Raw genomic sequence first — 109988 nt, forward strand, 5'->3', positions numbered from 1 at the left:
CCGCGCCTGCTGCTGACGGTGCAGGGCGACACCTCCACCACCATGCTGCAGCCGCTGGATGAGCTGGGCGATATCTGCCGCCGCCACGGCGTGCTGTTCTATACCGATGCGACGGCTTCCTTCGGCGGCAATCCGCTGGCGACCGATGCCTGGGGGCTGGATGCGGTCTCCGCCGGGCTGCAGAAGTGCCTGGGCGGCCCCTCCGGCAGTTCGCCGGTCACCCTCAGCCCGCAGTTTGAAGAGATTGTGCGCCGCCGTAAATGCGTGGAGGCGGGGATCCGCACCGCCGAGCATGCCGACGGCGACGACGAGATGATTTACTCCAACTATTTCGACATCGGCATGATCATGGATTATTGGGGACCGGAACGCCTGAATCACCATACCGAAGCCACCAGCATGCTGTTCGCAGCGCGCGAATGTGCGCGGGTGATCCTTGAAGAAGGGCTGGATCAGGCCATCGCCCGCCACCGGCTGCATGGCGCGGCGATGCTGGCGGGCATCCGGGGCATGGGGCTGGCGGTGTTCGGCGATCTCGAACACCGCATGAATAACGTGCTCGGCGTAATGATCCCGCCGCAGGTGCACGGCGAACAGGTGCGGCAGATGATGTTGAACGACTTCGCCATCGAAATCGGCACCTCGTTCGGCCCGCTGCAGGGCAAGATCTGGCGCATCGGCACCATGGGCTACAACGCGCGCAAGGATTGCGTGCTGCAAACCCTGGCGGCGCTGGAGGCGGTGTTGAACCGTCTCGGCTTCGCCAGCAAGCAGGGCGAGGCGTTGCAGGCCGCCTGGAACGTTTATGACGCAGGCAAGCGTGGATGACGCCGCTGGAGGCGCAGCAGGCTGCCGCACGGGTGATGGCGCGCTGTGACGAGCTGGCGGCGATCAGCGCGGAGCCCGGTAAATTGACGCGTCTTTATCTGTCTGCGGAACATCGGCGCGCCAACGCTCTGGTGGGTGAATGGATGCGCGAGAGTGGCATGCAGGTTTGGCAGGACAGCGTCGGTAATATCTGCGGCCGTTATGAAGGGCTCACGCCCGCTGCCCCTGCGCTGCTGCTCGGTTCGCATCTGGACACGGTGCGCAATGCCGGGCGCTATGACGGCATGCTCGGCGTGCTCACGGCGCTGGAAACGGTGACGCACTATTACCGCCAGGGGCGCCGTTTGCCGCTGGCGCTGGAGGTGATCGGTTTTGCCGACGAAGAGGGCGCGCGCTTTGGCGTCACGCTGCTCGGCAGCCGCGGGCTGACCGGCCAATGGCCGCAGGAGTGGCTGGCGCAGACGGATGCCGACGGGGTGAGCATCGCGCAGGCCATGCGCGACTTTGGGCTGGATCCGGCGGCGATCGCACAGGCGCGTCGCGCGCCAAACGAAATTCGCGCCTATCTCGAATTGCATATCGAACAGGGGCCGTGCCTGGAGGCAGCCGACCTGGCGCTGGGCGTGGTGACGGCGATCAATGGCGCGCGCCGGCTTACCTGCACTTTCAGCGGTGAAGCGGGCCACGCCGGCACGGTGCCTATGGTGCAGCGCAAAGACGCGTTGGCGGCCGCGGCGGAATGGATAACGGCGGTCGAAACTCTGACCCGCGCCGCCGATCCGCATTTGGTGGCCACCGTGGGGTGTATTGAATGCCTGCCGGGCGCGGTCAACGTGATCCCCGGCGAAGTGCGATTGACGCTCGACGTGCGCGGCCCGCAGGATGCACAACTGGCGGCGCTGTTGACGGCGTTGCTGGCGCAGGCGCAGGCGATCTGCGCGCGCCGCGGCGTGCGCTTCGCCAGCGAGGAGTTTTACCGCATTGACGCCACCGCCTGCGATAGCGATCTGCGGCAATGCTGGCAGGCGGCCGTCGAGCAGGTACAGGGGCGGAGCCTGGCGCTGCCGAGCGGCGCCGGGCACGACGCCATCGCCGTGGCGGCGCACTGGCCGGTCGGCATGCTGTTCGTGCGTTGCGCCGGCGGCGTCAGCCATCATCCGGCCGAAGCGGTGCGGCAGGCGGACGTGACGCTGGCGATCCAGGCCTATTGCCTGACGATCGCCGGCTGGGAAAAGGGGGAGTCAGTCTAAACGCAGAAAGCTGTCGGCGTCGCGCCAGGCCGGGAAGGCGCTGCGGTAACTCTGCAGGGTTTCCAGCGACAGCTCGGCGTCCAGCCGCGTGGCCGCGCCTGGCTCCGCATCCGCCAGGATCTCGCCCTGAGGGCTGATGATCAGGCTGTCGCCGCTGTAGCTCAGGCCGTTGGGATCTTCGCCCACCCGGTTGCAGCCCGCCACATACACCTGATTTTCAATCGCCCGCGCCGCCAGCAGCGTTTGCCAATGGTGACTGCGCGGCGCCGGCCAGTTGGCGACGTACAACGCCAGATCGTAATCCTGCTGATAGCGCGCCCAGACCGGGAAACGCAGGTCGTAGCAGATCTGCGGCAGGATGCGCCAGCCGCGCCATTCGAAGATTTCACGCCGGTTGCCGGCTTGATAGTGCAGGTGTTCGCCGGCCATGCGGAACAGGTGGCGTTTGTCATAGGCGTGCACCTGGCCGCCCGGCTCGACCAGCAGGAAACGGTTGACCGCGCCCTCGTCGGTTTTCAGCGCCACGCTGCCGCCGATTAACGCGTGGCTTTTCACCGCCCAACCGTGCAGCCAGTCGATCACCTGCTGTTCGGGCAGGGCGCTCTCGCCGGCATCCATGGCGAAGCCGGTGGTGAACATCTCCGGCAAGACGATGAGATCGCGGCCGACGATCGGCGCCAGCAACGCGTCGAAGGCGGCCAGATTGGCGAGGCCGTCGCGCCAGACCAAAGGTTGCTGCAACAGGGTAATTTTTAAAGTCGACATAACCGCTCCGCAGCTGCATCCAGCGTGGCGTCCTGTTTAGCGAAGCACAGCCGGATCAATTTATGGGGGAAAGGATCGGCACAGAAGACCGACAGCGGAATGGCCGCCACGCCCACGTGCTCGGTTAACCAATGGCAGAACGCCACATCGTCCAGATCGGAGATGGCGCCGTAGTCCGCCAGCAAGAAGTATGTACCCGCGCAGGGTAAAATTTCCAGTCGGCTGCTCGCCAGCGCCTGCACAAAGCGGTCGCGTTTGGCGCGATAGAACGCCGGCAGCTGTCGCCAGTGCTCCGGCTCGGCGCGCAGGCTATCCGCCAGCGCCAGCTGGGCCGGGGTATTGACCGAAAAGGTCAGGTATTGATGCACTTTGCGCACCTCGGCGCTCAGCGCGGCGGGTGCCACGCAATAGCCCACTTTCCAACCAGTCATGTGGAAGGTTTTACCGAAAGAGGACACCGCGATCGCGCGTTGGCGCAGCTGCGGGTGGGCCAGCACGCTGGCGTGGCCGCCTTTGGCGAAGCAGATGTGTTCGTAAACCTCGTCGCTGAGCACGTAGATTTCGCGTTCGGCGATAGCGTGCCACAGCTGCTGCATGTCTTCCGCCTGCCAAGCGGTGGCGGACGGGTTGTGCGGCGTGTTGACGATCACCAGGCGGGTGCGCGGCGACAGCGCGGCGGCGAACGCTGGCCAATCCACGGCAAACGCAGGCGGCTGCAGGGCGATGCGTTTGAGTATGCCGCCGGCCAACGTCACCGCCGGCGCATAGCTGTCGTAGCTGGGATCGAAACAGACCACCTCGTCGCCGGGGCGCACCAGCGCGCTGATGGCGGCGAACAGCGCTTCGGTGGCGCCGGCGGTGACAGTCACTTCGCTGCCGGCGTCCGGCTGCCAGCCATACAGCTCGGCGGTTTTGTCGGCGATGGCTTCGCGCAGCGGCGCCACGCCGGTCATCGGCGCATATTGGTTGGCGCCCTGGGCGACGTGCCAGGCCAAGCGTTCTTTCAGGTAGTCCGGGCCGTCGAAATCGGGGAAGCCCTGCGACAGGTTGATCGCCTGGTGCTGCTGCGCCAGCGCGCTCATCTGGGTAAAGATGGTGGTGCCCAGCGAGGGCAGTTTGCTTTCGGGAATCAATGCGGAAGTGCTCATAGCGGGTGAATACTCCTGGCGCTTATATTGCCGTCAATATAACACGATGCTAGTATTTGGCAATCAAGACGCTTAGATGGCTAAATGCGAAAAAGTGCTTAGCCCGCCACGCGGCAGGCCAAGCCTCATCTGCCGGCCGCCTTACCGAACGGGAAACGATAATAATGACGGAGAATCCGCAACTTACCGCATTGCTGGCGGCCTGCCACTGGATTGGCGACAAAGGCTGGTGCCCGGCGACCGGCGGCAACATGTCGCTGCGCCTGGACGAACGTCAGTGCCTGGTCACCGAGTCCGGCAAAGACAAGGGTAGCCTGAGCGCCGCCGATTTTCTGCGGGTGGATATTGCCGACAATCATGTGCCGAGCGGCCGCACGCCGTCGGCGGAGACCGGGCTGCATACGCTGCTCTATCGCCTGTCTGCGCATATCGGCGCGGTGCTGCATACCCATTCCGTCAACGCTACCGTCCTGTCGCGGGTGGAACGCGGCGATGCGCTGGTGCTGCAGGGGTACGAAATGCAGAAGTCGCTGGCCGGCCAGCGCAGCCACCTGGACCGCGTGGCGATCCCCATATTCGACAACGATCAGGATATCCCTCGGCTGGCGGCGCGCGTGGCGGCCTATGCCGAGGCCACGCCGCTGCAATACGGCTTTCTGGTGCGCGGCCACGGTCTGTATTGCTGGGGAAGCCAGGTGGCGGAAGCTCGCCGCCATCTTGAAGGGCTGGAATTCTTGTTCCAGTGTGAACTGCAACGCCGTTTACTGGAGGCGAAATGATCCGCGCCATCGTGACTGATATTGAAGGCACCACCAGCGATATTCGCTTCGTGCATCAGGTACTGTTTCCTTACGCCCGCGAACGGCTGGCGGATTTTGTGCGCCGCCATGCCGCTGAGAGCGAAGTCGCCGCACCGCTGGCGGCGCTGCGCGCTGAAATTGGCCAACCGCAGGCCGATCTCGACGTGCTGATCGCCGCGCTGTACCGCTTTATGGATGAAGACCGCAAATCCACCGCACTCAAAGCGCTGCAGGGCATCATCTGGCGCAGCGGCTACCGCGAGGGTGATTTCCGCGGGCATCTGTATCCGGAAGTCGCCGGGCAGTTGGCCGCCTGGCAGCGGCAAGGGGTGAAACTCTACGTCTATTCCTCCGGTTCGGTGGAGGCGCAGAAGCTGCTGTTCGGCCACAGCGACGCGGGCGATCTGCAGCCGCTGTTCAGTGGCTATTTCGATACGCACGTCGGCGCCAAGCGTGAAACCGCGTCGTACCGCAACATCGCGCAGGCTATCGGCATCGCGCCCGACGAGCTGCTGTTTTTGTCCGACATCCGCCAGGAGCTGGATGCGGCGCAGGCCGCCGGCTGGCATACCTGCCAGCTGATCCGCGATGACGCGGACGATCAGAGCCGGCATCCGCAGGTTAACCGTTTTGATCGTATCGATTTAGGGGAGTTCGTCTCATGAGTGGATTGACCATTTTCAGCGATACAGCGCCGCAGCAGCCGCTGTGGCAGAGCCGCGATGCGCAGGAGATCCAGCGGCAGTTGGCGCAGATCGGCGTGCGCTTTGAGCGCTGGCAAGCGGATCGCGAGCTGGGTGACAACCCGCAGCCGGAGGCGGTGATCGCCGCCTACCAGCATGAGATAGACCGACTGGTGGCGGAAAAGGGTTACCAGAGCTGGGACGTGATCAGCATGCGGCCGGACCATGAGCAGCGCCAGGCACTGCGTGAAAAATACCTGTCCGAACATACGCACGGCGAAGATGAAGTACGCTTTTTCGTCGAAGGCGCAGGGCTGTTTTGCCTGCATCTGGACGGCAAGATCTTCCAGATCCTGTGCGAAAAGAACGATCTGATCTCGGTGCCGGCCAACATCCGGCACTGGTTCGATATGGGATCGGCCCCGCATTTCACAGCGATCCGGGTGTTCGACAACCCGGAAGGCTGGGTGGCGCATTTCACCGGCGACAAGATCGCCGATGCTTATCCGCGTTTGGACTGAGTGCCGATGGGCGGGCGTTAACCCAACGCCCGCTGGAAAATCCCCGCTTCAACCTGCTGCGGCGTAATCACGCCGCTGTCGAATATCCATCCGCTGATGAGCTTCGCCGGCGTGACGTCGAACGCCGGATTGTAGACCGGCGCATCGTTCGGCGCCCACTGGCAGGCGCCGAAGCTACCTGAAACGCCGGTGACTTCGGCCGCCGCGCGCTGCTCGATCGGGATGGCTGCGCCGTCCGGGCAGTGCGGATCGTGGGTGGTGTGCGGGGCGGCCACGTAGAACGGGATGCCGTGATAGTGCGCCAGCACCGCCAAGCTGTAGGTGCCAATCTTGTTGGCGACGTCGCCGTTGGCGGCGATGCGATCCGCGCCGACCCATACCGCATCGACCTGGCCCTGCGCCATCAGGCTGGCGGCCATCGAATCGCAGATCAGGCGATAGGGAATGCCCAGCTCGCCCAATTCCCAGGCGGTCAGACGGCCGCCCTGCAGCAGCGGCCGGGTTTCATCGACCCATACCTGTTGCACTTTGCCCTGCCGGTGGGCGCGCAGCAGCACGCCGATGGCGGTGCCGACGCCGGCGGTGGCCAATCCGCCGGTATTGCAGTGGGTCAGCAGGCGGCTGCCGGGCTTGACCAGCCCAGCGCCGTGATCGGCGATGCGATCGCACAATCGGCGATCCTCTTCCACCAGCCGCAGCGCTTCGTTCACCATCGCCGGCGCCCAGTCAGGCTCCGCCAGCGCCAGCTTCATGCGATCCAGATTATTCATCAGGTTGACCGCCGTCGGGCGAGCGGCGCGCAGCGTGTGCAGCGCCTGTTCCAGCTCGGCGCGCGGCAGACCGCGTTCCGCCAGCAGCGCCAGCAGCAGGCTGGCGGACAGCCCGATCAGCGGCGCGCCGCGCACCCGCAGGCTGTGAATGTGTCCGACCAGTTCCTCCACGCTGTCGCAGGCGCGCCACCGCTTTTCCTGCGGCAGGGCTTGCTGATCGAGGATCCAAAGGCGGTTGTCCTGCAGGGTCAAACTGGTGGTGTTAAGCGCTTGCATCGGCGGTTAATTCCTTGTTGCGTGGTTATTGCATCTGAAACGCTATTCTGCCAACATGACTTCCAGATGTATAGACGTCCAAATGCTTTTACGTCTAAATAAACAGAATCGCTGGGGTCAGTGAGAGAGAACAGAGGGGTTGGGGAATGTCGCTTTATCGTACGTTTACGGCTGCCGATGCCGTTGAATATGCCCGCCAATATGGGCAGGTGGCCGATCCGCAGGCGCTGGTGAGCGCCGACGAGATCGGTGACGGCAACCTGAACCTGGTGTTCAAGATCCGCGATCGCGAAGGCGTGAGCCGGGTGATCGTCAAACAGGCGCTGCCCTACGTGCGCTGCGTGGGCGAATCCTGGCCGCTGACGCTGGATCGGGCGCGCATCGAAGCGGAAACGCTGCGGGTTCACGGCGGTTTCTGCCCGCGGCATACGGTAAAAGTCTTGCATCACGATCCCGAATTGGCGGTGATGGTGCAGGAAGATCTCTCCGATCATCGCATCTGGCGCAGTGAGCTGGTACAGGGCAACTATCACCCGCTGGCGGCCGGGCAGTTGGCGGAATACCTGGCGCAGACGCTGTTCCACACCTCCGATTTTTATCAGTCGGCGCAGCAGAAGAAGGCGGAAGTCAGACGTTTCACTAACCCCGAACTGTGCCAGATCACCGAAGACCTGTTCTTTACCGATCCCTATATCGACCATGAGCGCAATCAGTTCGAGGTGGCGCTGTTGCCGCAGGTGCAGGCGCTGCGCGAGGATGCGCCGCTGAAGTTGGCGGTCGCCGGCCTGAAACATCGCTTTCTCAGCAAGGCGGAGGCGCTGTTGCACGGCGATATTCACAGCGGTTCGATCTTCGTGGCGGAAGGCCGGTTGAAAGCGATCGACGCCGAATTCGGCTTCTACGGTCCGATCGGTTTCGATGTCGGTACTGCGTTAGGCAACCTGCTGCTCAACTATTGCGGGCTGCCGGGGCTGTTCGGGCCGCGCGACGCCGCCGCCGGGCGCGAGCAGCGCCTGCAGGATGTGCGCGAGCTATGGCTGATCTTCGCCGATCGCTTTTTGGCTTTGTGCCATCAGCAAAGCCGGGATGCGGCGCTGGCGACGCCGGGTTACGCCGAGCTGTTCCTGCTACAGGTCTGGACCGATGCGGTCGGGTACTGCGGCACCGAACTGATTCGGCGCACCATCGGCCTGGCGCACGTCGCCGATCTGGACAGCATCGCCGACGCTGATATGCGCCTCGACTGTCAGCGCCATGCGCTGGGATTGGGGCGCACGCTGATCGTCAATGCGCCGCAGATCGAGCATATTGACGCCCTGTTGGCGCGCATTCGTCAGCAGGGCTGAAAAGGCGGATGCTCGTGGATCTTGCCTGACACCATCAGCCAACGGGCGGGGCGAACCCCGCCGTTGGGTTGCCTTACCGTTCGGATTCGTAAGCCAAAGTGGCCGCAACCTCCGAGTCTCCCAGCCTGATGCGCAGTTCGCACAGCGAACCGCGGGTTAGCCAGATGAACGCGATCAGCGTCATACAAACGATCACCAGCTTAAGCACGACCCGTTTTTGCTGCATTTTTGACCTCCCTATCCTTGCCTTGCGGCGGGTAAGAGGCTAACCTGACGTTGCTAGGCATCAGAGTGGCCTCGGGTTGATAATATCGACTCGGGGCCTTTCTCTTTCTCTCCTTTGCCAAGGCTCCGGACAGAAAGATCCAGAGCACCCGCCGCGCAGTCTACTCGAACTTCCTTCCCGTGAAATCCGCCGTTGCGCCAACCTGCGGCGCGCTGCGCAGTTCGTGATGCAAGAAAAGAAAAAGGGGCGATGATGATCGCCCCTTGGATGCGTGGAGTGGGAATTGGCGTTAAGCCGCTTCGGTCTGCTGTTGGCGCTTAGACTGCGCCGCCGGCTTTTCCGGCTTGGCGGCCGCCAGCGCATCCGGCGCAAAGTCGTCCACGTTGATGGAGCGCAGACGGCTCTCTTCGGCTTTCACCAGGATTTTCGCTTCGTCGGCGCTGATCTTGCCTTCTTCCAGCGCGCGTTCCGCTAAACGATCCAGACGGGTGAACGGCAGGTTTTTGCCGGCCGCCTTGCACAGACGCTCGTGAATCGGCTCGGCGGCCATCACGTCGGCCAGCGCCGCTTCCAGCAGGCCGATTGGGTTATGCTCGCTCGGCGTCAGGTACTGACCGCGCCCCAGACGGCTGCGGGTGGCTGAAGGCACCTGCAGGATCTTGGCCAACTGGTGATCCAGACGGTCGGACGGTGCGGTATGCACGCGGCCAAACGGGAAGACCACGAAGCGCAGCGCGCCGGCGATAAAGCGGTTCGGGAAGTTGCGCAGCAGATCATCCAGCGCCTGTTCGGCTTTATGCAGGCTGTCTTGCACGCCCCAATGCACCAGCGGCAGATCTTCTTTCTGACGGCCTTCGTCGTCAAAGCGTTTCAGCACGGCGGAAGCCAAATACATCTGGCTGAGGATGTCCCCCAGGCGAGCGGAGATGCGCTCACGGCGCTTCAGGCTGCCGCCCAGCACGCCCATGGAAACGTCCGACAGCAACGCCAGGTTGGCGCTCAGGCGGTTCAACTGCTGATAGTAACGACGGGTCGCGTCCTTGGTCGGCGTGGCGCTGGTGCGGCCGTTGGTCAGGCCCAGCCAGAAGCTGCGTACCTTGTTGCTGCCGACGTGGCCCAGATGGCCGAACAGCGATTTATCGAAGGCGTTCAGATCGTTGCTCTGCGCCGCCGCCATTTCATCCAGCACATAAGGATGGCAGCGGATCGCGCCCTGGCCGAAGATCATCATGGTGCGGGTCAGGATGTTCGCGCCTTCCACCGTAATGGCGATCGGTGCGCCCTGATAGGCGCGAGCCAGGAAGTTGGATTCGCCCAGCATGATGCCTTTACCGCCGGCGATATCCATGGCGTCAACGATCGACTGCTGGCCGCGGTGCGTACAGTGGTATTTGACGATGGCCGACAGCACGGCCGGCTTCTCGCCCTGCACCAGCGCATAGGTGATCAGCGAAGCGGCGGCGTCCATCACATAGGTGTTGCCGGCGATGCGCGCCAACGGCTCTTCGATACCTTCCATCTTGCCGATGGAGATCTTGAACTGACGGCGAATGTGCGCGTAGGCACCGGTCGCCAGGGCGATGGATTTCAGGCTGCCGGTAGAGTTGGACGGCAGGGTGATGCCACGACCGACCGACAGACACTCAACCAGCATCCGCCAGCCCTGGCCGGCCATTTTCGGCCCGCCGATGATGTAATCGATCGGGACGAACACGTCGGTGCCGCGGGTCGGGCCGTTCTGGAACGGCACGTTCAGCGGGAAGTGGCGGTTGCCTATTTCCACGCCCGGCGTGCTGGTCGGGATCAGCGCACAGGTGATGCCCGGGGATACGTTGTCGCTCAGCAGGCGGTTCGGGTCATGCAGTTTGAACGCCAGGCCCAGTACGGTGGCGACCGGCGCCAGCGTGATGTAGCGCTTGTTCCAGGTCAGGCGCATGCCCAGCACCTGCTTGCCTTGCCAGTCGCCCATGCACACAGTGCCCACGTCCGGAATGGCGCCGGCATCGGAACCCGCTTCCGGGCTGGTCAGCGCGAAGCAAGGGATCTCGTCGCCGCGCGCCAGGCCCGGCAGATAGTGGTTTTTCTGTTCTTCGGTACCGTAGTGCTGCAGCAGTTCGCCCGGGCCGAGGGAGTTCGGCACGCCGACGGTGATCGCCAGGATGCCGGAAACGCCGGCCAGTTTTTGCAGCACCATCGCCTGAGCGTAAGGGGAGAATTCCAGACCGCCGTACTCTTTCTTGATGATCATCGCGAAGAAACGGTGTTCTTTCAGGTATGCCCAGAGTTCAGGCGGCAGATCGGCCAGTTCGTGGGTGATCTGGAAGTCGTTGGCCATGCGGCAGGCTTCTTCCACCGGGCCGTCGATAAACGCCTGCTCTTCTTCCGTCAGGCGCGGTTTCGGGTAGCTGTGCAGCTTGTTCCAGTCCGGCGCGCCGCGGAACAGATCGCCTTCCCACCAGGTGGTACCGGCGTCGATCGCTTCCTTCTCGGTGGTGGACATCGGCGGCATCACCTTGCGGAAGGCGCGCAGCGCCGGCGCGGAGAGCAGGGAACGGCGCACAGAGGAAAGGTTCAGCGGCAGCAGCACGATAGCCAGCGGCAGCAACAGCCAGAAGCTCCACAGGCCGATAGCGCCCATGGCGGCGGTGTACGCCACCAGGATCAGGCTGCTGAGGGTAAGGTTCACTCGGTGGTAGAACACCACGCCGAGGAGAGCCAGGAAAACGACGATACTAAGAACCATCATAAGAAGCTCCGAAGTAGTAAGAGGTCTGACCTGTTGTGTGTATGTAATAGGTTTTAGTACAAGGCAGAATTTTTATCAATGCGTTTACAGTTTAATTACAACTCAGGTCACAAACTGACAGCACCAATCATCAAAAACCTCTCCGCTTCCTTAACCGGCGCGCTGTTTGGCTGAGAATGCTTCTCGCTGTTTCCGCGATCCGGTACACTGCGGAGCGGAAGATTTGACGATAACAAGAGGTTCCTCATGTACCACGACCTTATTCGCAGTGAACTGAACGAAGCGGCTGATACCCTGGCGAAATTTATCAATGACGACGCCAACATCGACGCCATCCAACGCGCCGCGGTGCTGCTGGCGGATTCCTTCAAAGCCGGCGGTAAAGTGATTTCCTGCGGCAACGGCGGTTCCCATTGCGACGCGATGCACTTCGCCGAAGAGCTGACCGGCCGCTACCGTGAAAACCGCCCGGGCTACCCGGCGATTGCCATCTCGGACGTGAGCCACCTGTCCTGCGTCAGCAACGACTTCGGCTATGAGTACGTGTTCTCTCGCTATGTGGAAGCGGTAGGCCGCGAAGGCGACGTGCTGCTGGGCATTTCCACCTCCGGCAATTCCGGCAACATCATCAAGGCCATCGACGCGGCGCGCGCCAAGGGGATGAAAGTGATCACCCTGACCGGCAAGGACGGTGGCAAGATGGCGGGCTCCGCCGATGTGGAAATTCGCGTGCCGCACTTCGGCTACGCCGACCGCATTCAGGAAATCCACATTAAAGCGATTCACATCTTGATTCAGCTGATCGAAAAAGAGATGGTTAAGGCTTGATAGCCTGCGGGGAGCTGCGGCTCCCCATGAATAAGACGGCGGGCGCCGCATGCTGCGCCCGCACAGCCTGTGTCAGTGTGGTTAAGGAGTGCTGGCGATGTGTGAACTGCTCGGGATGAGCGCAAACGTACCGACCGATATCTGCTTCAGCTTTACCGGCCTGGTACAGCGCGGCGGCCGCACCGGGCCGCATAAGGATGGCTGGGGCATTACCTTCTATGAAGGGAACGGCTGCCGCACATTCAAGGATCCGCAGCCGAGCTTCAACTCGCCGATCGCCCGCCTGGTGCAGGACTATCCGATCAAGTCCTGCGCGGTGGTGTCCCATATTCGCCAGGCCAATCGCGGCGAGGTGGCGCTGGAAAACACCCACCCGTTCACCCGCGAACTGTGGGGCCGCAACTGGACCTACGCGCACAACGGCCAATTGAAAGGCTATCGTCAGCTGGATACCGGCACGTTTCGCCCGGTCGGCCAGACCGACAGCGAATACGCGTTCTGCTGGCTGCTGCATCAGCTGGCGCTGAAATACCCGCGCACCCCGAGCCAATGGCCGGCGGTTTTCCGCTATATCGGCCTGTTGGCGAACCAGCTGCGCAAGAAGGGGGTGTTCAACATGCTGTTGTCGGACGGGCGCTTCGTGATGGCCTATTGTTCCACCAACCTGTATTGGATCACGCGCCGCGCGCCGTTCGGCAAGGCGACGCTGCTCGATCAGGACGTGGAAATCGATTTTCAGCAGCAGACCACACCGAACGATGTGGTCACGGTGATCGCCACCCAACCGCTGACCGCCAACGAAACCTGGCACAAGATTGAGCCAGGCGAGTTCGCGTTATTTCACTTCGGTGAGCGGCTTGTTCTGAGCGAAGGGATTGGTGTTGGGCGTCGGGCTGGCTGACGCGTACTGCGTCATCATGCCGCCGCTGCTCATCAACGGTTGACCCAAGACGTACTGGCCATTGACCACGCCCATTGTCGGCGGCTGGTGGTTCTTCGCGAAGTAATCGTAGCCCGGCTTCAGCTGGCGCCAGAAGGCGATATAGCTGGATGACGCATGGCGCTTGAGGTTTTGCTCGGTCATGCGGAACGGGTAAATGCTGATGTTGACGCGGCTTTGGCCATAGGCGAAGGCGGCTTCGACGTAGCGATAGATCTCGTCCATATAGGTGTTGGTCATCGCGTAACAGCCAATCGATTTACATTCGCCGTGGATCATCAGATAAGCGCCGGAATAGCCCTGCGATTTATCGTAATCATTAGGGAAACCGATATTGATCGCCCGATAATACTTGCTGTCGGGTTTCAGATGGCGCGCGTCAACGCTATAAAAGCCTTCCGGACTTTTAAAGTCGCCTTCACGGCGTTTAGGACCCAGCCCGCCGGAGAAATTACAGATGGGGAACGTGTTGACCAGGCGGAATTCATTGCCCATTTTGGCATACAATTCCAGCTTGCGTTCCTCTTTGAAGATCTGAATATAGACCGGCGAACCCAATAATTGCTGTTTAACTACCGGCGCTTCGGGTACCTGCTCGCTGGCGCTGCAGGCCGTGATCATCGGCATAGAAACAAGCATCGCAAACAACAGCGCGATTTTGCTCATTATTATTCCTGCTTATATTTATTTGCCGGCGCAATGACGTTGGTCGGCATGCCACTGATATTGTTTTTACTGCTGCAAAACACCGCCAGATTACCAGCGCGTTTATTTTTAGCAATACGTGATATGTATAAAAAAACGACAAAGCTCGATAAAAGTGAAATGACCGGCAGATTTTAACGATAAGTAGTGAAAAACAGGCGAAATTTAATTGCGTTTGCTTGACCCAAGTCACGACGGAACGCAGAACAATGTTGCGAACAATGTTAATATTCCCCCTTCAATTTAACGCGCTGTGGCGATTGAAGCGGCAGGAGTTATGGCATATAACCCGGCCATTTTGATGGTTATTTGGCTACAGGCCGTTAACATATCGACCGTCGCGCTAACAACGGAAAGGGGGAATCAAGGGAATGCGCGTTACCCCAGTTTTTCACTGCGAGAAAGTTCATGTTGGGCGTGCCGCCATGCGCACTGCCCGGCAATCCTGGCATCGTCAGCACCCGCCTCTGGGGCCGGGCAGACGTGTAAACCAAACTACATCGTATAAATCCTATGATTAAGATCAGAAAAGGGTTAGATCTGCCGATAGCCGGAGCCCCGGTTCAGGCGATCCAAGACGGCCCGAACATTCAGCATGTTGCCCTGCTTGGGGAAGAGTATGTCGGAATGCGTCCCTCCATGCTGGTGCAGGAAGGCGATACCGTTAAGAAAGGCCAGGCGTTGTTCGAAGATAAGAAAAACCCCGGGGTTTTCTTCACGGCTCCCGCCAGCGGCCGCATCGCCGCGATTAACCGCGGCGAGCGGCGCGTATTGCAATCGGTGGTGATTGCGCTGGAAAACGGCGGCGATGACCAGCTCGAGTTTGCGCATTACCCGCTGGGTGAACTGGCCCAGTTGCCGCGCGAACAGGTCGAGAGCGAACTGATCGCCAGCGGCCTGTGGACCGCGCTGCGCACCCGTCCGTTCAGCAAAACGCCGAGCCCCGGCAGCGAACCGCGCGCCATTTTCGTCACCGCGATGGATACCCGGCCGTTGGCCGCCGATCCGCAGGTGATCATCGCCGAGCAGCAGGCGGCGTTCAACGCCGGGCTGGTGGTGTTGGCGCGCCTGACGGCCGGCAAGGTGCATGTATGCCACGCCGCCGGCGCCTCCGTTGGCCAGCAGAGCGGCCCGCAGATCGCCTACAGCGAATTTGCCGGCCCGCACCCCGCCGGGCTGGTGGGCACCCACATTCACTTCCTCGAACCGGTCAGCCTGAAGAAAACCGTTTGGCACATCGGCTATCAGGACGTCATCGCCATCGGCACGCTGTTCACCACCGGTCAGCTCGATACCCGCCGGGTCGTGGCGCTGGCCGGGCCGCAGGTGGCACAGCCGGCGCTGCTGCGCACCCGCCTGGGGGCCAGCCTCGAGGAGCTGACCGCCGGCCGCCTGAAAAACGGCGAGAACCGGGTGATCTCCGGTTCGGTGCTGAACGGCATGCACGCCACCGGGCCGAACGCCTGGCTCGGCCGCTTCCACTCGCAGGTGTCGGTGCTGGAAGAAGGGCGCGACAAAGAGCTGTTCGGTTGGATCGTGCCTTCGCCGAACAAGTTCTCCATTACCCGCACCACGCTGGGCCACTTCCTGAAGAACAAACTGTTCGCCTTCTCGACCACCACTAACGGCGGCGAACGCGCCATGGTGCCGATCGGCAACTACGAGCGGGTGATGCCGCTGGATATTTTGCCGACGCTGCTGCTGCGCGATCTGCTGGCGGGCGACAGCGACAGCGCGCAGGCGCTGGGCTGTCTGGAGCTGGACGAGGAAGATCTGGCGCTGTGCACCTTCGTTTGCCCCGGCAAGTATGAGTACGCGCCGGTGCTGCGCGAGGTGCTGACCAAGATTGAGCAGGAAGGATAACCGATGGGCCTGAAGAATTATTTTGAGAAGATAGAGCATCACTTCACGCCGGGCGGCAAACTGGAAAAGTGGTACCCGCTGTATGAAGCGACTACCACGGTGTTTTACACCCCCGGCACGGTGACGCGCGGCGCTTCGCACGTGCGCGACGCCATCGATTTGAAACGCATGATGATCCTGGTGTGGCTGGCGGTGTTCCCGGCGATGTTCTGGGGCATGTACAACGTCGGCCAACAGGCGATCCCGGCGCTGCACCATCTGTACAGCGGCGACGAGCTGCAACAGGTGCTGGCGGGCGACTGGCATTATCGCCTGGCGCAGTGGCTCGGCGCCTCGCTGGCGGCCGACGCCGGCTGGGTCAGCAAGATGGTGCTGGGCGCCTGTTACTTCCTGCCGATCTACGCCGTGGTGTTTGTCGTCGGCGGCTTCTGGGAAGTGCTGTTCGCCATTATCCGCAAGCATGAGGTCAACGAAGGCTTCTTCGTCACCTCTATCCTGTTCGCGCTGATCGTGCCGCCGACCCTGCCGCTGTGGCAGGCCGCGCTGGGTATCACCTTCGGCGTGGTGGTGGCCAAAGAGATCTTCGGCGGCACCGGGCGCAACTTCCTCAACCCGGCGTTGGCCGGCCGCGCCTTCCTGTTCTTCGCCTACCCGGCGCAGATCTCCGGCGATCTGGTGTGGACTTCCGCGGACGGTTTCTCCGGCGCGACGCCGCTGGCGCAGTGGAGCGCAGGCGGGGCGCACAGCCTGAGCAACGTGGCCACCGGCCAGTCCATCAGCTGGATGGACGCCTTCCTCGGCAACATTCCCGGCTCCGTCGGTGAAGTCTCCACGCTGATGATCCTGATCGGCGGAGCGATTATCCTGTTCGGCCGCGTGGCCTCCTGGCGCATCGTCGCCGGCGTGATGCTCGGCATGGTGGCTTCCGCCCTGTTGTTCAACGCCATCGGTTCCGATACCAACCCGATGTTCGCCATGCCGTGGTACTGGCATCTGGTGCTGGGCGGTTTCGCCTTCGGCATGATCTTTATGGCGACCGACCCGGTTTCCGCCTCCTTCACCAACAAGGGGAAATGGTGGTATGGCATTCTGATCGGCGTGATGTGCGTGCTGATCCGGGTGGTCAACCCCGCCTATCCGGAAGGCATGATGCTGGCGATCCTGTTCGCCAACCTGTTCGCACCGCTGTTCGATTATCTGGTGGTGCAGGCCAACATCAAGCGGAGAAAAGCCCGTGGCGAATGAAGCGAAAAACGACGGCATCGGTAAAACGCTGCTGGTAGTGCTGCTGCTGTGTCTGGTGTGTTCAGTGGTGGTGGCGGGCTCCGCCGTCGGCCTGAAGTCCAAACAGCAGGAGCAAAAGCTGCTCGACAAGCAGCGCAATATTCTCGACGTAGCCGGCCTGTTGCAGCCGAAAATGGAGAGCGAGCAGGTCAAGCGCCTGTACAGCGAGCGCATCGAACCGCGCCTGGTGGATCTCAACAGCGGCGAGTTTGTCGCCGGCAAGGCGGCGGCGTTCGATCTGGGCGCCGCGCTGCGCGACGACGCCAAAAGCGTGGCGCTGGCGGCGGGCGACGATCCGGCCGGTATCAAGCGCCGCAGCAACCAGGCGGAAATCTACCTGGTGCGCGACGAAAGCGGCCAGGTGAACAAGATTGTGCTGCCGGTATACGGCACCGGTCTGTGGTCGATGATGTACGCCTTCGTGGCGTTGGATAACGACGGCAACACGGTCAAGGGCATCACCTACTACGACCAGGGGGAAACCCCGGGGCTGGGCGGCGAGGTCGAGAACCCGTCCTGGCGCCAGCAGTGGGTCGGCAAACAGCTGTTCGACGACAACGGTCAGCCGGCGATCCGCGTGGTGAAAGGCGGCGCGCGTCAGGGGGATGTGCATGGGGTGGACGGCCTGTCCGGCGCCACGCTGACCTCCAACGGCGTGCAGCATACGTTTGATTTCTGGTTGGGCGAGCACGGCTTCGGCCCGTTCCTGAAAAAAGTTCGTGAAGGAGCGCTGAAAAATGGCTGATTCCAAAGAGATAAAGCGGGTCCTGCTGGGGCCGCTGTTCGACAATAACCCGATCGCCCTGCAGGTGTTGGGCGTCTGTTCTGCGTTGGCGGTGACCACCAAGCTGGAGACGGCGGTGGTGATGACCATTGCGGTGACGCTGGTCACGGCGTTCTCCAGCTTCTTCATCTCGCTGATCCGTCACCATATTCCCAACAGCGTGCGCATTATCGTGCAGATGGCGATCATCGCCTCGCTGGTGATCGTGGTCGATCAGCTGCTGCGCGCCTACGCGTTCGAGATCTCCAAGCAGCTGTCGGTGTTCGTTGGACTCATTATCACCAACTGTATCGTGATGGGGCGCGCCGAGGCCTATGCCATGAAGTCGCCGCCGATCGAGAGCTTTATGGACGGCATCGGCAACGGGCTGGGCTACGGGGTGATCCTGGTGCTGGTCGGTTTCCTGCGCGAGCTGATTGGCTCCGGCAAGCTGTTCGGCGTCCCGGTGCTGGAAACGGTGCAGAACGGCGGCTGGTTCCAGCCGAACGGCCTGTTCCTGCTGGCGCCGAGCGCGTTCTTCATCATCGGCCTGCTGATCTGGGTGCTGCGCACCCTGAAGCCGGCGCAGATCGAAAAGGAGTAAAGGCCGATGGAACACTATATCAGCCTGTTTGTGCGCGCGGTGTTCGTCGAGAACATGGCGCTGGCGTTCTTCCTCGGGATGTGTACCTTCCTGGCGGTCTCGAAGAAGGTCTCGACCGCCTTTGGCCTGGGCATCGCGGTGACCATCGTGCTCGGCATTTCGGTGCCGGTGAACAACCTGGTCTACAACCTGATCCTGCGCGACGGCGCGCTGGTGGAAGGCGTCGATCTGAGCTTCCTCAACTTCATCACCTTCATCGGCGTGATCGCGGCGCTGGTGCAGATTTTGGAGATGATCCTCGATCGCTTCTTCCCGTCGCTGTATAACGCGCTCGGCATCTTCCTGCCGCTCATCACCGTGAACTGCGCCATCTTCGGCGGCGTGTCCTTCATGGTGCAGCGCGACTACAACTTCGCCGAATCGGTGGTGTACGGCATCGGTTCCGGCACCGGCTGGATGCTGGCGATCGTCGCCATGGCGGGGATCCGCGAGAAACTCAAGTATGCCAACGTGCCGGCGGGGCTGCGCGGCCTGGGCATTACCTTTATCACCACCGGACTGATGGCGCTGGGCTTCATGTCCTTCTCCGGTGTTCAGTTGTAAAGGCGGGAAGAATTTATGGAAATTATTTTAGGCGTAGCAATGTTCACCACCATCGTGATGGTGCTGGTGTTGCTGATCCTGTTCGCCAAATCGAAGCTGGTGAACACCGGCGACATCGCGGTGGAGATCAACGGCGATCTGGATAAGAGCTTCCATGCGCCGGCGGGCGACAAGCTGCTCAACGTGCTCTCCAGCCAGGGGATCTTCGTCTCCTCGGCCTGCGGCGGCGGCGGTTCCTGCGGCCAGTGCCGGGTGGTGATCAAAGAGGGCGGCGGCGATATCCTGCCGACCGAGCTCTCGCACATCAACAAGCGCGAAGCGAAAGAGGGTTGCCGCCTGGCGTGCCAGGTGAACGTGAAGCAGAACCTGAAGATCGAGCTGCCGGAAGAGATCTTCGGCGTGAAGAAATGGGAGTGCGAGGTTATCTCCAACGATAACAAAGCCACCTTTATCAAAGAGCTGAAGCTGAAGATCCCCGATGGCGAAGACGTGCCGTTCCGCGCGGGCGGCTTCATCCAGATCGAAGCCCCGGCGCACGACATCAGCTACGCCGACTTCGACGTGCCGCAGGAGTATCGCGGCGACTGGGACAAGTTCAACCTGTTCCGCTACCGCTCGACGGTGAACGACACCACGGTGCGCGCCTACTCGATGGCCAACTACCCGGAAGAGAAGGGCATCATCATGCTCAACGTGCGTATCGCCACGCCGCCGCCGAACAACCCGGACGTGCCGCCGGGCATCATGTCTTCCTATATCTGGTCGCTGAAGCCGGGTGACAAGGTGACCATCTCCGGGCCGTTCGGCGAATTCTTCGCCAAGGAGACCGACGCCGAAATGATCTTCATCGGCGGCGGCGCGGGCATGGCGCCGATGCGTTCGCACATCTTCGATCAGCTTAAACGCCTGAACTCGAAGCGCAAGATCACCTTCTGGTACGGCGCGCGTTCGCTGCGCGAGATGTTCTATGAAGACGACTTCAACCAGCTGCAGGCGGAGAACGACAACTTCACCTGGCACGTGGCGCTGTCGGATCCGCAGCCGGAAGATAACTGGACCGGCTACACCGGCTTTATCCATAATGTTCTGCTGGAGAACTATCTGAGGAATCACCCGGCGCCGGAGGACTGCGAGTTTTACATGTGCGGGCCGCCGATGATGAACGCCGCGGTGATCAAGATGCTCAAAGATCTGGGCGTCGAAGACGAGAACATCATGCTGGATGACTTTGGTGGCTAAATGCGCGCATTGGCGATGAAGAACTGGCTGACGGGCGTGGCGCTGAGCGCCACCCTGCTGCTGACCGGCTGCGGGCCGGAACAGGTGGATCTGACGGGTAAAACCATGGGCACCTCGTATTCGATCCGTTACGTGGCCGGCGACGATACGCCGTCGGCGCGCGAGTTGCAGGGGGAGATCGACAAAAGGCTGGAACAGGTGAACGACCAGATGTCCACCTACCGGCCGGACTCCGAGCTGAGCCGCTTCAACGCCAGCCGCGATATTGACCGGCCGTTCCCGGTTTCGCCGGCGACCGCCAAGGTGGTGCGCGAAGCGCTGCGCATCAACCGCGTGACCGATGGCGCGCTGGACGTGACCGTCGGGCCGCTGGTCAACCTGTGGGGCTTCGGCCCGGAAGGGCGGCCGGATAAAGTGCCGAGCGAGACGGAGCTGGCGCACCGCCGCGCCTGGACCGGCGCCGAAAAACTGTCGGTGCAGGGCAGCGCGCTGGTGAAAAGCATCCCCGAGCTGTATGTCGACCTGTCGTCGATCGCCAAAGGGTACGGCGTGGACGTGGTGGCGGAGTATCTGCAATCGCAACACGTGAAAGACTACATGGTGGATATCGGCGGCGAAGTCCGCACCCGCGGGCGCAATGGCGAGCAAAAGCCGTGGCGCATCGCCATCGAGCGCCCGACCGCCGGTACGCAGCAGCAGGCGCAGCTGGTGATCCAGCCGGGTGAGATGTCGATCGCCACCTCGGGTGACTATCGCAACTACTTCGAGCAGGACGGGGTGCGCTATTCGCATACCATCGATCCGATCACCGGCCGGCCGATCAACCACCGTTTGGTGTCGATCACCGTGCTGAGCCCGGCCTGCATGACCGCCGACGGCCTGTCCACCGGCCTGAACGTGATGGGGCCGGAGCGCGGCATGGCGTTGGCCAATCTGCTCGGCATTCCGGTGTTCATGATCGTGAAAACCGCCGACGGGTTTGAGGAGCGCTATTCCGATGCGTTCAAACCCTACCTGAAAAAGCGTTCGTGAGGTTGCTATGTTGACGGTATTCGCCGCCACCTTCGTGTTGTTCCTGCTGATCGTCGGCGGGATGTCGTTGGGTTACGTGTTCAAACGCAAAAGCCTGCAGGGCAGCTGCGGCGGCATCACCGCATTGGGGATGGAGAAAGTCTGCGACTGCCCGGAGCCTTGCGATGCGCGCAAAAAGCGCGAAGCCAAAGCGGCACAGCGGCGCGAGCAGCTGGACAAGCACCGCATTCTGTAGCTGTAGCGAAAACCCGGCCTTGGCCGGGTTTTTTACTTCGCCTTGCGGAAGCTTTTTGCCTCGGCCGGTGAGTTGACCATCACGCCGTCGGCGCCCAGCGCCAGCGCCTGCTGATAATCCTGCGGCGAGTTGACGCCGAACAGGATGATGTGCGCCGGGCCCTGCGAGCGGAAACAGTCCATCGACTCTTTATCCCAGGTGAGAAATGCCTTCGAACGTCCTTCGCCGAGGGTATATTTCTCCACCACTTCCACCTCGCGCTTCAGCTCCAGCCCGTACCAGCGCGGCTGGCGGTTGTCCGGTTTGACATCGCACTGGTGCGCCATGGTGACGTTGGCCAGCAGCGTGCGGGTCTCGTCGCGGCTTTCGAAGCGCGGGATGGCCGGCGGCAGCGCCTGCAGGTATTTGGCGTCGGTGGAGTAGACGCGGATGCGGTTCAGGCTGTCGGTGCTTTCCAGCGTCGCCAGCAGCGCCCGGCCAAACTGCGCCGGATCGGCGTCCGGGGATTTGATGTCCAGATAGAAAGTCACGCGCGGAAAGGCCTTCAACACCTCATCCAGCCGCGGAATGCCGAGGCCCTGGCCGCGGAACGGGTGCGCATCCCCCTTGGCGAAAGCCCAGCCGGCGTCGATCTCGGCCAGCTGCGCGGCGGTATAGGCAGAGACCGGGCCCTGTCGATTGGTCAACGTTTTCAGATCCGAAGGGCGATACAGCACGATGACGCCGTCTTTGGATTCTTGCAGGGTGATCCAGATGGCGTCGGCGCCGTTTTTCAACGCGGTTTCGATGGCGATGCGGGTGTTTTCCGGCGCATCGGCGGTGCCGCCGCGGTGGGCGACGATCGCCGGCGCGTGACCGGCGGCGGCGCTGGCCGCCAGCGCGCTCAGCGACAGCGCGGAAGCCAGCAGCAAATGAGAAAATCTGATCATGTAGGGTACCTTTTCGTTGTTGTTGTGGTGAGCCGCACGGGATGGCGGAAATCATACTATTGAAAAATTAAGCTTTTTTAACAACGCGGAAATATCTGGCGGAAACGGCGCTTTCGTCGAACCCTGCGGCCTTGAGCTTTCGGTATCTGACTGTATACTTATACAGTGTTACTGGAGGGTGCGATGCGTAAAATCATTCATGTCGATATGGACTGTTTCTTCGCGGCGGTGGAAATGCGCGACGATCCCAGCCTGCGCGATATCCCGCTGGCGATTGGCGGCAGCGCCGATCGGCGCGGGGTGATCAGCACCGCCAACTATCCGGCGCGGCGCTACGGCGTGCACAGCGCCATGTCCACGGCGATGGCGCTCAAGCTGTGCCCGCACCTCACCCTGCTGCCGGGGCGCATAGCGGCTTACAAAGAGGCCTCGCTGCATATCCGTGAAATCTTCGCCCGCTATACCCCGCTGATCGAGCCGCTGTCGCTCGACGAGGCCTACCTCGACGTGACCGACAGCCCGCAATGCAACGGTTCGGCGACGCTGATCGCCCAGGAGATCCGCCAGGCGATCGCCGACGAGCTGAACCTCACCGCGTCGGCCGGCGTCGCGCCTATCAAGTTTCTCGCCAAAATCGCCTCCGAGATGAACAAGCCGAACGGGCAGTACGTGATCACGCCGGCGCAGGTGCCGGCGTTTTTGCAACAGCTGCCGCTCAGCAAGATCCCCGGCGTCGGCAAGGTGACCGCCAAGCGCCTGGAAGAGGTGGGGCTTATCACCTGCGCCGACGTGCAGCAATACGATTTGGCGCAGCTGCTCAAGCGCTTCGGCAAGTTCGGCCGGGTGCTGTGGGAGCGGTGTCAGGGCATCGATCGGCGCGAAATCTCTCCTGAGCGGCTGCGCAAATCGGTGGGGGTGGAGCGCACGCTGGCGGAAGACATTCACGACTGGGAAGATTGCGAAACGCTGATTATCGACAAACTCTATCCCGAGCTGGAGATGCGGCTGCGCAAGGTGAAGCCGGATCTGCACATCGCCCGGCAGGGCGTGAAGCTGAAGTTTCAGGATTTTCAGCAAACCACCCAGGAGCACGTGTTCCCGGTGCTGAACCGGCAGGATTTGCTGGAGGTGGCGCGGCAGGCGTGGCGCGAGCGGCGCGAAGGGCGCGGCGTGCGGCTGGTGGGGCTGCACGTGACGCTGCTCGATCCGCAGTTGGAGCGGCAGCTGGCGCTGCCTTGGGAATAAAAAAGCCGGCAAGTCGCCGGCTTTTTGCGTTAAGCGCGCGGCTTATGCGCGCTCAGGGATCGCTTTCAGCAGCGAGGTCAGCAGCTTCCAGTACAGACCGACGCTTTCGATATGCACTTGCTCATCCGGCGAGTGCGGGCCGGTGATGGTTGGCCCGATCGATACCATGTCCATGTTTGGATACGGTTTTTTGAACAGACCGCATTCCAGGCCGGCGTGGATCACCATGATGTTCGGCGTCTTGTCGAACAGCTCCTGATACAGCTCGCGCACCAGGTGCATCACCGGCGAGTCGGCGTCCGGCTGCCAGCCCGGGTAGCCGCCCTTCGGCGCCACCTTGGCGCCGGCCAGCTGGCCCAGCGCGGTCAGCATCTCGACCACGTAGTCTTTGCCGCTGTCGATAAGGGAACGGATCAGGCAGATGATTTCCGCTTCGTTTTCGCTGGTGGTGACCACGCCGACGTTCAGCGAGGTTTCCACCACGCCTTTTACCGCGTCGCTCATGCGGATCACGCCGTTCGGCGTACCGTTCAGCAGCGCCAGGAAGCGCTGCTGGCTGTCGGCGCTCAGCGCCTGCGAAGCGCTGGTGGTCGGCTCCAGCAGCACGGTGATGTTCTTCTCTTTGGCGGAGAGTTCGTTCTGCAGCACGGCCAGGAACTCCTGGCTCAGCGCTTTCAGCGCGTCGGCCTTGTCCGCCGGCACCGCAACCACCGCAGAGGCTTCACGCGGGATGGCGTTGCGCAGGGTGCCGCCGTTCAGATCCAGCACGCGCAGGTTCAGCGCCGCCGCATGGGCGAACAGGAAGCGCGCCAGCAGCTTGTTGGCGTTGCCCAGACCGACGTGGATCTCGGCGCCGGAGTGGCCGCCTTTCAGGCCCTTGAGGGTCAGCTTCAGGGTTTGATAACCGGCCGGCACCGCTTCGCGCTGCAGCGGCAGGGTAGTGATGAAGTCGATACCGCCGGCGCAACCCATGTAGATTTCGCCTTCTTCTTCGGAGTCGGTATTGATCAGGATATCCGCCTGCAGCCAGTTCGGCTGCAGCCCGAAGGCGCCGTCCATGCCGGCCTCTTCGGTCATGGTCAGCAGCACTTCCAGCGGGCCGTGCTCAACGCTGTCGTCGGCCAGCACCGCCAGGGCGGAGGCCATGCCGATGCCGTTGTCGGCGCCCAGCGTGGTGCCGCGCGCTTTCACCCACTCGCCGGCGATATAAGGCTGGATCGGATCCTTGGCAAAGTCGTGCACGGTGTCGTTATTCTTTTGCGGCACCATGTCCAGGTGCGCCTGCAGCGCGACCGGCTTGCGATTTTCCATGCCTTTGGTGGCCGGCTTGCGCAGCAGGATATTGCCGACCCGATCGCGCTCGGCGTGCAGGTTCTTTTCTTTGGCCCAGGTGAGGATGTGCTGCGCCAGCGCTTCTTCATGATAAGAAGGGTGCGGGATAGAACAGATCTTGGCGAAAATATCCCACAGCGGCTGTGGCGAAAGCTGAGACAATTCAGACACTATAAGTCTCCTGTGACGGCAGGCTCCGACAGGACGGGCGTGCCGCGCGGTTAAGGTGAGCGGGTATCTGTGCGTCGTGGCACGATCACCAGAGAATATCACTTTATTTCCGGCGGTGCGCGCACCGTATTGTGCGGTTTAAGCGCTTGATCACACGGCTTCGCTGCGGGAACGTTCGCTTTTTCAGCATCAATCACCGAAAAGCCGCGCGGCGGAAATCGCGAGGTTTTCCTCGGTACAACTGGAATTCAACGCGGCCAGTCTCTATAATCTCGCGCAACCTTTTTTCCCCTGAACTATAAAGTAAGCCGCTTCACCAGCCGGCTGGGACACGATTCTATGAGCGAAAAATACGTTGTTACCTGGGATATGCTGCAAATGCACGCACGCAAGCTGGCGCACCGCCTGCTGCCTGCCGACAAATGGACGGGCATCATTGCCGTAAGCCGCGGCGGCCTGGTGCCGGCGGCTCTGCTGGCGCGCGAACTGGGTATCCGTCATGTGGATACCGTCTGCATTTCCAGCTACGACCATGACAACCAACGCGAAATGAAAGTGCTCAAGCGCGCCGAAGGCGACGGTGAAGGCTTCATCGTGGTGGATGATTTGGTGGATACCGGCGGCACCGCGAAAGCGATCCGCGATATGTACCCGAAAGCGCATTTCGTCACCATCTTCGCCAAACCGGCGGGCCGTCCGCTGGTGGACGACTACGTGGTCGACATCCCGCAGGACACCTGGATCGAACAGCCGTGGGATATGGGCGTCAGCTTCGTTCCTCCTATCGGCGGCCGCTAAGCCCAGCCAGTTCCAAGCAAACGCCCGGTTATGCCGGGCGTTTGCGTTATTTTGGTTTATCCCGCCAGAGTTAGGTACACTACCTCCAGTTAAGTAGGCCTTTTGCGGCCTATCGCCAGATTTACGGAGGCTGTTGTTACCATGGCACAGGCCAACCTTTCTGAAATTCTTTTCAAGCCCAAATTCAAACACCCTGAAACCTCGACGCTGGTGCTGCGCGCGCGCAACAAAGTGAGCGCCGCCATGCATTCCGCATTGGAAGGCGACACCACCGGCAGCTGGTACCGCATGCTGAATCCGCTGCTGTGGGCCTGGCGTGGCGTCAGCCCGATCGAAATCCACGAAGTGCTGGCGCGCATCGCCGCCTCCGACGCCGAACGCAGCAATCCGCAGCGGCTGGATACCGTGGTGGGCTACCGCAACGGCAACTGGATCTACGAGTGGATCCATCAGGGCATGCAGTGGCAGCAGCGGGCGACGGAGCAGCAGGATCCGCTGCTCGGCGGCCAATACTGGCTGAAGGCCGCGAGCCTGTACAGCATCGCCGGTTACCCGCACCTGAAGGGCGACGAGCTGGCCGAACAGGCGGAGATGCTCGCCAACCGCGCGTACGAAGAGGCGGCGCTACTGCTGCCGTATCAGTTGAAAGAGCTGGAGTTCCGCATCGAAGGCGGCGCCAGCGTCACCGGCTTCCTGCACATGCCGGAGAAGGGCGAAGCGCCGTTCCCGACGGTGCTGATGTGCGGCAGCCTCGATACGCTGCAGACCGACTATCATCGCCTGTTCCGCGACTACCTGGCGCCGCACGGCATCGCCATGCTGACGCTCGACATGCCGTCGATCGGCTCCTCCTGCAAATGGAAGCTGACGCAGGATTCCAGCTACCTGCACCAGCAGGTGCTGATCCAGCTGGCCTCGGTGCCGTGGGTGGATCATCAGCGGGTGAGCGCCTTCGGCTTCCGCTTCGGCGCCAACGTGGCGGTGCGGTTGGCCTACCTGGAGCCGCAGCGGCTGCGCGGCGTAGCCTGCCTGGGGCCGGTGGTGCATCGCCTGCTGTGCGACAGCAGCACCCAACTGAACGTACCGGACATGTATATGGACGTGCTGGCCAGCCGCATGGGCATGGCCAACGCCTCCGACAACGTGCTGAAGGTGGAGCTGAACAGCTACTCGCTGAAAATGCAGGGGCTGCTGGGGCGCCGCTGCCCGACGCCGATGATCTCCGGCTACTGGGAGCGCGATACGCTCAGCCCGAAAGAGGAGTCGCAGCTGATCGTCACCTCCTCGGTGAGCGGCAAGCTGGTCGCCATCCCGCGCACCCCGGTTTATGACAGTTTCCACCGGGCGCTGCTGCAAATGTCCGGCTGGCTGAAGGACAAAATGCGTTAATTAGTTGCTAAATTTTAACAGTTTGTTAAAAAGAGAGGTCTACATTGAGGAGGTTAGAGAATGACGTTACCGAGTGGTCACCCTAAAAGCCGACTAATGAAACGTTTTGCCAGCTTGGGGCCGTACCTGCGTGAAGGGCAATGTGAAAACGACCGTTTTTTCTTTGATTGTTTGGCCGTCTGCGTCAATGTAAAGCCCGCTCCGGAGAAGCGCGAGTTCTGGGGCTGGTGGATGGAGCTGCAGGCGGAAGAGGCGCGCTTTACCTATTCGTACCAATTCGGCCTGTTCGACAAAGAAGGCGACTGGACGGCGCAAAACATTAAGGATGATGAAGTGAACGCCAAGCTGGAAGACACCCTGCGCGACTTCCATCGCCGCCTGGGCGAGCTGCTGGCGACCATGGAACTGGGGCTGGAACCCGCCGACGATTTCAAAGAAAAACTGATCAAACTCTCCGCCTGACCCCGTTTGACCACGTATTGTGCTGATTTCGCGTTGTGCCTGTTGGCATAACGCGTCTCTCCTGTTACAAAGACCTTTGCACTCTTCTTCTCATCATTACACACGGCAGAAATACTATGAACGGCAGCCAGACATTGGTTGTGAAATTGGGCACCAGCGTGTTGACCGGCGGATCGCTGCGTCTGAACCGCGCCCACATCGTCGAATTGGTGCGCCAGTGCGCGCAGCAACACGCCGCGGGCCACCGCATCGTCATTGTCACCTCCGGCGCCATCGCCGCCGGGCGCGAACACCTGGGCTACCCCGAGCTGCCCGCCACTATCGCTTCCAAGCAGCTGCTGGCAGCGGTGGGGCAGAGCCGGCTGATCCAGCTGTGGGAACAGCTGTTCTCCATTTACGGCATCCACGTCGGGCAGATGCTGCTGACGCGCGCCGATCTGGAAGACCGCGAGCGCTTCCTCAACGCGCGTGACACCATGACGGCGCTGCTGGACAACCGCATCGTGCCGGTAATCAATGAGAACGACGCCGTCGCCACCGCCGAAATCAAGGTGGGCGACAACGATAACCTGTCGGCGCTGGCGGCCATCCTGGCCGGGGCCGACAAACTGCTGCTGCTGACCGATCAGCAGGGCCTCTACACCGCCGATCCGCGCAACAACCCGCAGGCCGAACTGATCCGTGAAGTGCACGGCATCGATGACGCGCTGCGCGCCATCGCCGGCGACAGCGTCTCCGGCCTGGGCACAGGCGGCATGGGCACCAAGCTGCAGGCGGCCGACGTGGCCTGCCGCGCCGGCATCGACGTGGTGATCGCCGCGGGCAGCAAACCGGGCGTGGTGGCGGACGTGATCGAAGGCAAACCGGTGGGCACCCGTTTCCACGCGCTGGAAACCCCGCTGGAAAACCGCAAACGCTGGATCTTTGGCGCGCCGCCGGCCGGCGAGATCACCGTCGACGATGGCGCGGTGGAAGCGATGATGGCACGCGGCAGTTCGCTGCTGCCGAAGGGCATTCGCGATGTGAAGGGCGACTTCTCGCGCGGCGAAGTGATCCGCATCCGCAACCTGGCGGGGCGCGATCTGGCGCACGGCGTCAGCCGCTACAACAGCGACGCGATGCGCATGATCGCCGGGCACCACTCGCAGGAAATCAGCGAAATCCTCGGTTATGAATACGGTCCGGTGGCAGTGCACCGCGACGATATGATTGTCAGTTAAGGAGTGAGCATGCTGGAGCAGATGGGGAAGGCCGCCAAGCAGGCCTCCTGGCAGCTGGCGGTGCTGAGCACGGCGAAGAAGAATCAGGTGCTGTCGGTGATGGCCGACAGGCTGGAGGCCAACAGCGAAGCGATCCTGCTGGCGAACGAACAAGATATGGCGCAGGCGCGCGCCACCGGCATGAGCGAAGCGCTGCTCGATCGCCTGCTGCTGACCCCGGCGCGGCTGGCGGCGATCGCCAACGACGTGCGCCAGGTGTGTCGCCTGAACGATCCGGTCGGTCACGTGCTGGACGGCAACCTGCTGGACAGCGGGCTGAAGCTGGAGCGCCGTCGGGTGCCGCTCGGCGTGATCGGCGTGATTTACGAGGCGCGCCCCAACGTCACCATCGACGTCGCCAGCCTGTGCCTGAAAACCGGCAACGCGGTGATCCTGCGCGGCGGTAAAGAGACGCATAACACCAACCAGGCGACGGTGAAAGTGATCCAGCAGGCGCTGGAACAGTGCGGCCTGCCGGCGGCGGCGGTACAGGCGATCGACAGCCCGGATCGCGCGCTGGTGAACGAGCTGCTGCGCCTGGATCGCTATGTCGACATGCTGATCCCGCGCGGCGGCGCCGGCCTGCACAAGCTGTGCCGCGAGCAATCGACCATCCCGGTGATCACCGGCGGCATCGGTGTGTGCCACACCTACGTGGATGCCGATGTCGACTTCGACAAGGCGCTGACGGTGATTGAAAACGCCAAGATCCAGCGCCCGAGCGCCTGTAACTCGCTGGAAACGCTGCTGGTGAACCGCAGCATCGCCGCCGAGTTCCTGCCGGCGCTGAGCGCCAAAATGGCGGCGGCGGGCGTGACGCTCCACGCGGCGGAAAACGCGCTGCCGCTGCTGCAGGGCGGCCCGGCGACGGTGGTGCCGGTGAACGCGGAGGATTACGACGACGAATGGCTGTCGCTGGATCTGAACGTGTTGCTGGTGGACGATATCGATCAGGCCATCGACCACATCCGCACCCACGGCACCAACCACTCCGACGCGATCCTCACCCGTTCGCTGAGCAGCGCCGAGCACTTCGTGCGCGCGGTGGACTCTTCGGCGGTGTACGTCAACGCCAGCACCCGCTTCACCGACGGCGGCCAGTTCGGCCTGGGCGCGGAAGTGGCGGTGAGCACCCAGAAACTGCACGCCCGCGGCCCGATGGGCCTGGACGCGCTGACCACCTACAAGTGGATTGGCTACGGCGACGATCTGGTGCGCAGCTAAGGCCGGATTGAAGCAGTAAATACGTCAGGGCGCAGCGTGCTGCGCCCTGAGTGTTTTTGGGGGGCACGGCAGTATCACTGCTTGCAAAACAACCAAACACCCCGGCGGCTATTGACTCATTTCGCGCGCAGGTCTACCTTGTTCAACGCACTTCCGGCTTGCCCCGCAGGCCCGGTTCGATGCCGATATAGCTCAGTTGGTAGAGCAGCGCATTCGTAATGCGAAGGTCGTAGGTTCGACTCCTATTATCGGCACCATCCTCTCTTCCTACCACATCCTTGATTATCCCTAAACGCTTCGAATTACAATGAATCGATTGGTTTGTTGTCCGGTAAAATCCGGCGCGCGCGTACTTCTGTTCGGTCTTGAATTTCTATACACATGTGACTTAATAATTTACAAGTCTGTAATGGCAAACTAATCCCTCACCTTACACATATCAGTGATGGATTGGGGCTGTCTCTCTACAACCCCAATGTGACCTGCGCAGCGTTCGGAAGAGGTGTTGAAAGGGGGCTGCCTAAAATGAAAAAGCAACGGCCAGGATAAATACGCTCATTAATGAGCGTATTTTCCGCAATAGGCTGCAACTTTTGCCTCAGGCCGTGAGGGGGCGCTATTCATGAGCAGCGCTCATAAACTCTATCCTTAAGCAGCTCATTATTATTCACATCCGGGGCTGTAATATATTCCACATGAATACCATACATGTGGAACCCCATGAGCAACGCATTGCAATACTCAAAGAAAACGTCAGGGATGATTTTTGTTATCACACTCAGTGCATTAATGGCTGTAACGTCCTTGTCAACAGATATCTATTTACCGGCTATGCCCCTTATGGCTAAAGACTTGCGGGGTAATGCAGAGTTGACAATTACCGGTTTCTTGATTGGTTTTTGCCTGGCTCAACTGATTTGGGGGCCAGTTAGCGATCGCTTCGGACGACGTCTGCCACTGTTCATAGGAATGGGGTTATTCGTTATAGGCTCCATGGGCTGCGCGTTATCAACCGATATCGGGCAAATTATTTTCTGGCGTGTTTTTCAGGCATTAGGTGCCTGTACCGGTCCGATGCTGGCTCGTGCAATGATACGTGACTTGTTTAGCCGCACTCGCGCTGCGCAAATGTTATCGACCCTGATGATTATTATGGCTATCGCGCCGATTGCTGGTCCCCTAATTGGCGGACAAATGATTAAAGTCACCTCATGGCACACCATTTTCTGGTTACTGGCGATTATCGGAGCATTGATGCTGATGTCTTTATTCTGGTTGCCGGAGACATTACCTGCTGAGAAACGTTCGCAAACCTCCGTAACCAAAGCCTTTAAAAACTACTTTACCTTGCTAACCAACACCAGATACATGCGGTTTACTCTGTGCCTGACCTTCTATTACGTCGCGGCCTATGCCTTTATCACGGGCTCCCCGTTTGTGTACATCACGTACTTTGGTGTTGATCCGCAACATTACGGTTGGCTATTTGCCATCAACATTGTCGGATTAATGGCGGTGAGTATGGTCAACAGACGCCTGGTTCACCGCTATCCCCTGGAAATGCTACTCAAGAATGCCGTATTCATCGCTACTATTGCGGCATTAGTGCTGGCAGTCACAACCGGTCTGGGCGTAGGTGGATTATTCTTGATTGTCGGGGCTGTGTTCGTGTTCTTCTCCATGAATGGCATCATCGCGGCAACATCCACCGCTTGCGCACTTGACGCAGTGCCTAATGTTGCAGGTTCCGCGTCGGCATTAATGGGAGCATTGCAATATGGCAGTGGCATCATCTCTTCACTGCTGCTGGCTCTGTTCAGCGATGATACACCATGGACAATGGGCTGGATCATTGCGGTCTTTACGGCTGCCAGCGCCTTGATGGCACTGACTATTCAGGTAAAAAAATAACCATTACGCACTCCCTATGTTGGGTTTATGAATTTCATTCATAGAGGCTATTCAGTGAACGCAATTATCTTTCTTCCCGACTTCGTTAGTCTTAGATGCATACCTGAATAAGCATTGCTCAAGTTCTTGAAACGGCCAGCCTGTCAGGCTGGCCGGGGTATCGTCAGAAACGGATTAAATATTTTTATCGAAGAAGACGTCTAACTTTTGCATTGCCTGATCAACGTATTTAGGCACCCAATACGTCTCGATATGAGTAGCGCCATCGATCAGGAAGAGTTCTTTGTCCTTCGTACCGGTGGCTTTCGCGAACGCATCTTCAGTCATATAGAGCGTATCCGCTTTTGTACCGGCAATCATCAGCAGCGGTTTATTGATGAGATTGATATGGTCCGTTACGTCAAAGCTCATTAAATCCAACAGGCTGCTGGTGGTGTATTTAAACGTGGAGTTCGGGTGGGCGTGAGTTTTCCAGTAGTACTCGTAGCCCTGGCGATATAAGGCAAAAGGTAATTTAGCAATCTGTTCATCAGTCAGGTTGGCATCGCCGGAGTAAAGCACTTCGCCTCCGGCTGCTTCCTTAGCACGTGCATCAGAAGCCTGCTGAAGACGCTGCTGGATAGTGTCTCGCTGCGAATCCTGCATACCGTTGCGGCGCACAAGGCCTGAATTAAACATGCTGATGGTTGCTATCGATTTGAACCGTTTGTCTGTTTCGGCAGCAACGAGTGAATAACCGCCACCACCGCAAATGCCAAGCAGACCAAGGCGGGCGGTATCCACACCAGGATACTGGCTGATGTAGTCAGCCATGCCGTGGATATCCTCAATGCGATTAGCAGGTTTATCCACGCTGCGAGGTACACCACCGCTAGCGCCCTGATAAGCCGCATCGGCGGTAATCGTGACGTAGCCCTGTTCGGCGAGACGCTGGGCATACAACCCGGCGACCTGTTCTTTTACGCCCCCATTAGGATGTGCAACCACCACCGCAGGATATTTTTTGGCGGGATCGTAGTTAGCAGGGGTATAGACATTCGCAGCAATCTGGATGCCATGCAGATCGTATTTCACTGGATGAATGTTGACCTTGCCTTTGACGTTCTCAGTGATGGCTCCGTCATAGGCCAGTGTGAATGGGTTTTTTTTGTAATCAGCCGCATTGACTGTGGTAACTCCAGCCATTGCCGTTAGCAGTATTGCACTTATAAGAGTGAGTTTCATGGTCATCTCCCGATGAGTATCAGCCTGCTTAAGCAAGCTCGCGGAATCAAATTTGCAGGCTCAGATTAGAAGGGGAGGGCTGTCAGCATCGTGACAGGGAAATAACATTTTTGTCAGTAAGTCGTCAGCTTACTGTTGGTGATCAAGAGGCAAAATGCTCTCGATTACCGGATGCCGTGCAGGTTTATTCAGATGTTGAAGCACCGATGAAAAGTTAAGAGGAAGTCCCGTTATGCGCCTGTTGTTAGTCGAAGATGAAGAAAAAACGTCAACCTATCTCAACCGTGCGTTGAGTGAGTCCGGATTTACGGTTGATGTCTCTGCAGATGGTGCCGAAGGTCTTCATTACGCGCTGGAGTTCGACTACGACGCGATAATACTGGATGTGATGCTGCCGGGGATGGATGGCTATCGGGTTCTTGAGGGGGTGCGAGCAGCCAAACAGACGCCGGTGCTGATGCTTTCTGCGCGGGGATCGGTCGACGAGCGCGTCAAAGGACTTCGTCTTGGCGCGGATGATTATCTCCCTAAACCCTTTTCTCTCATTGAACTGGTGGCGCGCATCCAGGCGCTGGTGCGTCGCCGCGCGACGGACGGTGCAGACATCACCCAGTTGCAAATTCACGATCTGCATCTCGACTTACTGGCTCGCCGGGTTTTTCGTGCAGGAACGAGACTGGAGCTGACCGCAAAAGAGTTTTCCCTGCTGAGCCTTTTGACCCGACATCAGGGGGAGATTCTGTCAAAGATGATGATTGCGGAGCAGATATGGGACATGAATTTTGATAGCGATGCCAACGTGGTTGAAGTTGCCATTAAACGTCTTCGAGCCAAAGTTGATACTCCTTTCGATATCAAACTGTTACATACCGTTCGTGGCATGGGATATGTCCTCGAAGTCCGGTCTGAATAATGAAGGGGGCAAGCATGCTTAAGCGTTCCATCTCCGTTCACCTGGCGCTGATGTTTGCCTTATCCGCGCTGCTGATTGTGTCCGTTATCGGTATCCTGCTCAGAAGCTCCTTGCATGACTCTTTGCAAAAGCAGATGCACAACGAGCTGTTGTTCCGGGAATCATTAATGAGTCCGTGGATCACCGCACGAGTCTCGGCTGACGGTTGGTCACTGCTTGCCAATAAATTCACTGTATTAACCAATTCTGAAGGTGAGCGTGTTCGCTACTGGATAGTGAGTGATAACCCGCGCTTTAGCATGGGGGGAACACCACCGGTGGGGGTTCAGTGGTCGTCTTTGCAGGAAGGCTTTAATAAAGTGCCCGGCGCATCGGACGGTGCATGCTCGCTGTTCCTGTTAGTGAACACCATCCCCGCGAACGGTGAAAGGCCTGAACTGCGTTTTGTGGTTGCCATCGACTCCACGCCGTACATGGGCACACTCGATGCGTTCACGCGTACATTGCTGATCATTACCGCACTGGGCGTAGTGATTGTCGCCTTACTGGGATACCTTGTCTCAAGGATCGGTCTTCGTCCCGTTGGTGCTCTCAGTAAACAGGCTCGGCATCTCGCACCCGGGGACCATGGCCAGCGCCTGAATACCCGCGCTTTACCCAAAGAATTGCAGCAACTGGCATCATCATTTAATGGCGTGTTAGCGCGTCAGGAAATCGCCTGGCGACAGCTCGACAGCTTTAACGCCGATGTTGCGCATGAACTCCGTACACCGTTGACCAACCTTATCGGCCAGACGCAACTGGGCCTCTCGCGCCGACGTTCGCAAGATGAACTGGAAGAGTTATTAGGTTCCAATTTGGAAGAGCTTGAACGCATGACGTCGATAGTTAACGACATGCTGTTCTTGTCCCATGCCCACGCGGGTGAACATGCTTCTCAGCTTATGCAGGTCTCCCTGCGAGAAGAAACCCTGAAAACAGCGGAGTATGTTGAACCCTCTTTTGCTGAAAAACAGCTTTCTCTGGATGTGGAGGGCGATGTCACCGCGCACATCGACCGGCGACTGTTCCACCGTTCACTGGCTAATTTACTGGAAAATAGCGCAAGACACTCACCCTTCAATAGCACGGTTACGGTGCGGGTAAGCGAAAAAAACCATCAAGCCTGTGTTGAGGTTTCTAACCCTGGCGATCCGATAACACCAGAACACTTACATCGGCTTTTCGAGCGGTTCTATCGCGTTGACACCTCCCGAGCCAGGAGTGATACCCATCATGGGCTGGGCCTGTCGATCGTGCGTGCCGTCGCCATTATGCACCGAGGGGATGTCTTTGCCCGTAGTGAAGGTGGCATCAATACATTTGGCCTCACCTTTGCGATGCAAGCGGGTAAAGCGGCGGGCAATGCTTACCCCGACACTGAGCCGGGGCCTGGGTTAACTGACAGAATTGTCAGGGGGGCGTCAGCCTGACGTCATTACGCCCTCGATAAAATCATCGCAGGCAATTCCCTCTACATCGATAAGGACGCTTTGCATGATCGGACATTTACGTTACCTCGGGGTGTTACTGCCCCTCTTCACATTTTCATCCTGGGCAGCGGAACAAAATCCCGCTGTTCATATCGCCCCCGCAGGAAGTCAGAACGCGGTGTATGGGCCAGCCGAGAACTTTACCGGTCGCGTCCGGGTTGATCCTCTCTTCAAACCGGATAACGACATCAATGTTTCCGGGGCTTATGTCACCTTTGAACCCGGCGCTCGTTCCGCCTGGCATACGCATCCGGCAGGTCAGCGGCTGATTGTGACCTCGGGTGTTGGGCTAACGCAACAAGCAGGCCAGCCGGTACAGGTTATCCGCGCTGGCGACGTTGTTTCTTGCCCGGCGGGCGTCAAACACTGGCACGGGGCGGCACCCGGCAGCGCGATGACGCATCTGGCGATAACCGGGATTGTGGATGGCAAAAGCGTTAACTGGATGGAGAAAGTGACAGATGAACAATACCACGGCCATTAAGGCATTAGCGGCAGCGGTACTGCTGACCTTTGGTTTTGGTCTCACGGCACATGCTGCGCCCGCCAATAAAGGAGCCTCGGAAATGAACCACGAACAAACGGTTTCAGTTACGTTGTCAGCCCGCCAACAGGCCATCCCGTTGATTGCGGCATCGATGGCCAGCAGCCAGATGGATAAGCTGAATACCGCACTGAACCAAGGACTTGACGCCGGGCTCACGATAAACGAAACCAAAGAGATTCTCGTCCAGCTTTATGCCTACACGGGATTCCCCCGTAGCCTGAATGCGCTTAGTGAATTGATGAAGGTCGTCGAAGCACGTAAACAACGTGGCATCCAAGACCTTGAGGGGAAAGACCCCGCTGCCCCGATTCCTGTCGGGGATGAACTTCGCCGTGTCGGTACCGCAAACCAGACGAAAATCTCAGGCGCTCCCGTCCAGGGCCCACTGTTTGATTTTGCACCGGTGATTAACCAGTTCCTGCAAACGCATCTGTTCGGGGACATTTTCGCCCGCGATAACCTCGACTGGCAAAGCCGCGAGCTGGCAACGGTTGGCGCATTGGCGGCCACACCAGGCGTTGAAGCCCAGCTGTTATCGCATACGCGAGCAAGCATACGGGTTGGCCTGACGGCAGCGCAGCTGCGCCAGTTGGCACAGGTTCTGCGTGAACATGGCGAAAATGATGCGGCTACGCGAGCTGAAAAGGCGCTGCAGCAGGCGCTCGCTAACAATTAGGAGTTAGTAATGGAGCATGATCCCAACCGCAGAATGTTGATCACCGCACTTGCCGGGCTCACGCTGGCGAACGTCTCCCTGGCGACAGCTGCCACCGGAAACGCAAACGTGCAGGGTAAAAGTCGAATTCTGGTGGCGTACTTTTCTCGCAGCGGAAATACACGGGTGATTGCGGGCGTCATTCACCGTAGCCTGAACACCGACCTATTTGAAATTGAACCGGCAACACCTTATCCGGAAGACTATTTTCAGACCGTTGAACAGGCGAAAAATGAGCGTGAGCGAGGAGTCAAACCCGCATTGAAAAATAGCGTCGCAGATATCTCACGCTACGAGACCGTGTATTTAGGCTTTCCGATCTGGGGGACCAGCGTGCCGCCTGTCGTGCAAGCATTTCTCAGCAGCCACAACCTTGCGGGCAAACTACTCATCCCCTTCATTACTCATGGTGGCTATGGTAAAGGAGACAGCGACGACATCCTTGCCAGTCTCGTCCCAACAGCCCGCCGGGAAAAACCGCTGGTCATTGAATGTGACCAGGAGCGAAGAACGACTGAAACGGTCACCCGTTGGTTAGATACCATACGCAATTAATCGTGTGCATTCATGAGTCTGCCAAATAAGGGCAATCAGGGGGGCTAAATAATTATCGCTGACAACTCAGATATGATTGAACGGCAAACATAACAGAGGATGTAATCTTGAAGACAATCTTAAAAACGCTGGCCATCTGCGTGATGGCGGGTGGCCTGGTGGCGCAGTCGGTATACGCTGAGCCGCTGGTCATTCAGGAACAGGGAAGCTTTTCTGCTGGTGGCACTATCATCACCGCACCAGGAACATTTGACGCAAAAAAGCCGCTGGATTCTGCTGGCCAAACCTACCATGGCGATCATGCTTCTGTGTTCTACCAAATCCCGGAAAATCCGCATAAATACCCTATCCTGATGCTGCACGGCGCAGGTCAGTTCTCCCGTACCTGGGAGAGCACTCCGGATGGTCGTGAAGGTTTCCAGAACATATTCCTGCGGCGTGGATTCTCAACTTATCTTGTCGATCAGCCACGTCGGGGCAGCGCCGGGCGCACGACTGTAGAAGGTACCGTTACGCCTAAACCGGATGAACAGATGTGGTTCAACCAGTTCCGCGTTGGCGTGTGGCCGGAGTATTTTAAAGGCGTTCAGTTCTCTCACGACAAAGAAGCGTTGAACCAGTATTTCCGTCAGATGACCCCGAATACCGGGCCGTTTGATATCAATGTCATCTCTGATGCGATGTCCGCCGTCGTAGATAAATCCGGCCCGGCTATCCTCTTCACCCACTCTCAGGGTGGTGGACCAGGCTGGTACACGGCGATGAAAAACGACAAGGTCAAAGCCATTGTCGCCTTCGAGCCAGGCAGCAGCTTTGTCTTTCCGGAGAAGGAACTCCCAGCCCCTATGCCAAGCGCGTTCGACACACTGAAGGGTGAGCCTGTGCCAATGGAGCAATTTATGGCACTGACCAAAATCCCGATTCTGATTATTTACGGCGATAACATACCGGATAAACCGGTAGCCATGCCCGCGCAGGACAGCTGGCGCGTACGTCTGGCGATGGCTCGTGAATGGCGTGACGCGGTGAACAAACATGGCGGGGATGTCACTGTGACGCATCTACCTGAAGTAGGGATAAAAGGTAATACCCACTTCCCATTCTCCGATTTAAATAATGTGCAGATTGCTGATTTGGTGAGTCAGTTTCTGAAAGAGAAAAAACTGCAGTAGAGCTAGATAGTATTGAGCCCTCAATCATGAGGGCTCAATACAAACATCAGCTTTATAAAAAATAAAGTAGCCTAATCCTGGCATAAAGTCGGCAGTCAGCCTCCTCTAAATTAATGAGTACGTCTAATAAACCCTAGCTAATTATCCCACCTAATCGAATAAATCACTTTGAGTTATGCTTTTCCAACACAACAGATGAAGGATAACGTCATGCAAACTGTAAAACTGAACAACGGTATTGAAATGCCCCTGCTGGGCTTTGGTGTGTTTCAGATGTCTGATGCCGCTGAATGCGAAAGAGCCGTTATTGATGCCATCGATACGGGATACCGTCTGATCGATACCGCCGCGTCTTACCAGAATGAAACCCAGGTCGGGAATGCGCTGAAACAGATCGGTATCGCCCGTAACGAACTCTTTGTTACAACCAAACTGTGGCTGCAGGATACTAACTACGAAGGCGCTAAAGCACAGTTCGAACGCTCTCTGAATCGACTTCAACTCGATTACGTTGACCTGTACCTGATTCACCAGCCTTACGGTGATGTCCATGGGGCGTGGCGGGCCATGGAAGAATTGCAACAGGCAGGCAAAATTCGCGCCATTGGTGTCAGCAACTTCCATCCTGACAGACTGGCCGATCTTATCGCCTTCAACAACGTTGCCCCTGCGGTAAACCAAATTGAAGTTAACCCCTTTAACCAGCAACTGCATGCCGTTCCATGGATGCAAAGCCGTGGCATTCAGCCGGAGGCCTGGGCACCGTTTGCAGAAGGTAAAAATGGCCTGTTCCAGCATCCCGTGTTAACAGCGATTGGTCAGAAGTACGGCAAAAGTGTTGGCCAGGTGGTGCTGCGGTGGATCTTCCAGCGAGGCATCATTTCGCTGGCGAAATCAGTGCGGAAAGAACGTATGGAAGAGAACATCAACATTCTCGATTTTGAACTCAGTTCTGAAGATATGCTGCAGATCGCCGCACTCGATACCGCAACCAGCGCCTTCTTTTCTCACCGCGACCCCGCGATGGTGGAATGGCTGACTGGCCGCAAACTTGATGTTTAAGTCGCAATAAGGAGGTATTCGTTCAATGCAAAAACGTTATCTGGGTAAATCCGGACTTGAAGTCTCCGCGCTTGAAACGATTAAAATTGTCGGCGAACGTTACTCTCCTGAGCCCCAGGCTCGCGTAGGCCGTTAATTGCCCGGACGGGTCTGCAGTGAATGGCGGACTCGTTATTCCGAGTAGCGAAGTGCATCGATCATCAGTGCAAACGCGGGCGGATGCTGCTTACGGCTCGGGTAGTAAAGATAGTATCCGGGGAAAGATGGACACCAGTCCTGCAGAACCTGAATAAGCTCTCCTGACTTTATATAATCCTGCACCCTGTCCTCAGGTATGCAGGCAATGCCAAAACCGGATAACGCCGCATCAATCCTTTCCGCCTGCAGATTAAACGTGACCTGGCCTTCCACTCTGACTCGTAACGGTTTCCCATCCTTCTCAAACTCCCAATGGTAAAGTCCACCGGCTGTTGGCAGGCGCATATTGATGCACCGATGATTTTGTAGCTCGTGCGGCGTTTCAGGTGCAGGATTTGCAGCGAAATAAGATGGTGCTCCCACTACGGCCATTCTCATGTCCGGCCCAATTCTCACCGCAATCATATCTTTATCCACGCTTTCACCCAGACGGATCCCGGCATCGAAACGCCTCTCAACAATATCGACAAAGCCGTTATCAACCACCAGTTCGAGATTAATTTCCGGATATTCCCTGAGGAAGGGTTTTAACTTCGGCCATACCAGATTTCGCGCGGCATGCTCTCCGGCAGATAAACGGATATTGCCGGAGGCAGTGCCGTTCAGTTGAACAAGCGATTCCAGTTCCTGTTCAAGATCGGCAATACGAGGTTCAAGGCAGGCAATAATCCTCTCGCCGGCTTCTGTAGGGGCTACGCTTCTGGTCGTGCGGGTCAGAAGGCGGATATTCAGCCTTTCCTCCAGTGCCTTCATCGCGTGGCTGAGTGCAGACTGGGAAACGCCCAGCTTACCCGCTGCTTTGGTAAAACTTCGCTCCCTCGCTACCACAAGAAAGATTTGCAGTTCGTTGAAATTTTCTTTGAGCATTGGCGATTTCCTTATGGAAGCATTCCCTTCAAAGCGCATTTATGAAGGGTGTTCATAGACACAATCATTTTAGCCCCATTACTGGAAATAATGAAAATTGATATTCTGACTGTATCGAAAATAAGTCTGAATTATCAGAAGGTTTATCATGAAAGTACTCATTGCAGGCGCGACAGGAAGTGTTGGTCTTCATGTCGTGAATACCGCCATTGAAATGGGCCATCAGCCCGTAGCGCTGGTCAGAAACAAGAGAAAAGTAAAATTGCTTCCTCGTGGAGCTGATGTTTTTTACGGTGATGTTTCAATGCCTGAGACATTGGTAGATTTACCGAAAGATGTTGAGGCAGTCATTTTTACTCTCGGTTCCGATGGCCAGGGGCGCATTGGGGCTAGAGCGATAGATTATGGCGGCGTGCGTAATATCCTGAAAGTGTTGAAGGATGTACCTGTTCGCATTGCTTTAATGACAACAATTGGTGTCACCGAGCGGCTCAGTACATGGAATCAACGTACTGAGGTTCATGACTGGAAAAGACGTGCTGAACGTCTGGTCAGGGCTAGCGGTCACCCCTATACCATCGTCAGGCCCGGCTGGTTTGATTACAACAATGATGATGAACACAAACTCGTCATGCTTCAGGGAGACCGACGCCATGCTGGAACGCCTGAAGATGGTGTGATATCTCGTAAACAAATAGCCCGTGTATTGATAAGTGCTCTGAGTTGTGACGCGGCAATAAATAAAACGTTGGAATTGGTGGCGGTGAAGGGTCAAGAGCAAGTTAATATTGAAGCTTTATTTTATAAGCTAAAACGAGATATTTCTTCAAAGAACGACGGAGTTTATGACCTTGACAATATGCCATTGGACGATGAAGCAGCTTGTATAAAATCAGATTTTGCTGATATCAAAATGAATAATGGAAATGAAGCGGGCTGATTGCCGAAATATAGCGCCGTGTTAAGAATGATGCGTCGCCCTGTAGGGCAGGGCATGCCTTGCCCATTAGATGCTCACTTGTTACACGGCCTATAGTAGTAGTGCTCAGAATGCATATAGCAACATCAGGGATTCATATTGGTGTGTGGTTAGATTCCCTTGCAAAAATAAGTTTATTAAAAAAATTGGTTGAAGATGTTTTTTACTCCTGTCATCGGCACCCTCATCTCTTCCTGCCACATCCTTAATTATCCCTAAACGCTTTGAATTACAATGAATCGATTGGTTTGTTGTCCGGTAAAATCCGGCGCGCGCGTACTTCTGTTCGGTCTTGAATTTTCGGCTAGCTTTCACTGCCATGGCTGAGAGCTCGTTTGAACAAACTGATTACGCTAGTACGTATTGCTATTTTGACGGGACGTAAGAAACGCCATCGCTACCGCACCAAGAAGTAATAAGCCACTCAAGCCAAAAGTACTTCGCCATCCCAGGCTGTCAAACATCATGCCACCTGCCGTTGAACCAAGAGCAATCGAGAGCTGAATCACCGCAACCATCAGGCCGCCTCCGGCTTCCGCATCCTCGGGCAGCGTGCGTGTAATCCATGTCCACCATCCCGTTGGCGCGGCGGTTGCCAGCATGCCCCAGAGGCCTAACAGCAACGAGACAGCCCAAACGTTATGCCCGGCAAGAATCAGGGCGATGGCAATGACAGCCATCAGCCCAGGAATGGCCATCAGCGTTAGATAGAATTTCCTATTGAGGAATGCCGGGACAACCAGCGTGCCAATAAAACCGGCCACACCGATAACCAGTAAAATTAGCGACAAGCCAGAGAAATCAACCCGCGTCACCAACTCCAGAAACGGACGCACATAGGTAAATAACGCAAACTGCCCCATAAAGAACAGGCCACAAGCCAGCATGCCAATGGAGACAACAGGGCGACTGAACAGGCGCAATACGGATCCGCGTGACGCAGGGTTATTATTGCCGTTCATACCCGGCAGACTCACGCACTGCCAGATAAAGGCCGCGGCCGCGACGGGGACCAGGCACAAGAAAGCGCCTCGCCATCCGATGGTCGCTCCAAGATAGCTACCCAGCGGCGCTGCCACTACCGTCGCCAGCGCATTGCCGGCGTTGAAAATAGCCAGCGCACGCGTAACCTGATGCTGTGGCACCAGACGAATTGCCGTTGCCGCAGACATCGACCAGAATCCACCGATCGCAATACCTATCATCGCGCGGCCTGCCATATACATCAGATAGTTGGAAGCCAGTGCGATAACGAGCCCCGACACGGCCATCAGAATCGTCATCCCCAGCAGTAAGTACTTGCGATTCACATTTCCAGCCAACGTCGAAAGCGTCAGGCTGGTCAGGACGGCCAGCGCGCCGGAGATGGCAATTCCCTGTCCCGCCAGCCCCTCCGTCACGTCTAAATCACGGGCAATCGGCGTAAGCAGGCTGACGGGCATAAATTCCGATGCAATCAGCACAAAGACGCACAGGGTCATGGCAAAAATGCCGCTCCAGTAAGCGGGCTGATTATTCGGTGATGGTGTTTGGCTAAGTGCAGACATAGTCAGATTTCACGGAAGTCAGAATAAAAGCCACCCGCGTAGACAGGCGGCTTTTAAGGTTGTCAGTAGAGGGGCTATTTCAGATTGGCTTTGAAAAATTGTTCGAACTTAGCGAAAGGTATTTTACCGGCCGCATTGTCGTACAGGTCCACATGATTTGCACCGGGGACAATCACCAGCTCTTTTTCTTTACTGCCGACCGCCTTATAAGCATCTTCGGCAAAATAGCGTGAATGGGCTTTTTCACCGGTCACGATCAGCGTCGGGATAGTAATTTCGCTGGCGTAGCTCAGCAGCGGCATATTCATAAACGACAGCGGCATCGTTGCCGTCCACGCCCCGGTCGAGTTAACGGAGCGCTCGTGGAAACCGCGCGGCATGCGGTAGTAATCAAAGAACTCCTTCAGCACCGGATGTGGATCGGCCGGCAGGGTTTCTGGCAGAATGCGCTCACCCGCGCTGACCTTGCCATTGCTGTCGACGTTAATATCATGGCCACCTCGTGCGAACGTTCCGCTTTCCGCATCCTTCCAGCGTTGTTCATTCAGATACTGCAGAACGGCACGACGGTCGGCGGTCGAATAACGGTCTTTGCCATCACCTACGCCATGGCCCATCGCCCGGCTCATGTCGTACATCACGCTGGTGGCCACCGCTTTGACGCGGGTATCCATTGCGGCGTCGTTTAACGCCATGCCGCCCCAGCCGCAAATGCCGAGCAGCCCAATACGGTTGCGATCCACCTCTTTTTGCAGCCCCAAGAAATCTACCGCCGCGCTGAAATCTTCCGTGTTGATATCCGGCGAGGCGACGTTACGCGGATAGCCGCCGCTTTCCCCCGTATAAGAAGGGTCGAACGCCAGGGTAACAAATCCCTGTTCCGCCAGCGTTTGCGCATACAGGCCGCTGGATTGCTCCTTCACCGCGCCAAAAGGCCCGCTGACGGCAATCGCCGCCAGCTTGCGATCGCCACGATCTTTGGGGAGATAAAGGTCGCCCACTAAGGTGATCCCATATCGATTCTGAAACGAGACCTTACGATGATCGACTTTCTGGCTCTCGGCAAACGTCTTGTCCCATTTATCGATCATCGAAACAGGAGCATTCGGATTGACTGAATCAGCATAACTCATTGTCGTGACTCCACTTAATGATGCGAATAACAGCATGGCAGGCATTGCGGTTTTTAGCGTTCGGGTGAAAGCTTTCATAAAAATCCCCATGAAAAACAAGATAGAGAGACAGGTTTCCTACGGACAACGCTGCTGTGCTTTGTTTTGATGGGCTCATTATAGTGAGCAGAATTAATGCTGATTAGAGGGAGATAATTGCTAAGATTAATACCATATTGTTATAAATTAATGCTGAGACTGGCGTCATTCTTGGGGGAGTAAATCAATGGCAAAAAGGGAGAACTACAACGAGCTTTACCTGTTTATGCAGGTAGTACGGGAAGGTAGTTTTACCGCTGCGGCTCACAGGCTTGGCCTGGCTCAATCGGGGATAAGCCGTTCTGTTCGCGAGCTTGAAGAAAGGTTAGGTGTCCAGCTACTGGTGCGCACCACGCGTAAGCTATCGCTGACGCAAGCGGGTGAGCAGCTCTATCAGAAAACGGAGTCCGGATTTGATACCTTAGATCTTGGGCTTGCGACACTGGCGCATTATCGTGAGACCCCTTCCGGCACGGTCCGCATCAATGCCAGCCAGCACGCGATTGATAAATGCCTGCTGCCAAAGCTTGCGGTATTTAAACAGCGCTATCCTGATATCAGGCTCGAACTCATGAACGAGAGCCGGTTCGTCGATATTATCGAGGAAAGATTCGATGCAGGTGTCCGTCTTGGGCCTGAAGTAGGCCAGGGCATGGTCGCGGTGCGCATTACGCCCGATATGGAGATGGCGATTGTGGGAACTCCTGAACATTTTCGTCGTTACGGTTTTCCACAAAATCCTGCGGATTTAAAGACACATCCCTGTATCGCCTATCAGCTTGCCGACGGCAGCCTATACCAGTGGGAACTCCATCAGGATGATAAAAAAATCACTCATCGGCCGGAAGGGCAATGGGCCTTATCTGACAGCTATATGGAGGCAGAAGCCGCTCGGCTGGGCCTGGGGCTGGCCTATGTTCCTGTCGAGTTGGTTGCCGATGATTTAGAGCGTGGGGTGCTAATCAGGGTATTACAGCGTTACAGCCTGCGAATGGAAGGGTTATTTCTTTATTATCCCCATCGCAATGTATCCCCCGCCCTAAGAATGGTCATTGAGACATTGAAAATTTGAGAGTTGCGATGGCCGCTCCTGCACTGTACAGGATGGACGGCAAAGCCGCTTGTATAAAGCAGACTTAGTTGACATCAAAATGAATGATGGAAATGAGGTAAACCGATTGGCGAAATACAACGCCGTATGAAGGACGATGCGTCGGGCGATAGGGGCGATAAATATGTAATGGCTGAGCGGCCTGGCCCATTAGATGCTCACTTGTCACACCGGCTTTGACGCCATTGGTTCAAATAGGCGAACCCTGGTGTACGGTAGGGTGATGGCTGTTAATCGGGTAATTAATTGAATTAAATACTAAATTCCGATTGCCAACAGAGAGTGCAATTTTCCTGTCACTCTTTTTTGCAGCGGATTAAATATGGCGTTGTTAATAACTTATGCCTCAGGGATAGTACGGAGGGATAGCGCATAGTCAAATCAATGCGATCTCCCATTTGTCTACCGTTTCGCCGGTTAAACAACCGTTTAATTAATTACTGTTATAATTACCCCCGTTGAGCCTTGCAGGAGTGAATGTTTTTCTCCGTAAGCATTGCGATGCGGCGCTCTCTGGAGCGGCATCCTTTTTTTGGACATGCCGGTGGTTCGGTGAGAAGTAAGGAGAAGTGTACTATGAGCAGAAAAGACAAGCTCGCGGCGGCCCTGCTGGCCATCTTCCTGGGTGGGCTGGGCATTCACAAGTTTTACTTAGGGATGAAGTGGTGGGGGCTGTTCTACCTGCTGTTCTGCTGGACGGGGATCCCGGCGATTGTCGGCTTTATCGAAGGCATTATTTATCTGTTCCAATCGGAAGAGAAGTTCAACCAGAAATATAATCCTGGTCTGATTTAATGCTTTGCTGACGGCGCTTCCTGTTAAGGGAAGCGCCGTTTTTCATTCTGTTATTGTTTCTTCATCATCTTGCCGCGCATCTCTTCGCTCATCATTTTATTCGAGCTGGAGATCACGCAGTTATATTGCTTGCCTTGGTTAATGACCATAAAGGTGCTGACCGGATTTTTAAAATCCTTGTCGATAGTGAAATAAATATAGGCCTGCGGCAGCGCGGCCGGTTTAAAGGCGCCGAAGGCATACACATCCGCCAGGCCCAGCGCGGAGAGATCGACCGTCAGCTCCATCGGCTGTTTATCGTTTGGCGATGGGAACATCGATTTGGCCGACATCATCATGGTGCTGCTGTTGATGGTGTAATCGGTTTTGACCTTCATGCCCATATATTTCGATTCCGGCATGGAAAGTTCTTTTTTGCAGGCGGCGTCGTGCTGCGGCGCCGGGCTGCCGTTTTCCATCACGGCGTGCACGTGTTCCAGCGTCACTTCCGCGTTGCCGGTGGTAGGCTGCGCATCGGCCGCGTAAGCCGCGCCGCTGAAGGCGGCCACAGAGGTAAGGATAATGCCTGTAACGATTTTCATTGTCGCTCTCCGGAATGCTAATAATGATATTAATTGCGGTGTGTAGCCTATTGGCCTGATAAAACGCAAAGTTACTCGTTCCGTGGAGATAAAATATCCTCGGAATTTTTATAGTAAAGAGTGTTTCACCCACGCGGTGCGCGAGGTTGGTTTAATTATCTTGAGGGCCTTGCTCTTTTGTCTTTCAGTATGTTTACCTGCATATAAAGAGTATGTCTAAACATAGTCAATGTTTAGAATATGCACAAATTATTGCGATTTTTTCCCGCTTTAATTCTTCGCCTTTTAATACGGGTTTAAATATTGCATTGAGATACAGAGAGTTATCTTTTCTACGTTAAAATCACTCAGTGAAGCGTTATTTATGTGATCTTCATGGTCACAGAAATAACGCTGAAATTATTGCCTTTCTATTTAACGGCTAATTATTCATGACATAGGCTTCAACCCCGCTAACCGCCTGCGCTAGAATCAGGCGGTTTTCTCTTGAAAAAGGATATCGCCATGGCCGCCTGGGCCTTTTTAATCGTCGGTTGGCTGTTGATTTGGCGGGATTACCCGATTTTCGGCGCGTTGTGCATCGCGCTGTTCGCCGTGCTGCAATGGGCGAAATACGCCGCAAAAGGCGAGCAAGACCCCGAGGAGGCCGCAGAGTGGCGCAAGACCGACTGGCGTTCGCAGCCGATTGAAATGACGCACGCCGGCGACAGCGACCGGCAGATTGGCGGCGTGGGGGAGCTGGGCATGGGCGGCCCCAGTTTTTGGACGCTGCTGCTGCGCGACGGAGCGATTGTGCATGGCGCCTGTGCGGCGCCGCAGGACGTGGACGGCGGCAGGTTGCGCCTGATCCCGACCCGCAGCCGCGAGGGTGAGGGGCTGACGGTGTACGAACCTGCCGCCCGGGCGATGTACGCACTGCCTGCGCTGACCGATCGCGAGCTGGAAGCAGTGGCCGGCGGTTCCGCCGAGGCGCTGGCGCGGCTGCGGGCGAGCTGTCGGCAGGCGGCGGCCACGCCGCTGCGTCAGGTGCGCGGTCTGTGGGTGCCGCAGTGGGCAGAGGATCCGGCGGATCGTCTGGAGATCGCCTTGCCCAGTGGCCGCGCGCTGGCGGCGCGCTCGACGTTACCGGCGGATTTGCGCCATGCGGACGATCCTGCCGCGCTGCTGCACGCGCCGCCTTATGAGCTGTTGCTGGATAACCGGCCGACCGATCGCTTGGTGTGCGATCTCGAACGCGTGGCGGAATCGCCGACGGGTGACGGCTTGAGCGTCGGCGGCTGCCAGTTCCGCGGCGAGCATATCGTCGACGGTCTGTACCATCTGTACTTCGCCGGCGAGTGGTTCAGCCTGCTCTCCTACGCGCACAAACCGGCGGGCGGGCGCGGTTCGGACACCACCTTTTTTGTCGAGCGGGTCGAGCCGCAAGACGGCGGCGTATTCGTGATTGAATGGGATGCCTACAGCGTGGGGCCCGACGGGCGTGCGCCGCGCGTAGCGGCGCCGCCGGTCTTGGTTATCGCGGTAAGCTGGCAGGACGCGCCGCTGCGGCTGCCCACGGCCAATAACCGCGTGACCGTGCGCTTGCCCAACGCCACGGCGTAAGGCTTAAGGCAGCACCCTGACTTCGCCGTTGTGCAAGGTCAGCACGGCGATCGGGCTGCCGGGGAAGCACTCCCTAAAGATCCAGTCGCTGGGCCGAAACGCCGCCGCAGGCAGCCCGGCCTGCCACTCTTCCCACTGCGGGGCCGGCTTATCCGGCGGTAAAGAGAAAGAGACCAGCCAACCCGCTTCGCAGCGCACCCTTTGGCCGCTCGGGCGGGGGAAGGTGTGCGCGCTCGCCAGCTCCATTACCGGCGGTAAAACCTCGAAGGCAATGATCGGCACGCCGGCCACGCTCTGCGGCCGAGGAAAACGCACGGCGGTCACGCCGTCCATCGTGATGGGGCTGTCTTCGGTGCCGGGCAGGCGCGGTTCCTGCCGGTTTACCCAGCTGCCTTTCGTCAGCGTGATTTCACCGAACGGTTTGGCTTCGTCGAGCGTCAGGTAGCTGCGCCGATTCCAGCGTTCTTCCGCCCGCTGGCTCTTGAGATCCTGGATGGCGATGTCGAACAGCATCAGCACGAACGCCACCGGGTAGATCGCCAGCGCCGAGGCCAGCAGATAGCCGCCCCAGGAAAGCGGCGGGCGTGGGCGGCCGCAGCGGGCGGCAGCGTAGCGCCGGCCCCACCAGGCGAGCAGGATGCCGGCGAGCAGCAGCGCCAACAACAGCGCCACCAGCCCTGCAACGCCGGCGCCATAACCTAACAGCATGGCAAGTTCCTCATGTTCACGGCGTGGTGGAACGGTAGCGAACGAAGTAGGGCAGCGCCGGGGGCTCCCCGTCATCGCCATAGTGGCTTTCCGGTTCGATCACGGTTTGGCGTGCGTCGTCGCGCCCGTTGTAGCGGTACTCCAACGGCTGGCGGTAGCGCACGTCGGATGAGCGCAGATCGAAAATCAGCGAAAGGCGGGCATCGCCGTTATCCGTTTGGGTGACCAGCTTGTCGTTGCCTGCCCACAGCTGATACAGCGATTTATCGCCGGTCTCCAGCAGCACCTTCAACTGCCCGTCGGATTGATAACGCAGGAGCTGATACAGCCCTCTTTCCAGCGTCTGTGCGATCAGGTAGATGCCGCCATCCGGGGCCTGCGCGCTTTCCGTCACGCGCACCGTGAGCCAATGCGGTTCGGCCACCTCGCCGGTTTTGCCGTTAACGGCGATGTGCAAGGCGCCGGAGCCGAGCACCGGATTCATCCAGAACAGCACGCGATCGCCGTCAACGGCGGTAAAGATCTCGGGTATGGATTTGCGCTTGCCGGAGGCGTAAGCCGTCGGTGAGTCCTCCTCGCCGCGCTCAAAACCCAGCAGCTGTCGCGCTTCCAACAGCGCCGGCAGATCCAGCGTTTGCCGCCAATGGGCGCCAAAGTCCGGGCTGTAGAATACGCCTTCGGTGCTGATGAGATACAGCGCGCGTTTACCCGGCAGCGCCACCAGTTTGCCGCCGATAAAGGAAGGCCGGTTGTCGTCGCCCTCCGGCCAAGGGATCAGCGCCCCGATGGTGCCCTGTTTCACATCGACCAGCCGGCGCCCCTTGGACAGAAAAAGCACGCACTCCTGCCCGCCGCAAACCGCATCGTGGATAGACTCGTCGAGTTCCCCCAGCATCTGCAATCCCTGCGGGCCGCTGAACAACACCTGGCTGAGATAGTTGGCCGCCCAGCCGTAAAAGCTATTGTAGGCCCCGCGCTCACTCCTTTTGCTGATGAGCAGCAGGGCGCCGTCCTGCGCCGGGTAGCTGTGGATGAGATCGTAATGGGCTATCGTCGGCAATGCTTCGTCGCTCTGGGTCCATTGCCACTGCGCATAGCGTTGTTCTGGGGCGAGGAAATAGACGCCCAGCGCGCTGGCCAAAAACAGCGTCAGGATAATAAGGGGTCTTTTATAAAGCGCTAACGTCATCATTTCAGCTCCGTCACCTGATCCTGCTGCCATAACCTGCGGCGCAGATTGCGCAGGTATTTAAACGTTTTAAACGTGCGGTGCTGGTCAAAAGAGTAAAGGCGGCAGATCTGGGCGAAGCCCTCGATCAACAGCGCGAGGCCGCTGACCATCAGCATCATTAAGAGAAGAATCGGTGGCAATTCGCTGCCGAGACGCTGCAGGGTCCAGGCATCCAGGTAAAAGCCCGCCGGGGTATCGGCGTTATCCGCCACCGCCAGGCCGAGCACAAAGCACGTCACGATCGCGCCGAGAATGAAGACAACGCGCGCGCACAGGTTAAGGCCGGATTCGGTGAAGTAGCGGCGGCCGCCGATGAGGTAAGTCTGGCGATCGCGGTGGTTGATGATCCCACGCACCGTAGGCAACTCGGGGACGGTGTCGTTCTCGCAATACAGCACCTGCAGCGGATCGCCTTTGGCGATGAAAAGCGGATGTTGCCGACGAAATACCGGATGCAGTTTGGTATTGGGGACGTTGAGCGCGCGGGTCGTCAACGCGAAGTGCGTCTCCTTCTGGCGCCACGCATAGGTGTCCAAATACTGCACCTGGCGCGGGATCTCATAGTGGCGGAGTTCGTAGCTCAGGGCGTTGACCGTCTCGATGCCGGAGGCCTCGACGCCGCCGGGGAGGGGGACGTCGGTTTGCTGCGCTGTGGGCACTGACGCGGCGTCTGCACTGACGGCCCGGTATTTGATGCCGGGGATTTTCAGGCTGAGCGATCCGGGCGGCGTGATGTCTTGCCCTTGCAGCACGCGATCCAGCGCCTTGAGCAGGCGCCTGCGGCCGCGATGCCCGATCAGCAGCAGCTCAGAACCGACGAACAGCACCATGCCGATGCCGACAAGGCCGGCGATTACGGCGATAAAGAACAGAACGATGGTCAGCCAGGAATCTTCCCCGTCCATGATGAAAAAGGCTGCCGGAAAACCGCCGGCCAGCGCCGCGCCCAGCACCAGCAGGGCGAAGTATTTCAGCTTGTATTTCAGCGTTCTGTCGGGCTCCAGCCGGCCTTTTGTCTCGTGCAGCAGCCAGTGCAGCCAGTAGCTGCCGTCCTGCAGGCGATGGGCGCCGATCTTCACCCGATCGCCGGCGGCGAGCGTGGCCAGCAGATTTTCGCTGTCGCTGAAGTCGTCACGGTAAAAAAAGAACGTTTGGCCGGCGGCGATGATCCTCACCAGATTGTCCGGCGCCGTCTGTTGGCAGGCACATTGTTCGACGGTCACATTAAAAAATTGGGTTTGCATGTCATTCCCTGTCGGCGGGCGTGGCCCGAAAATTCATCCCTGGCGCCAAATTATTCAGCGCTTTTTCATCAACGGCAGCATGCGCACCAGCGCATTGTCCTTGACGATGTAGTGGTGAAACAGCGCGGCGGCGGCATGCAGGCCGATCAGCCAGTAGCCGAATGACGCCAGCGTTTTGTGCCAGCCGATAATCATCCGCGCCTGCGGCCGATCGGCCACGTCGGCGAACGGCATCGACAGGCCGAACAGATACCACTCCTTGCCGCCCAGATAGCGCGAATACACCCCCAGCACCGGCAGCGTCAACAGCAGCAGGTAAATCAGGGTGTGCGTCAGGTGCGCCAGGCCGGTTTGCCACTTAGGCGGTTTGGGCGCGATGGCGGGCGAAGGGTGGCGCCAGCGCAGGAACAGGCGGGCGATCATCAGCGCAAACACCGTTACGCCGCAGCTGAAGTGGGTGACAACCAGCACGTACCAGGGGGCGCTGCCCGGTTCGGCAAAGCCGCGCAGCTCGATGGTGACGCAGGTGATGACCAGCAGGATCGCCACCAGCCAGTGCAGGCGAATTTGCCACGGCATGTAGGTGTTCTGCACCGGGTTGCCTTTTGATGTTAAAGGGTCTGTGCGCCGATGGTAACGAAATGTTACAGGTGAGGAAAGCGCCCGTGTGCAGTTTAAGCAAAATGCCAGGGGTTAAACCGCTTGTTAAGCTATGAATTTAGTGGGTTAAGTGCCTGGCGGCAGGAGAGGCAGTTAGCATCGTAAGTTGTGAAGCTAATGGACGATAGATTCAGAGGCTGGCAGCTTAATAAGTAGCGAAGCAAATAGCGCCGCAGCCCTCGCCGCGGCGCCCGGGATCAGTTCAATTTGGCCTTGGCGAAATCGCTGCCGTTCACGTCCACCACATAGCCGCTCAGGTTGCTGCGGATGGCGTAGAACACTTTGCCGGTGGCCAGCGGCAGCCACGGCGCCTGTTTGGCGAAGATCACCTGCGCCTGTTGATACAGCTTGGCGCGCGCCTGTGGCTGGTTCTCCAGAATCGCCTGCTGGATCAGCCGGTCATAATCCTTATCGCACCAGCGCGCCACGTTGGCGCCGCTCTGCACCCCGGCGCAGCCGAGCAGGGTGGCGAAGTTGTCCGGGTCGCCGTTGTCCGACACCCAACCGTACAGCGCGCTCTGCTGCTCGCCTTTGCGCAGCCCGGCCAGATACTGGCCCCACTCCCAGGTGACGATCTTGGCCTTCACGCCCACCTTCGCCCAGTCGCTCTGGATCATCTCGGCGATGCGCTTCGAGTTCGGATTGTAGGGGCGCTGCACCGGCATCGACCAGATATCGGTCTCAAAGCCCTGCTCCAGCCCGGCCTGCTTCAGCAGCTCGCGCGCCTTCTGCGGATCGTAGGCGTATTCCGGCAGTTGATCGTTGTAGCCCAGCATGCCCGGCGGCAGCAGCGAGTTGGCCGGCGTGCCGCTGTCTTTGAACACCGCGGCGACGATCGCTTTCTTGTCCACCGCATAGCTCAGCGCCTGGCGCACCAGCAGGTTGTCGAACGGTTTTTTCTGGGTGTTGAACGCCAGATAGCCGACGTTCAGCCCGGTGATGTCGTGCAGCTACAGGTTGCCGTCGGCCTTGATGGCGGCGAACTGTTCCGGCAGCGGCGCGGGGATGATCTGGCATTCGTTGGTTTTCAGCTTGGCCAGCCGGGTTTGCGGATCCGGCGTAATCGAGAAGATCAGGTGCTTGCTGGCCACTTCGCCCTGCCAGTAGTGCGGATTGGCGATGTAGCGGATCAGCGAATCCTGTTTGTACTGCTGCAGCGCGAACGGCCCGGTGCCGATCGGCCAGTTGTCGACGTATTCCGGCGTGCCCTTTTTCAGCATGGCGTCGGCGTATTCGGCGGACAGGATCGAGGCGAAATCCATCGCCCAGTCGGCGACGAAGGCGGCGTTGGGCTGGCTCAGCGTGAAGCGCACGTGATGCTCGTCCACCGCCTCCACCTTGGCGATCAGCTTGTCCAGGCCCATGTCGGTGAAGTATTCATAGTTGCCGCCGGAGACCTTGTGATACGGATTAGCGGGGTCTTTCTGCCGCATCACGGTGAACACCACGTCTTCGGCGTTGAAGTCGCGCGTTGGGGTGAAGTATTTGTTGCTGTTGAATTTCACGCCCTGGCGCAGGGTAAAGGTGTAGATCTTGCCGTCCGGGCTGACGCTCCACTCGGTGGCCAGCGAAGGGGCGGGGGTTTTATCGCTTTCGCGCAGCGTCACCAAGCGGTTGTATAGCACCTGCGAGGTGGCGATAAAGGTCGGCCCGGAGCTGGCGAGCTGCGGGTTGAACGATTCCGGCGAGGCGACGGTGCAGTACACCAGCGCATCGGAAGCGGCCAGCGCGCCGCCCGCCGACAGCAGGCCGCAGCCGGCCAGCACCAATCCGGCGATAGGGTGTTTTAAAAACGTCAAGGCAAGATCCTCAGGTGGAGTGGGCCGTTAGCGGCGAATTGATTTAACTATAGATAACGGATGGCGCGACGGGGAACAAGCGTCTCAGCTGCGCATTCTGTGCGCCCCGCGTTGCCAGGCAAACCGCTTTAATCGGCCGCGCGCTTGCGGTCTGCATCATAGCGCTCGCGGGCGGCGTCCAACTCGGGGAAATGGTATTCTGCCCATCGGTCGAGCGCCGTCAGCGTCTCGACCAGCGAACAGGCGACGGCGCTGAGCCGGTATTCCACATGCGCCTGATTCCTTTCACTTAAATCCAAGCGTTCGAGCAGCCCGTTGCGTTCCAACTGGCGCAGCGTTTGCGTCAGCACCTTCTGTGAAATGCCGTCGATGCGGCGCAGCAGTTCGCCGTTGCGCATCGGCCGCTGCGCCAGCGCGGGCAGGATCAGCATCACCCACTTGCCGGAAATCAGCGCCAGCGCATCGCGCGCGGAGCATTTACTCGAATAGACGTCGCCGGGATAGGCCATGGGGGGTTACCTTCAGGTGCGTAATTGCCAAGGGTGCGATAAAGCCACAGCATAGCAGCACCACCTTACAGCGGGAGACACAGGATGAACGTGCTGATTGTGCTGGCTCACCCCGAGCCGCATTCTTTCAATGCCCATTTGGCCGAACAGGCGCGGCAGGCCTGGCTGGCGCAGGGGCACCAAATGAAGACGGTTGATCTGTATCAGGAGGGGTTTGATCCGCGTGAAGGCGCAGACCATTACCCCAGCAGAAAGCAGGCGGACAGATTTGATGCGATGCAGGAGCAGCGCCATCACTGGACGACTCAGGCGCTGCCGGCGGAGATCCGGCGGCATATCGAGCTGCTGCGCTGGGCGGACACGCTGGTGCTGCAGTTCCCTTTCTGGTGGTTCGGCGCGCCGGCCATCCTCAAGGGCTGGATGGATCGGGTGTTCGTTTACGGCGGGATCTACGACAGTCGCCACCGCCATGAAAACGGCGTGATGCGCGGCAAACGGGCGCTGCTGACCGTCACCGCCGGCGCCTCCGCTCAGGCCTGCGCGCCGAACGGGCGCGACGGCGATATGCGGCTGATGCTGTGGCCGATCATGCATGCGCTGCACTATATCGGCTTTAGCGTGCTGGAGCCGTTCCTGGTTTATGGCGTGCGCGGCGGGTTGACGGGCGAGGCGCTGCAGGCGCAGAACGCCGCTTTGGCGCAGGTGACGCAGGCGTATCGGGCTGGCTTAGGCGATCTTGCCGCCTGGCCGGCGGTGCGGTTCAACCGCAATGACGATTTTGACGCCGATCTGGCGCTGAAGCCCGGTGCGCCGGTCTATAGCCCGTTCGTGCGCCACCGCGATCCGGTTTAGAAACCGGCCTTCAGCAGTTCCTCGCGCAGGTCGTCGATAATCGCCGGTTCGATGTCGGGGAACTGCTGCTGAATATCGGCGATGGCTTCGGCCACGCTCGGGCCGGCAAAGGTGCCGGAGAAGGGCAGCAGCGGCAGATTGGCGTCGCTGTCCGGCAGTTCGCCGCGGATAGTGCCGGTGATCATGCCCGCTTTTTTTTCCGCCGTGAGGTCGTACTCCCCCACGTTTTTGTCGATCGGTTTCATTGGCCGCCTCGCTGTCGGTGAGTGTTTACCCTGTTCGGTTAAAGCATAGTGTTTCAGGCAATGAATACCAATCAATGTATATAATATTAATATAAAACAATGTGATGCGTATTTTGTCGTTTGACGTTTACCGGGGGCCGGCGCTATGCTCTTGGCGCTAAAGGAACCTTCCTCACTGACAGGGACAGACGACATGAAAAGACTGAAAAGCACGGCGCTGTTGTTGCCGCTGTTGGCGCTCTGCGCCTGCACCCACCACCTCAGCAGCGCGGAGCGGCATGCGAAGCACTACGTTTATCAAACGCGCGACGACTTCGACCCGCAATTCCGCACCGATGTGAACGGCAGCATTAAAAACGCCGTGCCGATGTTCGAACAGTTCTACCAGCAGGGGAAAAAGGATCGCGCGGCGGGCGTGGCGCGCAGCGAGGCGCAGAAAAAGGCCGATTATCTGGCCAGCCCGGAATTCCAGCAGAACATGGAACACAAAACCATTTTCATCAATCGCGCCTACAGCGGCTCCGACAATCCTAAACGCCGTCAGGTGCTGTCGCAGGAAGCGGTGGGCGCCTACTGGGACGGTTACGAAGGCCGCTGACTGAATCCCACATAAACAGAAGGTAATAAAAACTGGCCTTCTGCCGGTTATTTGATTATAAAAACCGCCGCTAAGGACGATGTTCATAATCGAAACCAGGAGTGTTTATGTTGGCAAACGTTAAGCGTTCGTTCGCCGCCGCCGTCGTATTGATGTTGGCGCTGCCCGCGGTTCAGGCCGCGGATTACCGTGCGGGCGAGCAATACACCCGGCTGGATAAGCCGGTAGCCGCCGCGCCTGCGGTGGTGGAGTTCTTCTCCTTCTACTGCGGCCCTTGCTATCAGTTCGCCGAGACCTACCGGGTAGGCAGCACCGTGGCGCAGGCGCTGCCCGCCGGCGAAAAAGTCACCAGGTATCACGTCAGCCTGATGGGCAAATTGGGCAATGAGCTGACCGAAGCCTGGGCGGTGGCGACGGTGCTGGGCGTGGAAGACAAGATTGAAGGGGCGATGTTCGACGCGGTGCAGAAACAGCGCGCCGTCAATAGCGCCGAAGATATTCAGCGGGTGTTCACGGCGGCCGGCATCGATGCCGCCACCTATGAAAACGCGCGCCACAGCCTGCTGGTCAAAGGGTTGATCGCCAAGCAGAACGAAGCGGTGAAGGCGTTCGAGGTGCGCGGCACCCCGTCGTTCTACGTAGCCGGCAAATACAAGATAGACAATGCCGGCATGGCCAGCACCAGCGTTGAAGGCTACGCCAAAGAGTACGCGGCGGTGGTGCGGCATCTGTTGGATACGCAGCCTTAAGGCGATTCCTCCTCCGGCGCCCGATGATCTGTGATCGCGGCGCCAAATCCCCGGCTCGCCATTGATTGTGTGTTAACGGATTGTTATGGTGGTTTTCTGTTCAACGGCGCAGCACCGCTGCTGTTTGAAGGGAGAGATCATGACGGCATTGGCAACGCTCCGGGACGTCGGCTTCGAAGAGTGGCTGGGGAAAATCAACACCGCCTGCGGCAGATTCTGCGCAAAAACGCTGGGGCCGGGCTTCAGCGGGGCGATGCAGGAATTCCGCGCCCATGCGCTGCGCCTGAGCGTGGTCGACGTGTCTCAAGCCCGGCTGTACCGCACGCCGCGCGAGATCGCCCGCAGCGACGGCGCGCACTTTTTCACCGTCTTCCAGCTGCGCGGCAGCGCGTTGATGGAGCAGGGCGAGAGCCAGACGGTGCTCTCTCCCGGCGACATCACGCTGATCGACGCCTCACGGCCCAGCAGCTTCACCTTCCAGCGCGATTCACGCCAAATCTCCCTGTTGTTGCCGCGCGGCTGCCTGCCGGTGCCGCCGCCTTGCGCCCAGCGTCTCGGGGCAGAGCTCAGCGCGGTGCGCCTCAGCCGCCAACTGGTGCTGAGCAGCATGCAGGATCCTCAGCTTGCCGCGGCGGAAAGCGAGGCGGTGCTGAATGCGCTGGCGGCGCTGCTGCGCCCGGCGCTGGCGCTCGAACAGGCGCGCCCGGAGGGGCAACAGCCGGTTTTCGACAAGGCGCTGGCGTTGATCGACAGGCATATTCAGTCGCCGCAGCTGCGCCCGGAATGGGTGGCGGCCGAGTTGGGGGTGTCGCTGCGCAGCCTGTATCGGCTGTTCGCCCGTCAGGGGCTGGTGGTGGCGCAGTACATCAGGAACCGCCGGCTGGATCTGTGCGCGCAGGCGCTGCGCAGCGCCGCCGGGCAGGAGAAGCTGGCCGGAGTCGGCCTCGACTGGGGGTTTGCCGATCACAGCCATTTCTCGACCGCTTTCAAGCAGCGTTTCGGCATGTCGCCGAGCGAGTACCGTCGGCAGTATCAGTAAGCCAGGGCGCGGGGCGGGCCCGCGCCGCTTCACTCAATAGCGGACGCAGACCGATTTCGACTCGGTGTAAGCGTCCAGCCAATCCGGGCCGAAATCACGGCCGCTGCCCGACTGTTTGAACCCGCCGAACGGCATGTTAGGGTCGATCAGCGTATGGGTGTTGACCCACACGGTGCCGGCCTGAATGCGCGGCGTCAGCGCCATTGCCTGCTGCAGGCTGGTGGTCCACAGGCTGGCAGTCAGCCCGAAGTCGGTGTCGTTGGCCTTGCTCAGTGCCTCCTCGGCGCTCGCCACCCGAATCAGGTTGACCACCGGGCCGAACACTTCTTCACGCGTCAGGTTCAGCCTGTCGTCCGGGTTGATCACCAGCGTCGGCGGAATGTAGAAGCCGTTGGCATCCGGCCCGGCCGCGCCGCCGATAAGCTCGGCGTTTTTCGCCCGGGCGTCGTCCAGGTAGGCCGCCACCTTGTCGCGGTGCGCGAGCGACACCAGCGGGTTGATTTGCGCGCCGGTATCCATCCCCGGCCCGACCGACAGCGATTTCACCGCCTGTTCGAAACCTGCCACCAGCTGGTCATAAATCGGCGCTTCAATATAAATTCGCGAGCTGGCGGCGCACACCTGCCCCTGATTGAGGAAGCTGCCGAGCATCAGGCCTTCGATCACCTGCTGCGGATCGGCATCTTTCAGCACGATGGCCGGGTTTTTGCCGCCCAGCTCCAGCGTCACGCGGGTCAGGCGATCCGCCGCCGCGCGCGCGATGCTTTTGCCCACCGGCGTGGAGCCGGTAAAGCTGACTTTGGCGATCAGCGGATGTTCGGTCAGCGCCTTGCCGCACACGGTGCCGCGGCCGGTGACCACGTTGAACACGCCCGGCGGCACGCCGGCTTCGCTCGCCAGTTCGGCGATGCGCAGCAGGGTGAGCGGGGTGGTTTCCGACGGCTTGATGACGATGGAGCAGCCCGCCGCCAGCGCCGGCATCACTTTCCACATGCCGATCATCAGCGGGAAGTTCCAGGGCACGATGCCGGCGACCACGCCGATCGGCTCTTTACGGGTATAAACCTGATATTTAGCGCCCGGCGGCATCGGAATGGAGACGTCCAGCGTCTGGCCGGTGATTTTGGTCGCCAGCCCGGCGGTGTAGCGCATCCAGTTCAGGGTGCTGCCGACTTCGAAAGCGCGGGCGATGTTGATGGATTTGCCCTGCTCCAGGGTTTCCAGCTGCGCCAGCTCCTCGGCGTGCTGCTCCACCAGATCGGCGAAGCGCAGCAGGATGCGTTCTCGTTCTACCGGCAGACGCTGCGCCCAGACGCCTTCGCTGAAGGCTTTGTGGGCGGACTGCACCGCCAGCGCGACGTCGTGTTCGTTGGCGTCGGCGGTGGTGGCGATCTGCTGCCCATTGGCGGGGTTATACACCGCCAGGCGGCCTTCCGCGGCGGACGCGCGCCACTGGCCGTCGATATACAGCCCATGCTGACGATCGAGAAAACGCGACACGCTATCCAGCACGGCTACGGTATTGTCAGACATACATCCTCCGATCAGGCTCATCAGGTTATCGTTAACCCTGCAAGTCTAGATCAGCGGGAAAGCGGCGGCTTTGGTCTGCCTGACATTCGGTTTGCCCTGCGTGTCATTTTGCCGTGACGGAAGGGTAAACCGCGGCCGGCGGGCGCCGGCCGGGAGGGATCACGAGCTCAGGGTTGCCAGACGGGTGGCGAAACCGAGGAACAGCAGGCCGATCAGGCCGTTGCCGAGCTTCGCCAGGCCTTTCTTGTGGTTGAAGAAATGCGCCAGCATCGCGCCGGAGAAGATCAGCGTGCTCATGTAGATAAAGCTGACGGCTTCGAGGATCAGCGCCAGAATGGTGAACGACAGCCCGGTGTGCGCGTAGTTGAAGTCGATGAACTGCACGAAGAACGACACGTAAAACAAGATAGCTTTCGGGTTGGTCAGGCTCAGCGTCAGCGATTTGCGCAGAATGCTGTGGCCGCCTTCAATCTGCTGCTGTTGCGCCTGCGCCTGCGCCTTCTGCACGAAGGTGGCGTAGAGGATTTTTGCGCCGAGGAACAGCAGGTAAATCGCGCCGAGAAAACGCACCAGGGTAAACAGGAACGGCGTGGTGCGGATCAGCGAAGCCACGCCGATATAGGCGCAGAAGATCAGGATCGCATCGCCGATGAACACGCCGAGCGCCGCGGTGTAGCCGGCGCGCACGCCGCGCGATACGCCGGTTTTCAGTACGTACAGCGTATTCGGCCCCGGCAGAATGATAATGAAGACCACCCCGGCCAAATAGGTCCATAAATTCAGGACGCCAAAACTCTCTAACACAATAACCTCTCCATGCGCGCAACTAACAGGCAAAAACACTGGCCACGCCCGTGACCGGCCGCGATCCTAACGCTGTGCAACCGGGTTGGCAACGTAATAAACTTCATGTTGTTGGTTAAAAATTGTCGAAACATTGTCGAAAACGTCGGCGCCGAATTAAAAAGCAAGAGCCGACGTGTTTCGCCAACGGCCCGTCACTATGCTGGTTAACATCGAAACCGCAGTGAGGAACGGATGATGAAAAACGTAATCGACAGCGCCGACCCGCGCTGGCTGGCGATCGTCAGCCGCGATAAACACGCCGACGGCCGCTTTATCTATGCGGTGAAAACCACCGGCGTGTATTGCTCGCCTTCTTGCCCGTCACGCCAGCCGAATCGGCAAAACGTGGAACTGTTCGACGATGCCGAGCAGGCGGAGGCGGCGGGTTATCGGCCCTGCAAACGCTGCCGCCAGGGGCTGACGCCGTTGACCGAGCAGCATGCGCGGCAGATAGCCGAGGCCTGCCGCTATATCGAACGGGCGGAGAAAGCGCCGTCGCTGCAGACGCTGGCGCGTCACGTCGGGTTGAGCCAATACCATTTCCACCGGCTGTTCAAAGCGATCACCGGCCTGACGCCGAAAGGCTATGCCGACGCGCAGCGCAGCCAGCGCTTGCGCACCGGTCTGACGCAGCAGGAGACGGTGACCGACGCGATCTTCGACGCCGGCTATGGCGCCAATGGCCGCTTCTACCAGCAAGCCAACGCCGCGCTGGGCATGACGCCGAAGGCTTACCGGGCGGGCGGCAAAGGCATGCGCATCCATTTCGCCGTCGGGCGCTGTTCGCTGGGCGAGATCCTGGCGGCACAAAGCGAGGTGGGCATCTGCGCCATTCTGCTGGGGGACGATGCGCAGCGGTTGGTGCAGGATCTGCAGGACAAATTTCCCAATGCCGAGCTGATCGGCGGCGACGCGCAGTATGAAGCGCTGATGGCGCAGGTGGTGGGGTTGATTGAAGCGCCGGAGAACGGGTTGGCGCTGCCGCTGGATATTCGCGGCACCGCGTTTCAACAGCGGGTCTGGCAAGCGCTGCAGACGATACCGGTCGGTGAAACCGTCAGCTATGCCGACATCGCCCGGCGCATCGGCGCGCCCAAAGCGGTGCGCGCGGTGGCCGGCGCCTGCGCCGCCAACGTGCTGGCGGTGGCGATCCCCTGTCACCGGGTGGTGCGCAACGACGGCGCTTTGTCCGGCTATCGTTGGGGCGTCGAGCGCAAGAAAGCCTTGCTGGAAAAAGAGGCGCAGCGATGAGCGGCCCGCTGGCGGCGCGGCTGGCCGAATTGGACTGGGCGGCGATTGAACGCGAACTCGATGCGCAGGGCTGTGCGCGGTTGCCTGGCGTACTCAGCCAAGACCTGTGCCGCGAGCTTTCGGCGCTTTACCCGCACGATGCGCACTTCCGCAGCCGCATCGTGATGGCGCAGCACGGTTTTGGCCGCGGCGAGTACCGGTATTTCGCCTATCCGCTGCCGCTTCCGGTGGCCGAGGCGCGCAGCCTGATGTATGCGCGGCTGGCGCCGGTAGCCAACCGCTGGAATACCTTATTGGGCCTGGCGGCGCGCTATCCCGCCGAACACGAAGCCTACCTGGCCGAATGCCACCGGGCCGGCCAACGGCGGCCGACGCCGCTGCTGTTGCGTTACGAAGCGGGGGATTACAACTGCCTGCATCAGGATCTGTACGGCGAGCGGGTGTTTCCGCTGCAAGTGGCGTTTTTGCTCTCCGCCCCCGAACGGGATTTCACCGGCGGCGAATTCGTGTTGACCGAACAGCGGCCGCGGATGCAGAGCCGGCCGGAGGTGGTGCCGCTACAGCAGGGCGACGCGGTAGTGTTCGCCGTGCATCATCGCCCGATGGCGGGGGCTAAAGGCTATTATCGGGTCAATCTGCGCCACGGCGTCAGCCGGGTACGTTCCGGCCAACGCCACACGCTGGGGGTGATCTTTCACGACGCGCTATAGCTTGCGCGCCAGCAGGGTGGCGAAGCGCAGCGAGATACGGTTGCCGGCGGCGTCGGTCTTGTGCAACTGGCCGACGTCCTCGTTGTATTTGAGGATCTCCCAGTCGCGATAATAATGCTTCAGCTCACCCGGGCTGAAGGTAAACGGAAACGGCAGCGGGCAGGGATAATCCTCGGTATCCATCGCCGCCACGATCAGGTTATGGCCACCGCGAACGGTGCTGTCCTGCATGTTTTGCACGATAGGCAGAATTTGCTGGCGTTCGAGAAACATCATCACCACGGTGGACAGGATGAAGTCGTATTCGCCGCTGAAGCGGTGGGTATTGAGATCCTGCACTCCGGCGCTCAGGCGGGTCAGCTGCTCGGCGTCGATGATCTGATTGAGGCGGTCTATCGACGGCGCGTGCTTGTCCCAGGCGGTGACGTCGAAACCCTTCAGATTGAGATAGAGCGAATTGCGGCCGCCGCCGCAGCCCAGATCCAGCGCCTTGCCCGGCGCGATGCGCGCCGCCGCCTCGATCACTTCGGAGTGGGGGCGCGTCAGTTCGTATTTCTTGTGGTAGTAATCTTCCGCCGTGCAGTAAAACGCCAGCCGGCAGGTCATGTCGTCCGAGAAGGAAACGATGCGATGCCACTGCTGCGGTGCGATAAACGGCGGCTGGCTTTCGGGGCTGAACTGCCAGGTCTCGGTGGTGGCGCCGTCCTCGGTCATCATGGCGAACGTCAGGCTGCCGCTTAGCACGGTGAGCTTCGCCCAGGTGCCGCTCTGGGTGTTGTGGCGCTGGCGGAAGGCCTCCGGCAGCGTGTCGCTGTTCCATTCCGGCAGGGTTTTATAGCAAAGCAGCTGCTGCTCCATAAGGGGCTCCTCTGGCTGGGCAAGCAAAGTGATTTATATGATGTATATAAAATACATCTTTATCGGGCGTTTGAACATAGCGGCCTGACGGAAAGGCGTGGCATATCTTTATACTGGATTGTGCGCGGCGGCTGGGCTAATTTCAGTGCTGTTCATGTCATCACGTTCAGGGAAAAGATGCCGATACCTCGTTTATTCCACCCGATATCCTTCCGTTTGCTGAGCCTGGCCGCGCTGCTGGCGCTGGCGGGCTGTACCAGCAAAACCACTACCACGGCGCCGACGGCGCGCCCCGCCGATGTCAAAGCCCGGCTGCTGACGCTGATCCCGGCCAACGCCGGCGATCGTCAGGGCTGGGCCACCGATATTACCGCCGCCTTCGCCGCGCAGGGCATCGAGCCGAGCGATGAGAACCTGTGTTCGGTGCTTGCGGTGACCGAACAGGAGTCGACGTTCCGGGCTAACCCGCAGGTGCCGGGGCTGCCGAAGATCGCCTGGAAGGAGATCGACCGCCGCGCCGATCAGATGCATATCCCGAACTTTTTGGTGCATACCGCGTTGAAGATCTCGTCGTCGAACGGCCAGAGCTACAGCGAGCGGCTGGATAAGGTGCGCACCGAGAAGGATCTGAGCGATATCTTCGATGACATGATCGACCGCGTGCCGATGGGGCAGAAGCTGTTCGGCCATTTAAACCCGGTACATACCGGTGGCCCGATGCAGGTGAGCATCGCCTTCGCCGAGGCGCACGCCAAAGGGTACCCTTATCCGGTCGACGGCTCGATTCGCCGCGAAGTTTTCAGCCGGCGCGGCGGTATGTACTTCGGCATTATGCATTTGCTGGGATATCCGGCCGATTACAGCCGGCCGATTTATCGCTTTGCCGACTTCAACGCCGGCTGGTACGCCAGCCGCAACGCGGCGTTCCAAAACGCGGTCAGCCGGGCGAGCGCCATTCCGCTGGCGCTGGACGGCGATCTTATCGACTTCGGCAGCGACAAGCCCGGCTCGACCGAGCTGGCGGTGCGCACGCTCGGCAAGCGCCTGAATATGAGCGACAGCGCCATTCGCCGGGCGCTCGAGAAAGGCGAGACGGCCGGCTTTGCCGACACCGATCTGTATAAGAAGGTCTTTGCGCTGGCGGGCGGCAAGCTGCCGCGCGAGATGCTACCGGGCATCCAGCTGGAAAGCCCGAAAATCACCCGCAAGCTGACCACCGCCTGGTTCGCCAAACGGGTGGATGAACGCCGCCAGCGCTGTATGGCGCGCGCTGGCGGATAACGACATAAAAAAACGCCGCCGGTGACATGAACCACCGGCGGCGCGATCGCGCATCAGGCGCTGCGGCGCGGGTTGGTCAGGCCGAAGTTAAAGCTGTTGCAGCGGTTGCAGAACTCTTTCATCACCGGCGGCGTGTCCATCATCGGCACTTTCACCTCGATAAACGCCAGCCGATCCTGCCGCGAGGCGTGTTCCAGGGCCATTTCCAGCTGTTGCGTGGTTTCCACCGCCACGCTGAACGGCTGCGCCTGGGTATTCAATACCGCCGGCAGTTTGGCGTAGTCCCACGGGCCGATGTCGTTGTAGGACGAGTTTTCGCCGAGGATATACCGCTCGATGGTGTAACCGTCGTTGTTGATCAGGAAGATGATCGGCTTTTGCTCGCAGCGCAGCAGGGTAGACACTTCCTGCGCGGTGAGCTGGAAGGAGCCGTCGCCGATGAACAGCAGGTGACGGCGCTCAGGCGCCGCCATCAGGGTGCCGAGCAGCGCCGGCAGGGTATAGCCGATCGAACCCCAGATCGGTTGGTTGACCACCTTGACACCGCCGGGCATGCGCATGCCGCCGATGGCGGCGCCCGAGGTGCCGTTTTCCACCACCACCACGTCATCTGCCCGGATAAATCGCTGGATCCGTTGCCACAGATAGGCCTGGTCGATGGGGGCGTCGCTCGGCGTCGCCAGCTTTTCACGCGGATCGGGCAGCGGCGCCAGGGGCTGTACCGGCGCGTCTTCGCTCAGATCCAGCAGCGCCTGCAGCAGATCCGCCGTCGCCACCGCCGGGTAGGAGGTGTTGTCCAGCTTCAGCGAGAACGGCTGGATATCCACCTGAGCGGCGGCGGGAATTTGCTGCGAGAAATAGCCGGTGGTGGAGTCGACCAGACGCACGCCGAAGCTCAGCACGCAGTCCGAGTGCGCCATGCGTTCATACAGTTCGGGGCGCGACAGGTTGCCGCTGTAGCCGCCCATCCAACCGGCGGTATCTTCCGGAATGATGCATTTGGCGGTCGGCATATTGGTCAGCGGAATGGCAAAGCGGTCAGCGACTTCGATCACCAACCGCTGCAGCTGATAGCGATCCACCATTTGGTCGACCAACATGATCGGGCGCTGCGCGCGTTTTATTTTGGTTAACAGCGCCATCGCCGCTAATTGCACATTATATTTATCGCTGGCCGGCAACTGCGGCGCCGCTGTGGCTGCGGTGATTTCAATTTCGACGTCGCAAATATCGGAAGGCAGCTGTAAATACACCGGTTTCTTCTCTATCCAGGCGCGGGAAATAACGCGCGGAATTTCCTGCGCGGCATTTTCCGGCGTAATCAAGGCTTGAGCAACGGTGAATTGTTTAAAACAGTTCATGACGTTGTCGAAATTGCCGTCGCCCAGAGTATGGTGCAATAGCTGATGATTCTTCATCGCGTGCAGCGGCGGCGTGCCGGCGATGCAGACCACCGGCGAGGATTCGGCATAGGCTCCGGCGATGCCGGACAGCGCGGCCAGATCGCCGACGCCGTAGGTGACGATCAGCGCGCCGGCGCCCTTCATTCGGGCATAGCCGTCGGCGGCGTAGGCGGCGTTCAATTCATTGCAGTTGCCGATAAACGCCAGCCGGTCATCGCTTTCCAGCAGCTCCAGCAGGCTGAGGTTATAGTCGCCGGGCACGCCGTAAATACGATCGACGTTCAGGGCGTGAAGCTGTTGCAGAATGAATGACCCGATAGTTATTTTCATTGATTGCTCCGGATTATTTATCTTTATTTTGTCAGGCGAAAATCAGCAAAAATAAATTGCTGGCGATGTTGTGTCGTTAGCATTAACAGTTATTTAAAGCGCCGGCTTGTTCAAGAGACGGTGGGCACGCGGTAAATAGACGGTTTGTATTCGGCGCTTTACGCGATTGGGAAATACATAAAAAGTAGGGTTATCGTGTATTGGGAGGTGGCGGTATTTTTCATTGGCGGTATATCGACAGCAAAGTGGCGGCGCATTGGCATTTATCATGACGCAGGGGGAGTTTACCGGTACTTTTGACGCCGCGTTAAATCCTGCCTGGCGGTACCCGGCAGTTAGCCTGGAAAAGAAAAGCCGACGCTGACGTGAAGGGGGATTTTGGTGATCCGCCGCACGCTTATTTCATGAAACCATTGTGCAACTATTAAAAAACAAAAAATTAACAACAATCGGTTTTTGTTCGCCCATTTTCGTCAGCTTTGCTTTACGGGGGCTGCAGTGCGCGCCACGTCGGGCCGGCGTTAAAATACGCCGTTGCGGGCGCTAATATAACGTGGTGGCCATCACATTCCGTGGGAAGTGATACGTAAACTTTTCTCCACGTGCGCGAAGATGGCGTATACCTACCAAAGAGGGTAGTGCCCCAGTGGCACTGACCGACGGGGGGAAAGAGCGATGAAAAGCTATCGGCATATTCTGGTACTGATTCACGATGAGCGCGATGGGCTGCCGTTGCTGCGTCAAACGGTGGCGATGGTGCGCGGGCGGCCGATCGCCATCACCGTCGGCCACCTTAACGCCGACTATGCGGAGTTGGAGTACGGCAGCGATGCGCTGGTCAAAGATCGCCAGGCGCAGGAGGTGATCGCCGCCAAGGCGATGTTGAGCCGGTTGGTGAGCGCCGTCGATGCGCCGGTTGCGGTCAAGGAAATTGTCACCATCCGGCGCTTTAAGGACGTCAACGATTTCATTCATCAGGCCGGCATCGATCTGGTGGTGGTCGGGCACCAAAACCGCCTGTTCGGCCTCTATTCCTCATATTCTCTGGAATTTGTGAACCGTCTCGATGTCGATGTGTTGGTCAAGCATCTTGCCTGCGAGTAGCGTGCGACAAAGCGGACTTTTCCCACGGTTTTGCCGCCTTAAAGGCGATAGCATGCGGATATCAGTACAGTTTGTCATGAATTATTGGGCATTTTCCGGCGCTAAACTTAACCAAAGCACAACGGGCGTTGGATAAATTAGATACAGCTTGATCTTGCCTGGGCTATCGGTAAAAATCTGCGGCCGTATTTTTACAGGAGCTTTACGATGTTTCTCAAACGGACTCTTTTGGCATGTTCTCTGGCGTTGATATTTCCTGCACTGCCTTCTTACGCTGAGGTTGGTACAGAAAGTGGCAATACCGCGCAGGCTGAAAAACCGGGTCTATGGCAGCGTTTTACCGATAACGTGGCGGAGACCTGGAACAACTCGCCTAACCACGATCTCTATATCCCGGCCATTACCTGGCACAACCGTTGGACTTATGATGATGAACATATCGATAAGTACAACGAGCGCCCGTGGGGGGCCGGTTACGGTATCTCCCGCTACGACAGCGACGGTGACTGGCACGGCATCTACATCATGGCGTTCAAGGACTCCTTCAACAAGTGGGAGCCGATCGGCGGCTACGCCTACGAGAAGATCTGGCGCCCGCTGGATGACAAGGATTTCCGCCTGGGGCTGGGCTTCACCGCCAGCGTCACCGCGCGTGACAACTGGAAATACATTCCTATCCCGGCACCGTTGCCGCTGGCCTCTATCGGCTATCAGCGGCTGACGTTCCAGGCGACCTACATTCCCGGTACCTATAACAACGGCAACGTGTTCTTCGCCTGGCTGCGCTGGCAGTTCTAAATTTCCTGAATTCCGAAAAACGGCGCGGCGGTGAGATAAAAGGAACTTGTCGCCGCCGGCGGCGTCGGAAAGGGTATCCCGGCGCGCTGCGCCGATTGCATGCCGTTATTACAGGAGTTTCACCACTATGATCACCAAACATCGTTTACTGCTGGCTTTGGCGCTGTCCGCTACCCTGGCCAGCGGCGCTACCCAGGCCGCCGGGCTGATGGATTCCCTCAGCAGCGCGGCGGGCGAACTGAGCAAGTCGGGCGGCGACAGCAGCGGCGGCATGTCGCTCTCCTCGTTGACCGGCCTGCTGAACGGTGGCGACAAGGCGTTGAGCTCCAGCAGCATGACCAATGCCGCCGGCATCCTGCAGTACTGCGTGAAAAACAACGTGCTGTCGGCTAACGGCGCCGAAGGGGTGAAAGATCAGCTGCTCAGCAAGCTGGGCATCACCAGCACCGAAAACGCCAAGAGCCAGGATTATCAGCAGGGCCTGGGCGGCTTGCTGCAGACCGGCGAAGGCAAGAGCCTGGATCTGAACAGCCTGGGCACCTCGCAGATCACCGAGAAGGTGAAGCAAAAAGCCTGCGATCTGGTGCTGAAACAGGGCAAATCCTTTATTTCATGATAAGCGAACGGCGGAGCGCTCCGCCGTTCTTTTTTGCATAAGCTGGAAAAATGAAAAAAACGTTGATGCTTTCCCTGCTGGCAGGGATGACGATGTTGCAGGGGTGTTCCGTGAAATCCAACGATGCGCCACCGCCGCCGCAGGTGAAACCGATCGGCATGGCGAACCCGGCCGACGTGTACTGCACCCAAATCGGCGGCAAGCTGAACGCCAAAGAGAATGCGGCAGGCCAGTATTCCACCTGCACCTTGCCGAGTGGGCAGGAAATTGAAAGCTGGGAGCTGTTCCGCCGCGATCATCCGGTGAAAAAGTAACCCTATGCGGCGCCGGTTCCGGCGCCCGATCAGAATTGGCGATCGCCTATCGACTGCAGTTGCAGGCTGCCGTCCTTTTGTAGCGTCAGCGGCATGCGCCAATCGCGCTGTTTATCCAGGTTGAACGGCCGGGAGCGGAACATGCAGCCGGTCTTGATGTTCTTGATTTTCATCACGTGTTCCGCGTCCGCATTGATTTTCACCTCGAAGCTGCCGGCGGGCGGAATAAAGACTTCCGCCAGCTGCTGCGGCGCCGTCGGCGTTTCCAGCTTGACCAGCACCGCGAAATCGTTGCCCTGATTATCCAGCGTCAGCCGATGCAGACCGGTTGCGGGCAGCCGCGTCGGCTGATGCAGATAACCCGCTGAGGCGGGCCACGGCTGCCCGGCATTGTCGTGCAGCGGCCCGCCGCACTGTTCACGCGCCTCGCGCAGCGGCATTTCGCGCTTTATCGCGCGGTTGTAATCGGTGGGGGCAGCGAGGCTGAACTCGTCGTCATATTGGTGGGCGCGCAGATAGCGCTTGGCGCCGAGCACCGCGATGGCGACCAGCATAAAGAACAAAAATATCCTCAGGCGATTTTTGAAAATCAGCCCGAACAGCTTCCCGGGGAGTTGAAACAGCCACCTTGCGATCGTCAATAACATCGTTTTCCCTTAGCGCCCAAGCCGTTACGTCTGCGGTAACTTCGCTTGCCTCAGTATAGCCAACATCCCGCAGGCGAAAATCCTGCCCGGCGATTTTTCTTTCGCTCACGGTTGTACGTTTATGTTTGTTTGTGTACATTTGTGATCACTTTAGCGTCACCGGATTGACACGATGTCCAAACTGCTACCGAATGAGCGCCACCAGGCCATTCTCGACACGCTTCGCCAACAGGGGCGGGTGCTGGCGCTGGAGATGGCGCAGCGGTTGAATACCACCGAAGCCACCATCCGCCGCGATCTGCGCCAGCTGGCGGCGCAGAATCTGTGCAAACGCATCTATGGCGGCGCGCTGGCGCCGACGCCGGCCGAAGGCCCCGTTGCGTCGCGCATGGCGCTCAGCGGCGATGAGAAGCTGGCGCTGGCGCAGACCGCGCTGGGGTTGATCGGTGAAGAACAACTGATCTTCCTCGACGCCGGCAGCACCCATCTGTATCTGGCGGATCTGTTGCCGCGCGATCGGCGTTTGACGGTGGTGACCAATGCATTGAGCATCGCCGGTAAAATGCTGGAGCGGCCGGGGATCCGCACCATCCTGATCGGCGGCGAGCTGGATGCGCAGGTCGGCGGCTGCGTGGACGCCAAGGCGGCGGAAGAGATAGACGGTTTCCATTTCGATCTGGTGTTCACCGGCATCTGCGCCTACGACCCGGACGGCGGCTTTTCCGCGCTGAGCTACCAGGATGCCACGTTCAAAAAGCGGCTGCTGACGCGCGCCGGCAGCGTGGCGGTGCTGTGTACCCGCGATAAGCTCAATACCTACGCCCCTTACCCCTTCCTGCCCGCCGGGCGGGTGGATCATCTGGTGACGGCGCGCGGCGCGCACCCGCAGCTCGAGCTGCAGGTGGCGCAGGGCGGCGGCCAGGTTTGGCACAGCGATTTACCGACCGGAGAATGATGATGAAAATAGCCCATGTAGCCCTGTGGACCCGTGACATCGACGCGCAGCTGGCGTTCTGGCAGCGCTATTTCAACGCTGAGGCGGGCGAGGAGTACGTCAGCCGCAACCGGCCGGGGTTTGTTTCCCGCTTCGTCAGCCTGGCGGCCGGGCCGACGCTGGAGATCATGCGCGTGCCGACGCTGTTGCCGGCGCAGGCCCAGGAAGAGCGGGTGGGCTGGGCGCACATCGCGCTGTCGCTGGGGGATGAGGGGCAGGTCGATCGGTTGGCGCAGCGCGCGCAGCAGGAGGGTATCCTGCTGTCCGCGCCGCGCTGGACCGGCGATGGCTTCTACGAGGCCGTCATCCGCGATCCGGACGGCAACGCGATTGAAATCACCGCCTGATCACTCCTCTTCGATGCTGGTGAACTGCTCGCCCAGATAATCGAGCAGCAGCCTTACCGCCGGCAGCAGCCCGCGGCGCGACGGGTAAACCGCATGCACCACGCCGCCCTGCGGCTGCCAGCCGGGCAGCAGCTGGACCAGTTCGCCGCGCAGCATGTCGTCGCGCATCATCATCGCCGGCAGCTGAACGATGCCGGCGCCGGCGATGGCGGCGGTGCGCAGCATCAGCATGTCGTCGGTGACCAGCCGCGGCGTGTGTTCCCACTCCACCCGTTCACCCTGCGGGCCGGTCAGCCGCCATTGGTGCTGAGCGCGCGCCGGGCCGAGATCGAGCGTCGGGTATTTACGCAGGTCTTCCGGCGCGTGCGCCGGCCCGAGGGTACGCACCAGCGCCGGGCTGGCGGCGACGCACCAGGTGCGCTGCGCCAGGATCTTCAGCACCAGATCGCTGTCTTCCAGCGGCGGCGGCCGCACGCGGATCGCCAGATCCAACCCTTCCCCCACCACGTCCACCCGGCGGTTGGTGGCCTCCAGATGCACCGTCACCTTCGGATAGTCGGCCATAAAGGCCGCCACCATGCTGCCGACGCGGGTGTGCAGGATCGCCACCGGGCAGGACATGCGCACCGTGCCGCAGGGCTCGGCGCGCGTCTGTTCGATCGCCTGCTGCGCCGCTTCCGCTTCCACCAGCATCGCCTTGCAGTGCGCGTAATAGTTTTGGCCGACCTCGGTCACCGAGAAACGCCGCGTCGAGCGCTGGATCAGGCGCACGCCCAGGCGCTCTTCCAGCAGCGCCACGCGGCGGCTGAGCTTGGATTTGGGAATGCCCAGCGCCCGGCCGGCGGGGGCGAATCCCTGGTGATCGACCACGCTGGCGAAGAAAAACAGATCGTTCAGATCGGTCAGCATCCTATCCCTTATCGTTCTACCAGTAGAACGCTGAGTGTACATCTTGCCTACTACTGCAGCAAACCCCGACGGATTAAACTTCTGCCATCAACTTAAGGCCGTGAGGCCTGAAACGGGAGTTCAAGATGAAAAAAATCCTCGGTATTCACAACAGCCCGGAAGCACATTGGGTCGGTAACGGTTTCCTGGTGAATTCGCTGTTCTCTTATAACGATTTGGGGGCGGAAATGAGCCCGTTCCTGCTGCTGGATCACGCGGCGCCAACCAAATTCCGCTCTGCCTCCGGCACCCGCGGCGTGGGTCAGCATCCGCATCGCGGTTTTGAAACGGTGACCATCGTCTATCAGGGCGAAGTGGAGCACCGCGACTCGACCGGCAGCGGCGGGGTGATTGGCCCCGGCGACGTCCAGTGGATGACCGCCGCCTCCGGCATTCTGCACGAAGAGTTCCATTCGCGGGAGTTCTCGCGCAAAGGCGGCACCATGGAAATGGTGCAGCTGTGGGTCAACCTGCCGGCCAAGGACAAAATGGCCGAGCCGGGTTACCAGACGCTGCTGAACGCCGATATTCCGGTGGTTCCGCTGGCGGACGGCGCAGGGCAGGTGCGGGTGATCGCCGGGGACTTCGGCGGCCACGCCGGCCCGGCACGCACTTTCAGCCCGCTCAACGTGTGGGATATGAAGCTGAATGCCGGCCACACCACCACACTGACGGTGAAAGAAGGCCATACGCTGGCGTTGGTGATGCTGCACGGCGCGATCCTGGTCAACGGCGAAGAGGTGGTGCGCGAAACCCAAATGGTGCGTTTCGACCGGGCGGGGGATGCGATCACTATCGAAGCCAACAACGACGTCGCGCTGCTGGTGCTGAGCGGCGAACCGATCGATGAGCCTATCGTCGGCTACGGCCCGTTCGTCATGAACAGCGACGCGGAAATCCAGCAGGCGTTCCGCGACTTCAACAGCGGCAAGTTCGGCAGCATGAACGCTGAAGCGAGCGCCGGCTGACCGCAGGCGCCCGAGCCGGCAAGCGTTCCCCGGCTCAGGCGCTACACTTAGACCTCAGCGCCCCGTCCCAGCGGCGGGGCGCTTCATCCGCAACATCAACCCCCACGGGAGTAAAACCATGACTGCAAACTACAAACGCCTCGACAAGGACCAGGCCGCCGTATTGCTGGTGGATCATCAGGCAGGGCTGCTTTCGCTGGTGCGCGATATCGATCCCGATCGGTTTAAAAACAACGTGCTGGCGCTGGGTGATTTAGCGAAATACTTCAATCTGCCGACCATTCTGACCACCAGTTTCGAAAACGGCCCCAATGGCCCGCTGGTGCCGGAACTGAAGGCCCAATTCCCCGATGCTCCGTTCATTCCCCGCCCCGGTCAAATCAACGCCTGGGACAACGACGACTTCGTCAAGGCGGTAAAAGCCACCGGCCGTAAGCAGCTGATCATCGCCGGCGTGGTGACCGAAGTGTGCGTGGCATTCCCGGCGCTGTCGGCGCTCAATGAAGGCTTTGAGGTCTTTGTGGTGACCGACGCCTCCGGCACCTTCAATGAGCTGACGCGTCAGTCGGCCTGGAGCCGTATGGAAGCCGCCGGCGCGCAGCTGATGACCTGGTTCGGCGTCGCCTGCGAACTGCACCGCGACTGGCGCAACGACATCGAAGGCCTGGGCACGCTGTTCTCCAACCATATCCCGGACTACCGCAATCTGATGACCAGCTATAACACGCTGACAAACGGTAAGTAACGCGACGCTCCTTTACCCCACCTTTCGCCTTTCATCACGTTAGACGCGTGATGTAAGCAAAACGTAGCGGGGCGAAAAGGTAGCGAAAAGCGGCTTTCTCATTGGCCGGGAGCGGGGTAGCGTAATCCCGAACCCGGCAAATGAGGCTAATTCAATGAAACAAGCAATCAAGATCCTGGCGCTGCCCTGCATGGGCATGGCGCTGTTGTTCAGCGCGAGCGCGATGTCTGCCCCCGAGGCGCCTGCGGCCAAAGCGGTGCCGCCCGCGGCGGAGGAGCCGATGCGCATGCCGCCTTTCCCGGGCGGCCACCCGCCCAAGCCGGGGTTCTGCCACGGCGGCGAACTGTTCTGCGCCACCTCGGCCAGCGACAATCCGGTGGAAACCATCAATAAACTGACGGCGGTGATCCCGGCGGGCAGCGCCAAACATTACGAGGTGCGCGTCGCGGTGGTCGCCGTGCCGGACGCCCCGCCTGCGCGTTAACGGGCCGTCATCCCGCTCTGGTTCGCACGCTCAAGGCGCGTTAGGCTAAGGCGTGCGTTTAACGGGAGGCGGAATGACCCCTTTATCACCATTGCCTTATCTCCAGCCCGGCGATCGCGCGCTGTTGTTCGACGGCGAATGCAATCTGTGTCACGGGCTGGTGAGGTATCTTATTCGCGCCGATCGGCAGCGGTGCATTCTGTTGGCGACGGTGCAATCCGTCGAAGGGCAGGCGATCCTGCAGGCGTTCGGGCTGCCGACCGATCGTTTCGATTCCGTGGTCTATGTTGAGCAGGGGCGCTATTGGCTGCGTTCGGCTGCGCTGTTCCAGGCGCTGCGCCAATTGGGGTGGCCGTACCGCGTGCTGGCGCTGGCGCGTTACCTGCCGCCGCGGCTGGCGGACAAGGTCTACGACGCGGTCGCCGGCAATCGCTACCGGCTGTTTGGCCGCAACGACGGCACCGGCCTGCCGGGCGCCGATCAGCCCGGGCGCTATCTGCCTCGGCGGCGGGAACCGCCGGCCTGAGCTTTACGCTTCTTTACCATCCAACTGCTTGAAATATCAACATTCCAGCCCCATATAATGGAACGTTCAGCCAACAAGGAGCGCGTATGGGAATCAGTGAAGAAGAACACATCCGCCGTTTGACCCAAGAGAAGAACGACATGGGCAATACGGCGAAGTGGGTGGCGATCGTTTCCGCCGTGTACTTTGCCTTGATGGTGTTTTACGGCCACCCGATCGGCGTGTTGGCGATGTCGGGCGCGGTGTTCATCGTCTCTACCACCACCTGGCTGAAAAAGCGTCAGAAGGTCAAATCTTACCGCATGGCGTTGGCTAAAATCAGCGACGATCAGCCCTGATAGTCGCCGCGCTTTAGCGTATACACCAGGCTCGGCGCCGCGCCGGGCACGTCATCCAGCCTATCCACACGCTGCATGCCGATCTTTTCCAGCACCCGCCACGAAGCCTGATTCTCCGCGCGCACAATGGCGGAAATCTCATCCATCCCCAGCCCGACAAACCCGTATTGCAGTGAAGCCCGCGCCATCTCGGTGGCCAGCCCCATGCCCCAGACGCGGGTGTCGAAGCGATAGCCGAGGTTCACGGTGCGCTGCGCGCCGAGCGGTTTCCAGGACAACCCGCCAAACCCGATAACCCAATCCGGCCGTTCGCGCAGGGCGAGCGCCCAGGAGCCGTAGCCGTGTTGCCGCCAGCCGGTGAGCCGCTCCTGCAGCGCCGAAGCGGCCTGCGCCTCGCTGGTGAGCGGGCCGGCGGGGTTGAAGCGTTGGGTTTGCGGATCGCCAAAGATGGCATAGAAACGTTCGAGGTCCGCCATCACCGGCGGCCGCATCTGCAGGCGTTCGCTGAAGTACGGGGCTGAAGGATTAAAGCTCGGCATCGTTTCTCCCGGCCGGATAAATAAACAGCGTTCACTGTAGTCCAGATCGGCGAAACGGGAAATCCCCCCTCTGCGGGTGAGAGGGGGAGAGAGGCATTACAGGAAGGAATCGTCGTCGTCGTTGTAATCGTCGTCGGCGTAGTCCTGGTCGTCCTGGTAGTTGGCGTTCTGGAAGCCGTTGTCCTGATTCAGGAAGCTGCCTCTGTCGCCGCTGTTGAAGGTATCAAGGTTGTTGGAGGCGTCGAAATTGCGCATCGCGCTGTCGTCCAGCGGCGCCGGGGTTTCTTCGATAATGTTCACGATTTCCTGCGGCTGCGAATGGCGGAACATGCCGGTCAGCATGTCGGCCAATACCACGCCGCCGGCGACGCCCGCCGCCGTTTGCAAGGCGCCTCCCAGGAAGCCGCCGGCGCGTGAAGGCGCCGCCTGCTGCGGTTGGGCGTAGGCTGGCTGCTGCGGCTGCGCGTAGCCCCCCTGCTGCGCGTTGTTCCAGGCCGCCGTATTTTGCTGCTGCGCCTGATACTGTTCACGCGGGCTTGGCGTATTGCGGCTGCCGCCGCCGAACAGGCCGGCCAGGAAACCGCCGCTGCTCTGTTGGCCGTTGGCGGTTTGCTGCAGCTGCGCAACCTGGGCTTCCAGCTCTTTGACCCGCTGGTCCATCTGCTTGAGCGCCGCTTCCTGAATGATCATCGCCTGCGCCATGTAATAAGGGGCGGAAGGCTGCTCGCGAATATGCTGATTGATTTGCTGTTCTGCCTGGAGATCCCGTGGGCCCGTCTTGGTCTCGGCTTCTTTCAGGCGGCCAAACAGACCATCGATAAGGCGTTGTTCTTCGGATTGCATAGGCGTACCTCGGGAGATAAATAACGGTGCTGGATGATCGTTGTCATCGGTAACAATCACCCTAGCGCGTTTACATGAACCAATAAATAAATGACGGGTAAACCTGTCTATGAATTTGTTACCAATTACGGCAGCGGGATCAGCATCACCAGCTTTAGACCGCCGTGCTCCGCAGGATGGAAGGTGAGCTGGCGATAGCGCAGCGCGCCTTGCCGAGGGTGCTCGAACGCGCGCTCGCCGCCTTCGCGCGCCATCACGTCATGCTGTTTCCACCAGTGATTAAAGTCCGCGCTGTTGTGCGTCATGCTGCGCACGAAGGCGCGCATCTCTTCGGTGTTTTGATGGTGGCTGGTTTCGGCGCGGAATTCGGCCACCACGCGGCGGGCACGTTCTTCCCAATCGCTGACCAGCGTTTTCGCCAGCGGGTGGAAGAACATGAAGTGCAGCAGGTTGGGGCTGTTGGCCACATCCAGCCAGCCGCTGAACAGCGCCGCCGCCTGCGGGTTCCAGGCGACGACGTTCCAGGTCACGTCCAGCAGGTAACAGGGCACCGTCATCTGGTGCACGCTTTGCAGCACCGTGTCGTTGGCGGTTTCGCGGTGAGTTTCCTGCTCGGGGTCGGCGACGCGCGCCAGGGTAAACAGGTAGTGGCGTTCGGCGGGGCCGAGCCGCAGCGCCTTGGCGATGCGCGCCAGCGTGAAGGGGGAAATGGACACCTCGCGCCCCTGTTCGATCCAGGTATACCAGGTGGCGCTGATGCCGCTGATTTGCGCCAGCTCTTCGCGCCGCAGGCCGCTGGTGCGGCGGCGTGAGGAACTGGGCAGGCCGAGCATTTCCGGCGTGATGCGTTCGCGGTGTGCGCGCAGAAACGCGCCGAGGGCCTTTGGCCCGGATAAGGCTTCTGATGACATAGCGTGGTACCTATTTATACCAGGATAACTGCTCATATTGTACCCGTATAGTAGCCTGATTATAGTAGCCGAAAGTCTTCAGGCACAGGCGCAAGCCGGATAATAACGGGAGCAAACATGAGCATCAGCAACAGCCATAAAAACGCGGTAGACCGGCAGTTCGGCGAGCAGGCCAACGCCTACTTAACCAGCGCGGTACACGCGCAGGGCAAGGATTTGCAGCGCCTTGCACAGTTACTGGAACCGCACGCCGGCGCGCGCTTGCTCGATCTGGGCTGCGGCGCCGGGCATGCCAGCTTCACGGCGGCGGCCAGGGTAGCGCAGGTGGTGGCCTACGATCTGTCGGCGCAGATGCTGGCGGTGGTGGAGCAGGCGGCGGCGGAAAAAGGCCTGAACAACATTCAGCTGCAGCAGGGCGTGGCGGAGTCTTTGCCGTTTGAGGACGCCGGCTTCGATCTGGTCATCAGCCGCTATTCGGCGCACCACTGGCACGACGTCGGCCAGGCGCTGCGTGAGGTCAGGCGGGTACTCAAGCCGGGCGGCAGAGCGATCTTTATGGACGTGGTCTCGCCGGGGCATCCGCTGTTGGATATCTATCTGCAAACCGTGGAAGTGCTGCGCGACACCTCACACGTGCGCAACTATGCGCCGGGCGAGTGGCTGACGTTGCTGACCGAAGCCGGGCTGGTGGTGCGCGAGGTGACGTCGGATCGGTTGATGCTGGAGTTTGGCAGTTGGGTGGCGCGTATGCGCACGCCGGCGCATTTCGTTACCGCGATCCGCGCGCTGCAGCAAAGCGTGTCGCAGGAGGTGGCGGCGCATTTCGCCATTCAGCCGGACGGCACCTTTACCAGCGATATCATGATGTTTGAAGTGACGAAGGGCTGAAAGCAACGGGGCAGCCGATGAAGGCTGCCCCGCGAAACGCTATCGGCTGCGATGCGCTTATTTTTTGTCTTCCAGCAGGCAGCGGTAGATCAGGCCGCCGATAATGCCGCCGACCAGCGGCACCAGCCAGAAGACCCACAGCTGCTGCAGCGCCCAGGTGCCCTGGAAGATCGCTACGCCGGTGCTGCGCGCCGGGTTGACGGAGGTGTTGGTCACCGGGATGCTGATCAGGTGGATCAGGGTCAGCGTCAGGCCGATCGCCAGCGGGGCGAAGCCTGCCGGCGCGCGCTTGTCGGTCACGCCATGAATAACGATCAGGAAGAAGGCGGTCAGCACCAGCTCAATCACGATAGCTGATTGCAGAGAATAACCGCCCGGAGAGTGTTCGCCGTAACCGTTGGAGGCGAAACCGCCTGCGGTGGCGTCGAAACCGGCTTTGCCGCTGGCGATCAAATACAGCACCGCCGCTGCGGCGATACCGCCGATCACCTGAGCGATCACGTAAGGGATCACGTCTTTCGCCGCGAAACGGCCGCCGGCGAATAAGCCAACGGTGATCGCCGGGTTAAAGTGCCCGCCGGAAATATGGCCGACGGCATAGGCCATCGTCACCACGGTCAGACCGAAAGCGAGCGCAACGCCGAGGAAACCAATACCCAGCTGTGGGAATGCCGCTGCTAATACTGCGCTACCACAACCACCAAACACCAACCAAAATGTGCCAAAAAATTCGGCAAAAAGTCGCTTTGACATAGATTCCATCCTGCGGAATTGACTAACGGGCGTTAGCACTAAAAACTATAGAACAGCTTTTTCAGTTCATGCAGATATTCTATAGAATTTTCTTAATGCACCTTGAATAACGGCGGTATTAAATCCTCGGCATTTTATTTTGTCTATGAGAAAAACGCCGTTTTTCCCCGTGCCGGCGCGCGTTTGCCGCTTTTTTTATCTTTGCCATAAGAATTTACCCTAAGCGAAATGGCACGCTATTTTCGGGCGATTTTTTCCAGCGGTTTTCCCCATTCAATACGCTCAGGTTAATTGCTAATTTCTATTTGCCAGCCAACCTTATTACCGATTGTGCATTTGACGAATGGCCTGTTGTCATCTAAGTGTCATGCTAAATTAATATCTTCTTCTGCCTGATAACGCTTCATTCAACCTCGGGTAAAAATCATGAAAATAAAATCGCTCTCCCTGCTGTTGGCTTCACTGTTTCCTGTATTCACCTACGCTGCCGACATTGAGGTGGCGCGTTATGTGGTCGGCTTTCCCGGCGGGGAACGCGTCGCGTATCAGGGGGCGTTCGCCAAGAATTTCCCGCAGGGGCTGCCGGTGGGGATCGGCTCAGGGCTGACGTTCAACAGCAAGCAGGGCGACGATCTGGTGCTGACGACGCTGACCGATCGCGGCCCGAATGCCGATGCCCCTGCGGTGGGCAAGCAAGAAGCCAAGATTTTCGCCAATCCGCAATTCGTGCCCCTGTTGATGGACATTCGTATTGGCGGCGGCAAGGCCGTGGCCGAGAATGCGCGGCCCTTGCATGACGAAAAAGGGCCGATCAGCGGGCTGCCGCTGCCGGGCGAGCTGATTGGTTCCACGAACGAAGTGGCGTTGAATGACGCGCTGCAACCGCTGTCCGGCGATCGCCGCGGGTTGGATACCGAAGGCATCATCGGTGACGGCAACGGCGGCTATTGGCTGTGTGACGAGTACGGCCCGTTTCTGATCCATGTCGACGGCAAAGGCAAAATTCTCGCCAAATACGGCCCAACGCCGCAGGCCGGCGAGCAGGCGGTGGCGAGCGGTTTACCGAACATCCTGAAGTGGCGCCAACCCAACCGCGGTTTTGAGGGGCTGACCCGAATGCCGGATGGGCGCATTCTGGCGGCGGTGCAGAGTACGCTGGATGTCGAGGGCAAAAGCAAAAACAAGGCGCAGTTTATCCGGCTGGTGAGCTTCGATCCGCGCAGTGGCAAAACCGCCATGTACGGCTATCCCATCGATATCGACAGCTATAAAAAAGCCAAAGACGCCAAGATTGGCGATGTGGTGGCGTTGGACAACCAGCGCGTCCTGTTGATTGAACAGGGAAGCGATAAAGATAAGACGATGATCAACAAGATCTATCTGGTGGATCTCGCGCAGGCCAGCGATCTGAGCGCGTTTGACAGCCAGGGGAAAGCGCTGGAGTTCGACGATGCGAAAGAGCTCGCCAAACGCGGCGTGAAGCTGGCGCAGAAACGGGAAGTGGCGGACCTGCGCCAGTTGGGCTGGCGCCAGGAGAAAGCCGAAGGGTTGGCGCTGATCGACGATCGCACGCTGGCGGTGATCAATGACAACGATTTCGGCTTGCAGGCCAAGCTGGTGGATGCGTCGCCAAAGAGCAAGAAAATCGGCGACTACCAGCTGGAGAAAGAAGGGCGGCTGAGCCTCGACGGCGACAAGACCGACGCCCGCATCGAATTGCGCCCGCTGGAGCAGCCGGAGTCGCTGAGCGAGCTCTGGGTGCTCACCTTGCCGCACCCCTTGAAGTGACCGATATCGGGGGCGATAGCGCCCCCTTTTGCTTCAGGCTTCCGCGTGCCGCTGCGGCGTTCTGCCGCGCGAGATGCTCTCCCACATCGCCAAAATCAGCGTAGCTCAGCGCGCCTCGGCGGGTAAAAAATCTTAAATAGCGGCGGCGCGCGTTCTTTCTTTCGTCCTGTCTTTAATTGTTCATCAAATAGGGGTAAGGTGAAGCCTGTAAAGTCATTCCTGCCTGAAAATACATACTCGCTCTCACTTCCTCCTTATTCTCCTCACAATGATTGATGTTCTTTACGTTGCGTGACGTCCGTTTTCATTGGCTGGCGGATAATTAACATCACTGACAACGAGCTAATAAACAAGAACACCTGGAGTCAATCATGAAACTTATCCCAAGCATCGCAGCCGTATTGATCGCCGCCGCTTCCTTCTCCACTTTCGCCGCGCCGCTGTCGTCGGTGAAACAGGTCAACAGCGAGCAGGCCGCCAATCTGCAAAGCGTCGGCGTAGTGTCGGTTTCCGGCATTAGCGGCTCACCGCATGACGCCATCACCGCCCTGAAAGAAAAAGCCGCGGCGGGTGGCGCCAGCCATTACCGCATTATCGGTCTGGATACCCCCGGGGATTCCAGCAACTGGCGCGGCAATGCGGAAATTTATCGCTAAGCGTTGGTTTTTTTTCACCCTTTGGCCGCGGCAGTGCGGTCAATAAAATAAACGGTCGTAATAATTATCTGAATAGCCGGGGCATAGCGGCTTATTTTCAGGTCATTATTACGACCGTTTTTCTTTTTCCACCGCGGCAGAGGTTGCATTTTTTTACAACTGTGTCCGCCGCTTTCGGAATCATGTTAATGATTACTTAAGAAATTCGGCTCACATTGAGGGCTTAACCCAAGGAGGCCTCAATGTTAAATGCGACCCGGCTGCAACTGATGAATCACTTCGCTTACCTGCAGCAATTTATGGCTTCGCCGCGCACCGTCGGCACGCTGGCGCCTTCTTCTCCGTGGCTGTGCCAGGCGATGTTGAACCAGATTGAATGGACCCGGGCGTTGTCGATCGCGGAGCTGGGCGCGGCGGACGGCGTACTGACCAAACGCATTCTGGGGCGGATGCGCGCCGATGCGGCGCTGGAGGCTTTCGAGATCCAACCCCATTTCGTGCATCGGCTGCGCGGAATAGACGATCGGCGGCTGCAGGTGATGGCCCATTCGGCGACCCGGATGGCCACGGATTACGACGTGGTGTTTTCCTGCCTGCCGCTGCTGTCGATCCCGGTCAGGATCAGCGTGCGCATTCTTCAGCAGGCCCGGCAGCGGCTGCTGGCGCGCAACGGCACGCTGGTGCTGTTCCAATACAGCCACCTGTCGGAAAAATTGCTGTCGCGCTATTTTCACTGGAAGCGCCTGCGGGTGGTGCGCAACTTCCCGCCGGCGCTGGTGTATGTCTGTACGCCGCGTTAGCTACAGCGTTTTCTCCATCACCACCACGTCTTCGTCATACTGCCGCCGGCGTTCCAGAGGCTGCCAACCCCAGCCGGCGTACAGCGCTTCCGATTTATCGGTGATGAGATGCAAGACCGAGTGATGGCGCTGCCGCGCCGCTTCGACGATGGCCATTTCCAGACGGTGGGCGATGCCTTTGCGGCGGTGATCGGGATGCACGAAAACGCCGGCCAGCCACGGGGTGAGATCCTGGCGCTGATGATCGTCGCTGGGCCACAGGCTGGCCATGCCCACCGGGCGATCGCCGTCGATCATCATCAACGTCAGGTGATCGTCGCTCGGCCGGCTGCATTGGGCGAAGCGCAGCTGGGTGCGCTCCAGCGTTCCGCCGCGCTGTGAGCCCCACTGGCCGAAGGCCCAGGCGGCGCACACATCGGCAAACTGCGGGCACTCCGACAGCGGAATGATACGTTGAGTCATGGTGATCTCCCGGTTTTTTGCTGTTTCTCCGTTCTATTTAACCGACTTTTCCGCCATTTTTTTAACTTTTTAAAGCCGCTCTTTCAGCGGTTTCGCGGTGTTTCGGCGCGCCCCCGGCGCCGTTTCCCGGATTTCTTTTGGCAATTGCGGCGCAGGATTGCAAGTGCTAATGAGAGTGATTATCATGCGCACACTATTCCCCGTGTCGGTTCAATCATGCGCAATCCCCTCATTTTACTGCTGCTTTCCCTGTGCTTTGGCGTGTTTTCCGCTCAGGCGAAGACGGTGACCGATATCACCGGCCGCCAGGTCGTGGTGCCGGACAACCCGCAGCGCATCGTGGTGGGGGAGAGCCGCATGCTGTATACGCTGGCGCTGCTGGAGCCGGGCAACCCGGCGCAGCGCATCGTCGGCTGGCCGGCGGATCTGGCGCGGTTCGACGCGCAAAGCTGGCAGCTCTATACGCAGAAATTCCCGCAGATCGCCGCGATCCCCATTATCAGCGGCAATAATTTCCGCCAGGTTAACATCGAAAGCCTGCTGCAGCTGAAGCCGGATCTGGTGATCCTGGCGCGCTACGCGCGTGAAGACGGCGACAACGATCTGCTGGTTTCCGCGCTGAACAAGGCCGGCGTGGCGGTGATCTACGTCGATCTGCGCATCGATTTGCTGAACAACACCGTGCCGAGCGTGCGGCTGCTGGGCGAAGTGCTCAATCGCCGGCAGCGCGCCGAGCAGTTCATCGCGTTTTATCAGCAGCATATGGCGGTGATCCGGCAACGGCTGGCGGGCTATCAGGGACCGAAGCCCAAAGTGATGCTGCACCTGCATCTGGGGCGGCGCGACACCTGCTGCACTACCGCCGCGCACGGCAATCTCGGCGATCTGCTGACCTTCGCCGGCGGCGACAACATCGCCAACGCCAGCGTCAAAGGGGTGTATGGCGAACTGAACCCGGAAACCATTCTGAGCGCCAATCCCGACGTTTACCTCGCCACCGGCATGGCCGGCCCGCAGGGCAAACGGCTGTCTGATCTGCGCCTCGGGCCGCAGGTCAGCCAACAGGACGCCGCCGATAGCTTCCGCCGGCTGATCGCCAAACAGCCAATGCTGGCCAGCCTGCAGGCGGTGAAAAACCATCGCGCCTGGAGCGTCTGGCACAATTTTTACCTCAGCCCGTATCACGTGGTGCTGGTCGAGATGTTCGCCAAAGCGTTTTACCCGGATCTGTTCGCCGACATTAACCCGCAGCAGACCTTCCAACAGCTGTATCAGCAGTTTTTGCCGTTACCTTTTTCAGGGACCTATTGGAGTCAGTTAGATAATGAATAACAACAAGCGCGGCTGGTGGTGCGCGTTGCCTTTGGCGGCCTGCGCGACATCGCCGACGTGGGCGGCGGAAAAAGCCGCATCGAAAGAAGAAAGCCTGGTGGTGATTGGCCGCAAAGACGCCGACGGCGTGCAGAGCTATCAGCCGTTGACCAGCGTCACCGGCACCCGCAGCGAAACCAGCCTGCTGAACGTGCCGCAGGCGATCGACGTGGTGCCGCAGCAGGTGATTACCGATCAGGCGGTCAGCAGCCTGGACGAAGCGCTGTACAACGTCAGCGGCATTACCCAGGCCAACACGCTGGGCGGCACCCAGGACGCGGTCATGAAACGCGGCTTCGGCGACAACCGCGACGGCTCGATTCTGCGCGACGGCGTGCGCTCGGTGCAGGCGCGCAATTTCACGCCGACCACCGAGCGGGTGGAGGTGCTCAAGGGGCCGGCCTCGATGCTGTACGGCATGGGCGAGCCGGGTGGGATGATCAACATGATCACCAAAAAGCCCCAGCTGCAGCAGCATACCCACGTGGAAGGCTGGGGCAGCAGCTTCAACGGCGGCGGCGGCCAGCTTGACGTTACCGGGCCGCTCGGCACGTCGGGGTTCGCCTATCGCATGATCGTCGATCACGATGAAACCGATTACTGGCGCAACTTTGGCCGCAACCGCCAGACGGTGATCGCGCCGTCGTTGATGTGGTACGGCGAGAACACCACCGTGCGCTTGGCCTATGAACATATGGAATATCTGGTGCCGTTCGATCGCGGCACCATTATCGATTCGCGCACCGGCAAACCGGTGAATACGCCGCGCGATCGCCGTTTCGACGAAGCCTATAACGCCACCCGCGGCGATCAGGACAGCGTTACACTGCAGATCGATCAAACGCTCAACGAGCGCTGGAAAAGCTCACTGACCTACGCCTACAGCCGCAACAGCTACAGCGACAACCAGGCGCGCGCCACGGCGCTGAACCCGGAGAGCGGCGTGTTGAGCCGCCAGGCCGACGCGACCGCCAACGCCGTCAGCCACGCCAACGCGGTGCAGCTGACGCTCAATGGCGACGTGGACTGGGGCAGCATCAACCACCAGATGCTGTTCGGCTTCGATTTTGAAGATAACCGTACCTACCGCGGCGACATGATCCGCGGTAAAAAGAACAGCGATTTCAATATCTATCATCCGGTATACGGCCTGATGCCGCCGTCGACCGCGGTCAGCGCCAAAGACAGCGACCAGCGGGAAAACCTCACCAGCTACGGCTGGTTTATGCAGGATTCCATCCAGCTGACCGATAAATGGCTGGTGATGGGCGGGCTGCGTTACGACGCTTTCGACGTTTATGCCGGCAAGGGGCGGCCGTTCCAGGCCAATACCGACAGCTCGGACAGCAAGCTGGTGCCGCGCGCCGGGGTGGTCTACAAGCTGACGCCTTACGTATCGCTGTACAGCAGCTATACCGAGTCGTTCAAGCCGAACTCTTCCATCGCCACCCAAATTGGTTCGCTGCCGCCGGAGCAGGGCAAGTCGTGGGAAGTCGGCGGCAAGCTGGCGCTGCCGAACGGCGTTACCGGCACGCTGGCGCTGTTTGACATCACCAAGCGCAACGTGATGGTCAGTGAGCTGGTGGAGGGCGAAACCGTGACGCGCACCGCCGGGCGCGTGCGTTCGCAGGGCGTGGAGCTGGACGTGGCCGGCAATCTCACCGACTCGCTGAGCCTGATCGGTTCCTATGCGTATACCGACGCGCGGGTGGTGGACGATCCGGACAACAAGGGGAAAGAGATGACCAACGTGGCGCGCCACACCGCCTCGCTGTTCCTGACCCAGAATCTGGGCAGCCCGGGCCTGTACAGCGGCGATGAGGTGCGCATCGGCGCCGGCGCGCGTTACGTGGGCCGCCGCCCGGGTGACGCCGCCAACAGCTTCTACCTGGATAATTACACCGTTGCCGATGCGTTCGCCGCTTATACCATGCCGATCAACGGCTATCGGGTGAAATGGCAGCTGAACGTGAAGAACCTGTTCGATAAAACCTACTACCCGTCCAGCGGCGGCAACCTGCGCGTGGCGGTGGGGGAACCGCGTGAGGTGGTGCTGCGCGGCAGTGTCGATTTCTAAGCCACGGGCGGTGAAATTTGCTTAAATAACCGCCCCAACGTTAAGGAGAACCCATGAGCCTGCAGATTCGTTTGGCGCAGCAGCGGGATATCGTGCACTTGATGGCGGTTGAACGTTCGGCGGCGCAGCTGTTTCGCCAGCAGCCGGAATGGCGCTTTATCGCCGAAGGCGAGGTGATGGCCCCGCAGCAGCATGCCGCATTTATCGCCGAGCGCCGTGAATGGCTGGCGGAAAGCGACAACGGCGAGTGCGCCGGTTTTATTGCCGTGCAGGCTCAGGGGGAAGATTGGCACATCGCCGAATTGTCGGTCGCCGGCACCTGGCAGCGGCAGGGCGTCGGCCGTCGCCTGATCGGCGCGGTGGCGCAAGAGGCCAAACGGCAGGGGGCGGGCCGCCTGACGCTCACCACTTTCATTGAGGTGCCGTGGAATGCGCCTTACTACCGGCGGCTGGGATTCCGGCCGCTTGACGACGCGCGGCTCACGGCCGCTCTGCGGCGGCACCTGGATGAGGATCTGGCGCACGGCTTTGCCGCAGGCAGTCGCTGTGCCATGGAATTTACACTATCGTAAATATTGAAATACAGAGCGGGCAGGGTATGATGCTGCCACCACGCCATCGCACCCGCTCGGTATTTTGGTATGCAATGCACTCAAGTCACCGCATAAGGGACAACCCGTAATGACACAAACCCTGTTCATGATAGGCGCTCGCGGAGCCGGCAAGACCACGGTAGGCAGCGCATTGGCGTTGGCGTTGGGCTATCAGTTCGTCGATACCGATCTGTTTATGCAGCAGGCGGCGCAGATGAGCGTGGCGGAAATGGTCGAGCGCGAGGGCTGGCTGGGGTTCCGCCGCCGCGAGACCATCGCGTTGCAAACCGTGACCAAGCCGTCAACTATAGTTGCCACCGGCGGCGGGGCGATCCTGGCGGAGGAGAACCGTCAGTTTATGCGCCAGCATGGCACCGTTATCTACCTGCGCGCGCCGGCCAGCGTGTTGGCGCAGCGGTTGGAAGAGTACCCGGAAGATGCGCAGCGCCCGACGCTCACCGGCAGACCGATCGCCGAGGAGATGCTCGAGGTGCTGGCGGCGCGCGAAGCGCTGTATCAGGACGCCGCGCATTACGTGATAGACGGCGCCGCCGATCCGCAGCGGGTGGTGGAACAAATCCTCGCGGTGTTGCCGCGTGAGACGGTGAAGTAACCCTTTCTTCTCTTCGGGCGCCGGGCGCCCGTTTTCCTATTCCGTTTGCCGAGCCGGCGCAAAGTACGCCCCGGGCGTGACGCCGAAGCGGCGACGAAAGGCGGCGATATAGGCGCTGACGTTGTCATAGCCACAGGCGTCGGCCACCTCGCCGACCGCTTTGCCGCGTGATAATCCCTCCAGTGAACGCAATACCCGCGCCTGCTGGCGCCACAGCGCGAAGCTGATGCCGGTTTCCTGCAGAAAGCGGCGGCTCAGGGTGCGCGGGCTGAGCCCGGCCCAAATGGCCCAGTCGCGCTGGCTGCGCGGGCTGGCGGGATCGTTCAGCAGCGCCCGGGCGATGTTCAGCAACCTGGCGTCCTGCGGCAGCGGCAATTGTAACGGCGCGCGGCTTGCCGCGTGCATTTCGTCCAGCAGCACCTGCAGCAGCCGCCGTTGCGGCGCGCTCAGCGGGCCGGCGGGGAACTGCGCGATGCGCTCCACCAGGGCCTGCAACAGCTCAGAGGCCGTAAACAGCTGCGGCAGCGGCGGCATCTCCGGCACGCTTTCCACCGGCAGATACAGACTCCAGCCCGCCACGTCGCCGCAGGCCAGCGCCTGATGGGCGCATCCCGGCGGCAGCCAGCCCAGCGTACCGCCGGTGATCGCCCATTGCCGGCCCGGGAGCTCCATTGCCAGCATGCCGCGCGTCAAGAGATAGATCTGGCCGCCTTCGTGCCGGTGCCAGGGCGTCAGGTGCTTTTTTTCATGCTGAAGGCGTTGGCTGCGGATCTGCGTCATATTGGCCGTTTAACGTTATTAAAAGTCTTGATGTGGTTATTATGCCATCGCCTGGTCGGGATAGGATCGCCGTTCACCCTATTTCGGAGAAACCTGATGACTCAACTTACCCCACTGGATCTGGTACTCGATACGCTGCAGCAGGTCGTCGCCAGCCCGGAGCACCGGCCAACGCAGCTCGCCGCCCGTTTCAGCGCAGACTACCGCCAGCAGGTGGATGGCAAGGTGCTGAACTTCGAGCAGTTTGAGCAACACATGGCGCTGCTGAAGCGGCAAACCCGGCGCATGACGCTGAGCGTGATCGCGGCGGCGGAGCGGGGCGAGGCGGTGCTGACCCATCATCTGGTCGAGGTGGAAAAGCGCGACGGCTCCTGCAGCCGCGTGCGGGTGCTAGCGCACTTCACCGTGCGTGAAGGCCGCATTTGCGCCTGCGACGAACTGACCGAGCTGCTGGCGGGCGTGCCCGGCGATCGCGATCTTGGCTCGCGCGTGTCGGAATGAGGGCGGCTGCTATACTTGCTACTGTGTGAAACACACGGGAGAACGGCATGCGCGAAAATGATCAACCTGCTTATCCACGGAGCGCCCGCGTCGTAGAGGTGTTTCGGGGCGACCCGAACCTGCATCTGCGCCGTTTTGAAGTGCGCACCGACGACATTGAGCCGAATACGCTGCTCAGTGAACATGAAACCGAGCAGGAAGCGCTCGACGCCAAGCATCGCTATGAGGACGAGGCGTTAGAGCTCTGACCTGCAGCCCAGCGGAAACCGGCGCCAGGCCGGTTTCCCGTTTATCCCCGCCTTAGCACATATTTCCCAGAACAATATTGATAATGATAATCATTTATGTGATTTTTATCGCCCCTATTGGGTGTTTCACTTCTGGGAAAAGAGATGTCCAATTCCGAGTTGCAGGCGTTGTTTCTGCGCCATATGCGGCCGCTGCAAGCCTATTTGAACGCCAAACTGCGCGACCCTCAGCTGGCTGCGGACTTGGCGCAGGAAAGTTTTACCCGCCTGACCGAGCAGTATCCGCAGGGTAATATTCTCGATATCGAGGCCTACCTGTACAAAACCGCCAAAAACCTGATGCTCGACCATCTGCGCCAGCAGCAGCGGCGGCAGACCGAAGCGGTCGAAGACGACGTTCTGGCGCAGTATCCCTCCGGTGAACCGGCGCTTGAACAACTGGCGATCGATAGCCAATTGCTGCAGCTGTTGCAACAGGCGCTGGCGGACATGCCGCCGCGCACGCAGCAGATTTTCCGCCTTAACCGGCTCGATGGCCTGACCCAGGCGCAGGTGGCGGCGCAGCTGGGCGTGTCGCTCAGCACGGTGGAAAAACACTTGGCCAGCGCGCTCGAGCGGCTGATGGCGCGGATGGAAGAACAATAATGGCAATTTTTTTACGGGTTTATCCGCGCTCAGACGTCTTAACCTATAACCAGAAAAAACAGAGGTCTATGCCATTATGAAACCGCTAACCGCACAGGCGCGACAGCAGGCGGCCGCCTGGGCCGTGAGCCTGGCCGAAGGGGCGCTGCCGGCCGATCGGCGGCGAGCGTTGGACGCCTGGCTGGCCGCCGATCCGCAGCATCGGGCGGCGCTGCGTCAGGCACGCCTGCTGTGGACGACGCTGGGGCAGCTGCCGCCAGAGCAGCGGCAGGCGTTACAACCGCAGGTGGCGGCGCTGAAAACGCCATCTCGCCATCGATGGCCCCGCTGGGCGGTGGCGGCGGCGGTGGCGATCGCCGTTTCCTTCGGCGTTTATCGCGGGCCAGCTCTGTGGATCGGCATGCAGGCGGATTATCAAACCGTTCGCGGCGAGGTGCGCGAAGTGGCATTGCCGGACGGCAGCCGGGTGGCGCTGGACAGCGGCAGCGCGATCGCGCTGGCGTATTCCGCAGGCGAACGCAAGGTGCGGCTGCTGAGCGGCGCCGCCTATTTTATCGTCGCGCCGTTAGGTGGGGCGGAAAGCCGCCCATTCAGGGTGGAGGCGGAAAACGGTGTCACCCAGGCGCTGGGCACGGAGTTCAGCGTGGCGCGCACCGAACGGGGCGTGGACGTCAGCGTGCATCAGCACAGCGTGCGGGTGACGCTTGAGCGCGGCGAGCGCTCGCTGGTGGTCGCGCAACGCCAGGCGGCGCATTACCGCAACGGGCAGCTGCAGCTGACGCGGCAAACGGCCGGCGATGACGCCTGGCGGCGCGGCTGGCTGGTGATCGACCGCCAACCGCTGCCGCAGGCGCTCGCGCAGCTCAACCGCTATCGCGCGACCCGCATCGTGGCGGTCAATCCCGCGCTAAGAGCGCGCACGGTGAGCGGCGTGTTTGCGCTCAATAAGCTCGACGACGGCGTCGGCGCCATTCGTCAGGAACTCTCCGCCCGCCAACTGAATCTCCCCGGCATCACGCTGCTTTACTGAGCGGCGCAGGCGGGCCGGGATGCCCGTTTCGCCGCTATTTTCACTTTCTGTAAAAAATCTTTACGGGTTTTTGCCTCCCGGAACGTCCTTATGTTTAAACGAGATTGATTTCCATTATCACTTGGTTTGGCATTCTTTCGGGTGGAACACACACGCATGTTTATTCACAAGGGAACCACGCCGGCCGGCCGATTGGCCACGGCGGTACGCGCCGCGCTGGCGGCGATGATGTTGACTCAGCCGGCTGTGGCGCTCGCTGCCCAGGCTGAGGCGAACGGCGCGCAGGCTGCACAGCAAAAGCATTTCAACGTTGCGGCGCAGCCGCTGCAGAGCGCCATGTTGCGCTTCGCCGAGCAGGCCGGCATGCAGGTATTTTTCGACGAGGTGAAGCTCGACGGCATGCAGGCGGCGGCGCTGAACGGCAGCATGAGCGTTGAACAGGGCCTGCGGCGCTTGATCGACGGCAATCCGGTGGCTTTCCGCCTGCAGCCGCAGGGGCAGATCGTATTGAGCCGGCTGCCGACGGCGAACGGCAACGGCGGCGCGCTGGCGCTGGACAGCCTGACGGTGCTGGGCGCCGGCGGCATCAACGCCAACGATTGGGTTTACGACGAACCGCGCTCGGTCAGCGTCATCAGCCGCGAACAGATGGACAACCGCCCGGCGCGACACGCGGCCGATATTCTGGAGCAGACGACGGGGGCCTATTCCAGCGTCAGCCAGCAAGATCCGGCGCTGTCGGTCAACATCCGCGGCATACAAGACTACGGCCGGGTGAACATGAACATCGACGGCATGCGGCAGAATTTTCAAAAGAGCGGCCATGGCCAGCGTAACGGCACCATGTACATCGATTCCGAACTGCTGTCCGGCGTAACCATCGACAAGGGCACCACCGGCGGTATGGGCAGCGCAGGCACGCTCGGCGGCATCGCCACCTTCAATACCGTCAGCGCGAGCGATTTCCTGGCGCCGGGCAAAGAGCTGGGCGGCAAGCTGCACGCCAGCACCGGCGATAACGGCACCCACTTCATCGGCAGCGGCATACTGGCATTGGGTAACGAAACCGGCGATATCCTGCTGGCCGCCAGCGAACGCCACCTCGGCGACTATTGGCCCGGCAACAAGGGCGACATCGGCAACATTCGCATCAATAACGACACCGGCAATTACGATCGCTACGCCGAGAGCATCAAGAACAACAAAATCCCCGACACTAATTACCGCATGCACTCGCGGCTGGCCAAGGTGGGCTGGAACCTGCCCGCCAACCAGCGCCTGCAGCTGAGCTATCTGCAGACCCAGACCGCGTCGCCGATCGCCGGCACCTTGACCAACCTGGGCACCCGGCCGCCTTATGAACTGGGCTGGAAGCGCACCGGTTACAGCGACGTGATGGCGCGCAACGCGGCATTCGACTACAGCCTGGCACCGGAAGGCGTCGACTGGCTCGATTTTCAGGCCAAGCTGTATTACGTCGATACTCAGGACGACAGCGACACCTACAGCACCAGCTCGCTGCTGGACAACGGCTACGCGACGCGCACCCGCCTGCGCACCTATGGCGCGCAGGCGCAAAACACCTCGCGTTTCAGCCTGGCGCCGGGACATGACTTCCGCGCCAACTACGGGCTGGAGTTCTATTACGACAAAGCGACCAGCGACTCTTCCCGTGAGGGTATGGAAGGGGTGACGCCGGCCGGCAACCGTTCGGTCGGCAGCCTGTTCGCCAACCTGACCTACGACTACGACGGCTGGCTGACGCTGGAGGGCGGGCTGCGTTACGACCGCTATCGCCTGCGCGGCCAGACCGGCCTGAGCTATCCGGATTTGGCCAAGGATGGGCAACGCTACACGATTGACAATCCTTGCAAAGCGTTGCGTCTGACCGGCTGTTCAACCACGACCCGCGAAGATTGGGACGTGGATCGCGATCAGGGCAAGCTGTCGCCGACGCTGGCGGTGGCGGTGCGCCCCGGCGTGGAGTGGCTTGAGCTGTATACCACCTACGGCAAATCCTGGCGGCCGCCGGCGATCACCGAAACGCTGACTAACGGCAGCGCGCACAGTTCTTCCACGCAATACCCCAACCCGTTCCTGCAGCCCGAGCGCTCGCGCGCCTGGGAAGTCGGGTTCAACGTGCAGCAGCCGGATCTGTGGTTTGAGGGCGATCGGTTGGTGGCCAAGGTGGCCTACTTCGACACCAAAGTGGATAACTACATCAACCTGGCGATAGACCGCAATAAACCGGGGCTGGTGCAGCCGAGCATCGGCAATGCCGCTTACGTCAACAACCTGTCTAAAACCCGCTTCCGCGGGCTGGAGTACCAGCTCAACTATGACGCCGGGGTGTTCTACGCCGACCTGACCTACACCCACATGATCGGTAAAAACGAGTTCTGCTCGAACAAGGCCTGGTTGGGAGGGCGTCTGCGCTACGGCGACGGATCGCGTCGCGGCAACTTCTATGTTGAGCCGGATGCCGCTTCCAATGACTTCGTCACGTGTGACGGGGGGACGCAGTTCGGCTCCGCCGCCTACCTGCCGGGCGATCGCGGCTCGGTGACGCTGGGCGGCCGCGCCTTCGATCGCAAGCTGGACGCCGGGGTGACCGTGCGCTTCGCGCCGGGCTATCAGGACAGCTCGGTGCCATCCAACTACCCGTACCTGGCCGACTGGCCGAAGTACACCCTGTTCGATCTGTACGCCAGCTACAAGCTGACCGACAGCCTGACGCTGCGCGGCTCGGTGGAGAACCTGACCAACCGCGCCTACGTCGTCAGCTATGGGGAGACGCTGGCCAATACCCTGGGGCGCGGCCGCACCGTGCAGGGCGGGGTGGAATACCGTTTTTAAGCAGTAAAAGGGCGTTGCTCATCCTTGAGCACAAGGGCTGCCTCGCAAGGGGCGCCGTTCATCAATGGAGATAGAGAAATGGCATTTTCAGTCAACTATGACAGCAGCTTTGGCGGTTACAGCATTCATGACTATCTGGGCCAATGGGCTTCGACATTCGGTGATATCAACCATACCAACGGTAATGTCGTCGAAGGCTCAAACAGCGGTGGCTTCTACGGCGGCCGGTTGTCCGGTAGCCAATACGCCGTGACCAGTACGGATAACCATGTCACGTCGGTCGTGGCGGGTGGCAACCTGACCTACACGCTGTTCAATGAACCTGCGCATACCCTATACGGCCAGCTGGATTCCCTGTCATTCGGCGACGGTTTGAGCGGTGGCGATACATCACCGTACAGCATTCAGGTGCCTGACGTCAGCTTCGGCGGCCTGAACCTCAGCAGCCTGCAGGCGCAGGGCCACGATGGCGTGGTGCACCAGGTGGTGTACGGCCTGATGTCCGGCGATACCGGCGCGCTGGAGACCGCGCTGAACGGCATCCTCGACGACTACGGCCTGAGCGTCAACTCCACCTTCGATCAGGTGGCGGCGGCGACGGCGGTGGGCGTGCAGCATGCCGACAGCCCGGAACTGCTGGCGGCCTGATCGTGGCCGTTTGCCCGCCGGCGCCGCGCGCCCGGCGGGCATTTTCTCGTTTTTAGCCGATGGAAAACGCCATGAAAAACGCCGTCAGGCGCGGAGAAGTGATGAGCGTGCTGGCCGCATACCGGCGCGGATTTTGGGGCATCGCACTGTTTACCGCGGTGATCAACCTGTTGATGCTGGCACCGGCGCTGTACATGCTGCAGGTCTACGATCGCGTGTTGCCGTCGGGCAACCGCATGACGCTGGCGATGCTGACCCTGATGGTGGTCGGCCTTTACCTGTTTATGGGGCTGCTGGAGTGGGTGCGCAGCCAGGTGGTGATCCGCCTCGGCGCCCAGATGGATATGCGCCTGAATCAGCGAGTCTACGACGCCGCCTTCGAAACCAATCTGAAAACCGGCAACCCGCTGGCGGGGCAGGCGCTGAACGATCTGACCAACCTGCGCCAGTTCGCCACCGGCAATGCGCTGTTCGCCTTTTTCGATGCCCCCTGGTTCCCGGTTTATCTGCTGGTGGTTTTTCTGCTCCACCCCTGGCTTGGCGCGTTGGCCAGCGCCGGGGTGATCGTGCTGGTGCTGCTGGCCTGGCTCAACCAGCGGGTGTCGCAGGCGCCGCTCGCGGAGGCCGGCCGGGTCGCGCTGAGCGCCACGCAGCAGGCCAACGGCAACCTGCGCAATGCCGAAGCCATCGCCGCCATGGGGATGCTGACCGATTTGCGCCTGCGTTGGCTGCGGCAGCATCAGCAGTTCCTGCTGTTGCAGAACCGCGCCAGCGAGAAAATAGCCGCCGTCACCGCCTGGTCGAAAACCGTGCGGCTGGCGCTGCAGTCGCTGATGTTGGGCTGCGGCGCGCTGCTGGCGGTCAACGGCGACATTACGCCGGGCATGATGATCGCCGGATCGATCCTGATCGGCAGGGTGCTGGGGCCGATCGATCAGCTGATCGGCGCCTGGAAGCAGTGGTCGTCGGCGCGCCAGTCCCTGCAGCGGTTGGAGGTGATGCTGGCCGCCAACCCGCCGCAGGCGGCGAGCCTGCCGCTGCCTGCGCCCAGCGGCACATTGGCCGTGAATCAGTTGACCGCCAGCGCGCCGGGCGGGAGCGCGCCGGTGTTGCACGGCGTCAGTTTTCGTCTGGAGGCCGGGGAGGTGCTGGGCGTCATTGGCGCGTCCGGCTCCGGCAAAACGCTGCTGATGCGCCAACTGGTCGGCGCGCTGACGCCGCTCAGCGGCGACGTGCGGCTGGACGGTGCGGATCTTCGGCAGTGGGACAAACAGCAACTGGGGCCGCATATCGGCTACTTGCCGCAGGATATCCAGCTGTTCGCCGGCACCCTGACGGAAAATATCGCCCGCTTTGGCCAGGTTGACGCCGAGAAGGTGGTGGCCGCCGCCGCGCTGGCCGGCGTGCACCAACTGATCCTGCATTTGCCCAAAGGGTATGAAACCGAGCTGGGCGAGGGCGGCAGCGGCCTGTCCGGCGGCCAGCGTCAGCGGGTGGCGCTGGCGCGCGCGCTGTATGGCTCTCCGGCGTTGGTGGTATTGGACGAACCGAACGCCAACCTCGATCGCGAAGGGGAAGAGGCGCTGCAGCGGGCGATCGAAGCGCTGAAAAAGCGCGGCACCACCATCGTGTTGGTGACCCACAAACCGGCGATCCTGGCGACGACCGACAGATTGCTGGTGCTGGCCGCCGGCCAGGTGCAGCACTTCGGCCCCAGCGACGCCATCCTGAAAAAACTGCCTGGTTTTACGCCCGCGGCCGTACCGGCCAACGCCGGCCGCAGCAGCGGCGGCGGTTTCAACGTCAACTACGCCAATTTTGCCAAAACGGCCAGCGGTGAACGAAAAGTATGAGCAATCAGAGTGTGATCCCCGGCGATATCGACGCGCTTTCCCGGCAGTTCGACGAAGGGCGCCACCTGCGGCTCGGTGGTTGGCTGGTGCTGTTGGGGTTTGGCGGTTTCCTGCTGTGGGGGCTGTTGGCGCCGCTGGATAAGGGCGTGCCGGTCTCCGGCAGCGTGGTGGTGGCCGGCAACCGCAAGGCGGTACAGCACCCGAGCGGCGGCGTGGTGTCGCAAATTCAGGTGCATGAGGGCGACCGGGTCAGCGCCGGGCAGGTGCTGCTGCTGATGGATACCGTCGACAGCCGCACCCAGCGCGATGCGCTGCGCAGCCAGCAGTTGAGCAACGCCGCGCAGCGGGCGCGGCTGCAGGCCGAGCGCGACGGCCTGCAGGCGATCGCTTTCCCGGCATTGCTGCAGGCGCGGCGGGAGGAGCCGGAGGTGATGTCGTTGATGCTGTTGCAACAGCAGCTGTTCACCAGCCGCCGCGCGGCGTTGCAGAGCGAGCTGGCGGCGATCGCGGAGAGCATCGCCGGATCGCAGGCGATGCTGGAAGGGATCCGGCAGTCTTACGCCAGCAAGCAGCGGCAAAAGGCCATGTTGCAGGAGCAACTGAGCGGCATGCGCAAGCTGGCGGCGCAGGGATATGTGGCGCGCAACCGGCTGCTGGATCTGGAAGGGCAGTATGCGCAGATCGACGGCCAGGCGTCCGAAGACACCGGCAATATCGGCCGCCTGGGGCGCCAGATCCTGGAGCTGAAGCTGCGGGCGATCCAGCGGCGGGAAGAGTATCAAAAAGAGGTCAGCAGCCAATTGGCCGAGGTGCGGATGAAGCTGGACGAGCTGGATAACCGCCTGGCCAAGGCGGAGGCCGATCTGGGCCATACGCAGGTGAAAGCGCCGGTGGCGGGCACGGTGGTGGGGCTGAGCGTATTCACCGAAGGCGGCGTGATCGGCGCCGGTCAGCAGCTGATGGAGATCGTGCCCAGCGATCGGGGGCTGCAGGTGGAGGCGCGTATCCCGGTCGAGCTGATCGACAAGGTGCAGGTGGGCTTGCCGGTCGAGCTGTTGTTCTCGGCGTTTAACCAAAGCACCACGCCGCGCGTCGAGGGTGAAGTGACGCTGGTCGGGGCCGATCGCCTGACCGACGAGAAAAGCGGTGCGCCCTATTACAGCGTGCGCGCCAAGGTCAGCGAAGCGGGTCTGCAGCGGTTGAACGGGTTGGAAATCCGCCCGGGGATGCCGGTCGAAGGGTTCATCCGCACTGGCGAGCGTTCGATGATGAACTACCTGTTCAAACCGCTGACCGATCGCCTTCATCTGGCGCTGACGGAAGAGTGAGCATGTCGGTTTCGCCGCTGCCTTTCGCCGCGCCCGGCGATGCCATGCCCTGGCGCCGTTGCCTGGTGCTGGTGCTGGCGCTGCACCTGCTGGCCGCGGCGCTGCTCTGGCCCTGGCGAGACAAGGCCGAGCCGCCGTGGGTGCCGCCGCCGGCGGTCATGGTGGTGATGGCCGCCGCACCGCAGGCTCCGGCCGAGGTAAAACAACCGCCGGGGCAAAGGACGCCGCCGCCTCAGGTTGAACCGCCGGCGCCGCCGGAACCCTTGCCGGCGGTGAAGGTGCCTGAAGCCGTACGGTCGAACATCGCCGTACCGCCGAAGCAGAAAAAATCGCCCAAGCCGGTGAAGAAAATCCCCCTGCCGCGCACGCCGCCGCAGGAGAAAACGATCGCGCCGCCGAGAATTCAGGAGCAAAGCGTCGGCGCGCCGCCGCCGGGCCGGGCGGATAAAGCGGCCGCGCCGCAAACCCGCCTGACGCCCTATGCACAGGCGGGGGAAGATAGCTGGCGCAGCCGCATCAACGGCCGCCTTAATCGCTTTAAGCGTTATCCCAAAGACGCCTTGCGGCTGAAGCGCCAGGGCGTCGGGCAGGTGCGTTTCACCCTGGACAGGCAGGGCCATGTGTTGGCAGTGACGCTGGTCAGCAGCGCCGGGTTGCCGTCGCTGGATCGCGAAATCCAGGCGCTGGTCAAGCGCGCTTCGCCGTTGCCTACGCCGCCGGCGGACGCCTACGTCAACGGCACGGTGGAATTGACGTTGCCGATCGATTTCAGTTTGCATTGAGCGCTTGCCGGCGCTACGACGTTTTACAATAGACCCAGTATGTTAAGGCAAAGCAATTCGCGGGTGTTTTTTATGCCGAGTCTATCCAGCGCTGTTCGCCGTTGGGTATAGACCGTTTTGGCTGTAACGCCCCTCTCACGTGCCAATGAAGAAATGGGAATACCTTGCAACGTGGCCAAAATGACCTGACGCTCTTTGTCGGACAGTGATTCCGGCCGTACGCCGTGTCGGGCTATCTGTTTCTCTTCGCCATACATCCAGGCTAAAAAGTTGCGTAGTAATATTTCGATTGGCAGATGAAGGTGGAAAACAATCGGTGATCCTAGATTTTTCGTCAAATAACGCCCATTAGTTGACGCTGAATCCATCAGTAATGCAGATCGCCAGTTCGGATGGTAGGGTAGGCGACGATATAGTTGAACGATATTTCTCAGATAAGACACATTGCGCGGACAAACGTGAAAAAGTAATAATCCTGAATGCCCCTTTAGGCTCTGCCCCCGTATAAATGCCGCAGGCGAAGCGTAAGCACTGAAATTTTCAACATGCGGCGTCAGTAACTCTGTCAGCCCCACTTGTGTCAAGGCGCAGCTACTGATAATGCTCAGGCTGCGTGGTGTTGTCACAGCTGCAGCGGCTGCGTTAACACGCGTTTGCTCCTGTCTCTCTGTATGCATTTCGTTTTTGGTTTCTTGGAAAAATATCCGCTATGACATCAATAACGGGGATTTTTCACTATCAGGCCATTACCTGATTTTCCGTCCGAGCCGCTGGTCTGCGGCCTTAATATCAGGTGATGACCTGATACCCCATCCATGGACAGTTTTCTATCATTAATCCCGCTTGGCGCATGTGTCGCCTGATGAGTCGAGGTGACATTCTCCTGCAACGTTACGGGGGCTTTGATGCCCCCCGAGTGGTTTAAGTTTTCGCGAGAATCCATATTCATAGAGGATGCTATATGTGCATTGATGTTGTCGTTCCTGTTTTTAATCAGCTGGAGAAAACAATTCTTTTTGTTAATTCATTGGGTAATCAAGTTAGCAACAGGCTTATTATTGTCGATAATGGTAGCGACGAAGATATGCGAAATTATCTTGGCGGCTTGGATGCGACGTTGATTACCAATGAAATTAATCTGGGCTATACCAAGGGAATGAATCAAGGGTTATTACAGGTGAAAAGTGAGTATGTGCTTTTTGCCAATAACGATGTGATTTTGCCTGCCAATGTACTGCAGCGCCTGCTCGCGCATTTAGAAAACTATGACATTGTCGCGCCGCTAACGAATAAGGCCTCTGGGACCCCTGAGGCCATTACGCCATTGCTTATTGACTTCGATCCTCTGACTGGCGATATCGAGCCATTTTCCGAAGCGCTCTACGAAAAAAACAAAATGCGTTCGATGCCAGTCCCCAGCGCCTATGGCCACTGTTTATTGATGAAGCGAGATGTGCTCGAAAAGGTGGGGCTGCTGGATGAGTCTTTCGAATCAGGCTACCACACCGATGACGATTTTTGCCGTCGAGCGATTGATATGAATTTAAAAATAGGTCTGGCGCTTGACTGTTTTGTTTTCCATTTTTGTCATTCCACATTCCGCTCTTTAGGTATTGATTCTAAAGATGAAATTGAAAAGTCAATGCGCCTATTCAAGGATAAGTTCAAATGATATTTATCGAAGGATTGCCGTGCGCGGGGAAAAGCTTATTGGTGAATGCACTGGCGGCGCAGGGAACAAGCGTCTGCTTTGAGTTGGGGAAGGTGTTGAGCAGGGCAGATTTTCCAGGTAACGGTCTTTCTTTGGCAGAGGTTGAAAAAATCAACGATTGGTTTATCGCTAAAGAATGTGAACGCATGCGGGGAAAGGCGCATTACTTTGATCGTTCCTATTTCACCCATCTTTGTTACGCCTATGCCTACGGTAGATTTATGTCGCTCGATATTTTTTCAGTAACGGTGAAAAGGTATGCAGAAAAAATCTCTGATGGCGGTTTACCCCTGCCGTGGGGGATTGTTTATGTCGATATAGAAAGCAAAGAGTCGATTGCCAGACAAGAAAACAAGATAACCACGCGCGTTTCTCGCGGCCTGCCGGCATTTTGGCGAAACGAACAGTTTTTGAATGATACCCGCTATGCCTATCAAAACCTGTTTTCTTCTTGTTTTGACATTCCTGTTATTTCTATAGATGCGAGGCTCAGTACGCAGGCAAAATTGAATCAATTGAATGAGTGGATGCCAGGCGTGGTGGAGCGGCATGGCGCAGCCATTGATTTCAATGCGTTTATAGGAAAAAACCTCAGGGATGGAACCAGATGATGATGGTCTATTTTTTTTCTTTTGCTCTGATTTTTCTCTTTTTGGTTGTCAATGTGTCACAGTATATCAATATCAGTAAGAGTCGGAGATTTATTAAAAAAGAGATGCAGGTTGCGTTAACGGGCGAGAGGCGAAATCGTCTTATTGTTTTAATTCCGGTTATGGATGAGCATAAAATAATTAATGAAACGATTACGTATTTTAATCGTATTCTTTCATCTCATCCAGACAGTCTTTTAGTCTTTGTGACAACCCAAAAAGAAGGCTGTGCGGAGAAGAATAAAACCTATCAGAAAATACTTCCTTATTTATCTGAGAAAACGTTAATCATTCATTACCCCTTCCTTTCAGGAAATAAAGCTCATCAGCTCAACTATGCGGTTGAGTTGTTGGGATGTATGCAAAAAATGGATGGGGGGCCAACCTACTATGGCGTGTTTGATGCAGATTCTCGGCCGGATCCTCGAGGACTTGACTATGTTGCTCAGAGTCTCGAGGAAGAAAAGGTATATCAAATGCCGCCGGTGTATTCGACCAATTTTGATGAACTTTCTCTTTTTGGCAAAGCGTCCGCCATTTTTCAAACCCGCTGGATGATGAGCTACGAGTTACCGACTCTGTTGAAAAATCACCAGATGCAAAAAGCGACGCACTTATCTTATTGCATTGGGCATGGATTATTTATACGGCAGCAGTATTTTGAGGAGAATCTCTTTCCGGTTGAAACCGTAACGGAAGATCTTCTGTTCGGTTATCGGGCGGTTATGCACAGTGTATACGCCAAGCCTGTGCCTTATTTTGACTATTGCTCTTCCGTGAGCCGATTTTCTGCCGGTGTGCGACAGTCAGCGCGTTGGCACGCAGGGGATCTTTCCTCATTGATGCTGCTGATGGGAGAAAAAAGCAACGGCAGCGCGAATCGTTATCGTTGCTTGAAAATGAAGCGTATGTTCACCATGTTACAGTGGCCTCTGGGACCGGTTTTCACGATCGCCGTATTGTGTGTACTGTTCGCATTGCAATGCTGGCCGGGCGTTATAGCTATGTTGATCCTTATAGGCAGCTATGTATTCCTATTGCACTCCCCGGTAATTCAATATTTTTTCCCCCGCAGAGGGGGGCTGCTCTCACTTTATGGCGCGCTTTTAGTAAAGAGCGCTGCGAATTGCCTTGGGGCGCTTTATAGTTATTTTCTTAGGTTGAATCCGAAAGTGGATTTATGGTTTAAAACCCCTCGTTAAACATATGACTGTGTGAATTTCTACTTTTTAATAGATCTGTTTTCGGAATTGTGACGGTGCGGATATGGAATGTAAGAAAGACGGTTCTGGTGATGTGACCTTGATGGCGATATTTCTATTTGTTTTCAAAAAATGGGCAGAGCACCCTTTGCGAATGATGCTTGTTGTCATTCTGGCTTTGTCCTCTGCACTGAGTGATATATTAGTTCCGGTATTTGCCGCCGATTTTGTCAATGTTCTGACGCAGGGAGGGAGCCCATTCCTGTCTTTTTTTATGATGATGGGGTTGGGAGCCGCCGGTGCTCTGCTTCGTCAATGCCTGAACTTAAATATTGCTTCATTGACGTTGACGATGATGAGCCTGGCCGGTGCTCGTGCTTTTAAACAAATACAATCCTTGACGGCAGATTGGCACGCCAATGGGTTTGCCGGCTCGACCGTGCGGCAAATTACCCGCGGGATGTGGGCTTTGGTCGCGTTTAATGAAACTCTGTTGGCAGGTCTGTTGCCTATCGGGGCCATGCTGATCGGTAGCACGGTATCCGTGTGGTTGCACTGGCCAATGGCCGGCGGCGTTTTCGGTATTGGGGGGATATTGTTCAGTATCGTGGCCGTGCTGTTGACCGTTCTGTATGTTGCGCCCGCAGCCCGCACTGGCAATGCATGGGATAGCCGCATTGGTGGAGCTTTAGCCGACGCACTGACCTGCAATTCGGTCGTAAAAGCTTTCGGCGCGGAAGTTCGGGAAGAAGAGCGGCTGGCTAGGATCCTGGCCGCCTGGCGTCGTCATACCTCATGGGCCTGGATGCGCAGCAACGTTAATGGCGGCGTGCAGGAAATAATGCTGGTTGCACTGCAAACTCTGGTATTGGGGGTGCTGCTGTTGCTCTGGCGGCGTGGAGTAATCAACGTCGGTGATATCACGTTTATGTTAACGACGTTATTTATGCTGCAGGGTTATCTGCGCCGCATCGGAAGCAATTTCCGCCACCTCCAGCGAGCGATGAATGAATTGGAAGCGATGGTAGCGTTTAAACGCCTTCCCGCCGAAGGGCGCGCGGATGATAAGGGGAATGCGGTGACGATCAGCCGCGGCGAAATCTGTTTTTCTGATGTCGACTTCAGCTACAGCGGCTCTGGCGTTCCACAGCTTTATCAGAAGATGAATGTCAGGATCAAAGCCGGGGAACGGGTTGGGTTGGTGGGCTATTCCGGTTCGGGAAAATCAACGTTCGTCAGGCTGATTCAGCGTCTTTATGACGTTCAAGGTGGAAAGATCACCATTGATGGGCAAGATATCACTCGAATGCAGCTTGCCTCCCTGCGCCGCCAAATCGCGACGGTTCCACAAGAACCCTTGTTGTTCCATCGTTCTCTGTCCGAAAACATCGCTTACGCCAAACCTGATGCAACGCAGGACGAGATTGAGCGGGCAGCGAAATTGGCAGGGATTCACACGCTGATTAGCCGATTGCCGGAAGGATACGACACGCTGGTGGGCGAGCGGGGAGTCAAGCTGTCAGGAGGGGAGCGTCAACGTGTGGCGATCGCGCGCGCTTTTTTAGTGGATATGCCGATATTGATCCTCGATGAGGCGACTTCCAGTCTGGACAATGAAAGCGAGGCGCACATTCAACGCTCGATGAATGAGTTGATGAACAACCGAACGACATTGGTGATAGCGCATCGGCTGTCTACATTGCGTCGAATGGATAGGATCCTCGTTTTTAGCCATGGGCGCATTGTAGAACAAGGCTCACATGATGATCTTATTGCAATTGAGCGTGGCGTATATAGAAAGCTATTTGAGCGACAACAGATGACGGAGAAAAATACGCATTCCCCAAGTTAACCCCATGCTGGCGAATAACGTCAATTTCCCCGGTTGCAGTTTCAATCAATAATAGGCATTTTTATGAGAGTAGTAACCACATGCAGTGAAATAGAAAACGGATTGGCGGTGACTCAGTTCGAATATCAGCAGTTAAAACGCTTGGCGCTGGCGATAATGGATAAGGTTTCAACCTCATGGCCGGTCGTTTTTATCGGCGTGGGACGTTCTCCGACGCCATTGATGGCATTTCTCGAGTGTTATTTAGGAAAAGCGTATATAATTAACTTGCCGCTGAGTGGCTTTCGTCATAATTACCTCAAGGAGAATGTTCCTCTGCTAAGAGAACCGTTGAACGATGATCAGAACAAAGCACTACTGCTTCACTTTCAACGCTTTATTCCAATTGAAAAGGTGCGCAATAGCCACGTGGTTGTGATCGACTTTATCGACTCTGGGGCTTCTTTAGTGGCTGCCACCCATTATATTCGGCATTATCTTCGCCGATACGACGATACCGATAACATTAGCGCTGTATCGCTGCGCGCAGTGGCGCTGCCTGAATGTTTTCGTTCTGCCATGCAGACGGTGGAACTGGATTATGCAGATTTCCCTATTCACGCTGAGACTGAAGCATGCTCCGAACAACATTTTAAGTTAGGCCGCGGCAATTATTATGACGCTATCTCACCGGTAAAAGGGGCATTTAAGATATCAGAAGGGCACCTCACGGAGATGTTGGTCGAGAATAATACGGCATATCGGGACTATATGCGGCAACTTGCCGAGCATATGTTCCGGGATGGTGATATCGAGGATCCGATTCGAGGGCCTGTGCAAACCGTGATGGACGGTATGCGAAGCGTTAATAAGAATTGCCATTCCCGGGGGGATGCTAGGGCATTGCATCGTCAATACAACACTTTCCTCTCGCATGTGAGCTGCCAGTTAAAGGAAAGCATAGTCAACTATTCTTACGTGACCGGTGAGACGTTGGAGAGCGTAGTGTTGCGAAAGGATGAACGCGCGCCATTATTGCTGACACAACTCGCCAGAACACTTGGGCAGCTGCATTGGAATCATAAACTGATAATTAAAAATTATGAGAGAATCTGTTCGGAGAGAGTAAAGGAAAACACTCTCCATATCAATGATATCACATATGGCTATTTTTCCCAGATTCATGGCGATGCGCACTTGAGAAATATGCTGGTGACGCCGGAGTATAAATTAGTCTTTATCGACAGGATGCGGCAGTGTGGTGATATCTTGTACGATTTTCCCTTCATTCTCTCATTGCTTTGTTTGGAGTTGAGGCGGCGGGATGGCTATTTTTATTCGTTGGTGAGCGTGTTCTTTCAATGTTATGAGAACTATGTCGATGATAAGGTTAATTTCTATCGTGCGTTTATGGTTAACTTTATAAATTACGCCAAAATAGCGCATGAAACTTATAATGACGCCGTGCCTCCTTTTAAAGAATGGAAATCGGCGCAGGAGTTGGTGGAGGCGACAAAAGACTATGGTGATTTCAAGACATTTTTAATCTCATACTTCGGTCATGACAAAACGTGATGGCGAAGGGCCTGCCCTGTTATCTGGTTTTATTGTTATTTCATGTTTGATAAGGTTATTTTTATGATGCGTAAGTGCTTCAGTACTGCAGTTTGTTGTTTTATTTTTCTGGGGGGCGCGCAGGCGTCCGAAATGACGAAAGACGGCGAGCCGTTTTCTTTTCTGACCCGCGGCCAATTGCCGGACAGCCTGTCGATTCTTCCTTCTCCCCCGCGCAATGACAGCGTGGCCTTTCTTTTGGATAAAGCCGCATACGAACAAGGCCGCAGCCAGGCGGGGAGTGACAGATGGTTGCAGGCTATTAATGATGCGAATTTATCTGACGAAAATATTGGAAAGCCGTTTTCTCAGGCGCTGGGCGTTGATATTTCTGAAGAAAAAACACCGGCCACCTATACACTGTTAAAAAAAATTCGTACCGATGCTGGGCGATTTGCAACGGCTTCGGCAAAGCGATATTACATGCGGCCAAGACCGTTCATGTTTTTCAATACGCATACCTGCACGCCCCAGGATGAGGGGAAGTTGCGCATGAACGGTTCTTATCCATCCGGGCACACGACGTTGGGGTGGACCATGGCGCTGGCGCTGGCGGAAATCAGGCCGGAACGGCAGAATAAATTATTACAGCGTGGCTATGAGTACGGCCAAAGCCGAGTAATATGCGGAGCGCATTGGCAGAGTGACGTCGATGCCGGGCGTATTTTGGGCGCAGCGGTTTTTGCCCGCCTGCATGCTGATGAGCAGTTTGTTGCGGCGCTGAATAAAGCGAAAAAAGAAATCCACAATCAGGCTGGGCATCTGCAGGGGACGGAATAATCCCCCTGACTGGCTACATAACCCTTGATCGTTTGCTGCAGGCGTTATGTGGCCAGGTTTTTCCCTGCATGAACTACGGGTGAGTATGCCACGCCTCATACGTTGGCCCATCTGGCGCGTCTTGCCGTGCTATTGAGCGATTATGGCGTCAGTGGGCGGTGGACATGTATAAATGCACAATCCGTTTAGGTATTGTATGGGTTTGCATTTTTCTTATCTAGTATCATTATCCCGTACGACTCTCCTGGCGTGTTGTTGTCAAATGAACCATGGGTTCTCGCGCCGATATTCGCACTCTCTGCATTGCGTTCAGAATTGTTCCGGCATTTCATAAGGATGGTATGCCGTAGTATTACAGGGATAAGAAAATGAGAATGCATTCGTCATTAGTTTTTAGGCTAACGATATTCTTATCGTTGAGCTTGATGCTAATATGGTTGGTTTCAGTCTTGACGACCGTGTTCTTTTCATTAAGCCACGCGGATAGGCATGTTATTGACGAACTTTCTCATTTGGCGTCACTGCGTGTTGAGCTAAGCAACCATCGCTTTGAAGGTGCGGAAAGAGACGCGCAAGATCTGGCAAGACGTTATGATAGTTTCTGCAAGAAACAGGAGCTGAATAATATATCGGAAAAAAGTGATAGTCGATACTTGCCGATAAATAGTAAGGCCTGCCATCTCAATCATGCGATTCATCGTGATAATTGGTTTATCCAGGCATACGGGTCTGCAGGTCAAACCTACTATTTGGACAGTTTTCTCCTCAAACCTTCTCAGGGGATTTCTCTTTACCCGCCAGAGAAAATTACTGACGATTACTTTTCTCAACGTCGATTTGGGTTATCGCAGTTCCAAACGTATCCGCATCACGATAATATCTATTGGGGAAATCCGGAGTACCTTTCTGGCAGTGGCTGGAGCATTTCGGTAGCGGCGGGCGATAAAGCCGGCGGCCTGATAGGTTATGCCATCAGGTTGGATGACCTATTATCCTATGGGCATACGGTGACAGATTTTGACGTTAATATTTGGTTGGATCGCCACCAACAACCGTTACCTTTTTTTCGCGGAAAACTTCCGGCGGCGGAAGAGGAAATCATTTTCAACTCGTTGAAAAAAATAAAATTACGTGATGGTTGGCAGCGGATCCCGGGTTACAGGGTATTGCGCATTCAGCTCAAAGGCCCGGGCTGGCAGCAAGTGGTTCTTTACCCCGATCGTGGAATATTGGAAGAGGCGGCTGAACAGGCAAAAGCGCAGTTGCCTTTTGCCTTGGGCATTTTATTGTTGATAACTCTGGCGCTTTTTTGGATGCTGCGCCGTTATTTGGCACAGCCACTGTGGCAATTCGTTGACGTTATTTGCCAAACCAGCGCCGAGAATTTTTATCCTCGTCTTCTCGAACACAGACGAGATGAACTGGGGCAAATCGCCATCGCTTATAATCGGCTGCTGGACAAGTTGAATCAGCAATACGCTACTCTGGAAAAAAAGGTGGTGGAAAGAACGCGTGCGCTGAAAGAGGCGAAACGTAAGGCTGAGTTGGCGAATAAAAGGAAAAGCCGTCATTTAACCGCAATCAGCCATGAGTTGCGTACACCGCTCAATGGAACTTTAGGGGCACTGGAGCTGCTGAGAACCGGTGATATGGATCAACAACAGCAGTGGCTTGCAGATACCGCACATCAGTGCACGCTGTCTTTAATTGAGATTATTAATCAGTTGCTCGATTTTTCTCGCATTGAAGCGGGGCAAATAGAACTGCAATCCGCCTCCTGCCAACTTCTACCGCTACTCGATCAGGCGATGATGACGATACAGGGGGCTGCTCAGAGCAAAGGGTTGGTGCTGTCAGTCCATTTGGCGGCCAACGTGCCGCACCATCTTTGTCTGGATGCGCTGAGGGTGCGGCAAATTCTGGTAAATTTGCTCGGTAACGCCTGCAAGTTCACCGACCAGGGCCATATTACCATGCAGGTAGAGCGCGTTGGCAAGACGCTGGTTTTCAACGTGGAAGATAGCGGCCGCGGAGTCTCTGAGGAACATCTAGCCTCCGTATTCATGCCTTTTTACCAGGCGCAGACGCATGCTCAGGGGACAGGATTAGGGCTTACGATCGCCGCCACGCTCGCCAAAATGATGGGAGGCCGGTTGGACTTCAGCAGCATTTTAGGCCGTGGCAGCCGGGTGGCGTTCCATATGCCGCTGGGGCAGTTCAGCGAGCCCGAGCCGCTGTGCGGCGTTGTTGGAGCTCCGGCGATGCTGCATCCCCAATTGCTGTCTTGGGGGATATCATGCCTGACGCAAGACCCTGCCGAAGGGGGGCTCAATACCGACCTGGCATTTTTGCCAGGGCGTCTGCATGAAGCGGTGAAATGCCTATTGGCCGACAGCGTTCTGCAAAGCCGGAACCAGCTCCCCCTTCAACCCTGGCGCTTGCGCGTGTTGTTGGTGGACGATACGGCCACTAACCGCGATATCATCAGCGTCATGCTTGCACGCTTGGGGCAAGAGGTTCATCAAGCTGAAAACGCCAGGCAAGCGTTGCAATTAGGTCGTGAACATCGCTTTGACGTGGTGTTGATGGATCTGCAGATGCCGGACTGCGATGGACTGACGTTGGCACGGTCATGGCGGGATGATGCACAGGGGCAGGACGGCGGTTGCATGATTGTGGCTTTGTCGGCGCATACCGGCGCGGAGGAAAAAAGGCGCGCAATTCGGGCTGGTATGAACGACTACTTGGCAAAACCGGTCACGCTCAGCCAGCTTTCTCAACTGCTTGAACTGGTTGCCGAATATCAAATAAGTCGCGATATTAGTATTATAAATCAATTGGATACTGGCAAGCCCATTTTGGCGATGGACGACGGGCTGATAGGTGGCACCGTCACTTGCGAATTACGCAGACTTCTGGTGGAAGCCGAGCAAACCTGTGGCCGAAAGACGGATTTTGCGAAGACGGTGCACACGATCAAAGGGATATGCGGCCAAGCCGGGTTGTCGCAGGCTATGCCGTTGATCGTTGAATTAGAACGTCAAATTCTTGCGAAGGAGACGCCGCAGCAAGAACGATTGGTATCTCTGCTCCGATTGATTCGCACTCAACTCAACATTGATTGAAAACTCATAAAAATAGACGGGTACTGAGCCTATTATGAACGCTTATCGTGTGTTGATCGTTGACGATCATCAGTTGATTATTCATGGTGTGCGCACGCTGCTTTCGGCGTATCCGCGTTATCAGATAGTGGGGCATATCGAAAATGGCCTGTCGGTTTATGCGGCCTGCAATGAGTTTATGCCGGACATCGTGGTTCTGGATTTGGGGTTGCCGGGGCTGGGGGGACTGGAGGTCATCGAACAACTTTGCCAGCGCTGGCCAAAGCTGCGCATATTAGTGCTTACGGCAATGCAGGACGAAATAACGGCCAGCCGGGCGATACGCGCCGGGGCGATGGGATATGTGTTAAAGACCAGTTCTCAAATGGTGTTGCTGAGCGCGATTACCAACGTGGCAGCCCGCAAGTGTTATTTGGATCCTGATTTGGATCCCCGCGTCATTGCTCAATTAAGCAATGAGGAAGACAGCGGCGCTTTGCTTACGCGAAGAGAACGTCAGGTGTTGCAACTTATCAGCGAGGGTAATGCAAATCGCAACATTGCTGAATTGTTGAATATCAGCATTAAAACTGTCGAAACTCATCGTCTTAACACCATGCGTAAACTCAATGCACACAAGGTAACTGAATTGTTGCAGTCGGCCCGGCGA

The 109988-nt window shown here is 58.8% G+C and carries 110 protein-coding genes, 1 tRNA gene and 1 pseudogene (2 of these 112 running past the window's edge); 78 read left to right on the forward strand and 34 right to left on the reverse strand.

Features of this window, described 5'->3' with window-relative positions; translation table 11 throughout:
• Together SSARUM2_RS03925 and hpxK are read left to right on the forward strand one after the other, a co-directional pair.
• Positions 1-828, forward strand: the 3' portion of a protein-coding gene (locus tag SSARUM2_RS03925) for an alanine--glyoxylate aminotransferase family protein (protein WP_060452760.1). The gene continues 417 nt to the left of window position 1, outside the view; 828 of the gene's 1245 nt are visible here — the last part of the coding sequence; its start codon lies beyond the left edge, outside the window; the stop codon is at positions 826-828.
• On the forward strand, positions 825-2078 hold the full coding sequence (gene hpxK / locus SSARUM2_RS03930) for an allantoate amidohydrolase (protein ID WP_060439055.1): 1254 nt from the start codon (positions 825-827) through the stop codon (positions 2076-2078). Before SSARUM2_RS03925 ends, hpxK begins: the two co-directional genes overlap by 4 nt.
• On the opposite strand, the gene SSARUM2_RS03935 is transcribed toward hpxK, so the two are convergent.
• Together SSARUM2_RS03935 and SSARUM2_RS03940 are read right to left on the reverse strand one after the other, a co-directional pair.
• Positions 2070-2843, reverse strand: a complete 774-nt coding sequence (locus tag SSARUM2_RS03935; protein ID WP_060439054.1) for an amidohydrolase — start codon at positions 2841-2843, stop codon at positions 2070-2072. The genes hpxK and SSARUM2_RS03935 overlap by 9 nt on opposite strands.
• Positions 2831-3991 carry a pyridoxal phosphate-dependent aminotransferase gene (locus SSARUM2_RS03940; protein ID WP_039567062.1) on the reverse strand — a complete coding sequence of 387 codons (1161 nt, stop codon included), beginning with the start codon at positions 3989-3991 and terminating at the stop codon, positions 2831-2833. The genes SSARUM2_RS03935 and SSARUM2_RS03940 overlap by 13 nt, the downstream gene beginning before the upstream one ends.
• A gap of 164 nt (positions 3992-4155) precedes the next feature.
• Between SSARUM2_RS03940 and SSARUM2_RS03945 the strand changes: the two genes are divergently transcribed.
• Genes SSARUM2_RS03945 through SSARUM2_RS03955 form a run of 3 tightly spaced genes read left to right on the forward strand, consistent with a single transcriptional unit; the run spans position 4156 to position 5995 of the window.
• Positions 4156-4770, forward strand: a complete 615-nt coding sequence (locus tag SSARUM2_RS03945) for a methylthioribulose 1-phosphate dehydratase (RefSeq protein WP_060387315.1) — start codon at positions 4156-4158, stop codon at positions 4768-4770.
• Positions 4767-5456 carry an acireductone synthase gene (gene mtnC, locus SSARUM2_RS03950; RefSeq protein WP_060418245.1) on the forward strand — a complete coding sequence of 230 codons (690 nt, stop codon included), beginning with the start codon at positions 4767-4769 and terminating at the stop codon, positions 5454-5456. The genes SSARUM2_RS03945 and mtnC overlap by 4 nt, the downstream gene beginning before the upstream one ends.
• A complete protein-coding gene (locus SSARUM2_RS03955; protein ID WP_060452685.1) occupies positions 5453-5995 on the forward strand; it encodes an acireductone dioxygenase in 543 nt (180 codons plus the stop codon). Before mtnC ends, SSARUM2_RS03955 begins: the two co-directional genes overlap by 4 nt.
• A gap of 17 nt (positions 5996-6012) precedes the next feature.
• Here the strand turns inward: SSARUM2_RS03955 and mtnA are convergent, their stop codons facing one another.
• The gene (gene mtnA / locus SSARUM2_RS03960; RefSeq protein WP_033649921.1) at positions 6013-7041 is read right to left on the reverse strand and encodes an S-methyl-5-thioribose-1-phosphate isomerase; all 1029 of its coding nucleotides are present in this window, start codon (positions 7039-7041) and stop codon (positions 6013-6015) included.
• A 146-nt stretch (positions 7042-7187) separates the two neighbouring features.
• Here mtnA and mtnK point away from each other — a divergent pair, with 146 nt between their 5' ends.
• Positions 7188-8387 carry an S-methyl-5-thioribose kinase gene (mtnK, locus tag SSARUM2_RS03965; RefSeq protein ID WP_060439053.1) on the forward strand — a complete coding sequence of 400 codons (1200 nt, stop codon included), beginning with the start codon at positions 7188-7190 and terminating at the stop codon, positions 8385-8387.
• A 73-nt stretch (positions 8388-8460) separates the two neighbouring features.
• On the opposite strand, the gene SSARUM2_RS03970 is transcribed toward mtnK, so the two are convergent.
• Positions 8461-8613, reverse strand: a complete 153-nt coding sequence (locus tag SSARUM2_RS03970) for a Hok/Gef family protein (RefSeq protein WP_004930217.1) — start codon at positions 8611-8613, stop codon at positions 8461-8463.
• A 289-nt stretch (positions 8614-8902) separates the two neighbouring features.
• Positions 8903-11359: an acyl-CoA dehydrogenase FadE gene (gene fadE / locus SSARUM2_RS03975; RefSeq protein ID WP_041033478.1), complete on the reverse strand. Its 2457-nt coding sequence runs from the start codon at positions 11357-11359 to the stop codon at positions 8903-8905.
• 246 nt (positions 11360-11605) lie between these two features.
• On the opposite strand from fadE, the gene lpcA reads away from it, so the two are divergent.
• Positions 11606-12187 (forward strand): D-sedoheptulose 7-phosphate isomerase, encoded by a 582-nt coding sequence (lpcA, locus tag SSARUM2_RS03980; protein ID WP_004930220.1) that lies wholly within the window; start codon positions 11606-11608, stop codon positions 12185-12187.
• Between the two features lie 97 nt (positions 12188-12284).
• Positions 12285-13088 (forward strand): class II glutamine amidotransferase, encoded by an 804-nt coding sequence (locus SSARUM2_RS03985; RefSeq protein ID WP_025301665.1) that lies wholly within the window; start codon positions 12285-12287, stop codon positions 13086-13088.
• On the opposite strand, the gene dpaA is transcribed toward SSARUM2_RS03985, so the two are convergent.
• Positions 13023-13793 carry a peptidoglycan meso-diaminopimelic acid protein amidase gene (gene dpaA, locus SSARUM2_RS03990; protein ID WP_033637205.1) on the reverse strand — a complete coding sequence of 257 codons (771 nt, stop codon included), beginning with the start codon at positions 13791-13793 and terminating at the stop codon, positions 13023-13025. The genes SSARUM2_RS03985 and dpaA overlap by 66 nt on opposite strands.
• A 552-nt stretch (positions 13794-14345) precedes the next feature.
• Between dpaA and SSARUM2_RS03995 the strand changes: the two genes are divergently transcribed.
• Genes SSARUM2_RS03995 through nqrM form a run of 8 tightly spaced genes read left to right on the forward strand, consistent with a single transcriptional unit; the run spans position 14346 to position 21455 of the window.
• Positions 14346-15695, forward strand: a complete 1350-nt coding sequence (locus tag SSARUM2_RS03995; protein ID WP_060427848.1) for a Na(+)-translocating NADH-quinone reductase subunit A — start codon at positions 14346-14348, stop codon at positions 15693-15695.
• Between the two features lie 3 nt (positions 15696-15698).
• Complete coding sequence (locus SSARUM2_RS04000; RefSeq protein ID WP_033637208.1) at positions 15699-16940, forward strand: NADH:ubiquinone reductase (Na(+)-transporting) subunit B; 1242 nt, start codon at positions 15699-15701, stop codon at positions 16938-16940.
• A complete protein-coding gene (locus SSARUM2_RS04005) occupies positions 16930-17724 on the forward strand; it encodes a Na(+)-translocating NADH-quinone reductase subunit C (protein ID WP_015376731.1) in 795 nt (264 codons plus the stop codon). The genes SSARUM2_RS04000 and SSARUM2_RS04005 overlap by 11 nt, the downstream gene beginning before the upstream one ends.
• Positions 17717-18346 (forward strand): NADH:ubiquinone reductase (Na(+)-transporting) subunit D, encoded by a 630-nt coding sequence (locus tag SSARUM2_RS04010; RefSeq protein WP_033653338.1) that lies wholly within the window; start codon positions 17717-17719, stop codon positions 18344-18346. Before SSARUM2_RS04005 ends, SSARUM2_RS04010 begins: the two co-directional genes overlap by 8 nt.
• Positions 18347-18352: 6 nt before the next feature.
• Positions 18353-18949, forward strand: coding sequence for an NADH:ubiquinone reductase (Na(+)-transporting) subunit E (nqrE, locus tag SSARUM2_RS04015; protein ID WP_015376732.1), 597 nt, complete (start codon positions 18353-18355; stop codon positions 18947-18949).
• Between the two features lie 15 nt (positions 18950-18964).
• Positions 18965-20188, forward strand: coding sequence for an NADH:ubiquinone reductase (Na(+)-transporting) subunit F (gene nqrF / locus SSARUM2_RS04020; RefSeq protein WP_039567058.1), 1224 nt, complete (start codon positions 18965-18967; stop codon positions 20186-20188).
• Positions 20189-21220: an FAD:protein FMN transferase gene (locus SSARUM2_RS04025; RefSeq protein ID WP_060452686.1), complete on the forward strand. Its 1032-nt coding sequence runs from the start codon at positions 20189-20191 to the stop codon at positions 21218-21220.
• 7 nt (positions 21221-21227) lie between these two features.
• Entirely contained in the window at positions 21228-21455 is a 228-nt protein-coding gene (nqrM, locus tag SSARUM2_RS04030) for a (Na+)-NQR maturation NqrM (RefSeq protein WP_004930244.1), read from the forward strand.
• Positions 21456-21487: 32 nt separating this feature from the next.
• On the opposite strand, the gene SSARUM2_RS04035 is transcribed toward nqrM, so the two are convergent.
• Positions 21488-22384, reverse strand: a complete 897-nt coding sequence (locus SSARUM2_RS04035) for a glycerophosphodiester phosphodiesterase family protein (RefSeq protein WP_041033490.1) — start codon at positions 22382-22384, stop codon at positions 21488-21490.
• 183 nt (positions 22385-22567) lie between these two features.
• Here SSARUM2_RS04035 and dinB point away from each other — a divergent pair, with 183 nt between their 5' ends.
• Positions 22568-23629 carry a DNA polymerase IV gene (gene dinB / locus SSARUM2_RS04040; protein ID WP_033653334.1) on the forward strand — a complete coding sequence of 354 codons (1062 nt, stop codon included), beginning with the start codon at positions 22568-22570 and terminating at the stop codon, positions 23627-23629.
• Between the two features lie 42 nt (positions 23630-23671).
• Here dinB and pepD read toward each other — a convergent pair whose 3' ends face one another.
• Positions 23672-25132 carry a beta-Ala-His dipeptidase gene (gene pepD, locus SSARUM2_RS04045; protein WP_033649935.1) on the reverse strand — a complete coding sequence of 487 codons (1461 nt, stop codon included), beginning with the start codon at positions 25130-25132 and terminating at the stop codon, positions 23672-23674.
• 339 nt (positions 25133-25471) lie between these two features.
• Here pepD and gpt point away from each other — a divergent pair, with 339 nt between their 5' ends.
• The 7 genes from gpt (at position 25472) to SSARUM2_RS04080 (ending at position 32175) form a co-directional block, all read left to right on the forward strand.
• Positions 25472-25930 (forward strand): xanthine phosphoribosyltransferase, encoded by a 459-nt coding sequence (gene gpt / locus SSARUM2_RS04050; RefSeq protein ID WP_033637215.1) that lies wholly within the window; start codon positions 25472-25474, stop codon positions 25928-25930.
• Positions 25931-26071: 141 nt separating this feature from the next.
• Positions 26072-27319 carry an esterase FrsA gene (frsA, locus tag SSARUM2_RS04055; protein WP_033653332.1) on the forward strand — a complete coding sequence of 416 codons (1248 nt, stop codon included), beginning with the start codon at positions 26072-26074 and terminating at the stop codon, positions 27317-27319.
• 60 nt (positions 27320-27379) lie between these two features.
• Entirely contained in the window at positions 27380-27781 is a 402-nt protein-coding gene (crl, locus tag SSARUM2_RS04060; protein ID WP_004930258.1) for a sigma factor-binding protein Crl, read from the forward strand.
• Positions 27782-27897: 116 nt separating this feature from the next.
• Positions 27898-29001 carry a glutamate 5-kinase gene (gene proB, locus SSARUM2_RS04065; RefSeq protein ID WP_033637217.1) on the forward strand — a complete coding sequence of 368 codons (1104 nt, stop codon included), beginning with the start codon at positions 27898-27900 and terminating at the stop codon, positions 28999-29001.
• Positions 29002-29010: 9 nt separating this feature from the next.
• Entirely contained in the window at positions 29011-30264 is a 1254-nt protein-coding gene (gene proA / locus SSARUM2_RS04070) for a glutamate-5-semialdehyde dehydrogenase (RefSeq protein WP_015376739.1), read from the forward strand.
• A gap of 181 nt (positions 30265-30445) precedes the next feature.
• Positions 30446-30521: transfer RNA gene (locus SSARUM2_RS04075), tRNA-Thr, on the forward strand.
• Between the two features lie 463 nt (positions 30522-30984).
• Positions 30985-32175, forward strand: coding sequence for a multidrug effflux MFS transporter (locus SSARUM2_RS04080; protein ID WP_120151015.1), 1191 nt, complete (start codon positions 30985-30987; stop codon positions 32173-32175).
• Between the two features lie 174 nt (positions 32176-32349).
• On the opposite strand, the gene SSARUM2_RS04085 is transcribed toward SSARUM2_RS04080, so the two are convergent.
• Complete coding sequence (locus tag SSARUM2_RS04085) at positions 32350-33399, reverse strand: alpha/beta hydrolase (protein ID WP_060452687.1); 1050 nt, start codon at positions 33397-33399, stop codon at positions 32350-32352.
• A 232-nt stretch (positions 33400-33631) separates the two neighbouring features.
• On the opposite strand from SSARUM2_RS04085, the gene SSARUM2_RS04090 reads away from it, so the two are divergent.
• The 7 genes from SSARUM2_RS04090 to SSARUM2_RS04120 all read left to right on the forward strand — a co-directional run bounded on the left by SSARUM2_RS04090 (position 33632) and on the right by SSARUM2_RS04120 (position 39895).
• On the forward strand, positions 33632-34312 hold the full coding sequence (locus SSARUM2_RS04090; RefSeq protein ID WP_120150927.1) for a heavy metal response regulator transcription factor: 681 nt from the start codon (positions 33632-33634) through the stop codon (positions 34310-34312).
• Positions 34313-34326: 14 nt separating this feature from the next.
• Positions 34327-35784 carry a heavy metal sensor histidine kinase gene (locus SSARUM2_RS04095; RefSeq protein WP_060452761.1) on the forward strand — a complete coding sequence of 486 codons (1458 nt, stop codon included), beginning with the start codon at positions 34327-34329 and terminating at the stop codon, positions 35782-35784.
• Positions 35785-35848: 64 nt separating this feature from the next.
• Positions 35849-36328 carry a cupin domain-containing protein gene (locus tag SSARUM2_RS04100; protein WP_060452689.1) on the forward strand — a complete coding sequence of 160 codons (480 nt, stop codon included), beginning with the start codon at positions 35849-35851 and terminating at the stop codon, positions 36326-36328.
• Positions 36306-37067, forward strand: coding sequence for a carboxymuconolactone decarboxylase family protein (locus SSARUM2_RS04105; protein ID WP_041033507.1), 762 nt, complete (start codon positions 36306-36308; stop codon positions 37065-37067). The genes SSARUM2_RS04100 and SSARUM2_RS04105 overlap by 23 nt, the downstream gene beginning before the upstream one ends.
• Positions 37068-37076: 9 nt before the next feature.
• Positions 37077-37661 (forward strand): flavodoxin, encoded by a 585-nt coding sequence (locus tag SSARUM2_RS04110; protein ID WP_041033509.1) that lies wholly within the window; start codon positions 37077-37079, stop codon positions 37659-37661.
• A 107-nt stretch (positions 37662-37768) separates the two neighbouring features.
• A complete protein-coding gene (locus tag SSARUM2_RS04115; RefSeq protein WP_041033511.1) occupies positions 37769-38833 on the forward strand; it encodes an alpha/beta fold hydrolase in 1065 nt (354 codons plus the stop codon).
• A 210-nt stretch (positions 38834-39043) separates the two neighbouring features.
• Positions 39044-39895, forward strand: coding sequence for an aldo/keto reductase (locus tag SSARUM2_RS04120; RefSeq protein ID WP_041033513.1), 852 nt, complete (start codon positions 39044-39046; stop codon positions 39893-39895).
• A gap of 171 nt (positions 39896-40066) precedes the next feature.
• Here the strand turns inward: SSARUM2_RS04120 and SSARUM2_RS04125 are convergent, their stop codons facing one another.
• Positions 40067-40960 (reverse strand): LysR family transcriptional regulator, encoded by an 894-nt coding sequence (locus SSARUM2_RS04125; protein WP_041033515.1) that lies wholly within the window; start codon positions 40958-40960, stop codon positions 40067-40069.
• Between the two features lie 148 nt (positions 40961-41108).
• Here SSARUM2_RS04125 and SSARUM2_RS04130 point away from each other — a divergent pair, with 148 nt between their 5' ends.
• Positions 41109-41900, forward strand: coding sequence for an SDR family oxidoreductase (locus SSARUM2_RS04130; RefSeq protein ID WP_060452690.1), 792 nt, complete (start codon positions 41109-41111; stop codon positions 41898-41900).
• Between the two features lie 392 nt (positions 41901-42292).
• Here the strand turns inward: SSARUM2_RS04130 and SSARUM2_RS04135 are convergent, their stop codons facing one another.
• The gene (locus SSARUM2_RS04135) at positions 42293-43420 is read right to left on the reverse strand and encodes an MFS transporter (RefSeq protein WP_033653329.1); all 1128 of its coding nucleotides are present in this window, start codon (positions 43418-43420) and stop codon (positions 42293-42295) included.
• Between the two features lie 140 nt (positions 43421-43560).
• On the reverse strand, positions 43561-44697 hold the full coding sequence (locus SSARUM2_RS04140; protein WP_033647518.1) for an alpha/beta hydrolase: 1137 nt from the start codon (positions 44695-44697) through the stop codon (positions 43561-43563).
• A gap of 187 nt (positions 44698-44884) precedes the next feature.
• Here SSARUM2_RS04140 and SSARUM2_RS04145 point away from each other — a divergent pair, with 187 nt between their 5' ends.
• Together SSARUM2_RS04145 and SSARUM2_RS04150 are read left to right on the forward strand one after the other, a co-directional pair.
• A complete protein-coding gene (locus SSARUM2_RS04145; protein ID WP_033647407.1) occupies positions 44885-45769 on the forward strand; it encodes a LysR family transcriptional regulator in 885 nt (294 codons plus the stop codon).
• A gap of 615 nt (positions 45770-46384) precedes the next feature.
• Positions 46385-46603 carry a TM2 domain-containing protein gene (locus SSARUM2_RS04150; protein ID WP_015376761.1) on the forward strand — a complete coding sequence of 73 codons (219 nt, stop codon included), beginning with the start codon at positions 46385-46387 and terminating at the stop codon, positions 46601-46603.
• 50 nt (positions 46604-46653) lie between these two features.
• Here the strand turns inward: SSARUM2_RS04150 and SSARUM2_RS04155 are convergent, their stop codons facing one another.
• The gene (locus SSARUM2_RS04155) at positions 46654-47184 is read right to left on the reverse strand and encodes a hypothetical protein (protein WP_039567038.1); all 531 of its coding nucleotides are present in this window, start codon (positions 47182-47184) and stop codon (positions 46654-46656) included.
• Positions 47185-47670: 486 nt separating this feature from the next.
• Between SSARUM2_RS04155 and SSARUM2_RS04160 the strand changes: the two genes are divergently transcribed.
• Entirely contained in the window at positions 47671-48786 is a 1116-nt protein-coding gene (locus SSARUM2_RS04160; protein ID WP_223479938.1) for a hypothetical protein, read from the forward strand.
• A gap of 3 nt (positions 48787-48789) precedes the next feature.
• Here the strand turns inward: SSARUM2_RS04160 and SSARUM2_RS04165 are convergent, their stop codons facing one another.
• The 6 genes and pseudogenes from SSARUM2_RS04165 to SSARUM2_RS04190 form a co-directional block, all read right to left on the reverse strand.
• On the reverse strand, positions 48790-49494 hold the full coding sequence (locus tag SSARUM2_RS04165; RefSeq protein ID WP_049235143.1) for a hypothetical protein: 705 nt from the start codon (positions 49492-49494) through the stop codon (positions 48790-48792).
• Between the two features lie 16 nt (positions 49495-49510).
• Positions 49511-50686, reverse strand: coding sequence for a hypothetical protein (locus SSARUM2_RS04170; RefSeq protein ID WP_049235144.1), 1176 nt, complete (start codon positions 50684-50686; stop codon positions 49511-49513).
• Positions 50683-51969 carry a hypothetical protein gene (locus SSARUM2_RS04175; RefSeq protein WP_049235145.1) on the reverse strand — a complete coding sequence of 429 codons (1287 nt, stop codon included), beginning with the start codon at positions 51967-51969 and terminating at the stop codon, positions 50683-50685. The genes SSARUM2_RS04170 and SSARUM2_RS04175 overlap by 4 nt, the downstream gene beginning before the upstream one ends.
• Positions 51970-52023: 54 nt before the next feature.
• Positions 52024-52548: a cytochrome b561 gene (gene cybB / locus SSARUM2_RS04180; protein ID WP_041037876.1), complete on the reverse strand. Its 525-nt coding sequence runs from the start codon at positions 52546-52548 to the stop codon at positions 52024-52026.
• Between the two features lie 278 nt (positions 52549-52826).
• Positions 52827-54428: pseudogene (locus tag SSARUM2_RS04185) on the reverse strand (ABC transporter substrate-binding protein).
• Between the two features lie 128 nt (positions 54429-54556).
• On the reverse strand, positions 54557-54937 hold the full coding sequence (locus SSARUM2_RS04190; protein ID WP_047569126.1) for a helix-turn-helix domain-containing protein: 381 nt from the start codon (positions 54935-54937) through the stop codon (positions 54557-54559).
• An 84-nt stretch (positions 54938-55021) separates the two neighbouring features.
• On the opposite strand from SSARUM2_RS04190, the gene SSARUM2_RS04195 reads away from it, so the two are divergent.
• A complete protein-coding gene (locus SSARUM2_RS04195; protein ID WP_049235147.1) occupies positions 55022-55789 on the forward strand; it encodes an NAD(P)H-dependent oxidoreductase in 768 nt (255 codons plus the stop codon).
• Here the strand turns inward: SSARUM2_RS04195 and SSARUM2_RS04200 are convergent.
• Complete coding sequence (locus tag SSARUM2_RS04200) at positions 55786-56034, reverse strand: hypothetical protein (RefSeq protein ID WP_019454278.1); 249 nt, start codon at positions 56032-56034, stop codon at positions 55786-55788. The genes SSARUM2_RS04195 and SSARUM2_RS04200 overlap by 4 nt on opposite strands.
• 193 nt (positions 56035-56227) lie before the next feature.
• On the opposite strand from SSARUM2_RS04200, the gene SSARUM2_RS04205 reads away from it, so the two are divergent.
• The 3 genes from SSARUM2_RS04205 to feaR all read left to right on the forward strand — a co-directional run bounded on the left by SSARUM2_RS04205 (position 56228) and on the right by feaR (position 58420).
• Entirely contained in the window at positions 56228-56632 is a 405-nt protein-coding gene (locus tag SSARUM2_RS04205) for an Exc2 family lipoprotein (protein ID WP_049235148.1), read from the forward strand.
• A gap of 107 nt (positions 56633-56739) precedes the next feature.
• On the forward strand, positions 56740-57381 hold the full coding sequence (locus tag SSARUM2_RS04210; RefSeq protein ID WP_049196452.1) for a DsbA family protein: 642 nt from the start codon (positions 56740-56742) through the stop codon (positions 57379-57381).
• A 139-nt stretch (positions 57382-57520) separates the two neighbouring features.
• Complete coding sequence (gene feaR / locus SSARUM2_RS04215; protein WP_041033541.1) at positions 57521-58420, forward strand: transcriptional regulator FeaR; 900 nt, start codon at positions 57521-57523, stop codon at positions 58418-58420.
• A gap of 33 nt (positions 58421-58453) precedes the next feature.
• Here feaR and SSARUM2_RS04220 read toward each other — a convergent pair whose 3' ends face one another.
• Together SSARUM2_RS04220 and leuE are read right to left on the reverse strand one after the other, a co-directional pair.
• Positions 58454-59953, reverse strand: coding sequence for an aldehyde dehydrogenase family protein (locus SSARUM2_RS04220; RefSeq protein ID WP_049235150.1), 1500 nt, complete (start codon positions 59951-59953; stop codon positions 58454-58456).
• A 159-nt stretch (positions 59954-60112) separates the two neighbouring features.
• The gene (gene leuE, locus SSARUM2_RS04225) at positions 60113-60757 is read right to left on the reverse strand and encodes a leucine efflux protein LeuE (protein WP_019454272.1); all 645 of its coding nucleotides are present in this window, start codon (positions 60755-60757) and stop codon (positions 60113-60115) included.
• A 237-nt stretch (positions 60758-60994) separates the two neighbouring features.
• Here leuE and ada point away from each other — a divergent pair, with 237 nt between their 5' ends.
• Both ada and SSARUM2_RS04235 read left to right on the forward strand, forming a co-directional pair.
• Positions 60995-62050: a bifunctional DNA-binding transcriptional regulator/O6-methylguanine-DNA methyltransferase Ada gene (gene ada / locus SSARUM2_RS04230; protein WP_060452691.1), complete on the forward strand. Its 1056-nt coding sequence runs from the start codon at positions 60995-60997 to the stop codon at positions 62048-62050.
• The gene (locus tag SSARUM2_RS04235) at positions 62047-62760 is read left to right on the forward strand and encodes a 2OG-Fe(II) oxygenase (protein ID WP_060452692.1); all 714 of its coding nucleotides are present in this window, start codon (positions 62047-62049) and stop codon (positions 62758-62760) included. Before ada ends, SSARUM2_RS04235 begins: the two co-directional genes overlap by 4 nt.
• Here SSARUM2_RS04235 and tehB read toward each other — a convergent pair.
• Complete coding sequence (gene tehB / locus SSARUM2_RS04240; protein ID WP_060452693.1) at positions 62755-63618, reverse strand: SAM-dependent methyltransferase TehB; 864 nt, start codon at positions 63616-63618, stop codon at positions 62755-62757. The two genes, SSARUM2_RS04235 and tehB, sit on opposite strands and share 6 nt — an antisense overlap.
• Positions 63619-63795: 177 nt before the next feature.
• On the opposite strand from tehB, the gene SSARUM2_RS04245 reads away from it, so the two are divergent.
• The gene (locus SSARUM2_RS04245) at positions 63796-64899 is read left to right on the forward strand and encodes a DUF1615 domain-containing protein (RefSeq protein WP_060452694.1); all 1104 of its coding nucleotides are present in this window, start codon (positions 63796-63798) and stop codon (positions 64897-64899) included.
• Between the two features lie 53 nt (positions 64900-64952).
• Here SSARUM2_RS04245 and SSARUM2_RS04250 read toward each other — a convergent pair whose 3' ends face one another.
• Complete coding sequence (locus SSARUM2_RS04250) at positions 64953-66632, reverse strand: thiamine pyrophosphate-binding protein (RefSeq protein ID WP_060452695.1); 1680 nt, start codon at positions 66630-66632, stop codon at positions 64953-64955.
• A 675-nt stretch (positions 66633-67307) separates the two neighbouring features.
• Here SSARUM2_RS04250 and SSARUM2_RS04255 point away from each other — a divergent pair.
• The 4 genes from SSARUM2_RS04255 to SSARUM2_RS04270 all read left to right on the forward strand — a co-directional run bounded on the left by SSARUM2_RS04255 (position 67308) and on the right by SSARUM2_RS04270 (position 69464).
• Positions 67308-67736, forward strand: a complete 429-nt coding sequence (locus tag SSARUM2_RS04255) for a universal stress protein (protein ID WP_060452696.1) — start codon at positions 67308-67310, stop codon at positions 67734-67736.
• Between the two features lie 207 nt (positions 67737-67943).
• Positions 67944-68534: a lipid IV(A) palmitoyltransferase PagP gene (gene pagP / locus SSARUM2_RS04260; protein WP_025301698.1), complete on the forward strand. Its 591-nt coding sequence runs from the start codon at positions 67944-67946 to the stop codon at positions 68532-68534.
• A 127-nt stretch (positions 68535-68661) separates the two neighbouring features.
• Positions 68662-69150, forward strand: coding sequence for a DUF2501 domain-containing protein (locus SSARUM2_RS04265; protein ID WP_015376789.1), 489 nt, complete (start codon positions 68662-68664; stop codon positions 69148-69150).
• A gap of 50 nt (positions 69151-69200) precedes the next feature.
• Positions 69201-69464 carry a DUF333 domain-containing protein gene (locus SSARUM2_RS04270; RefSeq protein ID WP_004940597.1) on the forward strand — a complete coding sequence of 88 codons (264 nt, stop codon included), beginning with the start codon at positions 69201-69203 and terminating at the stop codon, positions 69462-69464.
• 29 nt (positions 69465-69493) lie between these two features.
• Here SSARUM2_RS04270 and SSARUM2_RS04275 read toward each other — a convergent pair whose 3' ends face one another.
• Together SSARUM2_RS04275 and SSARUM2_RS04280 are read right to left on the reverse strand one after the other, a co-directional pair.
• On the reverse strand, positions 69494-70018 hold the full coding sequence (locus SSARUM2_RS04275; protein ID WP_225369052.1) for a hypothetical protein: 525 nt from the start codon (positions 70016-70018) through the stop codon (positions 69494-69496).
• Entirely contained in the window at positions 69960-70250 is a 291-nt protein-coding gene (locus tag SSARUM2_RS04280; protein WP_225369051.1) for a hypothetical protein, read from the reverse strand. Before SSARUM2_RS04280 ends, SSARUM2_RS04275 begins: the two co-directional genes overlap by 59 nt.
• A gap of 33 nt (positions 70251-70283) precedes the next feature.
• Here SSARUM2_RS04280 and SSARUM2_RS04285 point away from each other — a divergent pair, with 33 nt between their 5' ends.
• Both SSARUM2_RS04285 and SSARUM2_RS04290 read left to right on the forward strand, forming a co-directional pair.
• A complete protein-coding gene (locus tag SSARUM2_RS04285; RefSeq protein WP_060439042.1) occupies positions 70284-71066 on the forward strand; it encodes a DeoR/GlpR family DNA-binding transcription regulator in 783 nt (260 codons plus the stop codon).
• Between the two features lie 2 nt (positions 71067-71068).
• Positions 71069-71452, forward strand: coding sequence for a VOC family protein (locus SSARUM2_RS04290; protein ID WP_041033561.1), 384 nt, complete (start codon positions 71069-71071; stop codon positions 71450-71452).
• Here the strand turns inward: SSARUM2_RS04290 and SSARUM2_RS04295 are convergent, their stop codons facing one another.
• A complete protein-coding gene (locus SSARUM2_RS04295) occupies positions 71453-72361 on the reverse strand; it encodes a LysR family transcriptional regulator (protein ID WP_033637243.1) in 909 nt (302 codons plus the stop codon).
• 125 nt (positions 72362-72486) lie between these two features.
• Between SSARUM2_RS04295 and SSARUM2_RS04300 the strand changes: the two genes are divergently transcribed.
• From SSARUM2_RS04300 to SSARUM2_RS04320, 5 genes are all read left to right on the forward strand, one after another.
• A complete protein-coding gene (locus tag SSARUM2_RS04300; RefSeq protein ID WP_033647377.1) occupies positions 72487-73368 on the forward strand; it encodes a pirin family protein in 882 nt (293 codons plus the stop codon).
• Between the two features lie 118 nt (positions 73369-73486).
• Complete coding sequence (gene ycaC, locus SSARUM2_RS04305) at positions 73487-74113, forward strand: isochorismate family cysteine hydrolase YcaC (protein ID WP_004928476.1); 627 nt, start codon at positions 73487-73489, stop codon at positions 74111-74113.
• A gap of 154 nt (positions 74114-74267) precedes the next feature.
• On the forward strand, positions 74268-74597 hold the full coding sequence (locus SSARUM2_RS04310; protein ID WP_049235156.1) for a hypothetical protein: 330 nt from the start codon (positions 74268-74270) through the stop codon (positions 74595-74597).
• Between the two features lie 73 nt (positions 74598-74670).
• Positions 74671-75123, forward strand: coding sequence for a thiol-disulfide oxidoreductase DCC family protein (locus SSARUM2_RS04315; protein ID WP_060439041.1), 453 nt, complete (start codon positions 74671-74673; stop codon positions 75121-75123).
• 86 nt (positions 75124-75209) lie between these two features.
• The gene (locus SSARUM2_RS04320) at positions 75210-75461 is read left to right on the forward strand and encodes a hypothetical protein (protein ID WP_033637247.1); all 252 of its coding nucleotides are present in this window, start codon (positions 75210-75212) and stop codon (positions 75459-75461) included.
• On the opposite strand, the gene SSARUM2_RS04325 is transcribed toward SSARUM2_RS04320, so the two are convergent.
• The 3 genes from SSARUM2_RS04325 to SSARUM2_RS04335 all read right to left on the reverse strand — a co-directional run bounded on the left by SSARUM2_RS04325 (position 75452) and on the right by SSARUM2_RS04335 (position 77754).
• Complete coding sequence (locus SSARUM2_RS04325) at positions 75452-76000, reverse strand: GNAT family N-acetyltransferase (RefSeq protein ID WP_060439040.1); 549 nt, start codon at positions 75998-76000, stop codon at positions 75452-75454. The two genes, SSARUM2_RS04320 and SSARUM2_RS04325, sit on opposite strands and share 10 nt — an antisense overlap.
• 96 nt (positions 76001-76096) lie before the next feature.
• Positions 76097-76843, reverse strand: a complete 747-nt coding sequence (locus SSARUM2_RS04330; RefSeq protein ID WP_060439039.1) for a DUF2076 domain-containing protein — start codon at positions 76841-76843, stop codon at positions 76097-76099.
• A 125-nt stretch (positions 76844-76968) separates the two neighbouring features.
• Positions 76969-77754 (reverse strand): helix-turn-helix transcriptional regulator, encoded by a 786-nt coding sequence (locus SSARUM2_RS04335; protein ID WP_060439038.1) that lies wholly within the window; start codon positions 77752-77754, stop codon positions 76969-76971.
• 117 nt (positions 77755-77871) lie between these two features.
• Between SSARUM2_RS04335 and SSARUM2_RS04340 the strand changes: the two genes are divergently transcribed.
• Positions 77872-78642 carry a class I SAM-dependent methyltransferase gene (locus tag SSARUM2_RS04340; protein WP_033647366.1) on the forward strand — a complete coding sequence of 257 codons (771 nt, stop codon included), beginning with the start codon at positions 77872-77874 and terminating at the stop codon, positions 78640-78642.
• Between the two features lie 57 nt (positions 78643-78699).
• Here SSARUM2_RS04340 and aqpZ read toward each other — a convergent pair whose 3' ends face one another.
• Positions 78700-79395: an aquaporin Z gene (gene aqpZ / locus SSARUM2_RS04345; RefSeq protein ID WP_025301712.1), complete on the reverse strand. Its 696-nt coding sequence runs from the start codon at positions 79393-79395 to the stop codon at positions 78700-78702.
• Positions 79396-79821: 426 nt separating this feature from the next.
• Between aqpZ and SSARUM2_RS04350 the strand changes: the two genes are divergently transcribed.
• The 3 genes from SSARUM2_RS04350 (at position 79822) to SSARUM2_RS04360 (ending at position 82639) form a co-directional block, all read left to right on the forward strand.
• Positions 79822-81183 carry an esterase-like activity of phytase family protein gene (locus SSARUM2_RS04350; RefSeq protein WP_060439036.1) on the forward strand — a complete coding sequence of 454 codons (1362 nt, stop codon included), beginning with the start codon at positions 79822-79824 and terminating at the stop codon, positions 81181-81183.
• 371 nt (positions 81184-81554) lie between these two features.
• Positions 81555-81839, forward strand: coding sequence for a YdgH/BhsA/McbA-like domain containing protein (locus tag SSARUM2_RS04355; RefSeq protein WP_033637254.1), 285 nt, complete (start codon positions 81555-81557; stop codon positions 81837-81839).
• Between the two features lie 242 nt (positions 81840-82081).
• Positions 82082-82639: an rRNA adenine N-6-methyltransferase family protein gene (locus SSARUM2_RS04360; protein WP_033647359.1), complete on the forward strand. Its 558-nt coding sequence runs from the start codon at positions 82082-82084 to the stop codon at positions 82637-82639.
• Here the strand turns inward: SSARUM2_RS04360 and SSARUM2_RS04365 are convergent, their stop codons facing one another.
• Positions 82640-83101, reverse strand: coding sequence for a GNAT family N-acetyltransferase (locus tag SSARUM2_RS04365; RefSeq protein WP_033647358.1), 462 nt, complete (start codon positions 83099-83101; stop codon positions 82640-82642). It lies immediately after the preceding gene.
• A 216-nt stretch (positions 83102-83317) separates the two neighbouring features.
• Here SSARUM2_RS04365 and SSARUM2_RS04370 point away from each other — a divergent pair, with 216 nt between their 5' ends.
• The 4 genes from SSARUM2_RS04370 to aroL all read left to right on the forward strand — a co-directional run bounded on the left by SSARUM2_RS04370 (position 83318) and on the right by aroL (position 87755).
• On the forward strand, positions 83318-84433 hold the full coding sequence (locus tag SSARUM2_RS04370) for an ABC transporter substrate-binding protein (protein WP_033653300.1): 1116 nt from the start codon (positions 83318-83320) through the stop codon (positions 84431-84433).
• Complete coding sequence (locus SSARUM2_RS04375) at positions 84426-86549, forward strand: TonB-dependent siderophore receptor (protein WP_060429185.1); 2124 nt, start codon at positions 84426-84428, stop codon at positions 86547-86549. The genes SSARUM2_RS04370 and SSARUM2_RS04375 overlap by 8 nt, the downstream gene beginning before the upstream one ends.
• Before the next feature lie 53 nt (positions 86550-86602).
• Positions 86603-87121, forward strand: a complete 519-nt coding sequence (locus SSARUM2_RS04380) for a GNAT family N-acetyltransferase (RefSeq protein WP_033647354.1) — start codon at positions 86603-86605, stop codon at positions 87119-87121.
• Between the two features lie 109 nt (positions 87122-87230).
• On the forward strand, positions 87231-87755 hold the full coding sequence (gene aroL / locus SSARUM2_RS04385; protein WP_033637260.1) for a shikimate kinase AroL: 525 nt from the start codon (positions 87231-87233) through the stop codon (positions 87753-87755).
• A 36-nt stretch (positions 87756-87791) separates the two neighbouring features.
• Here aroL and SSARUM2_RS04390 read toward each other — a convergent pair whose 3' ends face one another.
• Complete coding sequence (locus SSARUM2_RS04390) at positions 87792-88535, reverse strand: helix-turn-helix transcriptional regulator (protein ID WP_060439035.1); 744 nt, start codon at positions 88533-88535, stop codon at positions 87792-87794.
• A 96-nt stretch (positions 88536-88631) separates the two neighbouring features.
• Here SSARUM2_RS04390 and SSARUM2_RS04395 point away from each other — a divergent pair, with 96 nt between their 5' ends.
• From SSARUM2_RS04395 to SSARUM2_RS04435, 9 genes are all read left to right on the forward strand, one after another.
• The gene (locus SSARUM2_RS04395) at positions 88632-89036 is read left to right on the forward strand and encodes a nuclear transport factor 2 family protein (protein ID WP_041033588.1); all 405 of its coding nucleotides are present in this window, start codon (positions 88632-88634) and stop codon (positions 89034-89036) included.
• A gap of 47 nt (positions 89037-89083) precedes the next feature.
• Positions 89084-89284, forward strand: coding sequence for a YaiA family protein (locus SSARUM2_RS04400; RefSeq protein WP_004940491.1), 201 nt, complete (start codon positions 89084-89086; stop codon positions 89282-89284).
• A 144-nt stretch (positions 89285-89428) separates the two neighbouring features.
• Positions 89429-89929, forward strand: a complete 501-nt coding sequence (locus SSARUM2_RS04405) for an RNA polymerase sigma factor (RefSeq protein WP_033653296.1) — start codon at positions 89429-89431, stop codon at positions 89927-89929.
• Between the two features lie 76 nt (positions 89930-90005).
• Positions 90006-90959: a FecR domain-containing protein gene (locus SSARUM2_RS04410; RefSeq protein ID WP_060387338.1), complete on the forward strand. Its 954-nt coding sequence runs from the start codon at positions 90006-90008 to the stop codon at positions 90957-90959.
• Positions 90960-91115: 156 nt separating this feature from the next.
• Positions 91116-93815 (forward strand): TonB-dependent receptor, encoded by a 2700-nt coding sequence (locus tag SSARUM2_RS04415; protein WP_060387339.1) that lies wholly within the window; start codon positions 91116-91118, stop codon positions 93813-93815.
• Positions 93816-93893: 78 nt separating this feature from the next.
• Complete coding sequence (locus tag SSARUM2_RS04420) at positions 93894-94463, forward strand: heme acquisition protein HasA (RefSeq protein ID WP_033647344.1); 570 nt, start codon at positions 93894-93896, stop codon at positions 94461-94463.
• 71 nt (positions 94464-94534) lie between these two features.
• Positions 94535-96316 carry a type I secretion system permease/ATPase gene (locus SSARUM2_RS04425; RefSeq protein WP_033637266.1) on the forward strand — a complete coding sequence of 594 codons (1782 nt, stop codon included), beginning with the start codon at positions 94535-94537 and terminating at the stop codon, positions 96314-96316.
• Positions 96313-97644, forward strand: a complete 1332-nt coding sequence (locus SSARUM2_RS04430; RefSeq protein WP_033647342.1) for an HlyD family type I secretion periplasmic adaptor subunit — start codon at positions 96313-96315, stop codon at positions 97642-97644. The genes SSARUM2_RS04425 and SSARUM2_RS04430 overlap by 4 nt, the downstream gene beginning before the upstream one ends.
• A 2-nt stretch (positions 97645-97646) precedes the next feature.
• Positions 97647-98426 carry an energy transducer TonB gene (locus SSARUM2_RS04435; protein ID WP_060452697.1) on the forward strand — a complete coding sequence of 260 codons (780 nt, stop codon included), beginning with the start codon at positions 97647-97649 and terminating at the stop codon, positions 98424-98426.
• 23 nt (positions 98427-98449) lie between these two features.
• Here the strand turns inward: SSARUM2_RS04435 and SSARUM2_RS04440 are convergent, their stop codons facing one another.
• Positions 98450-99103: a LuxR C-terminal-related transcriptional regulator gene (locus SSARUM2_RS04440; RefSeq protein WP_080352770.1), complete on the reverse strand. Its 654-nt coding sequence runs from the start codon at positions 99101-99103 to the stop codon at positions 98450-98452.
• Positions 99104-99387: 284 nt separating this feature from the next.
• Here SSARUM2_RS04440 and SSARUM2_RS04445 point away from each other — a divergent pair, with 284 nt between their 5' ends.
• The 8 genes from SSARUM2_RS04445 to SSARUM2_RS04480 all read left to right on the forward strand — a co-directional run.
• Positions 99388-100098 carry a glycosyltransferase gene (locus SSARUM2_RS04445; RefSeq protein ID WP_033637270.1) on the forward strand — a complete coding sequence of 237 codons (711 nt, stop codon included), beginning with the start codon at positions 99388-99390 and terminating at the stop codon, positions 100096-100098.
• Entirely contained in the window at positions 100095-100748 is a 654-nt protein-coding gene (locus tag SSARUM2_RS04450) for an AAA family ATPase (protein ID WP_033637272.1), read from the forward strand. The genes SSARUM2_RS04445 and SSARUM2_RS04450 overlap by 4 nt, the downstream gene beginning before the upstream one ends.
• Positions 100745-101989, forward strand: a complete 1245-nt coding sequence (locus SSARUM2_RS04455; protein WP_080437555.1) for a glycosyltransferase family 2 protein — start codon at positions 100745-100747, stop codon at positions 101987-101989. Before SSARUM2_RS04450 ends, SSARUM2_RS04455 begins: the two co-directional genes overlap by 4 nt.
• A gap of 64 nt (positions 101990-102053) precedes the next feature.
• Positions 102054-103841 (forward strand): ABC transporter ATP-binding protein, encoded by a 1788-nt coding sequence (locus tag SSARUM2_RS04460; protein WP_050595973.1) that lies wholly within the window; start codon positions 102054-102056, stop codon positions 103839-103841.
• 63 nt (positions 103842-103904) lie between these two features.
• A complete protein-coding gene (locus tag SSARUM2_RS04465; RefSeq protein ID WP_060439032.1) occupies positions 103905-105395 on the forward strand; it encodes a hypothetical protein in 1491 nt (496 codons plus the stop codon).
• A 42-nt stretch (positions 105396-105437) separates the two neighbouring features.
• Positions 105438-106214 carry a phosphatase PAP2 family protein gene (locus SSARUM2_RS04470; protein ID WP_225369050.1) on the forward strand — a complete coding sequence of 259 codons (777 nt, stop codon included), beginning with the start codon at positions 105438-105440 and terminating at the stop codon, positions 106212-106214.
• A gap of 425 nt (positions 106215-106639) precedes the next feature.
• A complete protein-coding gene (locus tag SSARUM2_RS04475; RefSeq protein WP_232043270.1) occupies positions 106640-109339 on the forward strand; it encodes a two component system sensor kinase in 2700 nt (899 codons plus the stop codon).
• A gap of 34 nt (positions 109340-109373) precedes the next feature.
• A protein-coding gene (locus tag SSARUM2_RS04480) for a two component system response regulator (RefSeq protein WP_033637278.1) crosses the window boundary here: on the forward strand, positions 109374-109988 show its 5' portion. Its footprint extends 24 nt past the window's final position; 615 of the gene's 639 nt are visible here — the first part of the coding sequence; the start codon lies at positions 109374-109376; its stop codon lies off the right edge, out of view.

Source organism: Serratia sp. K-E0102 (assembly GCF_029962625.1).
GTDB classification, from domain to species: domain Bacteria; phylum Pseudomonadota; class Gammaproteobacteria; order Enterobacterales; family Enterobacteriaceae; genus Serratia; species Serratia sarumanii.

What these genes read in the sequence shown, in the direction of transcription:
- hpxK (WP_060439055.1), top strand. Translation starts at nt 825, where the DNA reads ATGACGCCGCTGGAGGCGCAGCAGGCTGCCGCACGGGTGATGGCGCGC.
- SSARUM2_RS03935 (WP_060439054.1), bottom strand. Translation starts at nt 2,843, where the DNA reads ATGTCGACTTTAAAAATTACCCTGTTGCAGCAACCTTTGGTCTGGCGC.
- SSARUM2_RS03940 (WP_039567062.1), bottom strand. Translation starts at nt 3,991, where the DNA reads ATGAGCACTTCCGCATTGATTCCCGAAAGCAAACTGCCCTCGCTGGGC.
- SSARUM2_RS03945 (WP_060387315.1), top strand. Translation starts at nt 4,156, where the DNA reads ATGACGGAGAATCCGCAACTTACCGCATTGCTGGCGGCCTGCCACTGG.
- mtnC (WP_060418245.1), top strand. Translation starts at nt 4,767, where the DNA reads ATGATCCGCGCCATCGTGACTGATATTGAAGGCACCACCAGCGATATT.
- SSARUM2_RS03955 (WP_060452685.1), top strand. Translation starts at nt 5,453, where the DNA reads ATGAGTGGATTGACCATTTTCAGCGATACAGCGCCGCAGCAGCCGCTG.
- mtnA (WP_033649921.1), bottom strand. Translation starts at nt 7,041, where the DNA reads ATGCAAGCGCTTAACACCACCAGTTTGACCCTGCAGGACAACCGCCTT.
- mtnK (WP_060439053.1), top strand. Translation starts at nt 7,188, where the DNA reads ATGTCGCTTTATCGTACGTTTACGGCTGCCGATGCCGTTGAATATGCC.
- SSARUM2_RS03970 (WP_004930217.1), bottom strand. Translation starts at nt 8,613, where the DNA reads ATGCAGCAAAAACGGGTCGTGCTTAAGCTGGTGATCGTTTGTATGACG.
- fadE (WP_041033478.1), bottom strand. Translation starts at nt 11,359, where the DNA reads ATGATGGTTCTTAGTATCGTCGTTTTCCTGGCTCTCCTCGGCGTGGTG.
- lpcA (WP_004930220.1), top strand. Translation starts at nt 11,606, where the DNA reads ATGTACCACGACCTTATTCGCAGTGAACTGAACGAAGCGGCTGATACC.
- SSARUM2_RS03985 (WP_025301665.1), top strand. Translation starts at nt 12,285, where the DNA reads ATGTGTGAACTGCTCGGGATGAGCGCAAACGTACCGACCGATATCTGC.
- dpaA (WP_033637205.1), bottom strand. Translation starts at nt 13,793, where the DNA reads ATGAGCAAAATCGCGCTGTTGTTTGCGATGCTTGTTTCTATGCCGATG.
- SSARUM2_RS03995 (WP_060427848.1), top strand. Translation starts at nt 14,346, where the DNA reads ATGATTAAGATCAGAAAAGGGTTAGATCTGCCGATAGCCGGAGCCCCG.
- SSARUM2_RS04000 (WP_033637208.1), top strand. Translation starts at nt 15,699, where the DNA reads ATGGGCCTGAAGAATTATTTTGAGAAGATAGAGCATCACTTCACGCCG.
- SSARUM2_RS04010 (WP_033653338.1), top strand. Translation starts at nt 17,717, where the DNA reads ATGGCTGATTCCAAAGAGATAAAGCGGGTCCTGCTGGGGCCGCTGTTC.
- nqrE (WP_015376732.1), top strand. Translation starts at nt 18,353, where the DNA reads ATGGAACACTATATCAGCCTGTTTGTGCGCGCGGTGTTCGTCGAGAAC.
- nqrF (WP_039567058.1), top strand. Translation starts at nt 18,965, where the DNA reads ATGGAAATTATTTTAGGCGTAGCAATGTTCACCACCATCGTGATGGTG.
- SSARUM2_RS04025 (WP_060452686.1), top strand. Translation starts at nt 20,189, where the DNA reads ATGCGCGCATTGGCGATGAAGAACTGGCTGACGGGCGTGGCGCTGAGC.
- nqrM (WP_004930244.1), top strand. Translation starts at nt 21,228, where the DNA reads ATGTTGACGGTATTCGCCGCCACCTTCGTGTTGTTCCTGCTGATCGTC.
- SSARUM2_RS04035 (WP_041033490.1), bottom strand. Translation starts at nt 22,384, where the DNA reads ATGATCAGATTTTCTCATTTGCTGCTGGCTTCCGCGCTGTCGCTGAGC.
- dinB (WP_033653334.1), top strand. Translation starts at nt 22,568, where the DNA reads ATGCGTAAAATCATTCATGTCGATATGGACTGTTTCTTCGCGGCGGTG.
- gpt (WP_033637215.1), top strand. Translation starts at nt 25,472, where the DNA reads ATGAGCGAAAAATACGTTGTTACCTGGGATATGCTGCAAATGCACGCA.
- frsA (WP_033653332.1), top strand. Translation starts at nt 26,072, where the DNA reads ATGGCACAGGCCAACCTTTCTGAAATTCTTTTCAAGCCCAAATTCAAA.
- crl (WP_004930258.1), top strand. Translation starts at nt 27,380, where the DNA reads ATGACGTTACCGAGTGGTCACCCTAAAAGCCGACTAATGAAACGTTTT.
- proB (WP_033637217.1), top strand. Translation starts at nt 27,898, where the DNA reads ATGAACGGCAGCCAGACATTGGTTGTGAAATTGGGCACCAGCGTGTTG.
- proA (WP_015376739.1), top strand. Translation starts at nt 29,011, where the DNA reads ATGCTGGAGCAGATGGGGAAGGCCGCCAAGCAGGCCTCCTGGCAGCTG.
- SSARUM2_RS04080 (WP_120151015.1), top strand. Translation starts at nt 30,985, where the DNA reads ATGAGCAACGCATTGCAATACTCAAAGAAAACGTCAGGGATGATTTTT.
- SSARUM2_RS04085 (WP_060452687.1), bottom strand. Translation starts at nt 33,399, where the DNA reads ATGAAACTCACTCTTATAAGTGCAATACTGCTAACGGCAATGGCTGGA.
- SSARUM2_RS04090 (WP_120150927.1), top strand. Translation starts at nt 33,632, where the DNA reads ATGCGCCTGTTGTTAGTCGAAGATGAAGAAAAAACGTCAACCTATCTC.
- SSARUM2_RS04095 (WP_060452761.1), top strand. Translation starts at nt 34,327, where the DNA reads ATGCTTAAGCGTTCCATCTCCGTTCACCTGGCGCTGATGTTTGCCTTA.
- SSARUM2_RS04100 (WP_060452689.1), top strand. Translation starts at nt 35,849, where the DNA reads ATGATCGGACATTTACGTTACCTCGGGGTGTTACTGCCCCTCTTCACA.
- SSARUM2_RS04105 (WP_041033507.1), top strand. Translation starts at nt 36,306, where the DNA reads ATGAACAATACCACGGCCATTAAGGCATTAGCGGCAGCGGTACTGCTG.
- SSARUM2_RS04110 (WP_041033509.1), top strand. Translation starts at nt 37,077, where the DNA reads ATGGAGCATGATCCCAACCGCAGAATGTTGATCACCGCACTTGCCGGG.
- SSARUM2_RS04120 (WP_041033513.1), top strand. Translation starts at nt 39,044, where the DNA reads ATGCAAACTGTAAAACTGAACAACGGTATTGAAATGCCCCTGCTGGGC.
- SSARUM2_RS04125 (WP_041033515.1), bottom strand. Translation starts at nt 40,960, where the DNA reads ATGCTCAAAGAAAATTTCAACGAACTGCAAATCTTTCTTGTGGTAGCG.
- SSARUM2_RS04130 (WP_060452690.1), top strand. Translation starts at nt 41,109, where the DNA reads ATGAAAGTACTCATTGCAGGCGCGACAGGAAGTGTTGGTCTTCATGTC.
- SSARUM2_RS04135 (WP_033653329.1), bottom strand. Translation starts at nt 43,420, where the DNA reads ATGACCCTGTGCGTCTTTGTGCTGATTGCATCGGAATTTATGCCCGTC.
- SSARUM2_RS04140 (WP_033647518.1), bottom strand. Translation starts at nt 44,697, where the DNA reads ATGAAAGCTTTCACCCGAACGCTAAAAACCGCAATGCCTGCCATGCTG.
- SSARUM2_RS04145 (WP_033647407.1), top strand. Translation starts at nt 44,885, where the DNA reads ATGGCAAAAAGGGAGAACTACAACGAGCTTTACCTGTTTATGCAGGTA.
- SSARUM2_RS04150 (WP_015376761.1), top strand. Translation starts at nt 46,385, where the DNA reads ATGAGCAGAAAAGACAAGCTCGCGGCGGCCCTGCTGGCCATCTTCCTG.
- SSARUM2_RS04155 (WP_039567038.1), bottom strand. Translation starts at nt 47,184, where the DNA reads ATGAAAATCGTTACAGGCATTATCCTTACCTCTGTGGCCGCCTTCAGC.
- SSARUM2_RS04165 (WP_049235143.1), bottom strand. Translation starts at nt 49,494, where the DNA reads ATGCTGTTAGGTTATGGCGCCGGCGTTGCAGGGCTGGTGGCGCTGTTG.
- SSARUM2_RS04170 (WP_049235144.1), bottom strand. Translation starts at nt 50,686, where the DNA reads ATGATGACGTTAGCGCTTTATAAAAGACCCCTTATTATCCTGACGCTG.
- SSARUM2_RS04175 (WP_049235145.1), bottom strand. Translation starts at nt 51,969, where the DNA reads ATGCAAACCCAATTTTTTAATGTGACCGTCGAACAATGTGCCTGCCAA.
- cybB (WP_041037876.1), bottom strand. Translation starts at nt 52,548, where the DNA reads ATGCCGTGGCAAATTCGCCTGCACTGGCTGGTGGCGATCCTGCTGGTC.
- SSARUM2_RS04190 (WP_047569126.1), bottom strand. Translation starts at nt 54,937, where the DNA reads ATGGCCTATCCCGGCGACGTCTATTCGAGTAAATGCTCCGCGCGCGAT.
- SSARUM2_RS04195 (WP_049235147.1), top strand. Translation starts at nt 55,022, where the DNA reads ATGAACGTGCTGATTGTGCTGGCTCACCCCGAGCCGCATTCTTTCAAT.
- SSARUM2_RS04200 (WP_019454278.1), bottom strand. Translation starts at nt 56,034, where the DNA reads ATGAAACCGATCGACAAAAACGTGGGGGAGTACGACCTCACGGCGGAA.
- SSARUM2_RS04205 (WP_049235148.1), top strand. Translation starts at nt 56,228, where the DNA reads ATGAAAAGACTGAAAAGCACGGCGCTGTTGTTGCCGCTGTTGGCGCTC.
- SSARUM2_RS04210 (WP_049196452.1), top strand. Translation starts at nt 56,740, where the DNA reads ATGTTGGCAAACGTTAAGCGTTCGTTCGCCGCCGCCGTCGTATTGATG.
- feaR (WP_041033541.1), top strand. Translation starts at nt 57,521, where the DNA reads ATGACGGCATTGGCAACGCTCCGGGACGTCGGCTTCGAAGAGTGGCTG.
- SSARUM2_RS04220 (WP_049235150.1), bottom strand. Translation starts at nt 59,953, where the DNA reads ATGTCTGACAATACCGTAGCCGTGCTGGATAGCGTGTCGCGTTTTCTC.
- ada (WP_060452691.1), top strand. Translation starts at nt 60,995, where the DNA reads ATGAAAAACGTAATCGACAGCGCCGACCCGCGCTGGCTGGCGATCGTC.
- SSARUM2_RS04235 (WP_060452692.1), top strand. Translation starts at nt 62,047, where the DNA reads ATGAGCGGCCCGCTGGCGGCGCGGCTGGCCGAATTGGACTGGGCGGCG.
- tehB (WP_060452693.1), bottom strand. Translation starts at nt 63,618, where the DNA reads ATGGAGCAGCAGCTGCTTTGCTATAAAACCCTGCCGGAATGGAACAGC.
- SSARUM2_RS04245 (WP_060452694.1), top strand. Translation starts at nt 63,796, where the DNA reads ATGCCGATACCTCGTTTATTCCACCCGATATCCTTCCGTTTGCTGAGC.
- SSARUM2_RS04250 (WP_060452695.1), bottom strand. Translation starts at nt 66,632, where the DNA reads ATGAAAATAACTATCGGGTCATTCATTCTGCAACAGCTTCACGCCCTG.
- SSARUM2_RS04255 (WP_060452696.1), top strand. Translation starts at nt 67,308, where the DNA reads ATGAAAAGCTATCGGCATATTCTGGTACTGATTCACGATGAGCGCGAT.
- pagP (WP_025301698.1), top strand. Translation starts at nt 67,944, where the DNA reads ATGTTTCTCAAACGGACTCTTTTGGCATGTTCTCTGGCGTTGATATTT.
- SSARUM2_RS04265 (WP_015376789.1), top strand. Translation starts at nt 68,662, where the DNA reads ATGATCACCAAACATCGTTTACTGCTGGCTTTGGCGCTGTCCGCTACC.
- SSARUM2_RS04270 (WP_004940597.1), top strand. Translation starts at nt 69,201, where the DNA reads ATGAAAAAAACGTTGATGCTTTCCCTGCTGGCAGGGATGACGATGTTG.
- SSARUM2_RS04275 (WP_225369052.1), bottom strand. Translation starts at nt 70,018, where the DNA reads ATGCTGGTCGCCATCGCGGTGCTCGGCGCCAAGCGCTATCTGCGCGCC.
- SSARUM2_RS04280 (WP_225369051.1), bottom strand. Translation starts at nt 70,250, where the DNA reads ATGTACACAAACAAACATAAACGTACAACCGTGAGCGAAAGAAAAATC.
- SSARUM2_RS04285 (WP_060439042.1), top strand. Translation starts at nt 70,284, where the DNA reads ATGTCCAAACTGCTACCGAATGAGCGCCACCAGGCCATTCTCGACACG.
- SSARUM2_RS04290 (WP_041033561.1), top strand. Translation starts at nt 71,069, where the DNA reads ATGAAAATAGCCCATGTAGCCCTGTGGACCCGTGACATCGACGCGCAG.
- SSARUM2_RS04295 (WP_033637243.1), bottom strand. Translation starts at nt 72,361, where the DNA reads ATGCTGACCGATCTGAACGATCTGTTTTTCTTCGCCAGCGTGGTCGAT.
- SSARUM2_RS04300 (WP_033647377.1), top strand. Translation starts at nt 72,487, where the DNA reads ATGAAAAAAATCCTCGGTATTCACAACAGCCCGGAAGCACATTGGGTC.
- ycaC (WP_004928476.1), top strand. Translation starts at nt 73,487, where the DNA reads ATGACTGCAAACTACAAACGCCTCGACAAGGACCAGGCCGCCGTATTG.
- SSARUM2_RS04310 (WP_049235156.1), top strand. Translation starts at nt 74,268, where the DNA reads ATGAAACAAGCAATCAAGATCCTGGCGCTGCCCTGCATGGGCATGGCG.
- SSARUM2_RS04315 (WP_060439041.1), top strand. Translation starts at nt 74,671, where the DNA reads ATGACCCCTTTATCACCATTGCCTTATCTCCAGCCCGGCGATCGCGCG.
- SSARUM2_RS04320 (WP_033637247.1), top strand. Translation starts at nt 75,210, where the DNA reads ATGGGAATCAGTGAAGAAGAACACATCCGCCGTTTGACCCAAGAGAAG.
- SSARUM2_RS04325 (WP_060439040.1), bottom strand. Translation starts at nt 76,000, where the DNA reads ATGCCGAGCTTTAATCCTTCAGCCCCGTACTTCAGCGAACGCCTGCAG.
- SSARUM2_RS04330 (WP_060439039.1), bottom strand. Translation starts at nt 76,843, where the DNA reads ATGCAATCCGAAGAACAACGCCTTATCGATGGTCTGTTTGGCCGCCTG.
- SSARUM2_RS04335 (WP_060439038.1), bottom strand. Translation starts at nt 77,754, where the DNA reads ATGTCATCAGAAGCCTTATCCGGGCCAAAGGCCCTCGGCGCGTTTCTG.
- SSARUM2_RS04340 (WP_033647366.1), top strand. Translation starts at nt 77,872, where the DNA reads ATGAGCATCAGCAACAGCCATAAAAACGCGGTAGACCGGCAGTTCGGC.
- aqpZ (WP_025301712.1), bottom strand. Translation starts at nt 79,395, where the DNA reads ATGTCAAAGCGACTTTTTGCCGAATTTTTTGGCACATTTTGGTTGGTG.
- SSARUM2_RS04350 (WP_060439036.1), top strand. Translation starts at nt 79,822, where the DNA reads ATGAAAATAAAATCGCTCTCCCTGCTGTTGGCTTCACTGTTTCCTGTA.
- SSARUM2_RS04355 (WP_033637254.1), top strand. Translation starts at nt 81,555, where the DNA reads ATGAAACTTATCCCAAGCATCGCAGCCGTATTGATCGCCGCCGCTTCC.
- SSARUM2_RS04360 (WP_033647359.1), top strand. Translation starts at nt 82,082, where the DNA reads ATGTTAAATGCGACCCGGCTGCAACTGATGAATCACTTCGCTTACCTG.
- SSARUM2_RS04365 (WP_033647358.1), bottom strand. Translation starts at nt 83,101, where the DNA reads ATGACTCAACGTATCATTCCGCTGTCGGAGTGCCCGCAGTTTGCCGAT.
- SSARUM2_RS04370 (WP_033653300.1), top strand. Translation starts at nt 83,318, where the DNA reads ATGCGCAATCCCCTCATTTTACTGCTGCTTTCCCTGTGCTTTGGCGTG.
- SSARUM2_RS04375 (WP_060429185.1), top strand. Translation starts at nt 84,426, where the DNA reads ATGAATAACAACAAGCGCGGCTGGTGGTGCGCGTTGCCTTTGGCGGCC.
- SSARUM2_RS04380 (WP_033647354.1), top strand. Translation starts at nt 86,603, where the DNA reads ATGAGCCTGCAGATTCGTTTGGCGCAGCAGCGGGATATCGTGCACTTG.
- aroL (WP_033637260.1), top strand. Translation starts at nt 87,231, where the DNA reads ATGACACAAACCCTGTTCATGATAGGCGCTCGCGGAGCCGGCAAGACC.
- SSARUM2_RS04390 (WP_060439035.1), bottom strand. Translation starts at nt 88,535, where the DNA reads ATGACGCAGATCCGCAGCCAACGCCTTCAGCATGAAAAAAAGCACCTG.
- SSARUM2_RS04395 (WP_041033588.1), top strand. Translation starts at nt 88,632, where the DNA reads ATGACTCAACTTACCCCACTGGATCTGGTACTCGATACGCTGCAGCAG.
- SSARUM2_RS04400 (WP_004940491.1), top strand. Translation starts at nt 89,084, where the DNA reads ATGCGCGAAAATGATCAACCTGCTTATCCACGGAGCGCCCGCGTCGTA.
- SSARUM2_RS04405 (WP_033653296.1), top strand. Translation starts at nt 89,429, where the DNA reads ATGTCCAATTCCGAGTTGCAGGCGTTGTTTCTGCGCCATATGCGGCCG.
- SSARUM2_RS04410 (WP_060387338.1), top strand. Translation starts at nt 90,006, where the DNA reads ATGAAACCGCTAACCGCACAGGCGCGACAGCAGGCGGCCGCCTGGGCC.
- SSARUM2_RS04415 (WP_060387339.1), top strand. Translation starts at nt 91,116, where the DNA reads ATGTTTATTCACAAGGGAACCACGCCGGCCGGCCGATTGGCCACGGCG.
- SSARUM2_RS04420 (WP_033647344.1), top strand. Translation starts at nt 93,894, where the DNA reads ATGGCATTTTCAGTCAACTATGACAGCAGCTTTGGCGGTTACAGCATT.
- SSARUM2_RS04425 (WP_033637266.1), top strand. Translation starts at nt 94,535, where the DNA reads ATGAAAAACGCCGTCAGGCGCGGAGAAGTGATGAGCGTGCTGGCCGCA.
- SSARUM2_RS04430 (WP_033647342.1), top strand. Translation starts at nt 96,313, where the DNA reads ATGAGCAATCAGAGTGTGATCCCCGGCGATATCGACGCGCTTTCCCGG.
- SSARUM2_RS04435 (WP_060452697.1), top strand. Translation starts at nt 97,647, where the DNA reads ATGTCGGTTTCGCCGCTGCCTTTCGCCGCGCCCGGCGATGCCATGCCC.
- SSARUM2_RS04440 (WP_080352770.1), bottom strand. Translation starts at nt 99,103, where the DNA reads ATGCATACAGAGAGACAGGAGCAAACGCGTGTTAACGCAGCCGCTGCA.
- SSARUM2_RS04445 (WP_033637270.1), top strand. Translation starts at nt 99,388, where the DNA reads ATGTGCATTGATGTTGTCGTTCCTGTTTTTAATCAGCTGGAGAAAACA.
- SSARUM2_RS04450 (WP_033637272.1), top strand. Translation starts at nt 100,095, where the DNA reads ATGATATTTATCGAAGGATTGCCGTGCGCGGGGAAAAGCTTATTGGTG.
- SSARUM2_RS04455 (WP_080437555.1), top strand. Translation starts at nt 100,745, where the DNA reads ATGATGATGGTCTATTTTTTTTCTTTTGCTCTGATTTTTCTCTTTTTG.
- SSARUM2_RS04460 (WP_050595973.1), top strand. Translation starts at nt 102,054, where the DNA reads ATGGAATGTAAGAAAGACGGTTCTGGTGATGTGACCTTGATGGCGATA.
- SSARUM2_RS04465 (WP_060439032.1), top strand. Translation starts at nt 103,905, where the DNA reads ATGAGAGTAGTAACCACATGCAGTGAAATAGAAAACGGATTGGCGGTG.
- SSARUM2_RS04470 (WP_225369050.1), top strand. Translation starts at nt 105,438, where the DNA reads ATGTTTGATAAGGTTATTTTTATGATGCGTAAGTGCTTCAGTACTGCA.
- SSARUM2_RS04475 (WP_232043270.1), top strand. Translation starts at nt 106,640, where the DNA reads ATGCTAATATGGTTGGTTTCAGTCTTGACGACCGTGTTCTTTTCATTA.